The sequence below is a fragment of the Armatimonadota bacterium genome (genome assembly GCA_037138755.1).
Classification (GTDB): domain Bacteria; phylum Armatimonadota; class Fimbriimonadia; order Fimbriimonadales; family Fimbriimonadaceae; genus Fimbriimonas.
In genome coordinates, this window is sequence record JBAXHT010000003.1 from 342,639 (window position 1) to 428,397 (window position 85,759).

The following is an 85,759-nucleotide window of genomic DNA, read 5'->3' on the forward strand; positions in this document are numbered from 1 at the left end:
TAAAGGCGGTCGCCGCTCGACTCAACGGAGCTTCTCTCGACGGATGCAATGAGCTCCTCAACCTCACCCGGCCCGAAGTTGTTGCCGGCGTTCATGCCTCGTACTTAGAAGCCGGTGCTGACCTTATCGAGACCAACGCTTTCGGCACCATCAGTTACGTGTTAGGTGAGTACGACATTTCAGAACTGGTCTACGACCTCGCACTAGCCTCAGCAAGAATCGCACGCGAGCAAGCCGACCTCTTTTCAACTTCGGCAAAACCACGTTTCGTCGTCGGCGGTATTGGACCTGGTACGAGGCTTGTCTCGCTCGGCCAAGCATCGTTCCAGGATGTTGAGACCAGCTTCTTCGACGGCTTCCGAGGGATGATCGAGGGGGGAGCCGACGCTTTACTTGTCGAGACCACGCAAGACCTCTTGATGGTCAAAGCTTCAATCGTTGCTGCCGAGCGAGCGCTTGCGGCCTGCGAAAAGCGACTACCCGTCTTTGTTCAGGTCACCATGGAGCAGACCGGAACCATGCTCCTTGGGTCAGAAATCGGGGCTGCGCTTAACATGATCGAAGCATTCTCCTCAGTGACCGCCTTTGGGCTCAACTGTGCGACCGGCCCCGTCGAAATGACGCCCCACGTTCGGTTCCTTGGCCAAAACTCAACACGGCCGATTGCCGTTCAGCCCAACGCGGGACTACCAATCATGGAGAAAGGGCAAGCGGTTTACAAACTATCACCTGAGGAGCTCGGTCAACACCATCTGGAGTTCGTTGAGAAACATGGCGTCGCTCTTTGCGGCGGATGTTGCGGAACCACTCCAGCGCACATCAAAGCGATTGCGGAAGCGGTTGGTGGTCACAAACACACTGCGGATGCCCATTGGATTAAGGTTCGGAGCAGTTATCCGGGATTCGACTTCTCGACGCCAGACCCCAAACTTCCGACAGCTAACTCGCTCGTCGGGATTTCTTCGCTCTACCAGTTCCAACCTTACGATCAAGACACGAGTTTCTTGATCATTGGTGAGAAGACGAATGCGAACGGCTCGAAGGCTTTTCGAGAAATGCTGGCCGCCGAGAACTGGGAAGGTCTGACGGAGCTCGCTAGGGAACTTGAGGGCGAAGGTTCGCACGTTCTCGATGTGTGTACTGCCTACGTCGGGCGTAACGAGGAGCGCGACATGCGAACGTTGTTGAGCTATTACAACCGACATATCCAAGTTCCTTTGATGATCGACTCGACTGAAGTGAACGTGATTGAAGCAGCTCTTCAGACCGTCGCCGGGAAGCCGATTGTCAACTCGATCAACTTTGAGGACGGTGAGGAACGAACCAGGAAGGTGCTTGGACTTTGCCGCAAGTATGGCGCCGCGGTGGTTGGGTTAACCATCGACGAGAAAGGAATGGCAAAGTCGGCAGAGGACAAGTTTGCGGTAGCCGAGCGGCTAATCGCTAGGACTCGAGAGTTTGGACTGCCGGACCACGACCTCTTTATCGACACCCTAACGTTTACTTTGGGTTCGGGAGACGAAGAGTTCCGCGCCTCGGCGATGGCAACCATCGATGCGATCGCGATGTTGAAAGAGCACTATCCCGAAGTCAACACCGTCCTCGGAGTCAGCAACGTCAGCTTTGGTCTCAAGCCGGCACTGCGCCAGGTCCTGAACAGCACATTCCTCCACTTCGCCCGCGAAGCTGGCTTGACGTCGGCGATCGTCCATGCGAGCAAGATTCTGCCGGAGAACAAGATTGAGACAGACGTTTGGAAACTGGCTAGCGATCTCGTTTACGATCGTCGGGTGTTTGCCTAGGAACAAAAGACTCTCAACTACAGCTTGGGTCGGAGAGGGATATTTATCCACACGATAGACTGCCTCTCTTCGAACACCAGGCGCAAAAATCGGATCTCCTCAAGACCTTGTAGATCTAGAGCCATTAGAGCTCCATCCGGTCGCATCCAGCGGCCTTGGACATCACCATTTTTTTCAGTGCATGCTTCAAGCATTCCTGAGCCACTCATGCTCGGAGAAACTTCAAAGTACATTCTTCTCCACGGCACTGCAGGCACGCTTTTCGGAGCATCAACACGCTTGATCGTGTACTTTCCCACTTTGTTCTCGCGCCCAAGAGTAGTTTCAAACCATTCCGATTTTTGCCCCGTTTTCTTTGATACAGTAGTCACAAAAGGCATAGCAATTACCTGAGGATCAATCGAAAGCGCAGACACATTTAAGTCTCCTCCCCAAATCATCTCGTGTTTGTTCCAGTCCAACCCAATCTCTTGAATGGACTCTGACCATGAGGTGACAAACGAGTCCTTTTTGAGCACGAGGATTCGATTCAGCTTCTTGGCTTTCACCCGTGCGTTGTTTGGATCTGCCAATATCTTTCGGATCCGGTCCGTCAAGTTACTGTCTAGACGTCCACTCGCTTCCCAACACGAAGCTTCTTCGGTGATATCGCAAGCTCCGACAACCTTCATCCAAGCAGACTTCTGGTCTGCATTGTTTGAAAGATCAATGCGAAGATCTGATTTGGGAAGCTGAACCGTGTAAATCTCCTCCCACTTCTTCGCAGGTGGAGCTATAACTGGCTTGATTGGAGCTTCGCCCAGCGGGGTGCTGTTTGTCACCACTGCCGGTGGAACTACAGACTTCACGCGAATCTTGTAGTGATACTTCGCGTCTTTCGACGAGACGACAGAAGGCTGTTCAACTGTAGCAACAACGGCAGTATCGGACTCAATGTCAAACGCTATATTGCTTGGAGGTTGAGGGACTGAACTGCGGTTGTCAGAGCATCCAAACCCTGGTCCACATAACAGAATTGAATACACGAGGTACTTTCGCTCCATTTCTCCATTCTACACGAGCCTCAACTATCGGGTCTCAAGTCAACAGTTGGCTCTTTGGACGCAGAGCTAGCTTCATGGTTGAACGACATCCACCGGGTCCGTCAACAAGTTCACCCGGTAAACTCTTAGATACATTTATGAAGGTGTTAGTCCCCATCAAGCGCGTTGTGGACCCGTACGCAAAGGTGCGTCCCCTTGCCGATGGCAGCGGAGTCGATACAACGGGTGCTAAGTTCGAGATCAATCCTTTTGACGAGATTGCGGTTGAGGAGGCCGTTCGGCAGAAAGAGAAAGGCGCGGTGACGGAGATTGTGGTGGTTTCCATCGGAACCTCGGCGTCCGAAGAGCAGCTCCGAAAGGCGCTCGCGATTGGCGCGGATCGAGCGATTTTGGTCGAAACCGACGCAGTTCTGGATTCTCCGGGGATCGCTTCCCTTCTCAAGGAAGTCGTGGAGGCGGAGCAACCACAACTCGTCATGATGGGCAAGCAAGCAACGGATGATGATAACAACCAGGCCGGACAGATGCTCGCAGCGAAGCTAGGTTGGGGACAGGCGACCTTCGCGGCCAAAGTTGAGCTAGGCGCAAACGCGACAGTCACCAGAGAGACCGACACCGGGGAGCAAACTCTCCAACTTGCTTACCCATGCCTGATCACCACTGATCTGCGGCTCAACGAGCCGAGGTACGTCGCACTTCCGGGAATCATCAAGGCGCGGTCCAAGCCTCTCGAGAAGCGAGCGCCAGGATCCGTTCCAAGCTTAAAGACAAAAACGATTGGAGTTGAACTTCCTGCGGCAAGACCGCCCGGACGAAAGGTCGACTCCGTTGAAGAGCTCGCTTCGGCCATCAAAGAGCGAGGTGGACTCTAAATGAAACTACTTCTAATCGCCTTTTCGGAGTCAGACGCCGCCCAAAGCGGCGGGTTCGTACATGCACTTGGACTCGAAGCTGACACCATTCTGGTGACTAGCCAACCCGCCGACTCATTCGCGGCGTCGCTTGCGGAGAAGGCGAAGGGGTACACCCACATCGCCGCAGTTTCGTCCATGCAAAGCAAGGACGCGCTGGCTTATCTCGCCGGACTGCTCGACTGCGCGATGGTGACCGACGTGATCGGCATTCACTCGCCAGCAAGCTTTAAGCGACCGATTTTTGCGGGTTCAATGATCGCAACTGTTGAGACAGAGGGACAAGTCGTCATCACGTTCCGGCCCAGCGGATTTGAAAAGCTCGGAGGACCTAGCGCGGCCGCGTTCGACGCAACAAGCGCGAGCAAAGCGACTGTTCTGAACGAGGCCAAGCGCGGAACCGGCCGACCTGACCTTAGCTCCGCCAAAATCGTCGTTTCGGGAGGGCGTCCTCTGAAGACTGCCGAGCAATTCGAAGCCGTTATCGGCGGCTTTGCCGACGCTCTCGGAGCCTCGGTAGGTGCGACTCGTGCGGCCGTAGACAGCGGAATCGCACCCAATGAACTCCAGGTCGGTCAGACCGGAAAGGTCGTCGCTCCAGACCTCTACATTGCCGCCGGAATCAGCGGGTCGACTCAGCACATGGCAGGAATCAAGGACTCCAAGCTGATCGTCGCGATCAACACGGACGCCAATGCCCCGATCTTCGAAGCCGCCGACCTCGGGTTGGTCGGGGATCTTTATCAAGTGCTTCCGGAACTTCAAAACCTGCTGAAGCAGTAACCGTCAAAACTAAGCATGAAAGCAATTCTTCTCGCCGCCACACTATTCGCCACAACCCTTGGACATGCGCAAAGTGAAACGATGATCGAAATCAATGGCGAGAAGGTCTCCCGCTCTGAGTATGTTCGCCGGATGGAGTACCTCCCGGGAATTGGGAAAGCCACACGGGACGGGAACTTTGTCGAGGTCTTCCCTGGTCTCGCTGCCGTTGACTTCATCATCAATGAGCGACTGACCTTGCAGCTCGCCAAAGAGCGAGGTGTGGAACCGACGCCTGCCGAAGTGGATGCAGAGCTGGCGATGATCCAACGCCGCGAGCCTGGGCTTCTGGAGAGATTCATGAGTACGGGTCGAACCAAAGACGAGTACCGCGCAGTTGTCAAGTTCAATCTTGCCCAGTTCAGACTTCAAACTGAAGGCGTTCTTGTTACCGACACTGAGGTGAAGAACCTGTACGATTTGGCAAAAGACGTCCGATTCACCCGGCCCCCAATGGTTCGGCTGCGGGTGATTGCAGTGAATACGGAGGCAGAATCGAAGGAAGTTGACGCTGAGTTGAAGGCAGGAAAGACCTTTGCCGCAACCGCAACTTTGTTTAGCAAAGATGTTTCGAGCCGGGCAGGTGGAATGTACGGCGATATTCCGCTGGAGCAGCTCAGCGCAAACGTCAAGGACGCGGTCACCAAGCTGAAAAAGGGTGATATGACCGCTTGGCTCAAAAGTAGCGACACGCTTCTCGCGAAGTTCTTTGTGGAGGAAGTGTTTGCCCGCACCACCCGGCCGCTCGATGCGGATTTGAAGGAAGACCTTCGGCGAGAACTCCTCGTTCGCAAGGGGACTGGTAAGAACGACGTTTCCAAGCTTTTGAAAGAAGCTCGCCAAAAAGCAGACATCAAGATTGCTTCGCCTGAGTTCGAAAAAGCTTACAAGGATTCAATTCTTGATAAGAAACCTGGCTAGTGACTCGAAGGGCTAAACTGGTTGCCGATGCTCGTCCTTGATTGGCCTACTTCTGAACCGATTCCGTACGGCGCTTTCGGCGTAGGAATTGCAGAGTTACCGGAGTATCCAGGCTCGGATCACATCTCTAAAGACGCTATCATCTTTGTCCCGGCGAATCAGCCGTTCGTAAAGCTCAGCATCATCATGGACCTGCTTCTTGGTCCACACGGATGCCCCTGGGACCGCGAGCAGACCCACTCAACTCTTAAGAATTATCTCCTCGAAGAAGCCTACGAGACGATCGAAGCTATCGATCAGAACGACCCGGAAGCGCTCGCCGAGGAGCTAGGAGACCTGATTCTCCAGCCGGTTTTCCATATGCGTCTAGCCGAGCGAGCTGGCTCGTTCAGGTTCGATGAACCCCTCAAACGCATCAGCGACAAGCTGATCCGCCGTCACCCCCATGTCTTCGGAGAAACTCTGGTGGCCGACTCTGATGAGGTTCTGAAGAACTGGGACAAGATCAAACAAACCGAGAAATCTCAGTCCATTCTTGCTGGAGTCCCCCAAGCGCTACCAGCGTTAGCCCGAGCTCACGAAGTGAGCAAACGAGCTGCTCGTGCCGGGTTTGAATGGCCCGATTTTGAAGGTGTTCTCGAAAAAGTCCACGAAGAAGTCGCCGAACTCAAAGAAGCAGTGACGAGTGGCAACAATGAGGATATCCGTGACGAGATCGGAGACTTGCTCTTCACGATTGTGAATATCGCTCGATGGCAGAAAGTCGACGCCGAAGATGCCCTGCGCGTCATGCTGAACCGCTTCCAGTCCCGATTCCAGTCGATGGAAGAAGCGTCTTCAAAGCCCCTTCAGGACTTATCCGCGCAGGAGTGGGACGACCTTTGGAACCAGGCTAAAGAAAGCCAGAAACAAGCCGACTTATACCCTTGAGGACCGTATTTTTACGGGGTCAAACCGCTTGAGTTTTCGCATCAATCACAACACCAACGCCCTTGGAGTCCAGGGACAACTCGATAAGGTCAACCAGAAACTAACCAACTCGACCAGCCGCCTGAGCTCGGGACTCCGGATCAATCGCGTCGCCGATGACCCAGGCGTAGCAATCAGCGCGGACAACATACGCACCAAGCTCAAAGCCCTCGAAAACGTCAACCAGAACGCCCAGGACGCGATCAATATGTCCAAGTCGGTCGACGCAGCTCTTGGCGAAGTTAGCCGACTGCTCAACCAAGGCCGCTCGATTGCGGTTCAGGCTGGCAACACTGCGGCTCTCAGCACCACTCAGCTTCAAGCGCTTAACGACGAAATCACCGCGATCATTGGAAGCATCGACCGGGTCGCGACGGGAACTAAATGGGGTTCCAAGAATATCCTGGATGGCACCGCTAGTGCCGATGTCGCGATCACGAGAGCGACTGCGACAACTGGAATCAACTTGCAGGGCAGACTTGCCAGCGTTCCCCTTGCTGCCGGGCTCATCACGCTGACGCAGACAGTCGTGGCGTACAACGAACGGATTGACAACGACGTGACTTATGCCTCGCCGAATTCACCGGTTCCTGGTGGAGCGATTAGCATCAACGGTGTCTCTTTCAGCGTCGATCCGGCCTCTGATACGATTCAGTCGGTTGTGGATCGCCTCAACGCAGCCGCGAGCCAGACCGGAGTTCAGGCAACGTTGGCCGGACCTGGTGGAGCACAATATGTCCGGCTAGACTCGATCCAACCCGGCTCTAGATTCCCGGTCAACCTCCTCGATTCGTCAGGCATCCTGAACACAGTTCCAAGCCCCGCTAAGACCGTCGTGGGGGCAGATGCGGTTGCGACTGCCCGGATTCCGGTGGAAGGCACCCCTGGGTATCAAGACGTTGAGTTTAAAGGCGGACGCCTTCAAGGACAAAGTGGCCTTTACTTGACGGATTCCGAAGGTAACTCGATCATGATGGGTGTCGAAAACGGGACAGCGGCTCTTCTTGGCGGAGTCTCGATTGCTCAAATTTCGCTTGGAAATCAGACGAGATTCCAAGTGGGAACTGACGCTGGAGACATGCTGGGAATGGTTCTCGGAGACACCAGAGCAAGCAAGCTCGCAGCCAGCACCATCGTCGGCAAGTCGCTCTCCTCAATCGACATCACATCGTCAGGAGGTCCGCAAGAAGCGATGCAACTCTTCGATGCCGCCATGAGCGAGGTTAACTCGCTTCGAGGGCGCATCGGCGCGTTTCAGACGCACACCTTGGAATCACGAAGCCGTTCATTGGCAGTGTTGAACGAGACATTGAGTTCGGCGCAGAGCGACTTGATTGACACTGACGTGGCCACGGAGATGACTGAGTTCACGAAGAACCAGCTCATCCAGCAAACCGGAATCGCAATTCTGAGTCAGGCGAATCAGATGCCTCAGCAGATTCTTAGATTGCTGGAGTAATCTGCACCCAGATTCCAATGCTCAGTTGTCTCGTCATCGGTTCACTTCTCCTCGTAGATCAACAAATTTGGAAACCCTCTGAACACCTTGGGAAATCGCCAAGGCAAGTCGTTACTTTAGGGGTGGAAAGGTGGCTAGAATTGAGGGCAGAAAAGCGAGGAAACCTGCACTTTGGGGAAGAAATTGATGAGTATGCTTGGGCTCTCCGGCTCGACAATCATCAGATACTGAAGACTTTCTCGAAAGACCGCAAAGTTTGGATTGAAAAAGGGGAAAAACTAGCCCACGACTTAGCTTCCGAATGCAATTCGATCGGTCCGTTGCTTTTTTCTGGGACACGGTGGAGGACCGAAGTTTATTCTAATCACTACCACGCCGATCTCGCGGTTCGCCGGTGGATTAGTCAACGGCCTCCGATGAGTGAATTGGTCAAATCTCCCAGCACCACTTTTGAACGAACCGCTAAAGAGGCCAAGACCATGTCGGCTGACGAGTTCACAACCTCGAACCCAAAGGAGGTAGCTGAAGCCAGAAAGGGCCTCATCAAGGCCCATCAGTGGCTTGTCAAACACACTAAAACAGGTTCTAAGATGGACGCACAGGTAACGGCGATCTTTTTGAACTCACTTGGAATTTTTGGGGAATGAATCATCCCGGCACTGTTCATCACTTCTGCGACATAATCTAGCTTCAACAATATGGCGAGAGGAGTTGGTAAGGGGTTGAGTCAGATGGTGTCAGGGGGCGATGATGTTCGCGTGACGGACCTGCTCGTCAGCCAAATCGTTCCAAACCAACGACAGCCGAGGCGATACTTCGACGAGGACGCGCTCGAAGAGCTCGCAGATTCGATCCGAGTGCACGGCGTACTCCAACCCATTTTGGTCCGGCCCCTCGGCAAAGACAAGTACGAGCTGATCGCTGGTGAGCGTCGGTGGCGTGCGTCCCAGCTCGCTGGGCTCAAGCAAGTTCCGGCGTTTATCAAGTCGGCGGCCGGGCAGGAGTCGCTAGAACTTGCGATTATCGAAAACGTCCAACGTGAAGACATTTCGGCGTTTGAGTCCGCTCTGGCTTACCGCGCGCTCAGCGACGAGTTTGGCCTGAATCAGGAAGAAATCGCGATTCGAGTTGGAAAGACTCGCTCGTCGATCAGCAACACTCTTCGCCTTCTCAAACTCCCCGAGGAGATTCTTCAAGGCCTCCAGGAAGCCGTCATCACCGAAGGGCACGCGCGGGCGCTTCTCGCCTTACCAACCGCAGAGAAACAGCTTGCAGTGTACGAGCTGATCCTCGTCAAAGGACTTAGCGTAAGGGATGTTGAGAGGCTGTGCAAGCAACCTGACGATGCTCCCAAGCCACCCAAAAAGGCGGAACAGAAGGACACGTATACGAAGCAGCTTGAATCTGCTCTGAGCGAGCGCACCGCGCTGCCGACCAAACTCAGCCGCGACGGTGACAAAGGCAAACTCACTATTGAGTTCTTCTCGGACGATGATCTCCAGCGCATCCTCGACCTCCTCGGAATTCAGCTTTGACCTGGCAAGTTGAACCCATGGAGCAACGGCACCTGGACGGAGTCGTGGAACTTCAAGCAAGTTGCTTTCCTCCCCCTTTTGATCCGGACCTGCTGTGGAAACGGGAGCATGTGGAACGACACCTTGAGCTTTTCCCACAAGGGCAGTTCGTGGCGACGTCCCAGGGGAAGGTCATTGCGAGTTGCAGTAACACGCTAATATCAGAGCAGAACTGGCTGGCCCATCGATCCTGGGATGAAACCGTGGGAGGCTACTTTCTTTCCAGTTTCGATCGAAGCGGGAACACCCTTTACGGCCTTGATATCTCGGTCCACCCAGATTTCCGCCGCCAGGGGGTTGCTCGTGGGCTTTACAAAGCTCGTTTTGACTTGGTCAGAGGTCCTATTTTGCGATATGGCACCGCCTGCCGCTTGCCCGATTTCAGCCATAATCACTTCCCTACTCCCGAACACTTCGCGATGGCCGTTGTGGCTGGAGAGGCACAGGACCGGACGCTCACTCCGCTTCTGAAGATAGGCATGACAATGACTGATGTGCTCACAAACTACATGGATGATCCTGAATCTGGCAACGCGGCTGCCCTTCTGGAGTGGCGACCTTGACCGTTCGCGCAGCTGTCGCCAATTGGAAAATCCAGCCGTTGCGGAGTGACTCAGCGTTTTGGAATCACGGCCAGCAGTTCCTGATCGAGGCCGACGACCGCAATGCCCAACTAGTTGTCCTTCCCGAGATGTTCTGCCTCGAGTTGCTGCAGCTAGCTCCCCAGGTACGCGCCGAGGACGCGCCGAAGTATCTCATCCAATATGCCGATGCCATCGAAGACTGGCTCAGCCGGATGTCCCAAAACTCGGGAATGGTGATTGTGGGCGGTTCCCACTTGCGCGAGCTGGATGGTGAGGTCCTCAATATCAGCGCGATCGCTTATCCCGACGGCTCACTCTTTTTTCAGCAAAAGAACAAACTGACGGTTTACGAGCGAAGCGACTGGAGAATCTCGGGTGGAACCGGTTTGCAACCACTTCCCGGGAATCTGGGAGTCAGTGTCTGTTACGACTCCGAGTTCCCGGAGGGACCGCGCAAGTTAGCCGAAGACGGCATGCTGATCCACGCCGTGCCTGCTTGGACGGAGACTCGGCGAGGCTTTCAAAGGGTCCGCTGGTCTTGCCAAGCGCGCGCGGTTGAGAACCAAGTGTTCGTTTTACACTCCTCGCTTGTCGGCGACATCGGACGAGAACCCATTCCGGAAAGCTACGGATCAAGCGCGATCATCGCGCCGAGCATGGCACCGTTCCCGATGGAAGCCGTTCTCGCAGAAACTCCCTTGAACGAAGACGCCTTGGTCGTCGAAAACCTCGATATTGACGCACTTTTTGCCAGCCGGAACGAAGGCGAGGTCACGAACTGGAAAGATCGTGACCCCGCTTGTTGGGTTCTGGGCGAACGACCGAAGGGTCGCGCACCCTGGCAGTAACTCCCTAGAATGCGGGGCTTCAGCGCCGCTCCTACCTCCGGGATTTAGTACAGAGAAGAGTCTCTTCGATTCAACGGCGGTGACAGCCACCTCACTAGAGCGGTGCTACAGCACACCGAATCTATACTCGAAATCAGTGTGTAACGATCCGCGGAAGGCTCTTAGCCTCTTCAACCCACTTTTCGACTTCCGATTCTGATGGAACTCGGTTTGCAAGATTCTTTTCGGCGTTTACTTCGGCCATCTTTGCGGCGAGGTTGGTCGCATTTCGCTGAGCAAGCTCAGGAACGGTATCAACTCCCGAAGCTTCGAGTAGCTCTGAGAACTGACCTGCAACACCCTTGATGCGGAACAAGTCTGCGTGATTGACCCAGGTGAGAATCTTCCCGCCATCAATTCCGGTCTTCTCTTCAATCGCTTTTCGACCTGCAGCCGATGCGCCCTGCTCAAGAAGAGCCTCAACGGTCTTAATGCCAGCAGCTTCGAGCTTCTCGCCGAATGCCGGGCCGATGCCTTCGATATCTTGAATGTTAGCCATGCGTTCCTAGTTTGTGGGCGGCATTCGCCGCACTTCACAAACATTCTAACCCCAAAACAGGCCGGGTGCAAGGGAGAGACTAGGACTTCGTGTAGCTGATTAGCGTAACCTTGACTTTTGCCCCATTTCCTGCGGGTTCGGCAATCACGATGACGCTGCCATTGGCCTTGGTCATGCCCATGCTGGTTCCAACCCCTTTGGCGTCGGTCTTACCGTCTCCAAGTTCCTTTTTGTAGAACTCGGTGACCTTCTTTGAATCATCTTTGGTGGTGAACTGCACAACAAATTTTGTTCCTCCGTCGCCACGCTTGAACACCTCGGCACTGGTTTCAGCGGCGCTAGGGTAGGTACGGAGTTGATGATTCGTTTCGAGGTCGGCCAGAGAAGTCTTGGAGTCGAGTTTTACTTCTTCCGGGCGATCCACCGTGGAGCTGAGCTCCGGGGGCTGGTTCATCGCCACTGCCTTCGGTTCCTCTTTTGAGCAACCTATGAGAGTGATCAAGACAACGAGAACGGCGAATCTTTGCAGCACTCTATAAGTTTGTCATACCTCTCAATCGATTGTCTGGTGAGCGGGTTTGGTAACCTCTCTGAGTGGGAAACGGGTTATTGAGTTTAGGCGCGCTGATGGAGCAAGAGATTCGAGAGCAGCCTGCTCTTCTATCAGAAAATTCCGAATCGTATCTGTCTCAATTCAAAACCATTTTTTCTGATTCAGCCCCTTATGACATGGTGTTGCTGGCGGCTCGCGGATCGTCTGACAACGCCGCACTCTACGCACGGTATCTCATCGAAATTCATCTTGGAATTCCGGTGTCGCTCGCCGCTCCATCGGTCATTACTCGCTACAATTCCCAACTTCGATTTCCTGGGCGAACGCTTGCCATTGGGATCAGTCAAAGCGGAGCAGCACCGGATGTTGCTGAGTTTCTTGCCTACATGAACGAGCAAGGCCATACGACTTTGGGAATCACCAACACGGCAGATTCTCGGCTGACTAGAACTGCGTCGTCTTCGGTTCTTTTGTCGGTAGCCAAGGAGAACTCGGTTGCAGCAACAAAGACCTACTCGGCAACGCTGTGCGCTCTGTACCAAATGGTCCGGGCTTTGGGTGGGACTCTGGGCGAGCTTCCGATACCTGACGATACTTGGCTGGAGAAATGTCACGACGACGCTCTTATAGCCAGCGGCCCCGTCAACCGTTGCAACCCGGTCTTCGCGCTAGCGCGTGGCTATGGTTTCTGCACGGCGCTGGAGACGGCCCTAAAGCTGATGGAGTGTGCCCTTGTTGCCTGCAAAGCCTACTCTGCCGCCGACTTCGAGCACGGCCCGAAGGCCCTCGCTGGTCATGGCTCCACCGCGATCAGCTACTTTGGCTCAATGCCTGGACTTAGAGATCAAGGCTGCGAGATTATTGAAGTCGATGCGCCCGATGTCCCAGCCCCAGCGGCACCTATTTGGGACATCATTTTCGGCCAGTGGTTGGCATTGCATGTGGCTCGCTCGCGTGGGCTCAATCCGGATCAGGCACGCCACCTGAATAAGGTCACTGAAACTCTTTGAGGGCTATTCGCTGTTGGCTATTGGCTATTGGCTATTGGCTATTCGCTGTTCGCTGTTCGCAATTCGGTCAGTTTGGCTTCGCGTTTAGCTTTTGAATGAACCTGTACAGCATTTTCGAGACTCGATCCAGCAGTTCGTCTGCTTTCTCTGTTTCTGAAACCATTCCCAAGTACCGGGCAATCTCTAATAGGCTTTGACACTCTCGAGTGGAGCCTTGGGCGATTTTGAGGAATCTGGCAAAGTCAGGGTCTGATCCGCGCCCGTGGCCCTCGGCGATGTTCGATGAGATCGAGACTGCCGCCCGAGTTAGCTGAGAGCGGATGCCAAATTTCTCGGTTTCCGGAAGCTCAGCGGCAACAAGATAAATCTCCCCGGCGGCATCCCTTGCCACCTTCCAAATCTCCAACTCTCGAAAATCAGCCGTACTTCACCTCATAAAACGAACAACGAACGACGAATAGCGAAAAGCCAACAGCCCTACTCCGACAACTTTTCCCAAAGATATTTGGCAACCGTCGACATGACATGCGGTCGCGAGGTGTCCTTTGAGATCGAGTGGTCGTCTCGGGGATAGGTCATGAGGTCGAAGTGTGAGCCGGCATCGATGAGCTTTTGCTGGAGCCGAGCGGTGTCTTGGTACAGCACGTTGTCATCCAACATTCCGTGAACCAAGAGCAGGTTATCTTTGAGCCCGTTCTGCGCGTTGTACACCGGCGAGGTTTTCTCAAAGATCTTGTCTTTATCATCCTTCACTAGGCCGAGTCGGCGGCGCGTGTACCACTCGTTGTAGCTCTTCCAGTCGGTCACCGACGCCACTGCAACTCCGGTGTGGAATTCACCAGGCTTGGTCAGCAGGGTCATACAGGTGAGGAAGCCACCGTAGCTCCAGCCCCAGATTCCAACCCGATCTGGCTTGACGTAGCCGGTGGAAACGAGGAACTTCTTGGCGTCAACCGCTTCTTCCACGTCGATGATTCCCATTTTCTTGTAGTAACCACCATTGAAGTCGCCGTCGTAGCCCCAACTCGAACGGAAATCGACACAGAGCACGACGAAGTCCATGTTCATCGCCATGTAATTCTCCATCCACCCGCCCCAGCCACTTTTGGCGCTGTCTGCATAGATGTTGCTGAGCACTGCCGGATGCTTCTTGGTCAGATCCAGTCCTGGACGAGTAAACATCACCCCTCGAATCATGCGACCATCGGAAGTTGGGAAGGTCACCTCTTTGGTATCTGCCCACTGAATCTTCTTGAACTCAGAGAGCTGTGAGACGGTGATTCGCTTCTGAACTGGCTCAACTGCGTACAGTTCGTTGTTGAGGTTCCGCGCCGAAGCCATCGTCGCAATCCTCTTTCCGTCCTCACTTACGAATGGAAGCTCGGCCCAGTTGAAGCCCTTTTGGGTGGATTGTCCACCAGGAATCACGACGTGCTCTTTGCGCTTTCCGTCCGGTTCCTGAACGACAATCTCTGTGGTCAGCGGGCTCTTTGAAGCGGTGACTAGAATCAGGCGGTCCGAGTTCTTAGGTCGCATCCAATTCCCTACGTCGTGGAGTTCAAAATAGACTGGTTTGATCTCCGATCCGTCAGGATTCATCTTGTAAACCGCACGGTTTGTCAGCTTTCCGTCACGAATATCGGTTCCGAAAAGAATCTGCTTCGAGTCCTTCGTCCAGGCAATATCCCGCCAGTCGTTGATCGTATTCGCCGGAGCTTCTTCTTTGTAGATGTCCTTCTTTTCCGCTGTCTCAGGGTCGATGACCGAGATGGTGTACTTCATGAAATCGTCGCTGATCCATGCCACAGCGAGCTTGGAACCGTCCGGCGACCATGAGAATCCTTTGACCCAGATGTACCGAGGGATGTCCTTGACGAACTTGATGACTCCGCCGTCTGCAGAGACCACACCGATCTGATTATCAACTGGAGTATCGCCGTTCCACATCCGGGTGATCGGGACAACCGTCGCCCGATCCTTCGAAAAGTCCATCATTTGATGACTACCCATCTTGCTGCTGTCACCCCAAACCACGCCTAGGTATTTGCCGTTCGAAGAAAACTCGAACTGGTCGATACTGGTTCGCGGCTTGCCGAGAAACGTCAGCTGCTTGGTGAAACCGGTCTTGCGGTCCATTCGGAAAACGTTCGTGCCATTGCTGTAAGCAAACGACTTACCGTCCTCGGTGTATTGGGGTCCGCCGACGCTACTGGATCCATCAACAAGTGGGCGAAGTTTAGAGCCGTCCGGCTCGCAGAGCCAGGTTCGGCCCTTGTATGAGAACATCAGCTCGCCGCTGTCCGGTGCCCACTGAGCTCCACTAATACCTCCATCGTAAAGTGCTGATTCAGACTTTTCTTGCTCCGTCCGAGTGTCGTCCTGCCGAGGAAGCTCCATGATCTTGGCGGCCTCTACGATCATCTTCGGCTTGCCATTCGGAAAGTCAACGACGTACAGATCCAGCTTCCGGATTCCTGTCTGGTTCCAGCCGAAGGCGATCTTGGAGCCATCGGGCGACATTGAGGGGGCCGCTGGCGAACGCCCATTGATCAGCGGATATTGATATAGGCGTTGCAACGAGATTTCCGTCGTAGGCAAGTCTTTGCCCAACGCGATCCCGCAAACCATCAAACCTGCCAACCAAAGAACCTTACGCATTCATCAACTCCTGTGCAACCTTTACAACATTCTTAACCGTGAACCCAAACTCCTCAAACAGGGCGGGAGCCGGACCACTTACGCCAAAGGTATCGATCGAAACCTGCGCGTCAGAATACTTTGCCCAGCCAAATGAAGTTCCTGCCTCAACGCTGACCGTCTTCACGCCCTTCGGCAAGACTTCCCGCTTGTAACTGCCCTCCTGTCGCTCGAACAAGAAGTGACTTGGCATACTCACAACCCTTGTCGGAATGCCTGCCGCCTCAAGCTCCTTCTGAGCACCGAGACAGAGCTGAACTTCGCTACCAGTTCCGACGAGAATCATCTTAACTTCACCACTTGCTTCGGAAAGAACGTAAGCGCCCTTTTCCGCCGGGTGGTTCTTGACGTCCGCCGGGGTTACAGCGGGAAGGTTTTGACGGGATAGAACCAGCAGAGTCGGAGTGTGTTGGCTCTCCATCGCAACCTTATAGCCAGCCGAAGTTTCGTTGCCATCAGCCGGGCGAAAGGTGTTGAGATTCGGGATGGCGCGCATGGCGGCTAAGTGCTCAACTGGTTGGTGGGTTGGACCGTCTTCCCCGAGGCCGATTGAATCGTGGGTGAAGACGAACAGCGATGGGCACTCCATCAGCGCGGCGAGCCGAATCGAAGGCCGGCAGTAGTCGGTGAACTGCAAGAAAGAGCTGGAGATCGCCTTCAATCCATGAAGCTGCATCCCGTTCGAGGCCGCCGCCATTGCGTGCTCTCGCACGCCGAAACAGAAGTTTCGTCCAGTCAGATTGTTCTTCTGAAACGGAGTTTCGCCGTGGATGTGAGTGAAAGTCGATTCAGCAAGATCTGCTGAGCCTCCCATGAGTGAAGGGATGACCTTTCCGAGTGCGGCGAGAACCGCCTCGCCGTTCTTACGGGTCGCCATCGCGTCGGTGAACGATGGCAAAACATCCTCCCAGCCTGCCGGTAGCGAGCCGTCAATGATGTGGCGTAGCTCGGCAGCCTCTGCAGGGTATTCCGCGGTGTAAGCGAGGAACCTTGCCTCCCAGTCCGCAACTCTCACCTCGCCCGGAGCGGTCGCATCCATGGCAAGAGCAACGTCTGACGGAACGTAGAAATCAGGCTCAAGCGGAATTCCGAGGGCCTCCTTGGTGAGTTTAAGTTCGTCGGGACCCAGGGGCGAACCGTGTACTTTCGCTGAACCAGCTTTGTTGGGTGATCCGTAGCCAATTGTGGTCTTGACCATTATCAGGGAAGGGCGGTCACTGACGCGCCGAGCTTCGTCAATGCCTTCCGCAACAGAGTCCGCCTCGTGACCATCAACCTCAGTGACGTGCCAACCAAAAGCTTGGAACCGTTGCTCAACGTCCTCCGTGAACGCCAACTTGGTCGAGCCATCAATGGAAATCATGTTGTCGTCATAGAGATAAATCAGCTTTCCGAGGCCGAGGTGACCAGCCATCGAACCCGCCTCGCTCGAGATCCCTTCCATCAGGTCACCGTCGGAGACAATCGCGTAGGTGTAGTGGTTGATGATGTCGTGCCCCGGCCGGTTGTACTTTGCGGCAAGGTGGGCTTCAGCGATTGCCATACCCACACCGTGTGCAAAACCTTGTCCGAGAGGACCAGTTGCCATCTCAACTCCGGGAGTCAAAGTGTTTTCCGGGTGTCCTGGGGTGCGGCTATGAGGTTGTCGGAATTGCTTCAGATCCTCGATGGTCAGGTCATAGCCGGTCAGGTGCAAAAGCGAGTAAATCAGCATCGAACCGTGGCCCGCGGAAAGGATGAATCGGTCTCGATCAAACCACTTAGGATGCTTCGGGCTGTGCTTCAGATACCTGTTCCAGAGGGTGAATGCCATGGGCGCCGCCCCCAGCGGGAGGCCCGGATGCCCAGAGTTGGCCTTTTGCACACCGTCGATGGAGAGCCCCCGAATGGTATTGATACACTTTTCGGTCAGCACAGGATCAGCAACTTTCACAGCGTAAAGGGTACCCAGACCTGCTGTACAATCAATTCATGTTCTCGCTGGCATTGGCTTTCCAGATGGCAACCGCTCCTGCATGGACGGTCGGCCCGAACCTCCAGTACCAGTGGGGTGGCTCGGACTACCTTCCGATCGGTGTGCAATGTCCGTTTGATGTTGACCTCATCTCCAAGGCCAAAGCAGCTGGAGTTGAGGACTTCAACGTCGAAGTTCCGGCAACAGGTTCTTGGAAAGCGGTATCGGACGAACTCAGCGGTAAACGCTTCTTCATCACCTCGAACACCGCCATGCCTGCGGCTACCGGATTCACGGTACAGCCCCAGTCGTACCGAATCAATGGCATCAAGAACCCGCAGTCGATTACCGTCGCCCTCCCAGGAGCGACCAAAGCGTTTGTGGTAGTGGCACTCTCCCGGGACGCGTCCGTCATCAGCCAAAGAACATTTCCGGTCGTGAATGGAGTTTTGAAGGCCGACCTACGAGCCGCCCGAGACTCGGATCAGGTTGCACTGGTCTACCCACTGGGCGAATCGATGGAAATTGAAGATTTGTGGGAGAAGCTGGATGATCGTCGTGATTCCGTTTTGCGGCAGATCCGCTCGATGGGAACCCAACCCGGTCTGCGGGGCATTATCAACCCGCTTGGGACAACCCCGTATCTTTCTGCGCAGGACAACGGATTTGTCCCGACTAGCCCAATGTTTCAGCGAGAGTTTGCCGACTACTTGGAGCAGAAGTATCGCAACTTAGCCACTTTGGTGAAGGCATGGCAGTTACGCGGAATCGACTCCGACTTCACGGGCAAGATTGATGATCAGGGAAACATCGTCGACAGCGGAAATTCTGACCGGAACGCATTTATCTTCGCCGCTAAGCTGATTCCACTCTGGAACGGAACACGGGGCGTCAACCTGATGCTCAATCCCGCCAAAGACTCCACGCTCATGGTCGAGCAGCGAAAGTCGAGCTACTGGCGCGACCTTGCCGAGTGCATTTCCTCCGCCCGAGCCAGAAGGGTCCACAGGATCATGCGCTCGCTTCGCCGCGAATCAAGCGTTCCGATCCTTCAAGAATGGTCGGGATGGTCCTGGTTCTTCGAAGCTCCAGACTCGGAGTTATCAGGGCTGACCGTCAAGCTCTCCAAACTAAACCCATCGGCAATCCTCAGCAACGTTTCGGGAGTTCTCTCCTCTTCCCTTCGCACCAAGCGTCCTGCTCCGCTTCTCGTTACGGACATTGCACCGACCGCTGAAAACCTTCAGTCAACGGTTCTTGAAGAGCTGAGCGGCCTTGGAGTCCGCGGGGTCTTCCTCCGCGCGACCACCCCAGAACAATTCGGGCTGATCAAAGCGGCAACGCCGCTTACCGCCGAGAACCGTCCGATGGGCTTCTTCTTCCCCCAGAACGCGATGAACCCAGCAAGCCCTCGTAAGATTGCCGGGAACTACTGGTCGCTTCCGTCTCCTGCTGATGGTAACCGCATTGATCTGGGTCCAGAGATTCGTTGCTATGCGATCAACAACGGGGCGGGAAACGCCTTCGTGATGTGGAGCGAACGGACACCAGTTAGGCTGGAATACCGATTTCCAGAGGCAAAGTCGGCCCTGATTCGAGGCGTCAATAACTCCATTCCAGATATCGCTCCGACAAAAACTGGAATCTACATGACCCTCGACACCGTGCCGGTGGTCATCTCCGGCGTGACCGAACCCCCTGTACCGGAGATTGAACTTGTAAGGATGGATCAGACAGTGACTCAGCTGCTGGAATGGGCCGAGTCGGAGCATAGGGATACAACGACTGAAGTTTATGATTTTAGGCAATATCCCGAGTTGGCCAAAACCAGCCCGTACAAAGCCCTGCAGTCAGCGCAGAAAACTTTCCGGGCCCTTGCCTCTCCAGGTGTCGGCTTTACTTGGCTTGAGTGGGAACGTTCAACTGATAATACATTCAGCGAAGTTGTGGCGGATGCCGGCTGTAGCAACGGATCATATCTTTCGGTACGGACTCCGTTTGGTGAGCAGACTGGCCGAATCTACGCCGCTCTCGGTGTGACCCAGAGGTCTTCCGCGAACCTCGATGTTTGGGTGTCTGCAAGAATCCCGAATCCTTCGGATCGAGCCCGTATCCAATTCCGGGTCGGAGGTCAAATCCTGCGGCTCACTGGTGAGCCCGTAAACCAGTATGGGTCGGGTTTTGGTTGGTACAACATCGGTACGACCCGATTGCCATCAACGAAGGCAGATTTCCGAGTGGAGTTCACTGGAATCTCTTCTACCGATGTCGCGCTGGATTCGATCCTGTTCACGCCGCAGCCTGTCACGCCAAACGGAACCTACTTACCACAGTTCGTCCTGCCCAAGGCGCCTAAGAAGGATCCAAAAAAGGGTTCGGACGGTCTCTGAATCCGATTTTGTGAAGCTCCTCGGACTCGGCGTAGCTCGCCGGGTCCATTTTGGCTAATCCGTAAACGCAGCTCGTTTCCCCGGTTCGGACCGCCCACCCTGCGTCGCCCCAACTATAGTGCCACCACTCATCTCGGCAATTGCTAAACCCGGCTCCAAGCATCGCCTCGATAAGGATGTTGCGATTCTTGTGGGCTTCTTCGGTCAGGCCTAGCGAATAGGTTGGTGCCGCTCCAAACCGGCCGTAGGGCGAATGAACATCGTACTCCTCGCCATGCAGGTTGACGAGGAACACGTCCACCGCCGCTCCGGTGCAATGACCTGGAGGAGCCTTTTGGTTGGTTGGTGCGACCCAACGACAAACCGTTCGCCGTAACGAGTTTTCATCTCTATCCGGGAAGGCATCCTTGCCGCACTTCCAGATGAAGTCGTAAATGCGCTGCTGTCTCTCAAAAGGCCGCCAGGCATCAATCGTGCCCAGAAAGTAGCCTTCGGGCAAGCTCACCGAGGCCTGATGAAGCATTTCGCAGACAGTCCGTCGCAGATACGGAATCACTGTCTCCCTTAGTATTTGCACTCGCGGACACTCCTCGCGCAAGTCCAGAAGCGGTTCGCCGTTTTCGCGCTCCTCGATCAGGTTAAGGAGCCGGATGGGTTCAGGACGACCTTTGGTGCGATCCCACTTCACTCTCACTTCGCCGACACTTCCACCACGTCACCTGGCTCTAAAGCAAAATCCTTCTGTTTGCCACTTTCGATATCCGTGTACTTAAACTGGAGTCGCTTTTTCGTTCGGTTAACGAGCGAATACACGCGAATCGTGACCCGCTTATCGAGAAGTCCTTTGACCTCTTCGATAGCCTTGAACAACGTCAGTTGATCTGTCCATTCAATATTCTTCGGTTCCCTAACCAAACCGGTCACGGTCACTAGTGGTACTGAAGCCTTCAAGTCCACGCGGATCGTGTCTCCGGATCTGACCGGGACCCCGCCATCTTTCGCTAAATCGAACGGGCCCAGAACGATGTCCCTTAGGATAAAAACTCGCTTGGCCTCTCCCTTGGCTGATACTCCGCCAACTCCGGCAATGGCGTCTTTGAGGGTCATTCCGTCCACGATATCCAGCGCGCCGGATCGCAACACTCCACCGACGACATTAAGTGACCCCAGGCTCACCTTGATCGGAATCGTGATCCGGTCTCCCGGTCGCACGGAGAATTTTGAAGAAGCTCCCCAGCCACGCACATCTGTGATCTGAGCTTTGCTCGGATCGGCAAAGTCTAGTAGCGGCAGGGTAGCCGCCAAATCTGCGACTGTCACTCCGGTCGCCCGGCGAAGAATGATTGGCTTAGCAACCGAGCCGCCAACGGCAATACCGGAGTGCTTGTCAGCAGAAATCTGAATCGTCACTTCATCGATTCGTCCCAGCCGCTCCCTCATGGCGTTCAGCAGGGCTTCTTGGATTTGGGCTGAGTTTCGTGTGATCACGTTTACCGACCCGAGCCCAGGAACCAGAATCGAACCCGATTCACTGACGCGAAAACGGCCTGACAACTGACTCTCGGAGCTGAACGAGAGAACTATCACATCGCGTGCCTGGGCAACAACGGAGGATTGAGGGAAAGCGGAACTCGCTAGAAAAAACAGTGCGAGAATGGTGCCGCAAGCCGGACTCGAACCGGCGACCCAAGGATTTTCAATCCTTTGCTCTACCAACTGAGCTACCGCGGCACATATTGTACGTTGGCGCGGATGACGGGACTTGAACCCGCGGCCTCCGGCGTGACAGGCCGGCGCTCTAACCACTGAGCTACACCCGCGAACGAAAGGAAAGTATGACAGATGCCTAATGTTAAGTCAACCCCTGCTGTGATTATTGGTCAGCAACCTCGATACGTTAAGTATGCCCGCATTTTTGCCGGGCTAGTTATGCGAGCGACTGGCCACCATCAATGAATAGCTCCGTGCCGCTGATATGCTTAGCAACGTCTGACGCGAGAAAGGCAATCGCCTCGGCTACGTCTTCGACGGTTCCCGGATCCCTTCCGGTGAGGGGATTGTCTCCTTCAGGGAATTTTTTGGGTCTCCCCACTGGCCACTCGCCTCGCCAATGGGTGGAATCAAGAATGTTGGTTTTGATGTACCCCGGACAGACGGTGTTGACCCGAATGCCTCTTGGACCAAGTTCAACCGCCAGGTTACGCCCCATTGCGACAATTGCGGCTTTCGTTGCAATGTAGGGCGACGCGCCAGCCCAAGAAAATTGTCTCGATCCGTTGATCGAACCGACAAGAATAATCGACCCATTGCTGTTTTCAAGGTGCGGGAGGGCGGGAATGATGTAGTTGTACACCCCGACAACATTGATTTCGAAGAGGCGGCGGATCTCATCGGGATGGATCAAATCAAGTTTCCCCATCGGTCCGTTTATTCCTGCCGCCAGCACCAAAACGTCAAGCTTCCCCGCCTTGGCAACGAAGTTCTTGATCACTTCTGAAGCATCGTCGGTCCTGCAAACATCCGATTCAAACTTCAGTACAGATTCTCCCGCAAATGCCTCGGCGAGTCTCTGCTCAGAGAGATCAACGGCTCCGACGTTGGCTCCGCTTGCTGCAAAACGATTTGCAGCAGCTAGTCCGATTCCACTCCCGGCGCCGGTGACAAGGACAGCTTTTCCGGTGAAATCTGAGTTATTGGGAGCGTTCATTTGAGGTTAGGCGTTGTGATACAATAGAGAGACAAAATTTTGGGCACCGAAAGAGGGGTGGCTCTATGCCGCCTTTTTTGTTAATCGGAGTCCATGAAATAAGGGGAACACGCAGATTATGGACATCATGCAGCAGCTAAATCAAATCGCACAGGAGAGGGATATCCCGGTGGAAGACCTCGTCGTTGAGCTAGAAGAAGCGCTGGGTGCTGCCTACAAGAAGTATGTCGGAGCGCGAGGTGAAGTGAATGTTAAGCTTGACACCTCGAAGGGTTGGACCGCCCAGGTCGAAAAGGAAGTCGTTGCGGTTGTCGAAGAGCCGAGCTTCCAGATGAGCCTGACCGAAGCCCGCAAGCGGAACTCCGAAGCCGAAGTCGGCGACTTCGTTCCTATGGAAGTCGACCCGAACCGCTTTGGCCGAATCGCAGCCCAAACCGCGAAGCAAGTTCTTTCGCAAAAGCTCCGCGAGGCTGAAACCCGCCGCATTCACGACGTCTTCGCCGAGAAGATGGGCGACATCGTCAGCGGAACCGTCAGTCGACGAGACGACCAAAATGTCTACATCCAGGTCAACCGCGTCGAAGCTGAGCTTCCCCGCCGCGAGCAAGTTCCTACCGAGCGCTATGCACCAAACAGCCGGATGAAGGTTTACGTTTACAAAGTAGACGACAGCCAACGCCGCCTCAAGGTCATCGTTAGCCGAACTCATCCAAATCTGCTTCGCAAGCTTTTCGAACTCGAAATCCCCGAGATTGCCAGCGGAATCGTCCAGATCAAGGCCATTAGCCGCGAGCCGGGACAGCGATCCAAGGTCGCCGTATTCAGCGAAGACGAGCGCGTTGATCCAATCGGAGCCTGTATTGGACCACGCGGCGCGCGGGTTCAGGCCATCGTGGACGAGCTGAACGATGAGAAGATCGACGTTGTTCCGTACAAGGAAGATCCAAAAGAATTCATCATCGAAGCCCTGTCTCCTGCCAAAGTTAACTCGATCAAGCTGACCGAGAAGCAGAATGATCGGGGAGATATGGAGAAGCACGCTTACGTTGTGGTTCCCGAGATGCAGCTCTCACTCGCCATCGGCAAGGGCGGGCAGAACGTCCGACTTGCAGCCCGGCTCACCGGCTGGACTATCGACATCCGTAGCGAGGCTCAAGCCGCCGCCGAACGGGGAAAGGCGTGAGGTGATGGCACAGTATGTCAACACACACGGTCACCAGAACCTGCGTTTCATGTCGAACTAAACGCAACCAAGCCAGCCTAGTACGGCTTGGCGTAAGCACAGCTGGTGATGTGCAACTATGGGGCGGAATTGGGCGAAGTGCCTACTTCTGCCCCTCAACAATTTGCCTTGAAGGGGCATTGAAACCCGGACGGCTTGCGAAAGCCCTTCGCCACGCCGTCTCTGCCACATCCCTGGCAACCATCAAAGAAGAATTAGTATGCAAACTGGAGTTAAGCCAATGAGTCACACCATCGCCGACATCGCGACCGAGTTCGAAATTCGACCCGGTCAGGTCTTTACCGTCCTCAACGACTTGGGGCTGGATCATGACGGTGCTTCGTTTGAGGGTGACAACGACACCCTTGAAATGGTCAAAGAGTCCTGCCTTGAGCACATGGACTCCAAGGTCATCACCCTCAAGCCGAACTGCACTCCCCGCGATATCGCAAACGCCCTCGGCGTTCCCCAAGCCGAGATTCAAAAGAGCCTAATCTCCAAATTCAAGATTATGAAGGCGATCGCCAACCCGCTGACCGAAGAGGAAGCTGGGCGAATCGTGACTTCGTACGGATTCGAACTCGCTCTTGCTGAGGGTCCAAAGCCAAAGCCGAAGGTTGACCCACGCGCCGCCATCAAAGTCGGCGGAGCTGTCAAGCGACCGCCGGTTGTGACTATCATGGGCCACGTTGACCATGGCAAGACTTCCCTACTAGACTACATCCGCAAGGCAAACGTCGCTGCAAAAGAAGCGGGCGGAATCACCCAACACATTGGTGCCTATCAGGTCATGCTCGAAGAAGGACTCATTACCTTCCTTGACACACCTGGTCACGCTGCTTTCACCAACATGCGCGCCCGAGGAGCCCAGGTCACCGACATCGCAATCCTCGTTGTCGCCGCTGACGACGGCATCATGCCGCAGACCCAAGAAGCGATTCAGCACATCCAAGCCGCAAACGTTCCGATGATCGTCGCCGTCAACAAGTGCGACAAGCCCGGTGCCAACCCGGATCGGGTTCTCCAGCAGCTCACTGAATACAACGTCATCCCCGAAGCCTTTGGCGGCCAAACGATCACCACCAATGTCTCCGCCCTCACCGGTGCTGGCGTCCCTGAACTTCTCGAACTGATCATCCTCCAGGCCGACATCATGGACCTCAAGGCCGACCCGCGCGGCGAGCTCAAAGGCACCGTCGTTGAGGCCAAGCTTGAAAAGGGCCGTGGTCCGGTTGCCACCCTTCTTATCGAGGAAGGAACCTTGAAAAGCGGCGACAACCTCGTCGTCGGACAAACGTTCGGACGAATCAAAGCGATGACCGACTTCCGTGGCGAAAAGATGGAGTTTGCCGGACCATCGGCTCCGGTCGAGATTCTGGGACTCAGCGAAGTGCCTGCCGCCGGAGACAAGATCGAGTTCTTCCCCGACGAGCGATCAGCTCGAGTTGAGGCCGAAGGCCGAATCTCCAAAGCTCGCGCCAAGGAGTTCACCAATGGCGGACGCGGCATGACCCTTCGCGACCTGCGAAGCCGCATGCAGGACGACGGCATCAAGAACCTTAATCTGATTATCAAGGCCGATGTTCACGGCTCCGTTGAAGCGGTCAAGGGCATGCTGGAGAAGGTCAAGAACGACGAAGTCGAGACCAAGATTATCCTCAGCGGTGTTGGGCAGATCACCAAGGCCGACATCGACCTTGCAGCTGCCTCAGACTCGATCGTCGTCGGCTTCAACGCGAAGCCAGACGGCGAATCGCGCAAGGAAGCCGAGAAGCGAAAGGTTGAAATCCGAACCTACTCAATCATTTACGAACTGATCGAAGACATCGAAGCGGCGGTGAAGGGAATGCTCGCTCCGAAGTTCGAGGAGCAAGAACTCGGCGAAGCAGAAATTCGAATGCGACTGCAATTCTCGAAGAAGGGTATCGTTGCTGGTTCGTACATCACCGAAGGAAAGATCACGAGGAACGCCAAGGTTCGCATCTATCGTGGCAAGGACCTCATCCACGAAGGCGAAGTCGCCACCCTCAAGCACTTCAAGGACGACGTCCGCGAAATGACGATGGGCCAAGAGTGCGGTATCACCTTCACTAACTGGGAAGACTTCCAGGAAGGCGACCGAGTCGAAGCCTTCGAGATGGTTCAGATCAACGCTTGATAACACTGGATAAGAAATGCCGCCTTTTCTCTAGGTAGGCGGCATTTCTTTTGCCTTAGTTCTGCTTGCGCTTTCGCTTCAGCAGCCCAAACAGTCCCAGGCCGAGAGTAGCCATTGTTGCAGGCTCCGGCACGGGCGCTACGGTAACCCTCGCAAGCTCTTGGTTCTGAGTCCAAGCTGGCAACTGTGCTTCGCTATCTCCCCGCCCGCTGATGATCCCTGCATGATGACGGATGAGTCCACCTTCGGTATCAACCGGGTTACCGGATCCACCCAAGAAGCCAAGATCCGCTGCATTCTGCGAGTTGTACTCGGTACCCGCGTCCCAGGCGTCAGATCCTAGCGCAAGGTAGGAACCACCAATTGCGGTTGACCCGCTAAAGAGGTTTAGGGCTTCATCGCCTTGGCCGATTCCTATCCAACCATCATTTGTCTTTCCAAGCATGGCCGCGAAGGAAAAGAATGGGTGCGAGGCATCCGTCGTAAACGAGAAAATCCGGGTTTCGCCCGGTGCAATCGGCCCACCAGCAACTTTTCCCCAGCCACCAATATCGCTACCGGCACCAGCAATAATTGACTCGAGAGCCGCAGTATTGCCGCCTTCGGCAATGCGCTTGATCCCGAGCGAAGCAGATGACCCCGACGTGAAAATATCGAAGCCAGCGTTGTGCGCGATTCCGATGAGTGGACTCAAAGGTTGAGGTCCGAGGTTCTCCACTTTGACCTGGAACGTTTGTGCGTAAGCACTTGGAATGACAGCTAACCCGACAATAGAAAGCGCGATTTGCGCTAGTTTTTTCTTCATAGGTTTCCCTCAAACTGTCGGCGGCCGCTGACTCTGGGCATATTCCCGCCAGTTCGATTGGTTCCCCTATCGCTGAAACCTTAACAGATACTCTTAGGGTTTATTCGGGCAACCCCAATCCACGACCTACTTCTTGGTGAACTTCCAACTCGTATCGTCCTTGCCGTCTTTTTGTGGAACTAGGGCTGAACGGGTGTTTTTGTAGACCGTGGTAATGAGCCCTTGTCCGACTGAAAAAGTCACAATGTCACCTTCCTCCTTCTAGGTGGCTTTGAGCAGGCTGAACACGCCAGCTCCAAACTCGACGTTTCCATCCGACTTCACATCAAGGATCATCCTGTCGGCTCCGGGCAAAAGGTTTTTGTTTGCAGCGTCAAAATAGTATCTTCCAGTAGCGGTGGGTTTGGAGCAGCCCGCCAAGGTAAGCAGTGCTAGGACGAGTAGTGGAAAGCGTCTCATCAAAACATTCTAAGTGGCATCCGCTGAGCCCGTCAGGATGGAAGCTGAGTAAAATCGTGGTATGTCGCTTGGACGAAAGTTCGCCGCAGATCATCTTCGAAACCTACTGCGAGACGAGCTTCGCCTCAAATCTGAACAGGGGTTTTCCATCCCGCCTGGGCTAGCAGATCGAATGGCTCATTCCTCATTTAGTGAGTTACACGACATTGAAACTGAACTGGAGAGCCTTACAGAACCTGATCACTTGGGGACGAACGAGCCGCTAGACTGGACGATACCAAGCCTGGCGCTTGAAAAATGGGTTCCGAACCAAAACGAACTAGACGATCGCATTCGTGGCGCTTGGTATGGGCGAATCGCCGGGTGCATCTTGGGCAAACCGTTGGAGATTCACCCGTTTATGCGTGAACCAAAGTTGCTAAGGCAATATCTGGAGCGAACGAATCAGTGGCCACTTTCCGACTTCGTAGATGCGAATGACGACGTGTGCGTCGAGATAACGGGACAGACGCTTGGTTCTCGCCCTTCGGTTCGTGGGAACATCAGGTACGCCCAAAGTGATGATGATCTACGATACACCCTCGCAGGCTTGCGCATTCTTGACAAGATTCCTAATCCTTCAACTCGCGATGTCTTCCAGTACTGGTCTAGCCACTGGCTTCCCGACCAGACGTTCACGGCTGAGCAAGCGGCGATTAGCAACAGCTACGCCTTTGGTCGTCCGCATCACTGGGAACAACCCGAAGACGCTGAGTATCAGCAAGCAATGCGTCAATGGCGCAATCCCTATCGTGAATGGATTGGAGCGGCGATTCGCGCCGACGGCTGGGCTTATGGCTATGCGGGCAACCCTGAGCGAGCCGCCCAGGTTGCTCAGCAGGATGCTTTGATTTCTCACGAACGTAACGGTGAGTACAGCGAAATCTTCTTCGCAGCATGGATATCGGCCTCCTTTCGTCTGCCGCTGCACGATTCTTTCAGAGTGGCACTCCAAACTGTTCCACAAAACAGCCGGCTAGCCACTGCAATGGTCGAGACAAAGGCGCGATGTGACGCCGGAGGCACGATGGACGAGTTGCTGGACTACATTGAGGTAACCAGCGGTCACTATGATGGAGTCCACTCAATCAACAATGCTCTCGCTTGCGTAGCATCAGTATTCTTATCAAATGGCGATCTCGAACTGTCCATCACCCGGGCAGTCATGTTTGGTCTGGATACAGATTGCAACGGAGCTACCGTCGGAAGCATCGTCGGAGCAAGGGTCGGCGCGAGCGGGTTCCCAGTCGAAAAATGGATCAACCCTTTCGATGACACGATCGATTTTGAGTTTGTTGGAGAGGAACGGCAGTCTATTAACGGTCTTGCGAGTTGGACCGTGGAGCTTTGGAGAAGGCTCAACCAGTAAACTGTTTCCATCAAGCCCTTCCTTCTCACCATCCTCGGCCCAACTGCCTCCGGAAAGTCTTCATTGGCCGAAGAACTTGCAGAGAAGCACGACGCCGTCATTCTGAACGGCGATGCCTTTCAGATGTATCGAGGGATGGACATCGGAACCGCAAAGCCACGCGACAAAGCTCGTTACGAACTTCTTGACCTTAAGACCCCCGATGAGGAGTTTGGGGTCGGCGAATATGTGTTGCTCGCAGCCAAGCGACTTAATGAGCACTTTAATAACAATGTTAACGTCATTCTTTGCGGAGGAACCGGGCTTTATATCCGCGCCCTCATCGAGGAATATCAAGATCTTTCACCGGCACCTTCGCCTGAACTGCGCCGAGAGCTGAACGAGCGACCAGAGGACGAACTGGTCGACCAACTCCGTTCGCAGTTCCCGGAGACGGCTTCCAAAACGGATCTCAAGAACCGAATACGAGTCACCAGGGCCCTCGAAAGATGCTTAGCACCCAAAGAGAAAATCCAGTTTTCGATCCCTCCGTTCACCAAAAAAAAGGTCGGGCTTGTGCCAGATGTCAAAAATACTGAACTAAACATCCAGCATCGAACGTCTGTTATGATGCAAAATGGCTGGGTAAATGAAGTTAAGGAGCTCCTTAACAACGGCTACCGACCAGGAAACCCCGGTTTTCGCGCAATTGGATACTCGGCAATTGTCGATTTTCTCCACGGCGATCTCACCGAGGCAGAACTGATCGAGACCATCGAAGCAGAGACGAGGAACTACGCCAAGCGGCAACGCACGTGGCTACGTTCCGAGCCTGACTTGGAGGTTTTTAGCAACGGAATCGATGCCTTGGGCGCAACCCGGGCATGGATTCAGAGTATGCATTAAAGGATAATTACATGGGTAAGGCAATCAACCTGCAAGATATGTTTCTGAACCAAGTCCGCAAGGAAGGGGTCAGCGTTACGGTCTATCTCACCAATAGCGTCCAGCTTCGTGGCAACGTACGCGGCTTCGACGCGTTCACGATTCTCTTGGATTCGCCCGGTAAGCCAACTCAGTTGGTCTATAAGCACGCAGTAGCTTCAATTGTTCCTGCCAAGACGGTCGGCACATACCGCGCCCCAGGCGAGCACGAAGAGCATCACCCAAGCGATTCCGAGTGAGCATTCCCTTCACAAAAATGCAGGGCATCGGTAACGACTTCGTCGTCATCGACACCCTGCGCGATTCCGTCGCCCTGTCGGGACTTCCCGCGTTGGCGCGTTCGGTCTGTGATCGCAAGTTTGGCGTCGGAGCCGACGGTCTCATCTTTGTCCTGCGGAAAGAAGGCAAGCTAGAAATGGCAATGCTCAACCCCGACGGCTCACTCAGCGAGATGTGCGGAAATGGGTTGCGTTGTTTCGGGAGGTTGGCGGTTGATCGTGGCTACGCTGCGGGGACTTTTCCGGTTCTGACCGGGGCAGGGGAACTGACCGTGAGCGTCACCGGGATCGCGGGCGTCTCGCCTGCCCCGCGAGCCGAAGGGGAGGCCTCAGCTAACAATTCATCCGCAAAAGCAAACGAAAGCGCGTCTGGCACTGCACACTCCATAACCATCGATATGGGGGAGGGGACCTTCCCGCTTGGAAAGGCTCTAATCGATCTCAACGATGGCTTCAAGGCAATCCATGTGAGCATGGGCAACCCGCACATCGTAATTATCACTGACAACGTCGACGCAATCCCTCTCGAAGAAGTCGGTCCGCAATTGGAGCACCACCCACTGTTCCCTCAACGAACGAACGTCCACTTCGTCCAAGTCCTGAACCGAACTGAAATCAAACAGCGAACCTGGGAAAGAGGTGCCGGAATCACCCTCGCCTGCGGCACCGGAGCCTGCGCCTGCGCAGTAGCAACCGCAACCCTCGGTCTGACCGAGAGAAAGCTACTCAACCACCTGCCAGGTGGTGATTTGACTTTGGAATACCAAAACAACGGGCACGTCTTGATGAAGGGCGCCGCTGAATATGTTTTTGAGGGTGAACTCGCTTAAGCCGCCTTGCTAGCCCGCTCGAGGAACTTGACAAACTTGTCTCGCGAGTCGCCGTAGAAATCGATGAATTCGAGGCCGTTTCCGCCTCGATTGGGGTTATCGTGAGCGACCATTGCCAGTGCGGACATGTCCTCGCCGTCCACTTTCATGTGAAATTCAACGATTGAACCCATCGTGACGACCGGTTGAACGTCAACCCAAGCCCCACCTAAACTGACGTCCTTGGTCACACCCTGGCTCAGCGCAATGACTTGCGAACCCTTCATGTCGCAGACCGAGCGAATGCTTACCGCTGCCTCAACTGGGTACCGAGCGTAGACTCGTCGGTCGACTTCGGCGACATGGGTGCGCTCGATAGTGAGCAAGAACCCAGCCTTGTAAGCCTCAACGCTCACTGCGTCTGCCTCACCTTTCAGGACCGATTCTTCACGGTGCCAGACGAGGACGACCGATTGCGGATAGCTGATATCTTGAGTTCGCAGATCCTTGGTAAAGATCTTTAAAGGCTGTTCACCCACACACAATCCATTGACCGCCATCGGGCGGCCATCGATCATGAAGGCAACGATCACCGGGGTATCCGGAGACAAGTGCTTAGTGAGTCCTGAGTTCGGCACGCTTTACTTATCGGTCTCAAGCACAGGAACCCACAGTGAAAAAAAGTCGCTTTTGCGACTAATCTCTTCCGTGGAGAGCCCGGTCAATTTCGCGCTTGGTATCTCGCTTTGCGATTGTATCCCGCTTATCGTAATTCGACTTACCTTGCACCATTGCAATCTTCACCTTGGCTTTTCCGTGCTTGAAATAGATTTCTAACGGAACGATTGAGAAGCCTTTCTCCATGCTTTTTCGCTCGATCTGAATGATTTCCTTACGGTGAAGAAGCAGCTTTCGGTCGCGCCGACGCTCGTGCGAAAAGTACGTGGCCTTGTCATAAGGCTCGACATCGACGTTCATCAGCCACATTTCGTCGTTGACGACTCGGCAATACCCGTCGGTAAGGTTCCCTTTCCCTGCGAATAGACTCTTGACCTCGCTGCCGACCAAAACCATTCCAGCCTCGAATTCATCAAGGATGTGATAGTCGTATCGAGCCTTCCGGTTCTGGATCGTTTTCGGTCCGGTCGCCTCTTTTTTGGTCTTGGCTTTAGCCACGAATCCAGTTTACTGTGCCAGGTCTGCACTTTCTGGGAGCAAATGGCACCCTATTTGGGTAATTTCTAAGGATATGTCGCGTTATGCGTTTGCAATTCTTCTAGGTCTCGCCGTAATCGGATGCAATAAAACCGGTGGAGATACGTCCTCCGCGCCTGCAACTGCAGCCGGAACTGCCGGGACGACCGCACTCAAAATCGAAGATCTTGAGCCAGGAACCGGGCCTGCCGCCGCGAACGGAGACACGGTATTCGTTCTGTACCGAGGAACCCTCATGAACGGCACCGAGTTCGATGGCAACATGGACGCAAAGTTCAAAGCGTCAGAATCCAAAGAGCCTTACCCGGTTGTCATCGGCGTTGGAAGCGTTATTAAAGGCTGGGATGAAGGGCTTGTTGGAACCAAAGAAGGCATGGTGCGCAGACTTTGGATTCCCTCGGCCAAGGCATACGGAGCGGCTGGATCGGGCGAGAAGATTGGTCCGAACGCCGACCTAAACTTCGACCTCAAGATTCTTAAAGTCGTCCGTAAAGGCGAAACACCAGAAATCACCGCTAAGACAACCGCCCCTGGTGCAGGTCCGGCAATCACCGAAAACAGCAAGGTCATCGTGAAATACACCGGTACCTACCTCAATGGAAAAGTCTTTGACAAGCGAGACACCATCCCTCTGACGCCAGTCAAGAGTTTGGTCAACGGTTTTGGCGAAGCTCTGATGGGCCTCAAGAAGGGTGGAAAGCGAACCATCACTTTCCCACCCGGCACCGTTCAATTCATCGGTATTCGCGGCAACCAATACCTACAGATCGAAGTCGAAGTCCTCGACGTCAAATAACCGTAGCTTAGTGGAAGTAGCTGGCTCCGTTGATATCAATCACGGAGCCAGATAAGTATTCGGATCCCTCCGAAAGCAAGAAACTCGCCGCCTGAGCGCAATCAGCCGGAGATGCCATTCTCCCGGCGGGGATCGTCTCAAGAATCTGCGAAAGTCGTTCATTCATTCCGTTTCGCGCCATCGACGTATCCACCCAACCCGGAGCGATTCCGTAGAAGCCAATTTTGGTGCCCGCGTATTCAACGGCAAGCGAACGCGTCACGTTGATAAGGGCCGCCTTGGACGCTGCATACATCGAAGCACCAGCCTCTCCCCGGAATCCCACCCGACTTGCGACGTTTAAAACTTTTCCGCCGTCGTGCAGCTCAAACTCATCGATAGCAAGCCGCATCAACTCGCAAGGAGCCTCAAAATTGATGCGAAACATCTTTTTGCGATTCTCCTCAAACGCTTCGGCGGACCAGAACGGAATCTGCTCATAGACTCCAGCATTGTTGACTAATGTGTCGATTGTCCCGAACGCAGTAGCCTGAAACCAAAGCCTCTCCGTCTCTTTAGGAGACATCAAATCTGCTTGCAAAGCGCCCAAACACGAGGAGCCAAGCTCTGCCCTGAGAGCTTCAGCTTCGTCTTGCCCTTTCGAATAGTGCAAGACGACATTGTTGCCGTCACTGACTAATCGACGAGCAATTTCGGCTCCAATTCCTCTTGAACTTCCGGTCACTAACGCAGTTTTCATGAAGAAAGAGTCTAACCTGAAAACCTTTTGCCCTGATCGAACGTTATCTCTAACATGTTAAAGACTGCGATAATATTCTCGGGCGTTGGTGTGGCCGGCCTATTCGCGCTTCAAACTGGAGCTCGACCCACAGCCGTCAAGGTAGAAACCCCTGACAAGGTCACCTACGCCGAGCACGTCGCACCGATCATAAACAAGCACTGTATCAGTTGCCACCGGCCAGGCGATGTCGCGCCCTTCTCCCTCGTGGGCTACGAAGCCTCCAAGAAGCAGCACACTATGATCGCAAACGCCGCCGACGCCAAGCGAATGCCGCCATGGAAGGCGGTCGAAGGCTACGGCGACTTCAAAGGCGAAAACCGACTATCCGCCCAAGAAATTGCGATCCTTAAGAAGTGGTCGCTCCAAAACGCATCCCGAGGAGACGCCAAAAAGGAACCACCAACTCCGGTATTCCCGAAAACCGAATGGTCACACGGCACACCCGACAAGGTTCTGCAACTCCCCAAGCCGTTTGAACTCGAAGCCGAAGGGCCAGACGTATACCGAAACTTCGTTTTCGATCTCGGCAACACCGAAGACGTTTACATCAAGGCAATGGACGTCCGTCCCGGAAACAAGTCCGTTGTCCACCACGTCATCGGCTTCCTAGATGCGTCCGGCCGATCTGTCGATTTAGAAAAGAACAGCAAAGATGATCAAGCTGGATACAGTTCCAGCGGCGGGGGAATTGGGTTGATGCCCTCCGGTGCCCTCGGCGGCTGGGCTCCTGGCGTGATGGTTCAAGAAACCGAACCCGGCGTCGCCTTCAAAGTCGCACCTGGAACCAAGATCGTTCTCCAAGTGCACTATCACAAATCTGGCAAGCCCGAAAAAGACCAGACGAAGGTTGCTCTCTACTACGCAAAGGAGAAGATCGAGAAGACAAGTGAGATTTTCTGGGCGGCCAACCCGATGTTCAGGATTCCGCCTGGAGCCAAGTCACACGCAGTGAACTGGTCAACGCCAATCCCCGCGGACGCAACGATCTACACTGTCATGCCCCACATGCACCTTCTCGGAAAGTCCATGAAGGCACACATCGAAACGCCCCAAGGAAACAAGATTCCGCTCGTCTGGGTGGATAGCTGGGACTTCAACTGGCAGCTGGTCTACACGCTCAAGCAGCCGCTGGAAGTGAAGCGAGGCTCAAAGCTCGTGGTCAACGCGGTTTATGATAACTCCAAAGACAATCCGAATAACCCCAACGATCCGCCTCGTCCGATTACATGGGGCGAAGAGACGACCGACGAGATGGCACTTTTGGTGGTTGGGTACTCAGTGGACGGCGGCGGAAAGCTTCGGCGCAGGGGCTAGTGGTGGCATGGGGCGCAGTCTGTACACGCCATCCCAATGGCGGGAGAGCTGTCCTGGAACCTGGTTCCAGTTAACACTGACTTCGCCTTGATTGTCGTATACCGTCCTCACCGCGATCAGCGAACACAGAAACCACTTGTGACTATTCAGAAGTGGATTAGGACGTGAACAGGCTCGTCAAGCGTTCGCCAATAGTTGCATTAACTCAACTGCTTTCTACGCTTGAGTGCCCACAACCCAGCGATGCTCGGAAGCAAGAACCCTGCTCCGATCCCCAACTTCGCGGTCGAACCCATGTGGCCAGCGCTTGACACAATGCTTCCGGGTTCATCCGAAACTGCAAACAAGCTGAACTTCTGGATGAATCCGTCCTTGTCGCGAACGACGAGCTTTCCGACTTGATCACCTCGTTTGAACGGACGCACACCGTCCGCAGGATCGATTGAGGTCTCGACGAGGTCTCCGCTACGATGAACGCAAGCATATGCCGTCTCTCGAAGTTCCACTCGACAACGTATTCCCGCCGCAGAAACCATCGCCGGAGGTAAGGAACCTTTCGGCATCTCCACTTTCACCTCGTACTCCGAAAATGCCCAATCAAGCATCTGCTTGTGATCATCTTTCCATTTCGGGGCAAACATCAGCGAATCGATGACCCGCATTCCGTCGCGGGTGGCGCTCCCGACGTATGTGTGACCAGCCGGGTTGGTGAATCCAGTTTTGATTCCATCCGCGGTTGGGTCGGTCCACAAGAACTTGTTCTTGCTCTCCATCCTGCGGTCGCCGAAGTTCTTGCTTCGCTCGATGACTTTAACCTTTGTGCGAGCGATTTCTCGGAAATCCTCGCGTCGCATTGCCTCCCTTGCGATGAGGCACAGGTCTAGCGGGCTGGTCGAGTGTGTCGGACTGTGGAGCCCGTTAGGAGTCACAAAGTGCGTGTTTTTGCACCCAATCTGGGCAGCCCTCGCATTCATCAAGTCGGCGAAAGCAGGTGCTGAGCCCGAAATGTGCTTAGCGACGGCGTAACATCCGTCATTTGCCGATCGAAGCATGAGGGCAAATGCCATGTGTTTCACCTTTACACCTTCGCCCGGCTCAAGGTGCATGCTGGCTTCACCGATCGTTTTGATTTCTGGCGGCGCGATTACGACATCTTCTGGATCGCACCGTTCGAGAAGAAGCAATGTTGTGAGAATCTTGGTAGTGCTGGCCGGAAACCGCGGAGTGTTTGGATCACGCCCCCAGAGGAGTTTTCCGGTCTTATCCTCAATGATCGCACCACCGAAGCAAGTGGTTCTGCGCAACGGGTGGGAAGCTTCGAAAAACCCAGGAGTATTCAGCGCCATGGCGATGGCCGTCGTAACAAAAGTCAAACCTCTTCACCTACGAGCAAAGGTGCTTCGTCATGCGCGGTTGGCGGAAGTCCGGTGAGTTCCAACTTCGGCAAGCTCTCCTTATCAGGCAAATTAAACTGGTGCAAAAACTGCGCCGTTGTGCCCCACAAAACCGGTCGGCCGGGTTTATCGAGCCGTCCGACTTCGCAGATCAGGTTCCGTTCGGCAAGCATCCGAACTCCGTAATCGCTTTGGACACCCCTAACTGTTTCAATATCTGCCACGGTAACCGGCTGACGATAGGCGACCACCGCTAAAACTTCCATGACAGATCGGCTCATCTTCGCTCGTTGCGGTTGGAGGTAGTTCGCAACGAGTTCAGCGAACACTGGTTTGGTCGCAAACTGGTAGCCCCCTGCGAGTTTGACGAGCTTAAGTGCGCCCTGGTCGGCGTGTTTTTCTGCCAGCAGTTCTAATCCTTGCTCTACGGTGCCTTCCGGTAAGCCCAGAACCCGCACCAAATCCCCGATTCGCACCGGCGCTTCGGTGACGAAGATGAGGGCTTCCAGTTGGTCGACGAGATTCAATCTAACTCCAATCTTCGGGAGACACCGTCCGAAGCACTGTGAATGACTCGGAGTATACATATCCCACTTTCCTCATACCGAAACACGATGTAATGCCCGTAGTAGGCTGCTGGCCACTTCACGAAGCTTAGATAGACGTCCTCTATGTGGTCCATCTTCTTGACCAGAGCACGTCGATTGACAACGTCTTCAGCGTGATCAATTAGAAACTTTATGTACTTCTCGGCTTGTCTGACACCATGATGGTGAACTGTATGCTCGTAGACACCCACCAAGTCATCGTCCGCCCGAGAACTATAACGAACTACGCGCTGAGACTCGGTAGCCACTCTTGAACTCGTTCCCTTGCATGTTGCAAAACTTCAGCCGCCGAAAAAGTTGGCTCACCAGCGGATAAGGATTTGATGGCATCTTTGACCATCTCGGTTTGCTCAGGACTCAGAGCTACAACTTCAAGGATTTCAGGAGGAGTATTTGACATGGGATTATTTGCTGTTTTTATTGTAGTGCGACTTTCCACCAAGTCGGCTATTTCTTAGCGAAAAGCACTTCCTCGCCTTCTAGTTTAACCGCTGCCGCGCCCAGTCGGATGAGTTCGAGCAGGGCGAGGAACCAATACACCGCATCCGTCCGCGTGTACTCGCCAACAAACATCTGGTCGATCCGCTGGTAGCTCGGTTTCAGAGCCAGAAGCACAAACTTCATCTGCTCCTGAATCGACTTTCGGGGTTTCGCCAGAAGCTCGACAGGTTCGGGATTCGCCTTCTTGAGAAGTCGCTCGAACGCCTTAGCCAAGTCTCCAGCAGTTACATCCCCTACGTCATAAGGAATCTCGTATGGATCGAGTTGAGGGGTCGCGGTTCGGAAAAAGAGCTTCGTCCGTTCCTCATGCCCTTCCAGCAACCGCTGAATTACGTCCGCATATTCGTAGGTCGTTGGATCTGGCAACGCCGTCGCCTCATCCATCTCCGGCTCGTCTTCCTCATACACCGGCAACAACTGCCACGCCTTCTTCTCCAGCAGATAAGCAAGCACAGTCAAAGCCGCCGCTGCCTCATCAAGGTTCGTCTCCGCACTCTCCATCAGATAGAACAAATATGCCTCGCAAATCGGCTCCATCGGCACTTCGAGCAAGTCAACCTTATGCTCGCGGACGCACCGGAACAATGTCGCCAACGTCCCCTCAAACGCCGGAGTCTGGACCAGAATCGGCGGAGGAGCGACCACGCCAAGCGTGTTCAAATTAGGATTCTCGGCAAGGGCGCGATTTGCCACAAGGAAGAGACGGATGGGACTCGTCTGGCGCCGCAGGTGTGGAAAACTTCTGTCCCAAGCCGTCTTCCGACTTCCAACTTAAACTTCCAACTGAATTGGAGGTGCCGAGCGGATTCGAACCGCTGAATATCGGTTTTGCAGACCGACCCCTTAGGCCACTTGGGCACGGCACCTCGTGGGAATATTCATTATGGCACAGCCCGTTTGGAGTGCCCCGATAAAATCGGGGGTTTCTTTTGCGATTACAAATTCACCCTCGGTTACGCAAAACAATCTCCGGTTTTCGGGATGGCTTTCAAAACTTGCGATCAAGAAAGTCAAAGCGCGGCTTGCTCCGCGCACTGCATACCTTCAGAACCTCAACCCAAACCCGACTGACTTCGAGCCGTCGTTGTTGACACGAAACAGCAACCCCGAAGGCGAAGCCAGCTCGATTCGACCGACTGCCAGTCCCAGCAAGGCACCCGCCAGGACATCTGTTTCCCGGTGACGATTTAACTTAACCCTGGACTGAGCAATCGCAAACGCACCGGCATACCAAAAAGGCGCGGCGCGTGGATCACGCTCGGCGGCAATGGTCGCAACCGCGAACGCGGCGGTGGCGTGGCCGCTGGGAAATGAATCGGGGGTTCCAGTGTCCGGTCGCGGAACTCTGGTCAACCGCTTCAACCCCTCCGAGAGGAGGGTTGCCGTGAGCAGGCTATCGAGCGTTCTAAGCGAAAACTCGCGTCCGTTCTCACCGCCTTGAATGGCCGGCAAAACCACCGCGAGCGCGACAAAAGCCTTCGTTCCGGGGCCGCTGATCGACTCGCTTGTGCGGTCTTCGGCGCAAACCGTTAGGGGCAAACAGCAAATACATCCAATCACCAACCCACGCATTGACCAAGCCTACCGCGTTAAACTACTTCCGATGGCAAGCTCCTTCGGCACCCTTTTCCGCATCACCACGTGGGGCGAGTCTCATGGCGGCGGAGTTGGGGTAGTGATTGATGGCTGTCCGCCGCGCCTCCAGATAAGCCTCGAAGCCATCCAGGCAGAACTCGACCGCCGCCGACCCGGGCAAAGCAAGATCACCACTCAGCGCAAGGAGTCGGACACGGTCCGCATCCTGAGCGGAGTGAACGAAGAGGGCCTCAGCCTCGGTACTCCGATCTCGCTCCTGGTAATGAACGAGGATCAGAGGAGCAACGACTACAACGAGATGAAGGACAAGTACCGTCCATCTCACGCCGACTTTGCTTACGACCAAAAATACGGAATCCGAGCCTGGCAGGGCGGTGGCCGGTCCTCGGCGCGAGAGACGATTGGACGAGTCGCCGCTGGGGCAATCGCAAAAATGCTCCTGTCGAAGCTGGGCGTCGAGGTCGTCAGCTATGTCGAGCGGGTCCACGAAATTTCAACGGAGATTGATCCGCTCAGCGTCGCCCTTGAGGACGTCGAGTCCAACATCGTTCGCTGCCCAGATCTCGCCACGGCGAACCAGATGATCGAACTCATCGAGAAGATTCGCAAAGAAGGCAATTCGATTGGAGGAACGATTTTCACCGTCGTCAAAGGCGTTCCTGCCGGTTGGGGCGAACCGGTTTTTGACAAGCTTGAGGCCGACCTAGGGAAAGCCATCCTGAGCTTGCCTGCTTGCAAAGGCATCGAATTCGGCGGCGGGTTTGGGATGACCCACCTCACGGGGCTTGAGGCGAATGACCACTATTACTCCGTCGCGAACGATAACGAAATTCCGGATGTAGCAACGAGGACGAACCATTCAGGGGGAATCCAAGGCGGAATCAGTAACGGAATGCCCATCCTTATTCGCTCGGCTTTCAAACCGACCGCGACCGTCCTTCGCGAACAGCCCACGGTGGACAACCAGCACCAGGATACAACTCTCACAGGGCGAGGACGGCATGATCCATGCGTTTTGCCTCGCGCTGTCCCCATGGTTGACGCCATGGTTGCTCTTGTATTAGCCGACCATGCTCTCCGGCAGAAGGCGCTCTCTTAACTCCCCACCCCAAACTCCAAACTTCCAACTCTCTTAACAAACTTCTAACACTCTTTTGGTTTCATAATGATGTGGCAACTGTCATCGAACGCAAATCGAGCCTGCGACGCACCATGAGCGCCACTACACCCACCCAGACCGCACCGAAGATCGTCGCCGACGGCGTTGATTTTCACTACGGCTCGTTTCATGCGTTGAAGGACATCAATGTCACGATTCCCGAGAAGAAGGTCACCGCATTCATCGGCCCCTCCGGCTGCGGAAAATCGACGTTTCTTCGGTGCCTGAACCGAATGAATGACCTCATCGACGGCACAAAGCTGACAGGAAAGGTCACGATTGACGGTTTTGATATTTACGAAAAGCAGGTCGACCCGGTCGCCCTTCGCAAGCAAGTCGGCATGGTGTTCCAAAAGCCAAACCCGTTCCCAATGTCGATCTACGACAACATCACGTACGGGCCAAAGCTGTACGGGAAGCGCAGCAAGTCTGAATTGGACGGGATCGTCGAGACTTGTCTTAAGCAAGCCGCCTTGTGGGACGACGTGAAGGACAAGTTGAAGAAGTCCGCACTTGAACTTTCTGGCGGACAGCAGCAACGACTCTGCATTGCCCGAACCCTTGCGGTTGACCCGAAAATCATTCTTATGGACGAGCCCTGTTCGGCTCTCGACCCGATTGCTACTTCTCGCATCGAAGACCTCATCTTTGAACTCAAAGAGAAGTACACGATCGTGATGGTCACCCACAACATGCAACAGGCCCAGCGCGCGAGCGACTTCACCGCGTTTTTCATGCTCGGCCGCCTGGTCGAAGTCAACACAACCCAAAACATCTTCTTGTATCCCCAAAAGAAAGAGACCGAAGACTACATCTCCGGTCGCTTTGGTTGATGCAAGCTCGATGCCTGTACAATGGTTGAATGCGGCGAATGCTTTTCGCAATTCCACTTCTGGTGGCGTGCCTCGGAACTCAAACCGCGCGAGCTGATTATGTCGTTGCACCGGACGAGGTCGATCCTAAGTCCGTCGTCTCTCCCAACGGTCAATTTCGAGTCAACATCGACCCCGATCACTCCGATGCGAGGACAGGCGCGAGCTACAAATTTTGGCGAAACGGGGTCCTCGTCTGGGAAAAGCATCTCCCATTCGCCTTGACACTTGCAGAGGTCACCGACAAGGGGGAACTGTGCGGAACGGCGACCACAACTTCAGCTAAGTCACGCTGGGCAATGTACCATGCGACCATTCTCGACAGACGGGGTCGGGTTAGGCTCCACCACCGCCAGAGTTGGTCAGACGCTAGTTTTCGTCCCAGACGATTCGGGCAGACACCGAGCATGATTACTACCAGCTCGAAAGCGGATCTGTTCCTAATCGACCTCTACACGACTGAGAGCAAAATCACGGCCTACAGGATTTCCACGGGCAAACTGGTTTCATCACCATTAGCAAACACGACCACGTTCGGAACTCAACCTCGGATGCGGCGATTCGTGCCCGGAACCAACTTGCTTCTTGTCCAAACCGTGACCGAGCAGGACTACTACAACACTCCCGAATTTGCGCTGTATACCCCTAGCGGGAAAAAGCTCTGGTCAACGATATTCAAGCAAGACTATCTAGTTGCCGACGAGGACTCACCCGAGGCTTACGCTGCTTCCGAGCTGAGAAACGGAGGCGCGATTCTCTCGCTCGCCGATCACGCCTTCCGGGTCAGGGAGCTGAAGTCCGGGCTGGATCGACGCTTCAATCTTGTCGCCCGCAACGGTTCTTACGCCGTGGAAGAAGGCGACTCCACAAAGCCGATCAAGCCGTCGCTTCCTGTCGTCCCACAACGGGAAGCGACGAAACTTCCCTCCATCAAGCTCGAATCCCCAGACAAACCCTCAATCTCCCCGATCGGCCTGATCACTGAGTTTTGCGTCATTGCGCCCGGCAAGTTTGCACACGTCAATCCAAGAAACAATGCTCTCGTCGTGTTCGACAAGGCGGGCAAAGTTGAGAAAGAAATTTCGCTGGCAAAAACCAACCAAACAAAGTGGGGGCGGATCGTGTACACCGGAAACGATACGGTTGTGCTGTCGGCTGATAGCGGCCCGAACCAGCGTGACCGAGACTACTGGAAGATTAAACTGAGCACAGGAAAAACCGAGTTGATTTTCACCTTCCCTAGGTTCTACGAGAACAGCTTGGCCTCGAAGGGCGACGGCACTTTCGTGATTCTTGGAGACCGAAACATCACCCAAACGTCTTCTGAAGTCGTTTCCGTACGCGACCTGAACGGAAAAGAGCTGGTCAAAATTGGCGACGAAATTGGTTACGGCGGCGGGCCATCCGAGTTCCTCGGCATCGAAGGCGTTGCGGTTCTTAAGGACGGAACTATCGCAGTGCTCTCCAACATTGAGGACACGATCCAATTCTTTTCTGCAAAAGGCGGGTACCTCAGAACCTGGGACCTCAAAAGGCTCTGGGGAGTGGAACCATCCTATCCCACAGAAATCCGCGAAGGACCCGCCGGGGAAATCCTGATCGTTGACACAACCGACACGAACCTCCTTTGGATCATGGACCGGAACGGCAAGGTGATCGCGAAGCCAAAGCCTGACTCGGTTCCGGCAGAATTTGACGTTGCCGACGTCGCATGGACCTCCGCCGGACTCTTTGTCAGCGACTCCAAAATGATCTACAAAATCACGCCCAAAGGCGAGGTCATCAACCGGATCGGCGAGCCCGAATCTCCGCAGGCCCTCAATGAAGTGGGTGATGTTGAATTTCTTGCCGACGGAACGATCTTCGCTACAGATGGGCGTTCAGGCAGAATCCATATCTTCGACAAAGGCGGAAAGTGGCTTGGCTCGCGACCGCCACGTTCGCGCGGCAAGTACGAACCGCATGACGTCTGGGCGGTGAGTCCGACGGAGTGCGCTTTTTATTCGGACAACACGCGAGTGACGACAATCGACCAGCAACTCCGGACAAGAACCCGGCCAGGAAAGGCCCGAATGTATAAGGAACGAGACCGGCGTCCTGACCGCACCTGGTTTCGTTGGAAGTCCCAGAAAAGTTTTAGTCTTGACGGATCGTACGTCGTTGGGGACATCGGAGGCAGATATTCGAGGGACTTAGCGGTCGTCTGCGGATACTCAGCCGACGGCAAGCCAAAATTCATGTTCTACTTACACCTACCGGAAGGCGAATCCCTTGGACAACCAGCGTTTGACGGCTCGCGAGTCTGGGCGAGTTTGGGAAACTACGCATACTGCTTTGACACCAAAGGCAAGGCTCTTTTTAAAGTTCCACTCAGCCGCGGCGGAGAACTCGCTATTGCAGGTGGGATATTAAACGTGTATTCTGAAGGCAACCAAATCGACCGGTACGTCCTTCCGCCCTGAGCTTCGGCGAGCTTGGGTAGCAAGTACACTGTAGGCGATGCCCAAACGCGAAGCGCCTGAACTCGAACGACTGCATGTGCGCATCGCCCACTCCGGACTCTGCTCCCGCAGGGCAGCTGAAAAGCTGATTCAGGAGGCTCGGGTGGAAGTCAATGACGAAGTTGTTGTCGAACTCGGCCGCAAAGTCGGCCCCGATGATGTCGTCAAAGTTGACGGAATCACCATCAAGGAAGCCAAGCTCTACACCCTCCTGTTCCACAAGCCCGCAGGAGTCGTGACGACACTTTTTGACCCTCAAAACCGACCGACCATCAAGCGATACTTGCCCGATTACGGCGTACAGCTCAAGCCCGTTGGACGCCTCGACAAAGACACCGACGGACTCCTGATCGTCACCAACGACGGCGAACTCGCCCTCCGAGTCACCCACCCCAGATACGGCCTCGAAAAGGAGTATCAGGTGATCGTCAAGGGGTATCCGCAGGAGAAGGACATCGACAAGCTCCGCAAAGGAATCTTCATCGAAGGCGGCAAAACTCAGCCTGCCCACGTTGAATTCGGCTTTGTTGACGACCGCAAGGAAACCACATCGTTCCGAATGACAATCAAAGAAGGTCGCAAGCGACAGGTTCGCCTGATGTGCGAGGCCATTGGTCACCCGGTGGTCAAACTCACTCGAATCCGCATCGGACCGTTCCTGCTGAAAGGGCTCTCGCCCGGCGAGTGCCGTCTGATGGGCAAGCAAGATTTGGACAAATTGCGTAAGATGATCGGACTAGATGTTTAAGGAGCTGTCAAAGCACCAACGTTTCGTCCTCATCATCGCCTGGCTCGGCTGGGTGTTCGACGTGATGGAGGCGTCCTTCTTCGGCCTCACCAAACAAGCGATGATGAAGGAAATGCTCGGAGCTGCCGAGTACGCCCGCATCGGCACCGAGTGGGAAGGTCGCATCCATGGTGGGATGATTATTGGGTGGGCCCTCGGTGGCCTCATCTTCGGAATTGTCGCCGACCGCTGGGGACGCGGGCGGACTCTGTTGCTAACCGTCTTCATCTACTGTGTTTTCACCGGCCTCACTTCCCTTTGCCAGACTCCTTCGCAAGTTCTTGGGGCTCGCTTTTTGACCGGGCTCGGGATCGGCGGCGAATGGGCCGCCGGAGCCGCGTTGATCGCGGAAACCGTTCCAAACGATTTCCGCGCTCGCGCAGCGGCGTTTTTGCAGACGGCGGCGGCGTTTGGTTCGATCATCGGAGTCTTTGTCTCCATCGGGGCGGGTTTCGCGAATTGGCGCTGGGTGTATGTCGCGGGGATTCTTCCGGCGGTTTTGTGTTTTGTCGCACGGTTTCGGTTGGAGTCTGATCACAAAACTCCCCCGAATGGGGGAGTCGGTGAGGCTCCGGGCGAACCGGTGGGGCTATTGGAATCACCTGAGTCTTCTGCGCTTACGACAGCCCCCACCAGTTCACTAACGTTCACTGACTCCCCCAATTCTGGGGGAGTGCCTCCGTCAAATCCCCTCCTCCAGCTCCTCACCACCCACCCCTACAATATCCGACTCCTCGCCGCCGTGCTCATCGGGGTCGTCGGAATCGCGGGCGGCGGAATCCTTCCCTTCTGGCTCCCGAACTTGATCAAAGACGCCCTGCCTGGCGCGAGCGACGCTACCGTCGCCTACTACAAGAACCTCACGATGATCGTGCTTCATCTGGGCACCCTCGCCGGAGTTCTGATCTTCCCTCCGCTCACCGACCGTTATGGTCGCCGACCTCTGTTCGCAGGATTTTTCATAGCGAGTGGTTTGATGCTTTATTTCACGGCGACAAAGGCGGTCTCGTTGCCGTTGCTGTTCATTCTTCCGCCACTGACGAGCTTCTTCGCTCTAGGCGTCACCGCTGGCTTCGGACTCTATTTCCCCGAGTTGTTTAGTACCAAGTTCCGTGCTACCGGAAGCGGCATCGCCTACAACACCGCCCGGATCCTGATCGCTCCGCTGCAGGCGTGGATCGGCACAAACGCCAAGACCCAGGGCGTCGGACCGACCATCGGCCTGGTCGCGACGATCTACGTTATCGGACTGATCGGACTGAGCTTTGCGCCCGAAACCAGGGGAAAGAAGCTAGAGGTCTAGTCACCCAGTTCTTCCAATCGCCGCTCTAGCCCACGTTTCACCGGAGCTGACATCGCGTTGGCCATTGCCCGCCGATACCACTCTCTAGCTTCCGTCTTGCGACCCAACTTTGTGAGAAAGAACGCCATGGCGGAAGCGTAGTGGGCGGGACGAGCGATCTTGATCTCGTCGGGCAAAGACCGCAACCCTTCTAACCCACGCTCAGCACCCTCGTGCTCTCCTACAGAGATGACAAAGGCGATCTGGTTCAACGGAGTCGGATAGAACTTCGCCAGCATCGAATGCCACTCCAAGACCTCCCCGGTCCCTGCACCCCTAACGATCGCCGCCGCTAGCCCTGCCTCAAGATGAAAGCGGGAGAGCAGTTTTGTCGACTGAGCCAAGGCAAGATAGTCGAAGCCCCGCCGAGTGTGAGCCTGGTTGATCTGCGCTGGATCCTGCTCTTCCCAAAAGATCATCTCTCCCTCTTGGCTCACCCGTGCAGGCATTCGAGCGCAGTGAAAGTGCATCAATGCCAGGAGCGCCTCCAGTTCGGCACACTGATTCGAGAGCAAACTCCTCAACTCTTCGCCAAGTCGCAGGGCCGAATACGCAAGCTCGGGCCGAACGTATTCATCGCCTCGACCAGCTTCGTACCCTTCGGTGAACATCAAGTAGAGCACGGTCAGGATAGAGGGCAAATGCTCCTCAGGATTACGGAGGGTAAGGTCCTCTACCGAGAGCTTTTCTTTGCTGCGGGTGATTCGGCGTTGAACAGCCTCTTCGGATTCCAACAAGAGCCGAGCGATATCGGCGGATGTCAGTCCAGCAAGGGTTCGCAGAGCAAGGCAGACCTGTTCGCGGATCGTCAGCTTTGGACTGCAAACCATGACGTAGAGGCCAATTTCGCTCGCTTCTACCCTGGAGGCGATAATGTTGTCCTCGTCCATGACAGCGTCCCTGCCAGTTTGCCGTAGCGTATCGATCAATCGTCGTTCGGCGACTTTCATCAGCCAGCCGCTTTGGTTATTCGGAGTACCATGATGCGGCCAAGAGCCGAGCGCAGTTACGAACGACTCCTGGACTGCATCTAGAATCGCTTCGACGTGCTCTGAGCCGAATTTCTTGGTGAGTCGAGCGACCATCGGTCGCCTGAATTCCGTGAAATTCGGCTCCGATTGCAACTCAGTACTCCATCTGCTCGCGGACTTCAACTTTGCTCCCGTGTAAGAGCGCTGGGCAGTCCTTTGCAATTGACACCGCTTCTTCAATGGATTCGGCTTTGAAGTAGTAGAAACCGCTGACAAGTTCCTGGGCAAGAACGTTGGGTCCTTCGGTGACCTCTAATGAAAAGGGCTGGATGGTTGCCCCGATTAGGCTGAGACCCTCTCCTGCGATCATCCTGCCCTCATCGATCAGCCTCTGGGTAAACGCCATGTACTTGGCAAGTGACTCCTGCATTTGCTCGGGCGGCAACGACTCCCACGCCTTTTCCTTTTCTGCGCTGCCGAAGATGGTGAGTAGGTAGTTTTTCATTTCCTTTTTTCCTTTTTGGGTGGCTGAGCTGACTTTTGCTCGCCTCATGATTGAAGTCGAAGCAGACCGGCAAAAACCGACAATCAATTTTTACTTTTTTGAAGATTGTTCCGTTGCGGTCCGGGCGAGATTCGATTCACCATGAATACTTGTGGACCAGGGGCCGGCGAATCTTCCATCCCGACGATCATCACGCCCTTGGAATCGCTCCGAATGCGGTCAATTTCGCGCCCGTCCGGGTCGAGCCGTATCACCTCGACTTGTCGCGAACTTTTAGTGAAATAGGTGGGAATGTAACCGTAATAAAACATTTGCGAAATCGAGCCGCGCTCAAAACGGCCAATGCCGTCCTTCACCCTAATCACGCATTCCACCTCTGGGAGCCATGATGCCGATCCGAATCCCTCGATCACAAACTTTGCGGGAAGATCACCATGCAATTTGACCACCAGCTTCGCTTGGTCTCCCAATAGGTATGGTCCGACAATCAAAAACCCGACGTACAGAGTGAAGGCCGCGCCGGCCAAGTAACGTAATATCCGGCGCGCCGGACTCGCTTTTTTGGTCGCAACGCGGACCTCCATATCCCGATTATGAGCCATGGCCGCCGGGACGGTTTGGTTACCTCCCGATTCGGGTGAACGACTTGATGTAACATGCGCAAGTGTTGACATCGGCTACAGTCCTGGCTTACGGCATGCTCGGAGCCCAAGGAGCCCCAAAAAGAGCCAGTTTCCCGACGACCCGCACCCTGAACGCCCGCTCTTTGACGCAAGCGACCAAACTACTTAACGTCAGCTCTGACGACCGGATTGAACCCAAAGGGATGACATGGGTGACCCTTGGGGATCGGCTTGAGCGAGATTGCCTCTCTGGAACCGATGGTATCACGGAAGTGATCGCCAAGCTCCGAGCCTCCAACAGCGATTTCCGCAAGCAGTTCTTCATCTTCTACATGACTCTGACTGCAGTGGTGAAAGATCAGGACCGGGAGTGGTTTGTAAACAAGTTCGGGGGTCTTCCCTCGGTCTTGCCTTTTTCTGGTGAGCCGCTCTCGGATCGAGGTTACTTCCCGCTAAAGTACAACTGGCCCTGGGAGTATGAGCCTCGCAGTAAGTTCAACTTCCGAGCCAGTTTTTATCAAGTTGGTCGAGCGGCGAGAGTAGATTCTTTTTGGCAACAAGCCAAGGCGGACAACATCTACCCTCGGCTCAGGTGAAGGCAGTGCGGAACTCCGCGGGATCACAAACTTGCATACCAAACGATCCACACCGATACCATCGACATGACTTCCTTGAACCTCGTCCAGCCCGAATTCGAGCGGTCGGCGGAAACCGAGGTGATGACGACCAGAGCCAGCGCGGTGGAAAAGGCGAAGACGGCCCCATACGTCCATGCAAACATGATGATCGCCGAGAACACGGCGATGGCTACCGTGACAAGTTGACGTTTTGAGCCACGTTTGCGGGCTTTGGTCGAGAATATAAGCGGCTCGACTCCGACGCGTACGAGCACCGAAAACCCGAACGCCACGACCGTCAAAGCGACCCAGCCGGGAACCGGGCGTACATCCGGACCGAGCCAAATGTCCGAAGTGTGAGGATGGGGACCCAGAGCCGCCGCAACCGTCGAGCCCACCACCGCGAGGGTCCCCAGCATGCAGGTCCACCATCTCGCGGCGATCACGTCCATGAGCCGAGACTACCTGCAGTACCGATCAACTTTCAGTAACACCTGAAAGCAAAACACCCCATTTCGCACCGAACTCCTCGCGAAACGTGACCAAAAACCAGCCACAATCAAGCACCCCCAGCCGTCTGTAAGAAAGCCTGAATGCCCCAGAACTTCGTCCACCTGCATAACCACACCGAGTATTCGTTGCTCGACGGCGCTAATCGCATCCCCGACCTGATCCAGCGCGCCGCCGACCTCGGTATGCCGGGCATGGCGATCTCCGATCACGGCGTTATGTTCGGTGTGATGGAGTTCTACATGGAGGCCAAGAAAAAGGGGATCAAGCCCATTCTCGGTGTCGAGGCCTACGTCGCTCCGCGTGGGATGGACAAAAAGGACGGCCGAGCCGACCGAGAGAACTTTCACCTTCTACTGTTGGCGAAGGACCTTGAAGGCTATCGCAACCTCTGCAAACTCTCCTCAATCGCCGCGTTGAAGGGATTCTATGGCAAACCCCGCGTGGATCACGATGTCCTCCGTGCGCACAGCAAAGGCGTCATCGCAACTTCAGCTTGTTTGGGTTCCGAAGTATGTCAGGCTCTGATGAAGGGCGAATATGACCAGGCCCAGTACATCGCGGGGATGTACGCTGAGATGTTCGGGCAGGAGAATTTCTTCATTGAGCTTCAGGATCACGGCCTCAAGGAACAGCACGATATTTTTGAGCCGCTTTGCAAGATCGCCCGCGAGTTAAAGCTCCAGACTATCGCGACCAACGACGCCCACTACCTTTGCAAGGGAGATTCCAAAGCCCACGACGTTCTGCTGTGCGTCCAAACTGGCGAGCTCGTCGCCAACACGAACCGAATGAAGTTCGAGACCAACGAGTTCTTCATCAAGACCCAGGACGAAATGGCGGCCCTGTTCCCGGAGCATCCCGAGGCCCTGGAAAACACGCTGCGGGTCATGGAGATGTGCAACGTCGAGCTCGACAAGAGCCGCGCGCCGATGCCTCAGCCGAATATTCCGGACGGCCTTGACAGCACCGCCTACCTTCGCCAGCTCTGCGAAGAAGGGCTTTTACGCCGCGCCCGCAATCCAGAATCGAAGCTCGAACGGCTCAACTTTGAACTGGGAATCATTGAGCAGACCGGCTTCGCCGACTACATGCTCCTCGTTCGCGAGTTCGCACAGGAATCGCGAGACCGGGGAATCTTCTTTGGAGTTCGCGGCTCTGCAGCAGGTTCTCTTGTCGGTTACACCCTCGGTATCACCGACGTCGATGCCGTCGATTACGACCTCACATTCGAACGATTCCTCAACCCAGAACGAATCTCCATGCCGGATATCGACATGGACTTTGAGGACGCACGGCGTGACGAGATCATCAAGTGGGTCACCGAGCGATTCGGCGAGGACCACGTTGCACAGATCGTCACGTTCGGAACAATGGGCGCTAAGGCTGCGATCAAGGACTGCGGACGGGTCCTTGGCTACACACCACAAGAAACCGACAAAATAACCAAACTCATCCCTGGCGTGCCTGGAATGACGCTGGATAAGGCTTTCAAAGAAGTTACTGAGTTCCGCGAAACCATCAAGGCTGATCCACGCATTCAGAGCCTCTTCGACACTGCCAAGTCCGTCGAAGGCATGGCCCGTAACAGCGGCGTCCACGCCGCCGGAATCGTCATCTCCCGCGACCCGCTGGTCGACTACGTTCCGCTTTATAAAGGCAACGACGGGCAGGCAGTCACAGCCTATGAGATGGGGATTCTGGAGAAGATTGGTCTTCTCAAGATGGACTTCCTCGGTCTTTCCAACCTAACAGTTTTGGCTAAATGCGTCGGGCTGATCCGGCAAAGTCAAGGAATCGAAGTCGACCCTCGAAATGCCGATGAGGCCGACCAAAAGACGTGGGACATGCTGGCTCGCGGCGAAACGACCGGCGTCTTCCAACTTGAAGGCGGCGGAATGACCCGCTGGGTGACCCAGCTCAAACCCGCTTCGGTGAGGGAGCTCGCCGCGATGGTGGCTCTCTACCGTCCGGGACCAATGGGCGAGATTCCGAAGTTCATCGACTACAAGTTCGAGAGAGCCAAGCCAACCTATCTCGACCCAAGAATGGAGCCGATATTAAGGGAAACCTACGGGATCATCGTCTACCAAGACCAGGTTCTCAAGCTCGTCCAGGCCCTCGCGGGATTCAGCCTCGGCAAAGCCGACATCCTTCGCCGCGCAATGGGAAAGAAGGATCTCAAAGAGATGCAGCGGATGCAGGTCGAGTTCCTCGAAGGCACCCGCAAAAACGAGATTCGCGACGAGGATGCAAACAAGGTCTGGGAGCTCCTACTTCCCTTCGCCGGCTACGCATTCAACAAGGCCCATGCGGTTTGTTACGCGATTTTGAGTCACCAAACAGCATTCCTGAAGGCTAACTATCCGGTCGAGTACATGGCGGCTCTTCTCGCCGTCTACCGAACCAAGGAAGACCGCGTTACCGCGTTCATCGAAGAGTGCCGTCGCATGAAGATCACGGTTCTTCCGCCAGATGTGAACGCTTCCGAAGCGGACTTCAGCATAGAGAAGGTAAAGAATCGCTCAGTGATTCGGTTTGGACTCGGCGCGATCAAGGGGGTAGGCGATGGAATCGTTGAGGCGATCATCAAGGACCGAACCGAGAACGGACCCTTCACACACCTGTTCGAATTCTGCGAAAGAATTCGCCCAAGCGGAATGAACAAGACCGCCCTTGATGCGCTCATCAAATCAGGCTCACTAGACAGCATCGATCCCAACCGCGCCAAGCTGATCGAGCACGCCGACGGCGCAATGGTCTTTGCCGACAACCTCGCAAAATCCAAAGCAGCAGGTCAAGACTCGCTATTCCTCGGCGAAGCCGAGGACGTGACCGCGACGAACTACCCGGTCATCCCCGAAATCGACGCCTACGGACGTTCCGAAAAGCTGGCATTCGAGAAGGAAGTGCTCGGAATCTACGTCTCCGATCACCCTCTGCGGGGCCTTGAACGGGTACTTCAGAAGGCGGCAACCAACACCTGCGCGAGCATAGAGGAAGCCGAAGAGGGGAGCAAAGTCAAGCTTGCGGGAGTTATCGCCAGCACTCGAACAATCCTCACAAAGAGCGGAAACAAGATGCTCTCGATGACTCTCGAAGATTTCACCGGCGTTGCCCGTTGCATTGTTTTCGCGGGAACCCTTGAAAAGTTCGCCTCAGCACTCACGAAAGATCAAGTCGTGACGATCACCGGCGAAGTGGTTGTGAACGAGCGGCAGGGCGAAAAGTCTAGCGAAATCAGGCTTTTTGAAGCGAAACCGCTCGAAGGCTCCCTCGATATCGATCTGCATAGCCTTTCTGACCAAGCCGGGCTTTATGTCAAGATTTCGCGATCCACGAAGAGCGATCTCAACGTTTTCCGCAAGCTCGTCCAGGACCACCCGGGAGACCATGAGGTGTTCATACAAATGCTCCCGGAAAGCGACTACCTGCCGATCCCGCTTGGGTTGATGGTTAAGCCGAGCGACATGCTCTGCGCCGAGCTTCGCAAACTCTTCGGGCGAGAGGCGGTTGATCTTCGTAGCCACGGGGAACCGGGTGCGGTCTAAGCACGTTTAACCTAAAAGGGTAAATTATGAGGGTGAAATTGGTTCGTCTCGTCTCTTTGGCGTCGCTGTTTACGATTACCTCCGCCGCGCTCGCCCGAGACGCTTTTGACTTGCAGGTCGCAAACGTTGAGATCATGCGAGATAGGGCTGTTCAAGACGAACTCGGAATCACCGAGGGTCAGCGCAAAAACCTGAACGGTTTCGCCGACAAGTTCAATGCGGCAAATAACGCCAAGATTGAAGAGTACAAGAAAGCGAAGAAACAGCCGGATATGGCGTTTCAGAAGTTCACATACGGCGAGTATGTCAAAATGCGAACCGCAGTTCTCGGTGGCATTTCGGATGGTCAGTTGAAGCGTCTTCGCGAAATCACGATCCAAGCTGCCGGACCCCGAGCAATTCTTGACAAAAACGTCGCGACAAAGATTGGCCTCACCGACAAGGATTACAGCTTCATCCGCTCGACAATCATTGCCTCGGACCAGAAGATCGCGAAGATCAAGGGCGAGGTCGGTGAAGGCATTCGAAAGAAGTACGAAAAAACTGCCAAACCGAAGACCCAGAAAGAAGCCGAAGCGCTGAACAAGAAAGTCCAGGCAGACATTGCCGCGGCAATGAAAAAGCGCGAGCCCGAACTCAAAGCACTCGTGACAGCTTCAGACAACAAGGTCAAATCGGTTGTCAAACAAACCCACCTCGACAAGCTCAAAGCACTTGCTGGAAAGCCGTTCGTCCCTAAGGCGAAGAAATGACCCTGACCGAGAAGTTCTCTGACCTCGCGAGCCGAGGGGAAAAGGCTCTCGTCTGCTTCTTCACCGCCGGAGACCAGCCCCTGGTGGATCTTCCCCGGATCGTCTCGATTCTGGAAGAAGCAGGAGCCGATGCGATTGAGATCGGAATACCCTTTTCCGATCCTTTTGGCGAGGGGCCAACGATTCAGCACTCCTCACAGCGCGCTCTGGAAAACGGAGCAACCGTCTCCAAGATTCTTGATGCAATTTCTCGTTGTAACGCATCGATTCCGCTGGTCACGATGGGTTATTACAATCCAATTCTGAGAACCGGCCTCGATGCGTACGCAACTGGATCAAAACAAGCTGGCTGTACGGGGACGATTATCAGCGACCTTATCCCGGATGAAGCTGATGACTGGGATGCCGCCTCCGCACGAGCCGGGTTGGAAACGATTTACCTGTGTGCCCCCACCTCGACTTCGACGCGAATTGAAGAGGTCGCTCGTCGCTCGACGGGCTTTGTCTACGCGGTTTCTCGAACCGGCGTCACTGGAGCCGAAAGTGCGGTTCCACCCGAAGTGAAGGAGCTCGTCGCCCGGGTGCGAGCCTTGACTCCAAAGCCGGTTTGTGTTGGCTTTGGAATATCAAAGCCAGAACATGTCCGAATGGTCTGCTCGGTAGCCGACGGAGCCGTGGTAGGATCTGCGCTCGTGAAGTGCCTCCACGAGCACTGGGGTACCGCTGATGCGGAGTCACAAGTATCAGCGCTGGTGAAAGAGCTCAAAGCAGCTACGCATTAGGGTGGGTTGCTTACAGCTTCGACAAATCTGGTCGTAATCGATAAACCGAAGTCGCTCTTTGGATCATGTTCGCGACCGAAAGGATCGTCCCCTCGTCGTAGAGACGCCCAATCAAGGAAACTCCAATTGGACGACCTTGGTCGTTCACGCCCATGGGGATGAATATCTGGGGATGTCCGGTCAGGTTGGTGGTCACCAAAACATCTCCTGCACGTTCTGGGATCACAACCACATCGAAATCAGCTAACTCCTCCTCAAACTTCTTCATAAGCGGGGTCCTTGCCCGCATTGCTTGGATGTAGTCAACGCCAGAGTGCAATTCCGACGCCCGAAAGATCGGCGGCCATAGAGAACCTTTCATCGTGTCAACTCGTCCGTCGCGAGTGATTTCGTCAAATGCGGCGGCGGCCTCGATGGAGAGAACCTCATCGACGCCATCCGTTGAGGGCGAAAACTTTACGCCCTTCAGCTTCGCTCCCATGCCTTGCAGAAGTGGGCCAACCGGACCGATCTCTTTGGCAACATCGTCTTCGTCAAAACCCTGGCTTGCCATCACTCCAATCTTGAGCTTGCTCAGGTCAACAGTTGGCCGGTACGTGAACGGATAATCCACAGCCATTTGGTCCTTGCCATCTGATCCGTGAATCGCAGCTAAAACCATCGCACAATCCTCAGCGCATCGGCAAAGTGGACCGACCTTGTCCATCGTCCACGAGAGCGCCATTGCTCCAAACCGACTGGTTCGCCCAAAGGTCGGTCTTAGGCCAGTGACGCGGCAACGCTGGGAAGGCGAAATGATTGAGCCGAGGGTCTCGGTACCGATTCCAAAGGCGAAGAGCCCGGCCGCAACTCCGCTGGCCGAGCCAGCCGATGAGCCACTAGAACCCTGCTTCGGATTCCAGGGATTCAGAGTGAGTCCCCCAAACCAACGGTCTCCGTACGCCAGTGCACCAACCGAAGTCTTCGCGACGCAAATCGCCCCTGCAGCGGTCAACTTCACAAACACGGTGGAATTGTAGGCGAGGGATTGATCTTTGAAAGGTTCTGCCCCCCACGTCGTGACGTAGTCCTTGACAGCGAACAAGTCTTTGATTCCGTAGGGAATGCCGTGGAGCGGTCCCCGGTACTTCCCTTTCTGAATCTCCTCGTGGGCTTTTTTAGCTTGGGCCCGGGCGAGGTCTTCAGTCAGCGTAATGACGCAGAGCAGCTTGGGCCCAAACTCTTTGAGTCGCTTGAGATAGAGTTCAGTGAGTTCGATTGGCGAAAGCTGCTTGGATTTGATCAAGTGGCTCAGTTCACTGACAGTCAAAAAAGCAATATCCTCATCTTTGGAGGGTTTAGTCAAATTCTTGGGAGCAGTGCTTCGGACGTCGTTCTTGTACCCAGTCCTAGGCTTCTTTCCTTGCGGGACGAAGTTAAAGGCCGGCGAAATGTCGTTGCTTAGACCTGTTGCTCGAAGCTTCTGGAGCGCATCGTGGCCAGGCGAAAAAGAGCTAAGGACGCCTTTGCGTTGTTCGTCAGTGAGCGAGATTCCAGCAAGCTTTTCGGCGGCCTTGATGTCTTCCAAGGTCACCTTACCGGTTTGGCCAGCGATCACCTGTAAAGGGGCACTTAGAGCTAACAACGAACCCGACAAAAAGTGCTTCCGCGATATCCCGGCATCAAAACCCATCTTGGAATTCTACTCGTTTGCCCACTTGTTGATCAGCCACCAGTTTGCTTGATCATGCGGTACGAACTTTGGATGAATCAACGTCTCAAAAGACGGCAAGTACCCGAGAGAGCCGCCGCCGTACTGCTTTATCCGAATGATCACTTCCTCGACATACCGCCGAGCCTTTTGGCAACGGTGGATATCTGCCAGCGAGCCGCACGAGTTGATACTGGTCGCCACTGCGATCTTCTCCAAATCTTCAAAAATCTGGCGGCACGGGGCGAGGTGATTCATCGCCTCACCGGGCTTCCTCTCTGCGTATGCACTAGCCGACTTATCAACCTGCCGGACGAACTCGATCGACTTCTTGACGAACTGACTGACGCCCCTCTGGTCCGAATCCAGAGCAAATGCCGTCGCTCGCTCGGCAATCTCCCAAGCCTTTTCTCCGCCGGGGCCAAGAAGGCTTTCTCGGTCGCGTAGCCAAAGCAGGAACGGGTTGGAGTAGAGCAAAAGGCGGCACTTGATACCGCTTCTGATTCCGCCGAATGCGAACCAGTCGCCGTTCAAAAACGGATCTGCCGCAAGGAGTTTGAGTTTCTCCTCAAGTTCATTCGTACCTCTGAACATTGATGACAAACCGCATTCCTGCAGCTCAACTCCCATCAATCGAGCCCATTCTTCTTGGGTTTCGGAGTGTTTGAGATAGGACTTCAGCAGTTGTCCCTGTTTCCAAGAGGAGCCACTAAGCTGTCCAAAACCTGCGACGTCCTCACGGTACATCGCGATATCCTCATCCCGGGTCCCGGATTCGATAGGAAATCCGCGTCCGACCTCAGGTTGCGCACAGCTCAAAATCGCTCCGCACCCCTCGATGACTGGCAGAATCGTGTTGTAGTTCCCCATGAGCCCCAGTTCCCAGGTTGTAACGCAAACTCCTTCGACCCCAAGCCGCTCGGCGGCTTCCGCGTGCTCGGTCACGTTGCGCTCGGTCTGCGGCAGGTGACACCAAGCCGCGTTATAGGTATGAACTGCCGGGCAAAACACCGTCCGAAATCCCTTCTCTCGGAACAGTTCGGACGTGTATTCGGGAGATTTGAAGTACTGCCAGTCAAAGATCACTGTCTCCTTCGGCATGGATTCGAGCGCGGAAGGATGTTCGAAATACATATCTCCCCAGACCCCCGGGGTACGCCCCAGATCGACCACTCTCTGAGCCAGCGGGGCAAAGTGGCGAGCGTACAATGCTGCCTTCCCATCGCCTTCCTGCGCTTCTACAAATGCCCGCGAAGCTCCTCGCCCGAGCTGGGCCGTTTCGTCACCGCCAATGTGAATCAGCTCCGAGTCAAAGATTGACACGGCATCATCAACAATCGACTCACACAGCGAGACAAACTTAGGATTGATCGGATCGCCCGACATTCCGGCGAACCGCTCACAAGCGAACTGCTCGCCACCCGAGGAATACAAGAACCCTTCAAAATGTCCGAGCAAGTTGATAAACGGCACGATTTGAAGCTCTTTGAACTCCTTCTGCAACGACTTCACTAACTCTGGCGTCAAGGCACCCAGACCCGCGACCCAGGGCACCGAAGGATAGGCGAATCGATGCTCCAGATACAGCCCAAGAGCGTTATAGCCCGAGTCCAGAGACAATTTACACAGATGCCGCATGTACGCTGGCGTCGGGCACTGCTCCCGCGCGATGTCGTACAGCCACATCCGCAGCTTCATCGACCTAGCCCCACTGCCCGAACAATTCACTGATGGAAGTGTTCTGGTTGATTCGCTTAATCGCCGCCGCAATCAACGGCGCCGCCGAAAGGACGGTCAGCTTGGGGAACAACTTGTCCTCCGGAAGGTTGACCGTATCCAAGACGACGACTTCTGAGATGCAGCTATCTTGGAGCCTTTGGGTTGCGGGAGCGGAGAGAATCGCGTGGGTGCAGCACGCTATGACTTCTTTCGCTCCTCGATCCATCAGGGCTTGGGCACCGGAAGCAATTGACCCGCCAGTGTCGATCATGTCATCGATCATCACGCAACGCTTACCTTTGAAGTCTCCAACGATTTCTACGACCTCAACCTGATTCGGTGCCGGACGCCGCTTCGCAATAACAATGAACGGACACTTCAGCATGTCCGCGAGTTTCTTCGCACGTCCGACCCCGCCGACATCTGGTGCGACGACGCAGACATCGTCTTGGTTTGCCAGTCCCTTCTTGATGAAATAATCTCCCAAAATGGGCCCACCATAAAGGTGGTCCACCGGAATATTGAAGAAGCCCTGGATCTGGTCGGCGTGGAGGTCAAGAGTCACGACTCGTGAAGCCCCAGCCATTTGGATGAAGTCCGCCACCAGTCGAGCTGTGATCGGCTCCCGCGGCTTCACCTTCTTGTCCTGACGAGCGTAGCCGTAGTACGGCATGACCACCGTAATCCGCTTCGCCGACGCCCTTCGGAACGCATCGAGAAGGATGAACAGCTCCATCAGATTATCGTTCGCCGGAGCGCAGGTGGGTTGGAGAATGAACACGTCTGACCCGCGAGCCGACTCTTCGATCATAATCCGAATTTCGCCGTCCGCGAACTTGGAAGCCTTGAGTTTGCCCAGCGGAGCACCCAGCTCTGCAGCAACTTTCGTGGCCAAAGAAGGGTTCGCGTTGCCGGCAAACAGCTTGATGTCGTTGGTTGGTTCGTTCATTCTGATTTGTTTTCGTGTTGTTGCCGACGCCGTTCAGCCCACCCATCCTTGGTTACCTGACGAGCTCGTCCAAACCCGGCTCCGCCGGCAGGAATCTCGTCGGTGATGACTGATCCTGCCGCCGTGAGCGCCCCGTCGCCGATGGTTACCGGAGCGACAAGCGTTGAATTTGAACCCACAAAAACGTTCTTTCCGATCGTTGTGCGGCTTTTCTTGTAGCCGTCGTAATTGCAGGTGATCGTGCCTGCGCCAATATTGGTCTCTTCGCCAATCTCGCTATCGCCAATGTACGTGAGGTGGTTAACCTTCACGCCTTCGTGGAGGAGTGAACGGTTGACCTCGACGAAGTTGCCGAGACGCACTCCGGCTTTCAGAACCGTCTTCGGACGGACATTTGCAAATGGCCCGATTCGGCACTCGTTGCCAATCAGCGCCTCGTAGCCGTGTGAAAGAAAAATATAGCAATCGTCTCCGACCTGCATATCGGTCAACTTCACCTGGGGTCCGATTCGACTTCCCTTGCCGATGTTCGTTCCGCCTTCCAGGTAAGTGTTCGGCTCGATGACCGCATCCTGACCGATCACGACTCGAGGCCCAATATACGTTGAGGCTGGATCAACAATCGTCACCCCGGCGCGCATGTGTCGCTCGTTGATCTGCTTTCGCAAGATCGCGTTTGCCTCTGCCAGCTGGACACGGTCATTGACTCCCAAGAGGATCGCCGGATCATCACTGATAAACGCGCTCACAGGTCGCCCCGATCCAGCGAAGTAGCCTACGATATCCGTGAGGTAGTACTCGCCCTGAGCATTGTCCGACTTTAGTGTTTTCAATGCCTCGCGCAGGGCGGCCGCTTCGACGCAATACATTCCCGCATTCGCATGCCGAATCTGCTTCTCGACGTCGGTTGCGTCCTTTTGTTCCACGACTCTGGTTGCTTTGTCGCCTTCAACAACAACGCGACCATATCCGGAGGCGTCCATCAAGAGAGCTACCGACAACGTACAAACCCCGCTGTGCGCACCGAGGAATTCGCTGAAATAGTCGGTCGAAATCAGTGGCGTGTCTCCGCAGGCGATGAGGACCGTTCCCTCGATCTCGCCGAGTTCGGCCAGCGCACACTGAACCGCGTGACCGGTCCCAAGCTGCTCATGCTGCCAGGCGTACTTGTAGCCGTCGCCGAGTTCAGAGATCAGAGATTCCCCACCGTGCCCGACGACGATAATCACCTCGTCAACCCCGGCAGCGATCATGTTATCCGCCACAAGTTTGACCATCGGAACTCCGCAAACACGGTGCAAGCACTTTGGCAGATCCGACTTCATCCGGGTGCCCTTCCCCGCAGCAAGAATCAATCCGGTCGTCGTGGCTTTCGGCATAAGAGGGCGATTCATTTTGCCTCTTTTAACGTGGCGTTTACAAGGGTGAAAGCCATCGGCTGCCCGTAGCCTTCAAATCAAGCCTTCGGCAATCCGAGGTTCCCACTCATCTGATAGCTGAAGTCTGAAGTCTGAAGACTGTAAACTTCCAACATGTCCGTCCACGTCGTCGATCACCCCCTTGCCCAGCACTACCTGGCGCAGCTGCGCGACGTAAACACACAGCCCGAACGGTTTCGGCGCATCTCACGACACCTGACCACATTGCTCGTGATTGAAGCCACAAAGTCGCTTCTTCAGGTCGAAGAAACGGTGGTCACGCCGATCCAAAATACCAAGGTCCACATGCTCGGCGAAGGGCTCGCGGCAGTTCCGATCCTTCGAGCCGGTCTCTCTATGCTCGAGCCCGTCCTCGAACTGTTTCCCGACGTTGCGGTTGGCTACGTCGGCCTCGAGCGTAACGAGGACACCGCCGAAGCCCGCCGTTACTACATGAAGCTCCCGAGGCTCGAAGGCCGATTCTGCCTTGCCCTCGACCCAATGCTCGCCACGGGCGGCTCAGCGGCGAAGGCGATTACCGAGTTGAAGGCAAACGGCGCTAAGAAGGTCGCAATGGTCTGCGTGATCTCCGCTCCGGAAGGGATTGCCTTCCTCCAAGGGGAGCATCCAGATGTCGAGGTTTTCACGGCGTCGGTGGATGAACGACTAAACGACAAAAAGTACATCGTGCCAGGACTGGGAGACTTCGGCGACCGATTGTATGGGACGATGTAATCGCGGCTTATTGCAGCCTAGGCATGATTAGTTTAATCAACAGGCAGACAAATCCAAATCCGACAACTACCTTTGCACCTCGTAGCCGGTGGATTTTGAGCTTATCTTTCATTTCCCCGTTGAAACGAAGTCAGCATTCTTAGGTTCGGCACGATAAACTAAACCCATGAAACCCAGATTGCAAGAAGCCGCGTTGCTCCTTGCGATCTTTTTCGACATGGTGGGGTTCACCATGTTGATCCCGAACATTCAGCTTCGCGCTGACTCCCTCCTCGGGGCCCACGCGCTTAAAGGCCCTATCATCGGGCTACTCCTTCAAAGCACGTTTATCATCCAGCTCATTGCTTCTCCCCAGTGGGGGCGCTTTGCCGACCGCGTCGGCGGCAAGAAAGTCTTTGTCGCCTGCCAGTGGCTCAGCGCACTCGCAATGCTGCTCTACGGCCTCGCTGAATCCATTCCCCTCCTCTTCCTCAGCCGAATCATGGCGGGCTTCGGCTCGGCTAACATTGCCGTTGGCCAATCCATGATCGTCGCCAGTACCGACGAGACCCATCGAAAGGTCGTCCTTGGCCGCCTCAGCGCGGCGATCTCGGCCGGGAGCATCCTTGGCCCGGCGATCGGCGGATTCAGCGCGCACTACTTCGGCAATCATTGGATCGGCGTCGTCGGAGCCGCCATCTCCGCCGCCGGGGGCCTTCTGGTCCTCGCTTTTGTTCCCGAGATCAAGCCTGCCCCAAAAGAGCACCAGAAGCTCAAATGGATCGACCTCAGCTTCTTCCAGAAATACCCCTCAATCAAGCCATTCTTCTGGATTGCGGTCGCCGCCAGCTTTGCCCTCGCCACTCTCGAAGGCACCTTTGGACGCCTGATCCGGGACACCCTCGGATACGGGGAACGCGAGTTTGGAATCATCTTTAGCTATGAAGGACTGCTCGGCGTTCTGGTCAGTGCCTTCTTTCTTCAGTGGCTTGGACGAAAGTTCTGCGACACGACACTGCTCAGAATTGGCTACATCCTCCAAGGTGTCGGCCTCGTGGTCAACCCCTTCGTCGCACCGCTCATCAGCATCGCACCCGGCATGGTCTGGCTGATCCTCGCATCCACGTTTTATGCTGTCGGGGCCGGAATTGTCAGCCCGACCCTCAGCGCCCTCACCTCCAACTCAGTGCCCGACGAAGCCCAAGGCGAACTCTTCGGAAACCTCCAAGCCGCCCGGACGTTTGGGTTCATCATCGGCCCAATCGTCGGCGGAGCCCTTTTCGACATCTGGCATGCCGCGCCATATATCTTCGCTGCCTTGGTCTGCCTCGCTGTCGCATTTGCCCTCCCTGCAATCTGCGCCTGCCACCCGAAGAAGGCATGAACGGCAAGGACCTCCGCGTCGAACTGCTGAGGGAGGCCTACGCCGAAGGATGGTTTCCGATGACCGTGGACGAAGAAGCCAATGAAGTCGAGTGGTTCCAACCTTATGAGCGTTGCTTGTTTCCGGTCGAAGGAATCCGAGTCTCGAAATCCCTCCGGAAAACTCTGAACTCCAACACGTTCACTGTCACGTTTGACACAGCCTTTGAAGAAGTCATGTGGGCGTGCCGACGGCCAGAGGACAATTGGATCACCAAAGATTTCGTCCGGGTGTACGGAGAAGCCCATAGGCAAGGCTGGGGGCATTCCTGTGAAGTTTGGCTCGCGGAAGAGCTGGTTGGCGGAACTTACGGGCTTGCCCTTGGCGGCGCCTTCTTCGCTGAATCAATGTTTCACAGAGTGACCGATGCGTCGAAAGTCGCACTCTTCCACATGGTCGAAACTTGCCGCGCAAAAGGGTTCGTACTCTTTGATGCACAAATCTTGAATCCTCACCTTGCATCGCTCGGGGCTTACACGATCACAAATCAGGCATATATGCATATGATGAAGAGCGCGTTAAGGGTGCGAACAGAGTGGTCTACTTGACTTTTGGTTCAGGATTTGCTATGAATGAATCGGTATTCTAACCAAGAGGCACAATGGCGTCCAAAATCATGACCATCACCGAGATCGAATCAGCTTATAAAAAGCTGGGCAGCGATCCTAACATGCGAGCGCTTTCGGCAGTTCTGAGAATTGGCGCGGAGCAGATCGAACGACGCGGCCGCCTCGGAATCTTCCGAAACCTCGTCTTCATCACCGCCTGTCTTGCAATTCTGTTTACAATTGTTGCCGCGACGCCGCTGGTTCCCCAAAAGGTCAAGGCGGCCTTGCAAATTTGGGAATACATTTCGGTCGGTGTCTGCGTTTTCTCGGTCGGCATCCTTTGGCGTGTTCGTAGCAAGCTCGAGGTTTATCTGCAGGATCAGAACAAGATTCGCGCCCTTATGGTCGAGTATTCCCAGCGGATCGTCGGTGTTCCAACCTTTAACCCAACTCCGCTCTCCGAAGAATTGCGTGGCACGCTGCGCGAAGCTCTTCGCAAGCAAGGCGGCGGAAGCTCCGACCTCGAAGCAATCGTTGACCGAAGCTAAAGTATGCTTGCCGCATGATTGCGGGTTCGCTGATTCTTGGTTCTAGTTCGATCCTCATTTCTGGAGGATTGCTGGTTGATGGCAGCGGAGCGAAGCCTCGAATCGCCGATGTTCGCCTCCGCGGTTCTGCGATTCTCGCCATCGGCTCGCTCAAGCCGCTTCGGGGCGAAACCGTTATCTCCGCAAAGGGTTTAGTCGTCTCACCCGGCTTCATCGATGCTCACAGCCATGCGCTGGGAGGCATAGAGAAGGAGCCGACTGCGCTTAGCCAACTGATGCAAGGCATTACCACCGCCGTGGGTGGTCAAGACGGAGGTTGGTCACAGCCCATCGCCAAAGAGTTCGCCGAAATCGAGCGAATCAAGCCATCCATCAACTTCGCGCTCTTTTCTGGCCACGGTGGGCTCCGGGCCGAGGCGATGGGCAAAGACTACAAGCGAGTTGCAACCGCCGCCGAGATCGAGCGAATGAAGGCACTCTTATCTGCCGACATGAGGGCGGGAGCACTCGGCCTCAGTAGCGGCCTCGAATACGATCCCGGCTACTACAGCGACACCAACGAACTCGTTCAACTCGCCAAGGTTGCGAAACAAGGCATCTACATCTCCCACGTCCGCGACGAGGCCGATAAGGCAATGGAAGCTTTCCAGGAACTGGCGAAAATCGGAAAAGAGGGTTCTCTTCACGCTCAGATTAGCCACATCAAGCTGGGAAGCAAAGCGGTCTGGAACAAAACCGCTGATGTTCTGAAGCTGATCGAAAAGGAAAAACTGACCGCCGACGTTTATCCGTACACCTACTGGCAATCCACCATCGCTGCTCTCTCGCCGAGCCGGGATTGGGAGAACGACGAGATTTGGGTGAAAGCCCTTGACGATGTCGGAGGACCCCAAAACGTTCGCCTTAGCACCTATACTCCGAATCCGGCGTGGGTTGGCAAGAACTTAGAAGAAATTGCTAAGGAGACCGGAAAGACCCCGATCAAGATCATCCAGGAGATCCTTCGGACCACAAACGAAGAGGGGCGCCAAAGCGTCGTCGTCACCGCGATGCAAGAGAGCGACCTGATCCAATTCATCAAGCATCCTCGCATCATGTTCTGCTCGGACGGCAGCATCGGCGGTAGCCATCCCCGAGGCGCCGGCTCGTTCCCGCGCATCATTGGACGGTATGTCCGCGAAAAGAAGGTCATCTCCCTCCAAGAGGCGATCCGAAAAATGACCTCCTTCCCGGCCCAGGTTTTCAAGCTGAAGAATCGGGGCTGGATCAAAAAGGGCTACGTGGCCGATATCGTCGTGTTCGATCCAAAAACGATCACTGACCATGCCACTCCGACGGATTCTACGGCCCTGAGCACGGGAGTTCGAGAGGTTTTCGTGAACGGAGTGCACACGATTCAAGGAGTCAAATTTTCTGGGATGAGAGCAGGTTTGGCGATTTCTAGAGGGCTGTAGTTATCGACTAAGATGACGATTTGCTGAACCGGATCAAATGGTCCTCAAACATCCGAAAGGTGTCGCGGTTGACAACACTCAAATCGACCTCCAAGACGAATTGCTCCGACTCCTCACCGCTCCAAACATCAATCAAATCCGCTCCAAAGCCCCTTGCGACCAAATCGAAGATAACGTCGTAGAGTTGCCGTGTTCCTTCAATCGAATCAGGTTCTTCTTGCCTCCAATCTTCAGGTTCACTGAACTCTGGTTCATAAGTGCTGCCGTCCTCAAGGTAAAGACTCACGTGCCTAAATTCGCAACTGCAACATCGATGCTCATCGGTCAAGAACCAACGATTTTCGAATTGGAGTCTCTTGAGGAGTGGCTCTGTCTCCACCGCGGGCAGAAACACCAGAAGCTTTGAATCCCGAGCCGACAAGTCTTCGGCTGAATCAGTTGATAAGAAAACCGTATAACACAAAGCCGTTTACCTCCCCAATCATTGTATGCTACGCCCCATGAATCGACGCGACTTTCTCACCGGAACTCTCGCCTTCGGCGCGGCATCCTTGCTCCCCGCCGCCGAGCCCAAAGCGGGACCCTGGTTCAAGATTTCCCTTGCCGAGTGGTCGCTTCATCGCACGATTTTCGGGGGCGAAATGACCAACCTCGACTTCCCCAAAGTCGCTCGCGAGAAGTACGGAATTGACGCCGTCGAGTATGTGAACCAGTTCTTCAAGGACAAGGCAAAAGACGAGAAGTATCTCGCAGAGCTCAAGCAGAATTGTAAGGACAACGGCGTCAAAAGTGTTCTCATCATGTGCGATGGAGAGGGCGCAACGGGCGATCCCGACGCCGCCAAGCGCACCCAGGCCGTCGAGAACCACTACAAGTGGGTTGATGCCGCCAAGTTCCTTGGTTGCCACAGCATTCGGGTCAATGCACAGTCTCGCGGAACCCGCGAGGAGCAAGCCAAGCTCTGCGCCGATGGCCTGGCTCGACTCGGCGATTACGGAGCTAAAGTCGGAATCGGAGTGATCGTGGAGAACCACGGCGGAATCAGCAGCCACGGCGACTGGCTCGCCGACGTGATGCGGCGAGTGAACATGAAGAACGTCGGCACCTTGCCAGACTTCGGCAATTTCTATGAGTACGACCGCTACCAAGGAGTCGAAGACCTGATGCCGTTCGCGAAGGGCGTCAGTGCCAAGTCAAACGACTTCGGCCCCGATGGTAACGAGCTCAACATGGACTACTATCGCCTACTCGACATCGTCAAGCAAGCGGGTTACCGAGGGCGAATCGGTATTGAGTACGAAGGCAACCGCCTCAGCGAGCACCACGGAATTCTGAAGACGAAGGCGATTCTGCAAGAAGTCTTAAGAGCCTAGAGAGCCCACTTCTTGAGGAAGTCCATCACCTTCACTGGATCGTGCGCTGGTCCGGTTTCGAGAAGGCCCGTATCCTGCGAGTGTAGCAACTTGCCTTTTGCATCTAGGACAAACAGGTGCGGGTATCCACTGATTTTGGGAAACTTAGAAAGCAGCGCTTTGTTGTCATTTTCTTGGCTAAAGTTGACCTTGACGATCACGTACTTCGCCTTTAACAACTTGCCAATCTCAGCGTCGGACTGAAACAGCTTGTCGAGCTTGTGGCACCAGCTACACCAGTTCCCACCAACGTCAACCAAAATTCGCTTCTTCTCCTTTGCGGCTTGTCGAATCCCTGCCTTCAGGTCTTTCTCTGCATCTCGTGACGGATCGAAGATCTTTTCACTCGGCAATGCCTGAGCCGGGGCGGCACCTTGCGGCGATGCAAATGAAAATGCAGATGAGAGGAGGAGTCCGGAGAGCAAGATTGCCGGAGTAGCGAGTCGCATACTTGAATATAACCGAACTTGAGCTCCCTACATTCCCCATTTTCGATGAGGCGGCTCAAGATTAGGAGCCGCCGCTTCCAGAACCACTTTGGGGGCCTTTGCGAGAATCCGCTCCCTAAGAATCATTTGTTCAACCAACTCTTCCATCGAGCAATTTTGCTCAGCGGCCCTCGCGACCAGGAACTCGTAGTCCTCACCTGAAACCGAAACAGACTTCATTTCGACAAGTTGAGCAACAGCAAGTTCCCAACCGAATTCGTTTTGGGGCCGTTTGTGTCCATCACTAGCTTCAAAATGCTCTTCCCCTTGGGCAAAGTAAATGAACCCGCATCAACCGTCCGCCAGTTCGTCCAACCACCGGTATTCGGTACGGTGATGGTTGACCCAACCCGCTTTCCGCCGAGCTCGAAGTGGAACGTGCCGCCATCTCCATCGCTAGCAACCCTCGCGGTGCCCTTGTAGGTTCCGGCCGCCTCGACATCAACGATGTAGTTCAGCCATTCTCCGGCTGCCGTCCAGCCAACCGACCAGCGGTGCAAACCGTCGCCAGATGCTCCGATATCGACGCCTTCAGTCTTTCGGTATCCCCCACCGTTATTACCTGGGTCGTTATCCTTGTAAGCCACACCTGCTCCACCCGGCATGAAGTTCGCAAACGGAACATCGCCCGGAACCTTGATCGGTTCAATTTTCGGAGGCTGGTTCGCTCTCGCGATTCTCTCCAAGCGTCGCTTCTCAATCGCTGCTTCGTCGACCACCAGGTTCTCGTCCGTCCATGCCTTGACGTAGTCAACCAACATTCGCTGAGGAAAGACAGTTGTTGCATCAGGGTAACCCGGCCATTGACCCCCGACCGCCAGGTTCAAAATCATGAACTGAGGCTTGTTGAACACCCACTCTTCGGCACCGACATCGTCTGGCCCGAACTTACCGTAGGATTTGCCGTCAACATAAAATCGAATCTCCTCCGGCTCCCATTCGACTCCGTAGGTATGGAAGCCTTCGGACAGATTCTCAACTCCCGCCATCTTGCGTTGAATACTTGCTCCGCCCGAATATCCCGGGCCATGAAGGGTGCCGTAGGACGTTTTGACGTCATGCCCGAGGAACTCCATGATGTCAATCTCGCCGCACTTCGGCCAGCCGATCGAACCGATGTTGTCTCCTAGCATCCAAAATGCGGGCCAGATTCCTTGACCCTTGGGGAGCCAAAGCCTGGCTTCAAACTTGCCATACAGTTGGGAAAACTTGCCTTGCGTCTTCAGGCGAGCGGACGAATACTCTTTTGCGATACCATCTGCACCCTTAGTCGGTTCCTTCCGAGCTTCAATCACGAGCTGTCCGGAGCCGTTCAAGAACGCATTCTTTGAGCCGTCGGTGTAGCTCTGCATCTCATTGTTCCCGAAACCGTGTCCACCCAAATCGCGACCCCAAACTGAAGGATCTGGTGCGGTTCCTTTGGGTCCCTCAAACTCCTGAGAAAACGTCAACTTCCACTTCGGCGCAAGAACGGCAAGGGCACACATCGTTGAGACCAACATTGCCTTCTAATGTACAACAATCTCCGCATCAAACCGCGACGGATGACCGTCTGTAAGTGTCCCGATGCAAGTCACCGAAATCCTTTTGCGCCCCTACCAGGCCAAGGCTCTCGGTCAAGTTCTTGCTTGCAAGGACCAAGGGCTGCAACGCGTACTGGTTGTTATGCCCACCGGTACGGGCAAAACTACCCTGTTTAGCGCCCTGATCGGTCAGCTTTGCAAGAAGAAGGCGGATGAAGGGCTGGTTCTCGCTCACCGTCGGGAACTACTTGAGCAAGCTGCTACCCGGATCGCGCTTCAGAACCCGAAACTTCGAGTCGGAATCGAGGCTAAGAACCAGACGGAACGGCCGCAAATCATGGTCGGCTCTGTCCAGGCTCTTGGACGAAAAGAGACGCTTCGCCTAGACGGATTTCGCCCCAAGAGCTTGATCATTGATGAGGCTCACCACGCGGCTGCCGATACCTACCAGAACGTCATGCGCTCGGTCGGAGCCTACGACGGCGGGTGCTTTACCGTTGGCGTTACCGCGACTCCGCACCGGATGGACAACCGTCCGCTCCACGGCGAAGAAGAGGCGATCTTCGAGCAGGTGGCTTTTACCTACACTCTTAAGGAAGCCATCTCCGACGGCTGGCTTGCCGACCTCAAGGGTTACCGAGTCGCGACCGGAGTCGATCTCAGCAAAATCCGAATCGTCCACGGAGACTACAGCGCGAAGGCCCTGCAGGACGCCGTCAACACCGAATCACGCAACCGAACCGCGTTCGAGCACTGGACCCAAGTCGCGCAAGATCGCAAGACCATCATCTTTTGCACTGGTGTTGAACACGCCCAGTCCGTCGCCGAAATGTTCAAGAACGAAGGCTTCGCGGCTGAGTACGTCCATGGCGGCATGAGGCCCGACGAACGAGCCGGCATCATGCGCCGATTCGCCAACGGCAAAACCCAGATTCTTAGCAACGTAGAGATCGCCACCGAAGGGTTCGATGTACCCGACGTCGGATGCGTTTTGTTGTTGAGACCCACGAAGAGTTGGGCTCTCTTCTGCCAGATGATCGGTCGCGGCCTCCGGGTTCTTCCGAACACGATCGAAGGTATCCCAGACGCCACGGCTAGGCGAGACAAGATCCGAGGCTCTGACAAGCCTGATTGCCTTGTGATCGATGTCATCGACAACGGCAAGCGGGTCGTGATGCCCAAAGAGGGAGCTGAAGAGGAAAAGAACCCCTCTCTCACTGGGCTCGTCGGTTTACCCGAGGAGTTTGACCTCGAGGGCCGAACCCTGACCGAGGCAATGGACAGCTTTGACAAGCTCGATCCCCGCGCCCAGGCTCTGCTGTTCCGCCGAAACGTCAGCTTTGATGATCTGGACAACACGCTGGTTGCCGTGGATTTGCTGGCCGAACTGACGCCGCCGTTCGAAGTGATGGACAACAGCCGCAATGCGTGGATGAAGGTCGGGGACGGCCGCTACCTGCTTGCCTGCGGGAGCAGCAAGCACGAGGAGCACCGGATGGCCGCAATCGAAGAGGACGCCCTCGGCTACTGGCACCTGATCCTGTCTTCGGCTTCGATGGACCCAACCGAGACTCCGCTCGGACGCGACCTCAGCGACGCCTTCCGCCACGCCGACATCCGCATCCGCCAAATCTGGCCGTTCACTTCGGGCCTGACGTTATCGAGCACCCAATGGCGCAACCGGCCGATCACCGGAGATCAGCAGTCTGAACTACGGCAGCTCGGTGTGGAAGAAACTGTCCTTGCCATGCTTGAAACCTCGGGCCAAGCCTGGACGCTGATCGAGCTGAAGAAGCGCGAGCTGGCACGAACCTGAAAGGAGTGCGGACGTCCCCTTTTGCATCATGGTTCTTCTAGTCCAAAAGTGGTGCCTTACGCGGCTTCTGGTCTTCGCCGCTCAACTCGCCCAACCCAGATAATCGCCACGGTCATAATCACTCCAATGACCAGCGAAGCACCTACGGTCCCCAGCCCCATTCCGCCCTTCTCGTGCGGCTTCCAAAGCAAGTCACCAAACGTTGCTCCAAACGGACGGGTCAAGACAAACGCGATCCAAAAGAGCCCGACTTTGCTCAGGGACGTGTACCGATGCAGCAGCATCACCACCAACAAAATTCCTCCGATCACCCCCGCACTCATCAGGAATCCCCACTCCAGATCATCTGCCAAAAAGTCACCCGCCGCAGTGCCGAGCGTATTGGAGACTAGGATAGCGATCCAATAAAACACTTCTGCCCGCCGAGTCGAGATGTCCGACACCGATAATGATTTTTCCACCAAACGCCAAGTGGCCAGCACACCCAGCAACGCACAAACCAAGATCAATGCGCCCTTGGTGTAACCCAGCTCCAGAGTCCGATCCATGAAGTCGGACATGGTTGTCCCTGCAGTACTTGTCGCGAGAATAACCATCCAATACAGCCACGGACGGAACGTCTTAGCGAGCAACTGAAACGTCAGAAAGACTAAGAAAAACGAGAACAAGACTGCCGTGCTGACACCGTAGCCAACCTTCAACGTCTGAGCCAACAGATCCCCAGCCGTTTCTCCAAGCGTGGTCGCAGCAATCTTAATCACCCAAAAGGATGCCGTTACCGCCGCGACCTTGCTTGTTGTTGACATGGATCAACCCATGTGGGCAATGATCGCATCGCCAAACTCTGAGCACTTGACCTTGGTTGCGCCTTCCATCAGTCGGTGGAAGTCGTAAGTCACCGTCTTAGCTCCAATCGCGCCGTTGACGCCTTTGAGGATCAGGTCGGCAACTTCGGTCCAGCCCATGTAGCGGAACATCATTTCTCCCGAGAGGATGACCGAAGAAGGGTTGACAACGTCTTGATCGGCGTACTTCGGAGCAGTTCCGTGGGTGGCCTCGAAGATCGCGTGACCGGTGATGTAGTTGATGTTCGCACCCGGAGCTATTCCGATCCCGCCAACTTGAGCCGCCAACGCATCGCTCAAATAGTCGCCGTTCAGGTTGAGTGTAGCGATAACATCGAAGTCCTCCGGACGGGTTAGAACCTGCTGAAGAGCAATATCCGCAATCGCATCTTTGATGATGATCCCCGCTCCGCGCTTCCCTTCCGGAATTTTGCACCACGGCCCACCGTCAATCTCTTCCGCTCCAAAAGCTTGCTTGGCCAGCGCATAGCCCCAATCACGGAAGCCACCTTCGGTGAACTTCATGATGTTGCCTTTGTGAACCAATGTGACCGACTTGCGATTGTTCTTGATGGCGTGCTCAATGGCCGCGTGGATGAGTCGCTGTGAGCCTTGTTTGGAGACGGGCTTGATCCCAACCCCGACCATGACTTCGGCTTCGGGCCCTTGGTGTCCAACGGCGTCAATCCACTCCTGGCTCTTGGCCTTGGTGCCGAACCGAATTTTGCCGAACATCTTGGGGAACTTCTCTTCTAGGAAGTTCAGAACCGCCGCCGCATCGTCCGAGCCACCGGGGAACTCGATTCCGGCGTAGATGTCTTCCGTGTTCTCTCGGAAAATCGTCATATCAACCGCCTCTGGCTTCTTCACCGGAGAAGGAACGCCGGTGAAATACTGCACCGGGCGGAGACAGACGTAAAGGTCAAGAATTTGCCGGAGCGCGACGTTGAGTGACGTAATTCCACCACCAACAGGGGTCGTCAAAGGTCCCTTGATACCAATCAACTTGTCGCGAAACGCGGTCAAAGTGTCTTCTGGCAACCATGAACCAGTGGAGTCAAACGCCTTCTGACCCGCCAAAACTTCTTCCCAGGCGACCTTTTTGGTTCCGCCGTACGCCTTCTCAACTGCCGCGTCGAACACGCGAACAGAAGCTCGCCAGATATCGCGTCCAGTGCCGTCACCCTCAATGAAGGGAATGATTGGATCGTTGGGCACGTTTAGCCCTTGCGGAGTCATCGTAATCGGAGTCGCCATTACCCCGTAAGGTTACCCCTAGCTTTTTGGTCCGAAACCTGATAAAGTAGTCGAGATTCTGGTGACCAACCAGTTCCCATTGTTTTGAGGCAACCACTCATGAAGTTTCAGAAAGCATTTGTCAGTTCTATCTTTATCGCTGGAGTTGGATCCGCGTTTGCTCAGGCTCCTGTTGCGACCGATCTTGGCCCGATTTTCAGCACGAATGCGCTTTACAACACCCCGGACGTCCTGGCGACGAGCTCGACGGGCGGCGTCATCAAATGGTACAAATTCAGCATCTTCGCCGCGGCTACGAATTCGGCGAGTCTCTACCTGGACATCGACACTATTGGTAGCGGACTCGATACAGAAATCGGTCTCTTTGATGCCTCAGGCACGCTGCTCGCAGCTGATGATGACAACGGCCCAGCTCCCGGATTGAGCCTGCTCTCTTTCGGACTGACGACTCCACCTCGAATGGTCACCGGAGTGGGTGATTATCCCGGCGGCGGCGGCACCGGAGCAGCCGGCCAAAACGGCAACCTTGGAGTAGGCACTTACTACCTTGCCCTTACCGGATTCGATGCGTCTTTCGGGAATGCATGGACCGTGACCACTAATTCGACCAACACAACGGCAAATACAAACTTAAATTTCCGAACGAACATCGTGCCGGAGCCAGCTTCGATGGCCGTTCTCGGACTCGGAATTCTAGGACTAGCGCGGCGCAAGCGCAAGTAATCACGTGACGAAATCGAACGCCTCAGTCTTCGGACTGGGGCTCTCTCAGTTCAAGCATTGGCTTCACCGCGTACTTGAGCGCGAACATCCAAAACGCCGGCCACCAGATGATATCGTTGGTGAGGATCGTGAATCCGAATCGCCAGGGTAGCTGTCCCTGGAGTGCTGCCATCAAAAAGCCAATCGGACCAAACGTCTTGCCGATCAGTCCAATCCAGACGTAGCCAGCGTAGCGAGCAGGATCACGAGCAATCATCCAGTAGCCAAGAGCATAGACGAGAACCATCATTCCCACGGACTGCCAAATGGAGACGTAATTGGGTTCCGGCAATCCCAGAAGTCTGAAGAAGGAGAGGGGAAACAGAACAACCCAGGTTCCCCAAACGAAGTTATAGACCGCAGCCGCGTAAAACCAGTTGCGATAAGCTCGCATATCAAGCTCTACGTGAATTACAGGCTAAACAGCGCATCGGCAACGCCGTCGTTGATCTTAACGCTGGAGTAGTGAAACTCCGCGGCAAGCTTATTCTCAGCATTAAAGGTCTGTTGGATCGTTGGAAATGCGACGCCACCTTCTTTGATAGGCTTCGAAAACAGAATGGTTGCTTTGAGCTGACCTTCCTGCCCGTACCATTCTCGGCGGACGATGTATTTCTCATCCTTATCCATCCAGATCCGCATCCGCGAGGTGTTATCAAACTTTGCCGGCCAGGTGAGATCGAAGACGGGGTTGCCGGTCTCGCGATCAAAACGAACAAACTTCGACTGGAAAAATTTGGTTGCAACCGTTGAGGTTAGCATTCCGAATTCAAGGAAAGTCTGTTTCCTTCCGGGCTCGTTTGAGACATCAACTTTCTGGTTGATCTTGAGCTTCGGAATCCGGGTGACTTGGGTGTTGCCGTTGACGAGATAGACGAACGTCGTATCATCGGCCTGCATGTCAAGCCGAAGTTTGAAAGGCTCTTTAGCTACAACTTTGAAGTTCTGGAACGACAGATTCCGTCGGTAGTCGTTATCGATCTTTGCTGCTTCGCTGACCTTTGCCTTCACAACCTTGCCCGTAAACGCCAAGTCTCGAAGCCCGGACTGGCAATACGACTCGATATCCTTCGACTGAAAGCCTCCGACCAGAACCGGAACAAGTACCGCTGCAAAAACCATTACAGTCATTATGAACGTCCGAATCCGCCGAACGATTCGTATACAATCTGTAAAAGCGATGCAAACGAGCGGGCCAATCAAGGATTTTGCAAAGTACGCCCAGGTTTCGCAACAGCAGTTTCTGCGTCCCCTTAGCCCTTCCGAACTCTCAGACGCATCCATTTTCGTATACCGGCGAAACTTTCGGTCCTTAGCGAGCCTCACGTTGCTCCCTTCCCTTTTCGTCTCTGGAGTCGTGCTCGTCTTCTTCCAGCTACTGTATCCCTATCTCTTTCCAAAAACCGAGAAAGACACCGATCTCGCGCTTCAGGTGCTACAGACAACGATACTGCTTGTTGGAGGAATTGGACTGAGTGCGATTGTTGCGCTCATCGGACTTTCGCGCATCTGCTCCTACGCTCATATCCTAGCTGAAGCCGCCTTAAGTGACGAGGTTCTGAGCCAAAGCGACATCGAGACCCGAGCGAAGCCACTCTTTGGCAAAAGCTACCGCTTGCTCGTTCGGTCCAGCATTTATAGCGTTGGAATTGCCTTTCTGAGCCTATTGCCCCTGCTGATCAGCGGCGTGTTTGGTGCTTTGACTGCGAGCTACAACATGTATCCTGCCGTTGCCGTCGGAATCTCGTTGGTCATTCTTCCCGTCGGGCTGATCATTGCGCTTTCCCGCTTTTCGGTTGCGCTCGGAACCGTCAGCGTTGGGCTTGCCGAAGAGGTCGATCCGAAATTCGCGCTGACTCGCGCGAAGTATCTATTTGGCAACAAGAGTCGTCCGCTCCCTAAAGCGAACCCTGCGGCCGGTGGAATCCTCGCTGGAGCGGGTCTCTACTTTATTCTGCGAATTGGCTACAACGCCGCAATGAGCGAGTTGACACTGAGCGAAATCATTCTCGCCAAGATGCCCACCACTCTGCTCCGCGTAATCGCCGACACCACACTCAGCCTCATTCCTGAGTTTCTTTTCATCTTCCTCGTTCTTCCGTTTGCCACCCTTGCCGGGTCGCTCTACTACTACCAACGTCGCATCGTCGTCGAAGGCCTAGACATCAAAACCCTCTATGAAAAACTGCCTGCGAATCGCCGTTAGCCTCGGCGTGCTGCTCGCAGCCGTCTTTTCCTCGGGCCAGGATCCAACTGAATCCTGGAAACCAGTGCAAAAAATCGCTCGAGCAAAAGAGTCGGGCTGGGAACAAGAACTCCTAGATTCCATCGAAGACGTTGACCAGTTTTCAGACGACCTTGCCATCTACAAGAACCCGAAATCAACACCAGCAAAGAAGAAGGACGCAATGGCGAGCATTCTCGCCCGAATCGACCGCTATGTCGATTCGGAGAACGTAGCTGTCCGACAAAACTCTACGAAGAAAGCCGCAGAGATTTTGTCGAGAACCGAGTTCAAGTCGATGAAAGATGCCCCCGGCAAGTCCTGGGTACAGCGCATTTTGGAACGCCTAGAAAAGCTCCGGATGCGAGACCAAAAGAAGGACGACAACCAGATCGACTTCCCCGACCTCCCTTGGCTCGCCCCATTGCTTCGTGTGTTGATGTTCGCCATCTTGATCACGGCGGTTGGATTGCTCATTTGGCTTCTCACCAAGCTTCGATTCATGAGCCAGATGCGTAAGGAGAAGACGCGGTCCGGTGGAGGAATCTTGGAGGACGGAGAAGAGCTCCTCTCGGAAGATGAGTATCTGAAAAACGCCGATGACCTCATCGCCCAGGGCAGGTTCCGCGAGGCTTGCAGAGCCCTTTACCTAGCGACCCTCGTCCGACTCGACGCCGCGCGCATCGCCCGCCTCGAACCCACCCAGACCAACTGGGAACACCTTCGCCGAGTGGAAACGAGCCGCACAAAGCCAGAGGGCCTCGATTTCCGCACCCCGACCAAGCTCTTCGACCATGCCTGGTACGGCTACGCAGCGCGGAGCGCGACTGACGTCGAACCGTTTCGCCGAGCCTATCTCGACATCAAACAGCTCACCGAGGTGAAGGCAGCTTGAGAACCAAGATTGTTATCTGGCTATTTGTGATCGTTCTGCTCAGCGTTGCCGTGGTCCAAAGTGGCCGTTACAGCTTTGACTTGGACCATGGGCTTGAAAAGACTGGATCGAATGGAACCGCCGCCTTCGCCGCCCTTGTCACGGAATCCTTCCCTGGAACAAAGATCACCGACAAGGTTCCAAAAGACAAGCCGCTCATCGTGATCCCGTTCACTGAGGAATACAAGCGCGACCTCCGCGACTTCTTCCGCAAGGACGCACCAGGCGGAACCTACGTGCTCTTCCAAATAACTCGTTTCACGGATGAAAAGGCCAAAACGCCGGTGAGTGTTGTCAACACTGCCACCGGAGCGTCGCTCGGACAGTTGACGGGTTACTCAAACGAATGGTCAAGTTCCTGGTCAGACATCTTCGGAGAGGGGGATGGATCCTCTCCCGTCAAGAGTTGGTCTCCCACTTTTCTCAAGGAGCCAGATGAGTTCGATGTTATCTCAGCAGGCTCCGAGCTGGGCACCGTCGCCACGATGCAACACGCAGGCGACAAGACCATCTACTACTTCGAGCAAGCATCGCACATCACAAACGGGCATCTAGCCGAGGCAAACAATGCTGATATTTTTCTCGGCTTTATCCAATCCGCGAACACCCAGAAACGCCCGATCACGATCCTCAACACGTACCTCAACGCGGCAAACCAGCAGGGCCTCGTCGAGCGACTCGGGCCACTCTTCCACTCCGCGTGGAACCAGTTCTTAGTGCTTCTAGCAGTCGTGTTCCTCACCCTCAACATTCGCTTTGGCAAGACCCCAGAACCCCGGGCCGAGCAGCGTTCAGGCCGGGAGTTAGTCGATGGAGTTGGCAACTTCGCCCGACGAAAGGACCTCGGTCGCTGGGCCGTGCAGTGCGTCTACAACCAGACGATGATTGAGCTTGAACGACGGCACCGGACAAGCCGCCAACAGCTCCTGAACCGGCCCGAAGACTTTCTCACCCAGAATCAAGCGATTGCCCTGATCGAAGCCCAAGCTTCGTTGAGTAAAGACCTTTCTGCAAAAGACGCCCTCAACGTCTCGCGCCGCCTCCGAAGACTGGTATAACGAACCTATGAAAGCCGTACTTTCCGTAGGTTTTGCCCTTATCTGCGCTCTGGGAATGAGCCAAGGCGCCCCGGCCCAAGTTAACGCCGAGAAGCTGGCGAAGCTCAAAAAGACGTACGAGACCGCGAAGGCTGCCTCTGCAAAGAAGCCCAAGGACGCCAAGCTCAAAAAGGCTTACGAAGAAGCGACTCTTGGCTACGGACTCGGTTGCATGTACAGCGAACTTCCTCCTCGCGAGAAGTACGTTTCGGCACTCCGCTACTTGCGCGAGACCACCAAGATCAACCCGAAGAACAAGGTCGCGAACGAGCAGATCAAGATGATCGAGTCAATCTACAAGCAAATGGGACGCCCGGTTCCAAAAACTGACTAAGAGCAAGTGCCGCAACTCGACGCTGAGAAGCAACTGACCCTTTTTCGTGCCTACACTAAGTGGATGGCACTGCTTCTCAGTGCCCTCATTTTGCTTCCGACCCTGATCGGACTTGCCCTTAAGCCCGCCGGGCTTTACCTCGGGATTCAGTACAACTTCGATGACCACATGGTCTACGCAGGCTGGATGCGCCAGGCCATGGAAGGTCGAATCCTTTTCGAGAATCGCTTCACCACCGACCCACAACCCGGCCTGACGCTCCATCTTTACTTCCTGGTACTTGGCTGGGTGGCCAAGGTGGTCGGAATTCCGGTTGCGATGCATGCGGCGAGAGTCGGATTCACTTTCCTGTCCGTCATCCTGCTAGGAAGGCTGCTCGAGGCAGTTTCTGGAGACAACTTCCAGCGCAAAATCTCCCTTGCTCTCGCCATCTTTGGAGGTGGGCTCGGGTTCACCGTCTGGCACAACTTCGGCGTGGCCATCGTTAAGCCCGTGGGCGGTCCGCTTGCCGGTTGGATGCTATCCCGGCTACCCACCGACGTGTGGCAGCCAGAAGGCTATTTTTTCTATTCGGCCCTCACCAATAGCCTATTCATGGTGAGCCTATGCTTGATCCTGGGGACGTTTCTCAACATCCTCCGAGTCCGCGACAACAAAGCCGCGATCTGGCGGGGCGCACTCTGTTTTGGGGTGTTGATGAACATCCATAGCTACGACGTTCTGCTGGTTTCACTAGTCATGCTCGCCGTCCCGCTCGCTCTTTTCAAGAGCGGCACTCTCACAAAACAGTGGGTCGGGCGGGCCCTTCTGATCGCCATGGGAGCGGTCCCGTTTGCGCTATGGTTCATCTATGTCTTGAAGAATGACCCAGTCTTCCAAGCCCGAGCCGCGACCCTCACTTACTCTCCAAACTTCCGGCAGCTCCTGTTTGGGTTCATTCCCCTCATTTTCTTCGGGTTCTTTGGGTTAGGCAAAGCTGGCAAGACCCAGCGGGCTGGGCTCGTAGCCTTGGCCGTCCTGCTCAGTGTCCTTTTCCTTTACGCCGCTAATCCCGAATTCCTTCAAGACGGCTACTTCCTCACTCCCGTCACCTTCACAGTCTGCTTCGTAGGGATTCTCGGAATCGTCTATCTCCAGCGAACGAATCAACCGGCGTATGCATTCATTCTTTGCTGGGCACTCGTCGGTCTGATCGCACCGTACTTCCCTGCCCTTTTCCAGCGGAAGCTGACCATGATGCTCGGCATCCCGTGGGGAATTCTTGCCGGGATGGGGATTGCCAATCTTATCGCCCAGCGCGATCGAGGCCAGCGAAACTTGCTCAGCTCGCTCGTGATCCTAATCTGCTCGGCGACGGGCATCCAGTGGGTTCAGCGAGAGATCAATTTGGCCCGAAACAACGTCAGCAATACCACGGTTCACGCCGTGACCCAGCCTCCGGAGGTCGCTAAAATGATCGAACTCCTTGCGCCGTTGGGGCGTGAGGCGGTTATCGCAAGTCTTCCAGGTTCGCCATCTCCCGCTCAAGACGAAGCTGGCACAAAGCTCATCGATATCTACAACACGCCGGCGATCCCAGATCTCAACCCGGTATTCGTGGGACTGGCAGGAACCCGTGCTTACGCCGGTCACTGGAGCGAGACTCCGTCCTACGGAGATCGAAGGAACACTCTAGTCAAAGCGTTGCGATCAACAGATGCAAGCGCGGCACTAAAGAGCTTGGGCGTTACCCACGTCATCCACTTCAAGCCGATCAACTCGATTGCTGCCCCTCAGGGTGAGACGCTCGTCGACGGTGAAACGTTCGCGTTGATTAAGCTGTAACTCGGAAGCGAGAAGGTGCGACTGCTGCAGTAGTCGTTGACCGGATTTACTCGGGAGCAGGGTCTGACTTCCAACTAAACCTTCGGCGTGGCCAGTTGACGCACCATCGAAGCCGTCTCGCCTTCAGCCTTCACCGCTCCCGGCTTGTGCATCAGGAAGCCAGCAATGACACCCCATCCGAGTAGAGTTAGCCCGACAAAGACCAAAGCGGAAATCTTCTGAATTCGAGTCTGAGCTTCGTCCGAGACTGTAATGCCCCAACGAATGCAGAAATTCCAGATTCCATAGCCCAAGTGATAAGAAGAAGCCAAAATTCCCGTTGCGTAAACCAGAATCCAGAGCGGGTTCTGGAAGAATTCGTGCCATGCCGCGTACTTTAGCCGCTCAACATCTCCGGTCGCATACTTGTAGCCGGTGGTCGAAAGAGAGTGATAAATCAAGAAGGCAAAGATCACAAGCCCCGAAACCCGTTGCAGGAAGAACATTCGGTTGTGTGACCACTTGTACTTCGTTGTGAAGTAGTTGTTCTCCGCCCGCGAGACGATGAAAACTCCGTAAATCGCGTGGAACAGTAGAGGAAGCCAAATCGCGACAATCTCCATCGCCAACAGGACGTGCTTTGGAATCCCCTCAAAAAACTGAATGACCCCGTTGAACTGCGCTTCACCGGCAATTGCGAAGCTGTTCAGTGCAAGGTGCTGCACCATGTAGTAGCCCACCGGAATCACGCCCGTTATCGAGTGAATCCGGTGCAGAACGTAGTTTTCCTTTGTGAGCGACAGTGCCATCTTTATCGGTTAAGGTTACCCTCGCATCAATCTACGAGCGGTAATCTAGAAAAGTATGCCGTACATTACCGACGTTCTTGGCCGCGAAGTGATTGATAGCCGGGGTAACCCGACAGTCGAGGTGCAAGTCACCCTCGAGTCGGGTGCCATGGGTCGCGCAATGGTTCCTTCTGGTGCCAGCACAGGGATGTTCGAAGCCGTCGAGCTTCGAGACGGCGACAAGAACCGCTACATGGGGAAAGGCTGCCTCCTCGCGGTATCAAACGTTAACGACATCATCGCTCCCGCACTATTGGATCACGATTCAACCGATCAAGAAGGCATCGACCAAGCTCTGCGCGACTTGGACGGAACTCCGAACAAAGGCAAACTCGGCGCAAACGCAATTCTCGGCGTTTCCCTTGCCGTCGCCGCCGCAGCGGCCGACCATTCGAATCTCCAGCTGTTCCGCTACGTCGGAGGCACCACCGCAAAGACTCTTCCCGTTCCGATGCTTAACATCCTTAACGGCGGGGCGCATGCTGATTCCAACGTCGACTTCCAAGAGTTCATGGTCCTACCTGTCGGAGCGCCTTCCTTCCGCGAAGCCGTCCGCTGGGGCTGCGAGATTTTCCACTCGCTGAAGAAGGTTCTGAAGTCCAAAGGACTCGCAACTGGTTACGGCGATGAGGGCGGATTCGCTCCGAATCTTGCCAACCAAGACGAGGCATTTGACCTGATTTTGGTTGCCATCAAAGAGGCAGGGTACGAGCCGGGCAAGGACGTGTTCCTTGGAATCGACGCTGCCGCCACCGAGTTCTATGACGGAACAACCTACAACTACTCCGACGGCCGCAAACTCACCGGCGCCGAGCAGTGCGCCTATCTCGTCGACCTTTGCAATCGCTACCCGCTGATCTCCATCGAAGATGGCTGCAGCGAAGATGACTGGGCTACCTGGAAGGCCGTCACCGACGCCCTGGGCGACCGAGTCCAGCTCGTCGGAGACGACCTCTTCGTCACCAATGTTGAGCGGCTTGCGCGAGGCATCAAGGAAGGCGTCAGCAACTCGATCCTCATCAAGGTCAATCAAATCGGCTCCCTCTCCGAAACCCTCGCTAGCGTCGAAATGGCCAAGCGAGCTGGTTTCACCAGCATCCTCAGCCACCGCAGCGGCGAGACCGAAGACGTCACCATCGCCCACTTGGCCGTCGCCACCAACTGCGGCCAAATCAAGACCGGCGCACCAAACCGAACCGACCGAGTCGCCAAATACAACGAGCTCCTTCGCATCGAAGAGAACCTCGGCGACAACGCGGTCTACGCCGGAAAGTCGGCATTCGGTAAGATCGCGCACCGGCTCTGAGTCATCGTTACAGGATTCTGAGTCCAAACGGGGAGCCATCCGGCTCCCCTTTTCTGTTCGACCAACCTCATGCCTCCCCGAAAGCATCGATCTCGGCCGTGGCCTATCTCTGCAAGTAACTGGGACAACCTAGTCTGCGCTTCTGCGCTTTCAGCAAGGTGCTCATCTCAAATAGTTCCACCAGACCCAAACCGCAATAACAGCCAACCACCAAGCCGCGATCAGCAGCGGATAGCGCAAGTAGCACCGGCTCTCTCGCTTCCCTTTCCACCAGGCCCACAGGTAGAGGCTAGCGGTGAGAAGGGCGGCTAGTGGGAGTGCGTACCGACCGGCCAGGAGGGAGAATGTCGCAATTTTGCAGTAGGTGAAGGCAAGTCGCTCCGTCTTGTTGGCTAACTCGTCGTAACCGGGTTCAGTCATTTCGTAAGTCTCTCCGAAATCGCGCGACAGATTTCCCAGATAACCCACCCCAGGGCGATGGTTCCGCCCAAGACCCAGGACCCAAGCCAGAAGAACAGTGCAGTGTTAGTGACGTCCGGCTTCGTCTCCATCCCGCCACCGAGTGTCACGCAAGTTCCGCAACTCAGCAGCGGGATAACCAGCCCGAGGACTAAGATTGCCCCGAGCAACTTCCAGCGGAGGGCGGACAGAGGCTTCATTTCTTCCAACTTACCCAAGCGGGCTACTTGCGGTCATCAAATCTGGAGGCGACCAGACCAGCCACTGCAAGAACAATTCCAATGGCAATGGATGGATAAACGACGAACATCTGGCCAAAGAACTGACTTTCTTGGTTGGAACTGGAGCACATCCCCCAGAAAGCAAGCGGTCCTAGGACCGCAGCAAAGAATCCTGCCCAAACCAAGAAGTGCAATCCGAACAACTTGGGCACTCGGGAGCGGTTCTCGCCCCAGCCGCAAGTATCGCATGTTCCTCTAACGTTGAGAGGGTTACCACAGACCGGACATTGCCTCACCGATACCTCCGAACATACCAAACCCAGCCCCAGATGTAAAGGGCAAGGAAGACGACGATTAGGATGGTCATCAGGACGCCGGAAGGATCGGCCGCCCCGATCATGCAGGGGCCGCAGCAGACGCAGCTCGTCGAGAGCATCAGGAGCGAGAAGGCGACAAGCCGTTCCCACATTCCCGGTGCTTTGTAACCACAGCTCCAACAGTGCGTCGAGGCCGCCCGTTGAGCCGCGCCGCATTTGGAGCAGTGCGGGTCATTTGAGCGCGGGTAATCGGCATACGGCTTCTTCCCAACCGGGATGGGCAATTCTAATTCTGGAGCAGATGGACTTAGCTCTACGGCGCGCTCTGCCATTGTTGGACCCGTGACCGGCTGATCCCAAACAAATCTGGGAATCTTGGTATCGCACTGCTCACAATGCGTCTGGCCCGGAAACACTTCGAATCCGCATCGATTGCAATAGAATCTTGGATTCATCGAAGTACCATCCATCCAAGCTTAACCACGCCAAAAACCACTAGTAAGAGTGCAACGAGACGCCCGATATCCCAAAGTGCCTCAACTCGGGCAGATACAAGGAACATTACGATCGCCGAAAAGCACATGAGCAGCGTCCAGAATGGCGCAATCCGAAGACCCGCCAACCGCTCATGACGCTGTCTCCTCTTGTCCCGCCACGCCCTAACAACACCATATGCCGAACTTGGCAGACCGATGACCAACCCAGCCAGCAGTGAACCAAAAGCCATTCTTCCGTAGGTGTCAAATCGCTCCCGTTGTTGTGCGGCCTGATGCCAACTCCCTAACTCGACTTCACAGGAACCGATCACAACAAGCGGGATCCCCAATAGCATGACCAGTGAAGTTGCAATTAGACTCCACTCCGAACGACTCCATGACCGAAAACATCTCACCACACGAGTTCTCCGCCGCAGGAATAACTTTGAGTCAAGGTTGAGGTTTCGCAGAATTCACCTCCCGCCACTTCACGACCCCGTACGCCACGACCCCCAAGCCAGCCCACTGCGCCACCGAAATCCCCGGACCCGATGCCGACTCCCGAAAGAACTCAATCACAATCCGGCTCAACCCCCATCCCATCAAGAACAGCGGCCAAACGGGCCACTGGGAGCGCTTCCAAAACAGCACCCCAAACAGCACCAGCGCGGACCCCGCCATCATCAATTGAGTTGGATAGTGCCCCCAACTACAGGCTCTTCCGCCGCAACACCCGTTGAAGTAGCACCCGATCCGCCCAAAAACCTCCCCCGCCGGAATCGCCAGAGCCCATAGCGGCCCCGTCGAATACCTCACCCCCATCCGCCGCTTCGCGATCTCTACCGCCACCAATCCGCCGATCACCCCGCCGAGAATGGTTCGCCCACCGTAAAGCGGGTTCAAAACCGTTATAAACGATCCGCCTTGAACCACTCGCTCCACAACCCGAGCCACCAAAACCCCAAAGACCGCCCCAACCAACATGATCGAGAGCGTCCCCGAAGTGTCCAGCCGCATTTCTTTTGCTCGCCACCAGTACACAGCGATTCCGACGAAGAAGCCGAGAGCCGTGAACAATGAGCCGAAGGCAGGGTTCACTCAATCACCCTCAAATTGGACTCACGTTGAGGAAAATCGGTCGCATCTTCGAACATCCACCGCCAGCAGAACGAGTAGCGACGGGGGTCATCTTCAAAAGTCCCCACATGCACACAACACTGCCGAATCCGCGCCTCATGAAACGTATGCGCGTCCATGAACATTTTCACAGTCACCCGAAACGTTCGAGTCGCGAGCTGATCGTCCAGCGAAGACGCCCCCCGAAATTTCGCCCAAAGCCCGCCCATCAAATCCGTCAGCCCCGGAACGCAGTCGCACATCGTCAGCAGATCCTTCGCCACTTGCAACGACGACGCCCGCTGCTGCTCGCTCAGTAACCGAGTCAGAACTCCTGAGCGAACCATGGACTGCACCGACTCCCGCATATTCTCAAACGAAATCGTATTCGCGGCTAGGTGAATCCAGTTCTTCATCTCGTCTCGTCCAATCATCGAGACAATCGACTTCCACTCATCCTGCTTGTCGCGCACCAGGTACGCGATGTCGCAACAGTCCTTATGCGAACATGGCAACGGAATGAAATCTTCTCCCTTCAGATAGGGCGAGAGACGCTTGATGACACCCGTAGGAGTCAGCCTATTGATGGGATCGATACCTGAGTTGCGACCCGACCCAAACACTGGTTGAAACGCGATTCCTGAGCAATACTTCGTGTCCAACCCGAGCGCCAAAACGTCGCCCAACTGGTCGTCGTTGACCCCCATCTTCGCCGTGCACACTAGCGTAGTGAACACGCGAGCTGCGTCCAACTTCGCCAAAATCCTGTTCTTCTCCGCCAAAACATCCTCAGCTCGAAGTTCCTGATAAACCGCGGATGTCAGCCCGTCGAACTGAAGATAGACCTCTACTCGATCTCGATGATCGGAGAGGAACTTGACGAACGCTTCATCTCGATCCACGCGCCTCCCGTTGGTATTCAGCATCACTCGCGTGATCGGCCGCTCGCAAAGCCGAAGAATCAACTCTTCAAGGTCGCGCCGCAGCGTCGGTTCGCCACCGCTGAGCATCACCACGCTCAGTTTGCCGCCTTCCCTCGCGATTGCCGTATCAACGGTATGAAGCAGGGCATCCAGAGATGGCCCCTTCAAAGCCGAACCGGGATCAAGTGCTGACGCGAAGCAAGTAGGACATTTGTAGTTACAGTTCTCCGTGATGTTCAGAAGCAATATGCACGAATGCTGACCGTGCCCCGCCGGAAGCCCGAGGCGATACCCATCAGGAAAACCCGCGAAATTATCCGCCCGATCCGGAGTTACTTCCAGCGTCGGAGTCTGCCAACCAGCTCTCGACCTCCAAGTCGCAGCATCTTCCTCGTACAAGCTCTCCGTCTCGCCATGCCGACGGCACCACCGCCGCATCCAAATCGAATCGTCGTGGGAAACCAGCATCCCATCCACAAAAGTCTCCGCTCCCCGAGAGTCCAGCGGCCCTTCGTGAGCGCAGTGCGGGCATACTGTCCGCGTATACTCCTCGATCGTGTAGGGGCGGGCGTTCATCTACTTGGAAGTATAAACCTCGCTGACTGCGACTAAATTCCTCAATTCCAAATGACTTCCAAATATCTCCGGGTTAGAGTTCAGCCGAAGTGAGCAGTATGAAAGCAAAACGAGACTTCTCAAAGACCGCCGGACCAGTTTCCGTGGGACTCGCGGCGCTGGTGATCATCAACTGCGGCGGCTCCACCACGCCGGGAACCACAACGGGTACGACGGCTTCTGCAACGACGGGGGCTACGGCGACAACGGGTACCGGAGGCACGACCAGTACGACGGGAACCACTGCGTCAACTGGTACAACTTCGACGACCGGAACCACTTCAACGACGGGCGCGACCGGAACAACCGCGACTACCGGTACCACCGGGACGACGGGTACAACCGGATCGACGACGACTGGAACGACTGGCACTACCGGAACAACCGGTACCACTGGCTCTACAACTTCGGGCACCACAGGGACAACTGGCACGACTGGTACGACGGGGACAACCGGTTCAACAACGACTGGCACAACAGGAGCAACCGGGTCTACGA

General features: G+C 55.1%; 86 protein-coding genes and 3 tRNA genes (1 of these 89 running past the window's edge). 45 read left to right on the top strand and 44 right to left on the bottom strand.

What is annotated here, in order from left to right:
- Positions 1-1,802 carry the 3' portion of a homocysteine S-methyltransferase family protein gene (locus WCK51_13950; protein ID MEI7577991.1) on the top strand. It extends 142 nt beyond the left edge of the window, so only the last 1,802 of its 1,944 coding nucleotides appear in the window; its start codon lies off the left edge, out of view; it ends in the stop codon at positions 1,800-1,802.
- A gap of 17 nt (positions 1,803-1,819) precedes the next feature.
- On the opposite strand, the gene WCK51_13955 is transcribed toward WCK51_13950, so the two are convergent.
- Positions 1,820-2,845, bottom strand: a complete 1,026-nt coding sequence (locus WCK51_13955; GenBank protein MEI7577992.1) for a hypothetical protein — start codon at positions 2,843-2,845, stop codon at positions 1,820-1,822.
- Between the two features lie 137 nt (positions 2,846-2,982).
- On the opposite strand from WCK51_13955, the gene WCK51_13960 reads away from it, so the two are divergent.
- The 9 genes from WCK51_13960 (at position 2,983) to WCK51_14000 (ending at position 10,933) form a co-directional block, all read left to right on the top strand.
- Complete coding sequence (locus WCK51_13960; GenBank protein MEI7577993.1) at positions 2,983-3,717, top strand: electron transfer flavoprotein subunit beta/FixA family protein; 735 nt, start codon at positions 2,983-2,985, stop codon at positions 3,715-3,717.
- Positions 3,718-4,539 carry an FAD-binding protein gene (locus tag WCK51_13965; GenBank protein ID MEI7577994.1) on the top strand — a complete coding sequence of 274 codons (822 nt, stop codon included), beginning with the start codon at positions 3,718-3,720 and terminating at the stop codon, positions 4,537-4,539. It abuts the gene before it with no gap.
- Positions 4,540-4,554: 15 nt separating this feature from the next.
- Positions 4,555-5,499: a peptidyl-prolyl cis-trans isomerase gene (locus WCK51_13970; GenBank protein ID MEI7577995.1), complete on the top strand. Its 945-nt coding sequence runs from the start codon at positions 4,555-4,557 to the stop codon at positions 5,497-5,499.
- Positions 5,500-5,526: 27 nt separating this feature from the next.
- A complete protein-coding gene (mazG, locus tag WCK51_13975; protein ID MEI7577996.1) occupies positions 5,527-6,429 on the top strand; it encodes a nucleoside triphosphate pyrophosphohydrolase in 903 nt (300 codons plus the stop codon).
- A 28-nt stretch (positions 6,430-6,457) separates the two neighbouring features.
- A complete protein-coding gene (locus WCK51_13980) occupies positions 6,458-7,927 on the top strand; it encodes a flagellin (protein ID MEI7577997.1) in 1,470 nt (489 codons plus the stop codon).
- Between the two features lie 416 nt (positions 7,928-8,343).
- A complete protein-coding gene (locus WCK51_13985) occupies positions 8,344-8,574 on the top strand; it encodes a hypothetical protein (protein MEI7577998.1) in 231 nt (76 codons plus the stop codon).
- A gap of 51 nt (positions 8,575-8,625) precedes the next feature.
- Positions 8,626-9,462, top strand: a complete 837-nt coding sequence (locus WCK51_13990) for a ParB/RepB/Spo0J family partition protein (protein MEI7577999.1) — start codon at positions 8,626-8,628, stop codon at positions 9,460-9,462.
- A gap of 17 nt (positions 9,463-9,479) precedes the next feature.
- Positions 9,480-10,064: a GNAT family N-acetyltransferase gene (locus tag WCK51_13995; GenBank protein ID MEI7578000.1), complete on the top strand. Its 585-nt coding sequence runs from the start codon at positions 9,480-9,482 to the stop codon at positions 10,062-10,064.
- Positions 10,061-10,933: a nitrilase-related carbon-nitrogen hydrolase gene (locus WCK51_14000; protein ID MEI7578001.1), complete on the top strand. Its 873-nt coding sequence runs from the start codon at positions 10,061-10,063 to the stop codon at positions 10,931-10,933. The genes WCK51_13995 and WCK51_14000 overlap by 4 nt, the downstream gene beginning before the upstream one ends.
- 133 nt (positions 10,934-11,066) lie before the next feature.
- On the opposite strand, the gene WCK51_14005 is transcribed toward WCK51_14000, so the two are convergent.
- Positions 11,067-11,471, bottom strand: a complete 405-nt coding sequence (locus WCK51_14005; protein MEI7578002.1) for a DUF4332 domain-containing protein — start codon at positions 11,469-11,471, stop codon at positions 11,067-11,069.
- Positions 11,472-11,550: 79 nt separating this feature from the next.
- Entirely contained in the window at positions 11,551-12,003 is a 453-nt protein-coding gene (locus WCK51_14010) for a hypothetical protein (protein MEI7578003.1), read from the bottom strand.
- 62 nt (positions 12,004-12,065) lie between these two features.
- Here WCK51_14010 and WCK51_14015 point away from each other — a divergent pair, with 62 nt between their 5' ends.
- Positions 12,066-13,034: an SIS domain-containing protein gene (locus tag WCK51_14015; protein MEI7578004.1), complete on the top strand. Its 969-nt coding sequence runs from the start codon at positions 12,066-12,068 to the stop codon at positions 13,032-13,034.
- A 67-nt stretch (positions 13,035-13,101) separates the two neighbouring features.
- Here WCK51_14015 and WCK51_14020 read toward each other — a convergent pair whose 3' ends face one another.
- The 3 genes from WCK51_14020 to tkt all read right to left on the bottom strand — a co-directional run bounded on the left by WCK51_14020 (position 13,102) and on the right by tkt (position 17,664).
- The gene (locus WCK51_14020; protein ID MEI7578005.1) at positions 13,102-13,440 is read right to left on the bottom strand and encodes a four helix bundle protein; all 339 of its coding nucleotides are present in this window, start codon (positions 13,438-13,440) and stop codon (positions 13,102-13,104) included.
- A gap of 71 nt (positions 13,441-13,511) precedes the next feature.
- On the bottom strand, positions 13,512-15,692 hold the full coding sequence (locus WCK51_14025; protein ID MEI7578006.1) for a prolyl oligopeptidase family serine peptidase: 2,181 nt from the start codon (positions 15,690-15,692) through the stop codon (positions 13,512-13,514).
- Positions 15,685-17,664: a transketolase gene (gene tkt / locus WCK51_14030; protein ID MEI7578007.1), complete on the bottom strand. Its 1,980-nt coding sequence runs from the start codon at positions 17,662-17,664 to the stop codon at positions 15,685-15,687. The genes WCK51_14025 and tkt overlap by 8 nt, the downstream gene beginning before the upstream one ends.
- 38 nt (positions 17,665-17,702) lie before the next feature.
- Here tkt and WCK51_14035 point away from each other — a divergent pair, with 38 nt between their 5' ends.
- Positions 17,703-20,075, top strand: a complete 2,373-nt coding sequence (locus WCK51_14035; protein MEI7578008.1) for a hypothetical protein — start codon at positions 17,703-17,705, stop codon at positions 20,073-20,075.
- Here the strand turns inward: WCK51_14035 and WCK51_14040 are convergent.
- The 5 genes from WCK51_14040 to WCK51_14060 form a co-directional block, all read right to left on the bottom strand.
- Positions 20,038-20,763 carry a M15 family metallopeptidase gene (locus tag WCK51_14040; protein ID MEI7578009.1) on the bottom strand — a complete coding sequence of 242 codons (726 nt, stop codon included), beginning with the start codon at positions 20,761-20,763 and terminating at the stop codon, positions 20,038-20,040. The genes WCK51_14035 and WCK51_14040 overlap by 38 nt on opposite strands.
- 2 nt (positions 20,764-20,765) lie before the next feature.
- Positions 20,766-21,563, bottom strand: a complete 798-nt coding sequence (locus WCK51_14045; protein ID MEI7578010.1) for an SLBB domain-containing protein — start codon at positions 21,561-21,563, stop codon at positions 20,766-20,768.
- Positions 21,564-21,730: 167 nt separating this feature from the next.
- Positions 21,731-21,806: transfer RNA gene (locus tag WCK51_14050), tRNA-Phe, on the bottom strand.
- Between the two features lie 13 nt (positions 21,807-21,819).
- Positions 21,820-21,895 (bottom strand) — tRNA-Asp (locus WCK51_14055).
- 107 nt (positions 21,896-22,002) lie between these two features.
- Positions 22,003-22,782 carry an SDR family NAD(P)-dependent oxidoreductase gene (locus WCK51_14060; protein MEI7578011.1) on the bottom strand — a complete coding sequence of 260 codons (780 nt, stop codon included), beginning with the start codon at positions 22,780-22,782 and terminating at the stop codon, positions 22,003-22,005.
- A gap of 127 nt (positions 22,783-22,909) precedes the next feature.
- Here WCK51_14060 and nusA point away from each other — a divergent pair, with 127 nt between their 5' ends.
- Positions 22,910-23,965, top strand: a complete 1,056-nt coding sequence (gene nusA / locus WCK51_14065; GenBank protein MEI7578012.1) for a transcription termination factor NusA — start codon at positions 22,910-22,912, stop codon at positions 23,963-23,965.
- Between the two features lie 280 nt (positions 23,966-24,245).
- The gene (gene infB, locus WCK51_14070) at positions 24,246-26,162 is read left to right on the top strand and encodes a translation initiation factor IF-2 (GenBank protein ID MEI7578013.1); all 1,917 of its coding nucleotides are present in this window, start codon (positions 24,246-24,248) and stop codon (positions 26,160-26,162) included.
- Between the two features lie 55 nt (positions 26,163-26,217).
- Here the strand turns inward: infB and WCK51_14075 are convergent, their stop codons facing one another.
- Positions 26,218-26,967 carry a spondin domain-containing protein gene (locus tag WCK51_14075; protein ID MEI7578014.1) on the bottom strand — a complete coding sequence of 250 codons (750 nt, stop codon included), beginning with the start codon at positions 26,965-26,967 and terminating at the stop codon, positions 26,218-26,220.
- A 261-nt stretch (positions 26,968-27,228) separates the two neighbouring features.
- Positions 27,229-27,426, bottom strand: a complete 198-nt coding sequence (locus tag WCK51_14080; GenBank protein ID MEI7578015.1) for a hypothetical protein — start codon at positions 27,424-27,426, stop codon at positions 27,229-27,231.
- Positions 27,427-27,487: 61 nt separating this feature from the next.
- On the opposite strand from WCK51_14080, the gene WCK51_14085 reads away from it, so the two are divergent.
- Genes WCK51_14085 through dapF form a run of 4 tightly spaced genes read left to right on the top strand, consistent with a single transcriptional unit; the run spans position 27,488 to position 30,866 of the window.
- Positions 27,488-28,834 (top strand): ADP-ribosylglycohydrolase family protein, encoded by a 1,347-nt coding sequence (locus tag WCK51_14085; GenBank protein ID MEI7578016.1) that lies wholly within the window; start codon positions 27,488-27,490, stop codon positions 28,832-28,834.
- 30 nt (positions 28,835-28,864) lie between these two features.
- Positions 28,865-29,719, top strand: coding sequence for a tRNA (adenosine(37)-N6)-dimethylallyltransferase MiaA (gene miaA, locus WCK51_14090; protein MEI7578017.1), 855 nt, complete (start codon positions 28,865-28,867; stop codon positions 29,717-29,719).
- Positions 29,720-29,730: 11 nt separating this feature from the next.
- Positions 29,731-29,997, top strand: a complete 267-nt coding sequence (gene hfq / locus WCK51_14095) for an RNA chaperone Hfq (protein MEI7578018.1) — start codon at positions 29,731-29,733, stop codon at positions 29,995-29,997.
- Positions 29,994-30,866, top strand: coding sequence for a diaminopimelate epimerase (dapF, locus tag WCK51_14100; protein MEI7578019.1), 873 nt, complete (start codon positions 29,994-29,996; stop codon positions 30,864-30,866). Before hfq ends, dapF begins: the two co-directional genes overlap by 4 nt.
- On the opposite strand, the gene WCK51_14105 is transcribed toward dapF, so the two are convergent.
- Positions 30,863-31,483, bottom strand: a complete 621-nt coding sequence (locus WCK51_14105; GenBank protein MEI7578020.1) for a PilZ domain-containing protein — start codon at positions 31,481-31,483, stop codon at positions 30,863-30,865. The two genes, dapF and WCK51_14105, sit on opposite strands and share 4 nt — an antisense overlap.
- 58 nt (positions 31,484-31,541) lie before the next feature.
- Positions 31,542-32,021, bottom strand: a complete 480-nt coding sequence (gene smpB / locus WCK51_14110) for an SsrA-binding protein SmpB (GenBank protein ID MEI7578021.1) — start codon at positions 32,019-32,021, stop codon at positions 31,542-31,544.
- A gap of 73 nt (positions 32,022-32,094) precedes the next feature.
- Between smpB and WCK51_14115 the strand changes: the two genes are divergently transcribed.
- Positions 32,095-32,856 carry an FKBP-type peptidyl-prolyl cis-trans isomerase gene (locus WCK51_14115; GenBank protein ID MEI7578022.1) on the top strand — a complete coding sequence of 254 codons (762 nt, stop codon included), beginning with the start codon at positions 32,095-32,097 and terminating at the stop codon, positions 32,854-32,856.
- 7 nt (positions 32,857-32,863) lie between these two features.
- Here the strand turns inward: WCK51_14115 and WCK51_14120 are convergent, their stop codons facing one another.
- Complete coding sequence (locus WCK51_14120) at positions 32,864-33,595, bottom strand: SDR family oxidoreductase (GenBank protein MEI7578023.1); 732 nt, start codon at positions 33,593-33,595, stop codon at positions 32,864-32,866.
- Between the two features lie 90 nt (positions 33,596-33,685).
- On the opposite strand from WCK51_14120, the gene WCK51_14125 reads away from it, so the two are divergent.
- Complete coding sequence (locus WCK51_14125) at positions 33,686-34,951, top strand: hypothetical protein (GenBank protein ID MEI7578024.1); 1,266 nt, start codon at positions 33,686-33,688, stop codon at positions 34,949-34,951.
- A gap of 200 nt (positions 34,952-35,151) precedes the next feature.
- Here the strand turns inward: WCK51_14125 and WCK51_14130 are convergent, their stop codons facing one another.
- From WCK51_14130 to WCK51_14155, 6 genes are all read right to left on the bottom strand, one after another.
- Positions 35,152-36,324, bottom strand: a complete 1,173-nt coding sequence (locus WCK51_14130) for a hypothetical protein (GenBank protein ID MEI7578025.1) — start codon at positions 36,322-36,324, stop codon at positions 35,152-35,154.
- Entirely contained in the window at positions 36,321-36,872 is a 552-nt protein-coding gene (gene scpB / locus WCK51_14135; protein ID MEI7578026.1) for an SMC-Scp complex subunit ScpB, read from the bottom strand. Before scpB ends, WCK51_14130 begins: the two co-directional genes overlap by 4 nt.
- Before the next feature lie 304 nt (positions 36,873-37,176).
- On the bottom strand, positions 37,177-37,353 hold the full coding sequence (locus WCK51_14140; GenBank protein MEI7578027.1) for a hypothetical protein: 177 nt from the start codon (positions 37,351-37,353) through the stop codon (positions 37,177-37,179).
- Between the two features lie 47 nt (positions 37,354-37,400).
- On the bottom strand, positions 37,401-38,147 hold the full coding sequence (locus WCK51_14145; protein ID MEI7578028.1) for a segregation/condensation protein A: 747 nt from the start codon (positions 38,145-38,147) through the stop codon (positions 37,401-37,403).
- Between the two features lie 96 nt (positions 38,148-38,243).
- Positions 38,244-38,320 (bottom strand) — tRNA-Cys (locus tag WCK51_14150).
- A 178-nt stretch (positions 38,321-38,498) separates the two neighbouring features.
- A complete protein-coding gene (locus tag WCK51_14155; GenBank protein ID MEI7578029.1) occupies positions 38,499-38,993 on the bottom strand; it encodes a phosphatase PAP2 family protein in 495 nt (164 codons plus the stop codon).
- Between the two features lie 64 nt (positions 38,994-39,057).
- Here WCK51_14155 and aroC point away from each other — a divergent pair, with 64 nt between their 5' ends.
- The 5 genes from aroC (at position 39,058) to WCK51_14180 (ending at position 45,672) form a co-directional block, all read left to right on the top strand.
- Positions 39,058-40,149: a chorismate synthase gene (gene aroC / locus WCK51_14160; GenBank protein ID MEI7578030.1), complete on the top strand. Its 1,092-nt coding sequence runs from the start codon at positions 39,058-39,060 to the stop codon at positions 40,147-40,149.
- Positions 40,150-40,262: 113 nt separating this feature from the next.
- A complete protein-coding gene (gene pstB, locus WCK51_14165; GenBank protein ID MEI7578031.1) occupies positions 40,263-41,042 on the top strand; it encodes a phosphate ABC transporter ATP-binding protein PstB in 780 nt (259 codons plus the stop codon).
- Between the two features lie 29 nt (positions 41,043-41,071).
- Positions 41,072-43,543, top strand: a complete 2,472-nt coding sequence (locus WCK51_14170; protein MEI7578032.1) for a hypothetical protein — start codon at positions 41,072-41,074, stop codon at positions 43,541-43,543.
- A gap of 37 nt (positions 43,544-43,580) precedes the next feature.
- Positions 43,581-44,330 carry a pseudouridine synthase gene (locus WCK51_14175; GenBank protein MEI7578033.1) on the top strand — a complete coding sequence of 250 codons (750 nt, stop codon included), beginning with the start codon at positions 43,581-43,583 and terminating at the stop codon, positions 44,328-44,330.
- Positions 44,323-45,672, top strand: coding sequence for an MFS transporter (locus WCK51_14180; protein ID MEI7578034.1), 1,350 nt, complete (start codon positions 44,323-44,325; stop codon positions 45,670-45,672). The genes WCK51_14175 and WCK51_14180 overlap by 8 nt, the downstream gene beginning before the upstream one ends.
- On the opposite strand, the gene WCK51_14185 is transcribed toward WCK51_14180, so the two are convergent.
- From WCK51_14185 to WCK51_14195, 3 genes are all read right to left on the bottom strand, one after another.
- A complete protein-coding gene (locus WCK51_14185) occupies positions 45,669-46,796 on the bottom strand; it encodes a DUF6596 domain-containing protein (GenBank protein ID MEI7578035.1) in 1,128 nt (375 codons plus the stop codon). The genes WCK51_14180 and WCK51_14185 overlap by 4 nt on opposite strands.
- A gap of 40 nt (positions 46,797-46,836) precedes the next feature.
- Positions 46,837-47,187, bottom strand: coding sequence for a YciI family protein (locus WCK51_14190; protein MEI7578036.1), 351 nt, complete (start codon positions 47,185-47,187; stop codon positions 46,837-46,839).
- A gap of 83 nt (positions 47,188-47,270) precedes the next feature.
- On the bottom strand, positions 47,271-47,771 hold the full coding sequence (locus WCK51_14195; GenBank protein ID MEI7578037.1) for a hypothetical protein: 501 nt from the start codon (positions 47,769-47,771) through the stop codon (positions 47,271-47,273).
- 80 nt (positions 47,772-47,851) lie between these two features.
- Between WCK51_14195 and WCK51_14200 the strand changes: the two genes are divergently transcribed.
- Positions 47,852-48,406, top strand: a complete 555-nt coding sequence (locus tag WCK51_14200; GenBank protein ID MEI7578038.1) for a hypothetical protein — start codon at positions 47,852-47,854, stop codon at positions 48,404-48,406.
- Between the two features lie 23 nt (positions 48,407-48,429).
- On the opposite strand, the gene WCK51_14205 is transcribed toward WCK51_14200, so the two are convergent.
- Positions 48,430-48,879 (bottom strand): hypothetical protein, encoded by a 450-nt coding sequence (locus WCK51_14205; protein ID MEI7578039.1) that lies wholly within the window; start codon positions 48,877-48,879, stop codon positions 48,430-48,432.
- A gap of 141 nt (positions 48,880-49,020) precedes the next feature.
- On the opposite strand from WCK51_14205, the gene WCK51_14210 reads away from it, so the two are divergent.
- From WCK51_14210 to trpA, 3 genes are read left to right on the top strand one after another with little or no spacing between them, the layout of a single operon-like run.
- Entirely contained in the window at positions 49,021-52,488 is a 3,468-nt protein-coding gene (locus WCK51_14210; GenBank protein MEI7578040.1) for a DNA polymerase III subunit alpha, read from the top strand.
- A gap of 32 nt (positions 52,489-52,520) precedes the next feature.
- Positions 52,521-53,240: a hypothetical protein gene (locus WCK51_14215; protein MEI7578041.1), complete on the top strand. Its 720-nt coding sequence runs from the start codon at positions 52,521-52,523 to the stop codon at positions 53,238-53,240.
- Positions 53,237-54,022, top strand: coding sequence for a tryptophan synthase subunit alpha (trpA, locus tag WCK51_14220; protein MEI7578042.1), 786 nt, complete (start codon positions 53,237-53,239; stop codon positions 54,020-54,022). The genes WCK51_14215 and trpA overlap by 4 nt, the downstream gene beginning before the upstream one ends.
- A 10-nt stretch (positions 54,023-54,032) precedes the next feature.
- On the opposite strand, the gene WCK51_14225 is transcribed toward trpA, so the two are convergent.
- The 4 genes from WCK51_14225 to glmU are packed head-to-tail and all read right to left on the bottom strand — an operon-like array spanning position 54,033 to position 59,774.
- Complete coding sequence (locus tag WCK51_14225) at positions 54,033-55,694, bottom strand: amidase (GenBank protein ID MEI7578043.1); 1,662 nt, start codon at positions 55,692-55,694, stop codon at positions 54,033-54,035.
- Between the two features lie 9 nt (positions 55,695-55,703).
- Positions 55,704-57,410: a family 20 glycosylhydrolase gene (locus tag WCK51_14230; GenBank protein ID MEI7578044.1), complete on the bottom strand. Its 1,707-nt coding sequence runs from the start codon at positions 57,408-57,410 to the stop codon at positions 55,704-55,706.
- A gap of 4 nt (positions 57,411-57,414) precedes the next feature.
- A complete protein-coding gene (locus WCK51_14235; protein MEI7578045.1) occupies positions 57,415-58,380 on the bottom strand; it encodes a ribose-phosphate pyrophosphokinase in 966 nt (321 codons plus the stop codon).
- Entirely contained in the window at positions 58,377-59,774 is a 1,398-nt protein-coding gene (gene glmU / locus WCK51_14240) for a bifunctional UDP-N-acetylglucosamine diphosphorylase/glucosamine-1-phosphate N-acetyltransferase GlmU (protein MEI7578046.1), read from the bottom strand. The genes WCK51_14235 and glmU overlap by 4 nt, the downstream gene beginning before the upstream one ends.
- 138 nt (positions 59,775-59,912) lie before the next feature.
- On the opposite strand from glmU, the gene upp reads away from it, so the two are divergent.
- The 7 genes from upp to WCK51_14275 all read left to right on the top strand — a co-directional run bounded on the left by upp (position 59,913) and on the right by WCK51_14275 (position 65,858).
- Positions 59,913-60,533 carry a uracil phosphoribosyltransferase gene (gene upp / locus WCK51_14245; protein ID MEI7578047.1) on the top strand — a complete coding sequence of 207 codons (621 nt, stop codon included), beginning with the start codon at positions 59,913-59,915 and terminating at the stop codon, positions 60,531-60,533.
- A gap of 166 nt (positions 60,534-60,699) precedes the next feature.
- A complete protein-coding gene (locus tag WCK51_14250; protein MEI7578048.1) occupies positions 60,700-61,896 on the top strand; it encodes an MFS transporter in 1,197 nt (398 codons plus the stop codon).
- On the top strand, positions 61,893-62,483 hold the full coding sequence (gene aat / locus WCK51_14255) for a leucyl/phenylalanyl-tRNA--protein transferase (protein MEI7578049.1): 591 nt from the start codon (positions 61,893-61,895) through the stop codon (positions 62,481-62,483). The genes WCK51_14250 and aat overlap by 4 nt, the downstream gene beginning before the upstream one ends.
- Before the next feature lie 53 nt (positions 62,484-62,536).
- Positions 62,537-63,031, top strand: coding sequence for a hypothetical protein (locus tag WCK51_14260; protein MEI7578050.1), 495 nt, complete (start codon positions 62,537-62,539; stop codon positions 63,029-63,031).
- A gap of 14 nt (positions 63,032-63,045) precedes the next feature.
- Positions 63,046-64,485: a D-aminoacylase gene (locus WCK51_14265; GenBank protein MEI7578051.1), complete on the top strand. Its 1,440-nt coding sequence runs from the start codon at positions 63,046-63,048 to the stop codon at positions 64,483-64,485.
- A 37-nt stretch (positions 64,486-64,522) separates the two neighbouring features.
- Positions 64,523-64,891 carry a hypothetical protein gene (locus WCK51_14270; GenBank protein MEI7578052.1) on the top strand — a complete coding sequence of 123 codons (369 nt, stop codon included), beginning with the start codon at positions 64,523-64,525 and terminating at the stop codon, positions 64,889-64,891.
- 94 nt (positions 64,892-64,985) lie between these two features.
- The gene (locus tag WCK51_14275) at positions 64,986-65,858 is read left to right on the top strand and encodes a TIM barrel protein (protein MEI7578053.1); all 873 of its coding nucleotides are present in this window, start codon (positions 64,986-64,988) and stop codon (positions 65,856-65,858) included.
- Here WCK51_14275 and WCK51_14280 read toward each other — a convergent pair.
- The 3 genes from WCK51_14280 to WCK51_14290 are packed head-to-tail and all read right to left on the bottom strand — an operon-like array spanning position 65,855 to position 67,887.
- On the bottom strand, positions 65,855-66,346 hold the full coding sequence (locus tag WCK51_14280; protein ID MEI7578054.1) for a thioredoxin family protein: 492 nt from the start codon (positions 66,344-66,346) through the stop codon (positions 65,855-65,857). The genes WCK51_14275 and WCK51_14280 overlap by 4 nt on opposite strands.
- Positions 66,347-66,373: 27 nt before the next feature.
- Positions 66,374-66,565, bottom strand: coding sequence for a hypothetical protein (locus tag WCK51_14285; protein MEI7578055.1), 192 nt, complete (start codon positions 66,563-66,565; stop codon positions 66,374-66,376).
- Positions 66,562-67,887, bottom strand: a complete 1,326-nt coding sequence (locus WCK51_14290) for a family 16 glycosylhydrolase (protein MEI7578056.1) — start codon at positions 67,885-67,887, stop codon at positions 66,562-66,564. Before WCK51_14290 ends, WCK51_14285 begins: the two co-directional genes overlap by 4 nt.
- 64 nt (positions 67,888-67,951) lie before the next feature.
- Here WCK51_14290 and WCK51_14295 point away from each other — a divergent pair, with 64 nt between their 5' ends.
- Entirely contained in the window at positions 67,952-69,724 is a 1,773-nt protein-coding gene (locus tag WCK51_14295) for a DEAD/DEAH box helicase (GenBank protein MEI7578057.1), read from the top strand.
- 56 nt (positions 69,725-69,780) lie between these two features.
- On the opposite strand, the gene WCK51_14300 is transcribed toward WCK51_14295, so the two are convergent.
- Both WCK51_14300 and icd read right to left on the bottom strand, forming a co-directional pair.
- Positions 69,781-70,530: a hypothetical protein gene (locus WCK51_14300; GenBank protein MEI7578058.1), complete on the bottom strand. Its 750-nt coding sequence runs from the start codon at positions 70,528-70,530 to the stop codon at positions 69,781-69,783.
- Positions 70,531-70,533: 3 nt separating this feature from the next.
- Positions 70,534-71,826, bottom strand: a complete 1,293-nt coding sequence (icd, locus tag WCK51_14305) for an NADP-dependent isocitrate dehydrogenase (protein ID MEI7578059.1) — start codon at positions 71,824-71,826, stop codon at positions 70,534-70,536.
- 99 nt (positions 71,827-71,925) lie between these two features.
- Between icd and WCK51_14310 the strand changes: the two genes are divergently transcribed.
- Positions 71,926-72,549 carry a PEP-CTERM sorting domain-containing protein gene (locus WCK51_14310; GenBank protein ID MEI7578060.1) on the top strand — a complete coding sequence of 208 codons (624 nt, stop codon included), beginning with the start codon at positions 71,926-71,928 and terminating at the stop codon, positions 72,547-72,549.
- A gap of 22 nt (positions 72,550-72,571) precedes the next feature.
- On the opposite strand, the gene WCK51_14315 is transcribed toward WCK51_14310, so the two are convergent.
- Complete coding sequence (locus WCK51_14315) at positions 72,572-72,982, bottom strand: alkyl hydroperoxide reductase (protein ID MEI7578061.1); 411 nt, start codon at positions 72,980-72,982, stop codon at positions 72,572-72,574.
- Positions 72,983-72,999: 17 nt separating this feature from the next.
- Positions 73,000-73,710 (bottom strand): hypothetical protein, encoded by a 711-nt coding sequence (locus WCK51_14320; GenBank protein ID MEI7578062.1) that lies wholly within the window; start codon positions 73,708-73,710, stop codon positions 73,000-73,002.
- Positions 73,711-73,720: 10 nt separating this feature from the next.
- On the opposite strand from WCK51_14320, the gene WCK51_14325 reads away from it, so the two are divergent.
- The 5 genes from WCK51_14325 to WCK51_14345 are packed head-to-tail and all read left to right on the top strand — an operon-like array spanning position 73,721 to position 79,001.
- Entirely contained in the window at positions 73,721-74,794 is a 1,074-nt protein-coding gene (locus WCK51_14325; protein MEI7578063.1) for a hypothetical protein, read from the top strand.
- Complete coding sequence (locus tag WCK51_14330; GenBank protein ID MEI7578064.1) at positions 74,766-75,707, top strand: DUF4129 domain-containing protein; 942 nt, start codon at positions 74,766-74,768, stop codon at positions 75,705-75,707. The genes WCK51_14325 and WCK51_14330 overlap by 29 nt, the downstream gene beginning before the upstream one ends.
- The gene (locus WCK51_14335; protein MEI7578065.1) at positions 75,704-76,804 is read left to right on the top strand and encodes a hypothetical protein; all 1,101 of its coding nucleotides are present in this window, start codon (positions 75,704-75,706) and stop codon (positions 76,802-76,804) included. Before WCK51_14330 ends, WCK51_14335 begins: the two co-directional genes overlap by 4 nt.
- A gap of 7 nt (positions 76,805-76,811) precedes the next feature.
- Positions 76,812-77,177, top strand: a complete 366-nt coding sequence (locus WCK51_14340; GenBank protein MEI7578066.1) for a hypothetical protein — start codon at positions 76,812-76,814, stop codon at positions 77,175-77,177.
- Positions 77,178-77,183: 6 nt separating this feature from the next.
- Positions 77,184-79,001: a hypothetical protein gene (locus tag WCK51_14345; GenBank protein MEI7578067.1), complete on the top strand. Its 1,818-nt coding sequence runs from the start codon at positions 77,184-77,186 to the stop codon at positions 78,999-79,001.
- 74 nt (positions 79,002-79,075) lie between these two features.
- On the opposite strand, the gene WCK51_14350 is transcribed toward WCK51_14345, so the two are convergent.
- Entirely contained in the window at positions 79,076-79,789 is a 714-nt protein-coding gene (locus WCK51_14350) for a hypothetical protein (protein ID MEI7578068.1), read from the bottom strand.
- Between the two features lie 55 nt (positions 79,790-79,844).
- On the opposite strand from WCK51_14350, the gene eno reads away from it, so the two are divergent.
- Positions 79,845-81,134 (top strand): phosphopyruvate hydratase, encoded by a 1,290-nt coding sequence (gene eno / locus WCK51_14355; protein ID MEI7578069.1) that lies wholly within the window; start codon positions 79,845-79,847, stop codon positions 81,132-81,134.
- Positions 81,135-81,296: 162 nt separating this feature from the next.
- Here the strand turns inward: eno and WCK51_14360 are convergent, their stop codons facing one another.
- The 6 genes from WCK51_14360 to WCK51_14385 form a co-directional block, all read right to left on the bottom strand.
- Positions 81,297-81,554: a hypothetical protein gene (locus WCK51_14360; protein ID MEI7578070.1), complete on the bottom strand. Its 258-nt coding sequence runs from the start codon at positions 81,552-81,554 to the stop codon at positions 81,297-81,299.
- Positions 81,551-81,793 (bottom strand): hypothetical protein, encoded by a 243-nt coding sequence (locus WCK51_14365; protein MEI7578071.1) that lies wholly within the window; start codon positions 81,791-81,793, stop codon positions 81,551-81,553. The genes WCK51_14360 and WCK51_14365 overlap by 4 nt, the downstream gene beginning before the upstream one ends.
- Positions 81,794-81,816: 23 nt before the next feature.
- On the bottom strand, positions 81,817-82,026 hold the full coding sequence (locus WCK51_14370) for a hypothetical protein (GenBank protein ID MEI7578072.1): 210 nt from the start codon (positions 82,024-82,026) through the stop codon (positions 81,817-81,819).
- Positions 82,027-82,106: 80 nt separating this feature from the next.
- The gene (locus WCK51_14375) at positions 82,107-82,586 is read right to left on the bottom strand and encodes a hypothetical protein (protein MEI7578073.1); all 480 of its coding nucleotides are present in this window, start codon (positions 82,584-82,586) and stop codon (positions 82,107-82,109) included.
- A gap of 471 nt (positions 82,587-83,057) precedes the next feature.
- The gene (locus tag WCK51_14380) at positions 83,058-83,705 is read right to left on the bottom strand and encodes a prolipoprotein diacylglyceryl transferase family protein (protein MEI7578074.1); all 648 of its coding nucleotides are present in this window, start codon (positions 83,703-83,705) and stop codon (positions 83,058-83,060) included.
- Complete coding sequence (locus WCK51_14385; protein ID MEI7578075.1) at positions 83,702-85,222, bottom strand: radical SAM protein; 1,521 nt, start codon at positions 85,220-85,222, stop codon at positions 83,702-83,704. Before WCK51_14385 ends, WCK51_14380 begins: the two co-directional genes overlap by 4 nt.
- Positions 85,223-85,320: 98 nt before the next feature.
- On the opposite strand from WCK51_14385, the gene WCK51_14390 reads away from it, so the two are divergent.
- Positions 85,321-85,759: hypothetical protein (locus WCK51_14390; protein ID MEI7578076.1), on the top strand; the 439-nt coding region annotated here is incomplete at its 3' end.

Excerpts from the sequence above, each read along its gene's own strand:
- WCK51_13955 (MEI7577992.1), bottom strand. The coding sequence starts at position 2,845 with ATGGAGCGAAAGTACCTCGTGTATTCAATTCTGTTATGTGGACCAGGG.
- WCK51_13960 (MEI7577993.1), top strand. The coding sequence starts at position 2,983 with ATGAAGGTGTTAGTCCCCATCAAGCGCGTTGTGGACCCGTACGCAAAG.
- WCK51_13965 (MEI7577994.1), top strand. The coding sequence starts at position 3,718 with ATGAAACTACTTCTAATCGCCTTTTCGGAGTCAGACGCCGCCCAAAGC.
- WCK51_13970 (MEI7577995.1), top strand. The coding sequence starts at position 4,555 with ATGAAAGCAATTCTTCTCGCCGCCACACTATTCGCCACAACCCTTGGA.
- mazG (MEI7577996.1), top strand. The coding sequence starts at position 5,527 with ATGCTCGTCCTTGATTGGCCTACTTCTGAACCGATTCCGTACGGCGCT.
- WCK51_13985 (MEI7577998.1), top strand. The coding sequence starts at position 8,344 with ATGAGTGAATTGGTCAAATCTCCCAGCACCACTTTTGAACGAACCGCT.
- WCK51_13990 (MEI7577999.1), top strand. The coding sequence starts at position 8,626 with ATGGCGAGAGGAGTTGGTAAGGGGTTGAGTCAGATGGTGTCAGGGGGC.
- WCK51_13995 (MEI7578000.1), top strand. The coding sequence starts at position 9,480 with ATGGAGCAACGGCACCTGGACGGAGTCGTGGAACTTCAAGCAAGTTGC.
- WCK51_14005 (MEI7578002.1), bottom strand. The coding sequence starts at position 11,471 with ATGGCTAACATTCAAGATATCGAAGGCATCGGCCCGGCATTCGGCGAG.
- WCK51_14025 (MEI7578006.1), bottom strand. The coding sequence starts at position 15,692 with ATGCGTAAGGTTCTTTGGTTGGCAGGTTTGATGGTTTGCGGGATCGCG.
- WCK51_14035 (MEI7578008.1), top strand. The coding sequence starts at position 17,703 with ATGTTCTCGCTGGCATTGGCTTTCCAGATGGCAACCGCTCCTGCATGG.
- WCK51_14060 (MEI7578011.1), bottom strand. The coding sequence starts at position 22,782 with ATGAACGCTCCCAATAACTCAGATTTCACCGGAAAAGCTGTCCTTGTC.
- nusA (MEI7578012.1), top strand. The coding sequence starts at position 22,910 with ATGCAGCAGCTAAATCAAATCGCACAGGAGAGGGATATCCCGGTGGAA.
- infB (MEI7578013.1), top strand. The coding sequence starts at position 24,246 with ATGAGTCACACCATCGCCGACATCGCGACCGAGTTCGAAATTCGACCC.
- WCK51_14075 (MEI7578014.1), bottom strand. The coding sequence starts at position 26,967 with ATGAAGAAAAAACTAGCGCAAATCGCGCTTTCTATTGTCGGGTTAGCT.
- WCK51_14080 (MEI7578015.1), bottom strand. The coding sequence starts at position 27,426 with ATGAGACGCTTTCCACTACTCGTCCTAGCACTGCTTACCTTGGCGGGC.
- WCK51_14085 (MEI7578016.1), top strand. The coding sequence starts at position 27,488 with ATGTCGCTTGGACGAAAGTTCGCCGCAGATCATCTTCGAAACCTACTG.
- hfq (MEI7578018.1), top strand. The coding sequence starts at position 29,731 with ATGGGTAAGGCAATCAACCTGCAAGATATGTTTCTGAACCAAGTCCGC.
- WCK51_14115 (MEI7578022.1), top strand. The coding sequence starts at position 32,095 with ATGTCGCGTTATGCGTTTGCAATTCTTCTAGGTCTCGCCGTAATCGGA.
- WCK51_14120 (MEI7578023.1), bottom strand. The coding sequence starts at position 33,595 with ATGAAAACTGCGTTAGTGACCGGAAGTTCAAGAGGAATTGGAGCCGAA.
- WCK51_14140 (MEI7578027.1), bottom strand. The coding sequence starts at position 37,353 with ATGTCAAATACTCCTCCTGAAATCCTTGAAGTTGTAGCTCTGAGTCCT.
- aroC (MEI7578030.1), top strand. The coding sequence starts at position 39,058 with ATGGCAAGCTCCTTCGGCACCCTTTTCCGCATCACCACGTGGGGCGAG.
- pstB (MEI7578031.1), top strand. The coding sequence starts at position 40,263 with ATGAGCGCCACTACACCCACCCAGACCGCACCGAAGATCGTCGCCGAC.
- WCK51_14170 (MEI7578032.1), top strand. The coding sequence starts at position 41,072 with ATGCGGCGAATGCTTTTCGCAATTCCACTTCTGGTGGCGTGCCTCGGA.
- WCK51_14175 (MEI7578033.1), top strand. The coding sequence starts at position 43,581 with ATGCCCAAACGCGAAGCGCCTGAACTCGAACGACTGCATGTGCGCATC.
- WCK51_14180 (MEI7578034.1), top strand. The coding sequence starts at position 44,323 with ATGTTTAAGGAGCTGTCAAAGCACCAACGTTTCGTCCTCATCATCGCC.
- WCK51_14185 (MEI7578035.1), bottom strand. The coding sequence starts at position 46,796 with ATGGTCGCTCGACTCACCAAGAAATTCGGCTCAGAGCACGTCGAAGCG.
- WCK51_14190 (MEI7578036.1), bottom strand. The coding sequence starts at position 47,187 with ATGAAAAACTACCTACTCACCATCTTCGGCAGCGCAGAAAAGGAAAAG.
- WCK51_14195 (MEI7578037.1), bottom strand. The coding sequence starts at position 47,771 with ATGGAGGTCCGCGTTGCGACCAAAAAAGCGAGTCCGGCGCGCCGGATA.
- WCK51_14205 (MEI7578039.1), bottom strand. The coding sequence starts at position 48,879 with ATGGACGTGATCGCCGCGAGATGGTGGACCTGCATGCTGGGGACCCTC.
- WCK51_14210 (MEI7578040.1), top strand. The coding sequence starts at position 49,021 with ATGCCCCAGAACTTCGTCCACCTGCATAACCACACCGAGTATTCGTTG.
- trpA (MEI7578042.1), top strand. The coding sequence starts at position 53,237 with ATGACCCTGACCGAGAAGTTCTCTGACCTCGCGAGCCGAGGGGAAAAG.
- WCK51_14225 (MEI7578043.1), bottom strand. The coding sequence starts at position 55,694 with ATGGGTTTTGATGCCGGGATATCGCGGAAGCACTTTTTGTCGGGTTCG.
- WCK51_14230 (MEI7578044.1), bottom strand. The coding sequence starts at position 57,410 with ATGAAGCTGCGGATGTGGCTGTACGACATCGCGCGGGAGCAGTGCCCG.
- WCK51_14235 (MEI7578045.1), bottom strand. The coding sequence starts at position 58,380 with ATGAACGAACCAACCAACGACATCAAGCTGTTTGCCGGCAACGCGAAC.
- glmU (MEI7578046.1), bottom strand. The coding sequence starts at position 59,774 with ATGAATCGCCCTCTTATGCCGAAAGCCACGACGACCGGATTGATTCTT.
- upp (MEI7578047.1), top strand. The coding sequence starts at position 59,913 with ATGTCCGTCCACGTCGTCGATCACCCCCTTGCCCAGCACTACCTGGCG.
- WCK51_14250 (MEI7578048.1), top strand. The coding sequence starts at position 60,700 with ATGAAACCCAGATTGCAAGAAGCCGCGTTGCTCCTTGCGATCTTTTTC.
- aat (MEI7578049.1), top strand. The coding sequence starts at position 61,893 with ATGAACGGCAAGGACCTCCGCGTCGAACTGCTGAGGGAGGCCTACGCC.
- WCK51_14260 (MEI7578050.1), top strand. The coding sequence starts at position 62,537 with ATGGCGTCCAAAATCATGACCATCACCGAGATCGAATCAGCTTATAAA.
- WCK51_14265 (MEI7578051.1), top strand. The coding sequence starts at position 63,046 with ATGATTGCGGGTTCGCTGATTCTTGGTTCTAGTTCGATCCTCATTTCT.
- WCK51_14270 (MEI7578052.1), top strand. The coding sequence starts at position 64,523 with ATGGTCCTCAAACATCCGAAAGGTGTCGCGGTTGACAACACTCAAATC.
- WCK51_14275 (MEI7578053.1), top strand. The coding sequence starts at position 64,986 with ATGAATCGACGCGACTTTCTCACCGGAACTCTCGCCTTCGGCGCGGCA.
- WCK51_14280 (MEI7578054.1), bottom strand. The coding sequence starts at position 66,346 with ATGCGACTCGCTACTCCGGCAATCTTGCTCTCCGGACTCCTCCTCTCA.
- WCK51_14285 (MEI7578055.1), bottom strand. The coding sequence starts at position 66,565 with ATGAAGTCTGTTTCGGTTTCAGGTGAGGACTACGAGTTCCTGGTCGCG.
- WCK51_14290 (MEI7578056.1), bottom strand. The coding sequence starts at position 67,887 with ATGTTGGTCTCAACGATGTGTGCCCTTGCCGTTCTTGCGCCGAAGTGG.
- WCK51_14295 (MEI7578057.1), top strand. The coding sequence starts at position 67,952 with ATGCAAGTCACCGAAATCCTTTTGCGCCCCTACCAGGCCAAGGCTCTC.
- WCK51_14300 (MEI7578058.1), bottom strand. The coding sequence starts at position 70,530 with ATGTCAACAACAAGCAAGGTCGCGGCGGTAACGGCATCCTTTTGGGTG.
- icd (MEI7578059.1), bottom strand. The coding sequence starts at position 71,826 with ATGGCGACTCCGATTACGATGACTCCGCAAGGGCTAAACGTGCCCAAC.
- WCK51_14310 (MEI7578060.1), top strand. The coding sequence starts at position 71,926 with ATGAAGTTTCAGAAAGCATTTGTCAGTTCTATCTTTATCGCTGGAGTT.
- WCK51_14315 (MEI7578061.1), bottom strand. The coding sequence starts at position 72,982 with ATGCGAGCTTATCGCAACTGGTTTTACGCGGCTGCGGTCTATAACTTC.
- WCK51_14320 (MEI7578062.1), bottom strand. The coding sequence starts at position 73,710 with ATGGTTTTTGCAGCGGTACTTGTTCCGGTTCTGGTCGGAGGCTTTCAG.
- WCK51_14325 (MEI7578063.1), top strand. The coding sequence starts at position 73,721 with ATGAACGTCCGAATCCGCCGAACGATTCGTATACAATCTGTAAAAGCG.
- WCK51_14330 (MEI7578064.1), top strand. The coding sequence starts at position 74,766 with ATGAAAAACTGCCTGCGAATCGCCGTTAGCCTCGGCGTGCTGCTCGCA.
- WCK51_14340 (MEI7578066.1), top strand. The coding sequence starts at position 76,812 with ATGAAAGCCGTACTTTCCGTAGGTTTTGCCCTTATCTGCGCTCTGGGA.
- WCK51_14350 (MEI7578068.1), bottom strand. The coding sequence starts at position 79,789 with ATGGCACTGTCGCTCACAAAGGAAAACTACGTTCTGCACCGGATTCAC.
- eno (MEI7578069.1), top strand. The coding sequence starts at position 79,845 with ATGCCGTACATTACCGACGTTCTTGGCCGCGAAGTGATTGATAGCCGG.
- WCK51_14360 (MEI7578070.1), bottom strand. The coding sequence starts at position 81,554 with ATGACTGAACCCGGTTACGACGAGTTAGCCAACAAGACGGAGCGACTT.
- WCK51_14365 (MEI7578071.1), bottom strand. The coding sequence starts at position 81,793 with ATGAAGCCTCTGTCCGCCCTCCGCTGGAAGTTGCTCGGGGCAATCTTA.
- WCK51_14375 (MEI7578073.1), bottom strand. The coding sequence starts at position 82,586 with ATGAATCCAAGATTCTATTGCAATCGATGCGGATTCGAAGTGTTTCCG.
- WCK51_14385 (MEI7578075.1), bottom strand. The coding sequence starts at position 85,222 with ATGAACGCCCGCCCCTACACGATCGAGGAGTATACGCGGACAGTATGC.